The sequence below is a fragment of the Nostoc sp. LPT genome (genome assembly GCF_017115165.1).
In the GTDB taxonomy this organism is placed as follows: Bacteria; Cyanobacteriota; Cyanobacteriia; order Cyanobacteriales; family Nostocaceae; genus Nostoc.
Genome location: NZ_JABXKF010000184.1, coordinates 56,732 through 149,279, shown reverse-complemented (window position 1 = coordinate 149,279; position 92,548 = coordinate 56,732). Strand labels below are relative to the sequence as shown.

Below are 92,548 nucleotides of genomic sequence, written 5' to 3'. Positions count from 1 at the left end.
CTCCTTGCACTTAGTTGTGGTTTTGACATTCATATTTCCAGGTGCAAGATGTGAGAATATAATACTTCTTATCTGAACCTTGATTGACGTATAATGTCCGGCTGGGGTCTGTTGCTTTAAAAAATTCTAGTAAATCTATGGTCATAAAGTTATCTTATATGTCCTAGATATGCTTGTAATTTATAATAAAGTTACTTACAGCATTTGTGATGGCTTTTCCAGAAAATTTTCGGTTTTCTCTTCCAGAGACTTTACTTTTATTGACTAAACTGCTATTTGTATGGTTCAAGAGCGCTTTTCATGCAATTGCCCTTTTGTAGTGCTAGAAGTGATTGCCTCAGTGGCGATCGCTGATAATCCAATTTCAGCATTGAGTTAGTGCTGACTAAGCCTTGAGCTATGCTGTCGCTTAACCCAAGCTATAATATCATGTCCGCTTAATGACTTATCATTTAGGTTGACGCTCTTACACGGGAACATGGAGAGAAGTCTGAGCGCCGACTGACGGCGTTCGCGTTGGCGTTAGCAAGTCTTCAGATCCCACATAATCTTAGCGATCGCCTTGACGTACCCAATTTCTGGTTATTCATATCTAGCAAGCTTTTTGCCTTTTTCTCACCGTCGAACTCACCGAAGAGGCTCCAGGGAAGGGGGCTCTTAGCAGGGGGAGCAAGCCCTTCTCAAGAGCGTGGAGCTTGGGAGCAGCGGTACGAAGCCTCACCCCGGAAGGGCGCTCGGCTGGGGCAAAGTACAAGCTTTGTCCCAGCCTTTCCCCCTGCTCCCTGCTCCCTGCTCCCCTGCTTCTTTTGACACATCCTATGAGATTAGCGATCGCTATAAATGCCTCGTCTCGGCTGGAGGTGAGTCCCAGTTGTTGTTACGACCATCAGTGAATCGAACGGGTGCTTCAGCTATCTCTGCTATATCGGCGTTGTCGAGAGCAGCCAATTGAACTGTAATATAGTCCCCACCAACCTGTTCATGATACCCACGCGCAAACGAGTGTAGGCCGCAATGCTTACAGAAAAGATGATGTCCAATCTTTAGTCCGAACTGGTAGTCACTTAAGTCACTCTCGCCGGAGAGCAATCGGAATGCACTAGGCTTGATGATAGCGTTCCAATTCCGCGTTTTCGTACAGAGTGAGCAGTTACATTTGTTTGTACCCAAGCTCAGGTTGATGTCGGCTTCAAATCGAACTACACCACAATGGCAGCTTCCAGTAAAGGTTTTGAGCATCACAAACTTCCAAGAAGTTATCTCTAAAAAGTCTACAGGTTCTGAGGGCAACCTTACGCTATGCATTAGTCACATCTTTCTTAACAAAAGAGTGAAAGTGTAGAACGTAGATATAGCAGTAGTTGGGGAATTGAAGCCAAGATTTGAAAAGTAGGCGATCGCATTGACTAGATATTAAAACTTTTAATGTATTGACTTATACGCAAATTACTCCACTCGCACTGCGCTCGCACACATATAACCCTCTTCAAAATGCACCATAACCACGTTAAGCTGAATTAGAGTAGCAATTGTATTGCGCTTTTTAATATGCAAATCTCTGTTCTTGTCAAATTTTAATTTTTTCTGCTTGAGAAACCCGGAATGCTAGACCAAATTTTTGATTACCTCGACTTTCATTTTAGCCTTGAAGCCCTTATAGTTCTGGTGATCCTGGTGCTTTTAGAGGCGCTGTTATCTGCCGACAATGCCATCGCCTTGGCTGCGATCGCAAAAGGGTTGGAAGACAAGGAACTTGAGCGTAAAGCTTTGAACTTTGGTTTAGTCGTTGCTTATGTGCTGCGAATCACCCTGATTCTCACTGCCACTTGGGTACAACAATTCTGGCAATTTGAATTATTGGGCGCTGCTTATCTGCTGTGGCTGGTATTCCAACACTTTACCTCAGAAGAATCCAAAGACGAGCACCATCACGGCCCGCGTTTTAATTCATTGTTGCAAGCAATACCCGTGATTGCATTTACAGATTTGGCATTTTCTTTGGATAGCGTGACAACTGCGATCGCAGTTTCTCAAGAAAAATGGCTAGTGTTAACGGGTGCAACAATTGGTATTATTACGCTGCGATTCATGGCGGGATTGTTTATCCGTTGGCTAGACGAATATGAAAACCTAGAAGATGCAGGCTATGTAACTGTGGCCTTGGTGGGCTTACGCTTGTTGTTAAAAGTGGTCAACGATAGCTTAGTTCCACCAGAATGGATCATGATTGCTGCCATCTTCCTGATTTTAGGCTGGGGATTTTCTAAGCGTGTTAATACTGAATTACCCCAAGTAGAGCCGGAAAAGAGCGAAGTCTCAAAATAAAAAGAGCAGGGGGCAGGGGGCAGGGGGAAATAACTAATTCCAAGTCCCCAGTACCCAGTCCCCAGTCCCTAATATCTTACTCGTGCAACCAAGGCGTTAAGTGTGGTTGCCAACTAACCAATTCTTCATCCTTAAACCATAAGGCTACTTCCTGTTGCGCGGTTTCTGGAGCATCAGAACCGTGAATTAAGTTGCGACCAATATTCAGTCCAAAATCGCCGCGAATCGTTCCCGGTTCTGCTGTTAAAGGGTTTGTCGCACCAATAATCTTTCTGGCAGATGCAATAACGCCATCTCCTTCCCATACCATCGCTACCACTGGGCTAGAAGTGATAAATTCCACTAGACCACCAAAAAAGGGACGTTCTCGGTGAACACCATAGTGTTGTTCAGCCAATTCCCGACTGACTTTCAGTAACTTTAAACCTACTAGGGTAAAACCTTTAGTTTCAAAGCGACGGATAATTTCTCCCACTAATCCCCGCTGGACTCCATCAGGCTTAATTGCTAAGAATGTGCGCTCCATTGCTATCTCCCAAAGCTTAATAAAGTTTTTATCTAGTCAATTGTCCTTTGTCCTTTGTCCTTTGTCCAAGGGTTTTGCACTAATGACTAATGACCAATGACTAATGACATACGACTTTTGACCAATCAGAGTTTATCTCAGAAATTATCCTTGGGTGCATATACGTTCCTAGATGAATGCGCTAAATTGTTAACTCGTGGGTGAAAAACAGAGGTTAGGAAGAAATGGGTGTTGACTCAACTGCTACATCTGACGAGGTGGTACCAGTACCGTCCAATGGACAAAAAGAAGTGAAAAATCATAAGCACAAAAAGCTGTTACCACCGAGTCCTACCACAGGAGATTTACCTCGCTCCTGGAAAATTGAGGATAGCGAAGCCTTGTACCGCATTGAAGGATGGGGACAACCTTATTTTTCCATTAGCGCTGCTGGACACGTGACCGTAGCACCCAAGGGCGATCGCGGGGGATCTCTTGACTTGTTTGAATTGGTCAACGCCATGAAGCAGCGCAACTTGGGACTTCCCATGTTGATTCGCTTTTCCGATATTTTGGAAGACCGGATTGAGCGGTTGAACGCTTGTTTTGCCAAAGCGATCGCTCGCTATAATTACCCTGGTGTCTACCGTGGCGTGTTTCCCGTTAAATGCAATCAAGAACGGCATTTGATTGAGGATTTAGTGAAATTTGGCAAACCCCATCAATTTGGTTTAGAAGCCGGTTCCAAGCCAGAATTAATGATTGCTCTAGCTGTGTTGGATACACCAGGAGCATTGTTAGTTTGCAACGGCTACAAAGACCGAGAATACATCGAAACGGCAATGTTAGCCCAAAGACTAGGGCAAACACCAATTATCGTCTTAGAACAGATTGAAGAAGTTGATTTGGTGATCGATGCCAATCGCCAGTTAAGTATTAAACCAATATTAGGAGTTCGTGCTAAACTCAGTACCCAAGGCATGGGACGTTGGGGAGCCTCTAGTGGCGATCGCGCTAAATTTGGTTTGACAATGCCTGAAGTAATCGAGGCTGTTGACAAGTTACGGGAAGCTAACCTGCTCGATTCTTTGCAGTTAATGCACTTCCACATCGGCTCACAAATCTCTGCCATTAATGTGATTAAAGATGCCATCCAAGAAGCCAGCCGCATTTATGTAGAATTGGCAATGCTGGGAGCAGATATGAAATACCTTGATGTTGGTGGCGGCTTGGGCGTAGATTATGATGGCTCCCAAACCAACTTCTATGCATCCAAAAATTACAACATGCAGAACTATGCCAACGACATCGTGGCAGAGTTAAAAGATACCTGTGCTGAACGGGATATTACCGTACCAACACTGATTAGTGAAAGTGGACGAGCGATCGCTTCTCATCAGTCGGTGCTGATTTTCGACGTTCTCAGTACCAGTGATGTCCCCCTGAATCCACCAGAACCTCCACAAGAGGGAGAATCCCCAATTATTAATTATCTTTGGGAAAGCTTTCAATCCATCAACCAAGAAAATTACCAAGAGTTATACCACGACGCTGCACAATTCAAAGAAGAAGCCATCAGTCGGTTTAACTTAGGAATTTTACGCCTCAGAGAACGAGCCAAAGCTGAACGCCTCTACTGGGCTTGTTGTCAAAAAATTCTTAACATTACTAGACAGCAAGAATACGTACCAGATGAACTGGAAGACCTAGAAAAAATTATGGCTTCCATCTACTACGTCAATATGTCAGTGTTCCAATCAGCACCAGATTGCTGGGCGATTGACCAGCTATTTCCGATCATGCCAATCCATCGTTTGGCTGAAGAACCAACGCGGCGAGGAATTTTAGCAGACCTCACTTGCGACAGTGATGGTAAAATCGACCGCTTTATAGACCTACGTGATGTCAAATCGGTTTTAGAGTTGCATACCTACAAGCCAGGAGAACCCTATTATTTGGGGATGTTTTTGAATGGAGCTTACCAAGAAATCATGGGCAATTTGCACAACCTGTTTGGTGACACCAACGCCGTTCACATCCAATTAACGCCCAAAGGCTACCAAATTGAACACGTTGTCAAAGGTGACACCATGAGCGAAGTAGTAAGCTACGTTCAGTATGACTCCGAAGATATGGTGGAAAACATTCGCCAGCGCTGCGAGAAAGCATTAGAAGAAAAGCGCATTACCTTAGCGGAATCTCAACGACTACTGCAAACCTACGAGCAGAGTCTTAGAAGATATACGTACTTAAATAGTTAGGATTGGGAATTGGGCATTGGGCATTGGGCATTGGGTATTGGGAAAAGGACTTGGGGACAAGGAGAAAGACTTGTTGCAAGTTCTCACCTCTTATCCCCTTGTCTCCCTCATCTTCCCCACTCCTCATGCCCCATGCCCCATTCCCTAATTTGTATTTGTCCCCAACAATTCCTCTATCGCTTGTCGCTCAACAGGTGTATGTGATGGCACTGTTTGACGGGCATCGGTAATCAGCCAGTCTAAAGCAGCCGCTTGAACATCGATCGCAGCGCCAGTTTTATCTACGCAATAACGTCCAAATACCAGCTTATCGACTAACCGGACTCCAGGGCCTAGGCGCGACCATTCAAAAATTACGCTGTTTTCCACTGTTGCACCACTACATATCCAACAATTGGGGCCAATCATCGCTGGCCCGACAATTTTAGCTCCGTCTTCGATTCTCGTCATCCCGCCAATGTAAACGGGGCCTGTGATATCCACTTTGTCCCAATTGACGGCAACATTTAAGCCAGTGTAGATACCGGGGGCGACTTCATGACCAGGAATTTGCACATTTTTGATTTCACCCAGCAGCACACCGCGAATCGCCCGCCAATAGTCTGGGACTTTACCAATATCTACCCATTCAAAGTCCATAGGAATGGCGTAAAACGGGGCTTTGATTTCTACCAATTTGGGAAACAATTGGCTACCAATGTCATATTCGACATTAGAGGGAATATAGTTAAAAACCTCTGGCTCAAAGATGTAAATACCTGTGTTGATGTTGGTGCTGAGGGCTTCTTCAGTTGAAGGTTTTTCTTGGAAAGCTTTGACACGTCCCTCTTCGTCAGTCACAACCACACCATAGCTAGAAACTTCTTCCTTGGGTACAGATTTAGTGATAATGGTAGCGATCGCTCCTTTGGATTTATGCCATTTAACAGCCGCAGTTAAATCCAAGTCAATTAAAGCATCACCACATAAAACTACAAAGGTATCATCAAAAAACGGTGAAAAGTCTTGGATGCGCCGCATCCCTCCAGCTGAACCTATCGCTTCGCCCACCAGTTTACCGTCGTCATCAATTTTCCCTTCAAAGGAATAGGCAATCTGCACCCCAAATCGCTGACCATCACGGAAATAGTTTTCTATTTCCTCAGCCAAATGACTAACATTGACTAGAATCTGGTCAAATCCATGATGGCGTAACAGTTCTAGCAAAAACTCCATCACTGGCTTTTGCAGGATGGGCATCATCGGCTTGGGCATAGTGTACGTAATCGGACGCACGCGAGTACCCTTGCCAGCCGCGAGAATCATCGCTTTCATAAAAATTTATTCCTCAACCACAAGCCAGTTTACTTTCATCGAGTGATACTTTATCATCAGTTTTTATTTCTGCTCTAAGTCATCCCCCAGAATAGGGATAACAGGAATTTAGTGGTTATAACAACCATTGATATACTTAGATGACAAGCGATCGCTTATCTTTTCAATTTACTCGGATTTTGGGGCTGAATCAAAAATCTATGACAAGGTAGGAAGCAGCTATGCTGAAACCCAGGAGGAAAACCCCATAAATATAGCAAAGTGCTGTTAGCGGATAGCTAAGGTTTAGCCCGTGCTGAGTGCTAAGTGCTGAGTAAAAACCCGGTTAATTCAAGGTTTTGAGCAACCAACACTGTCCTAACCTATGTGACTACAGCTAACTTTGCGCTCCTCTGCGTTCTACTTTGCGCTCCTCTGCGTTTAAACTTAAACCCTCAATTCACCACGAATTTACGAAACTGTAGACTTAGTTCATCGGATGCTCAAAAGGTTTGCCAATATTAGCTGAATCTCTAATTAAGCGAATTTTTATTTCATCATAAAAGTCCTCTTGAAATAGCTCTACTTTCGATTGAGCCGAGAGTAATAGTAGTGCCCAGAAAACACTAACTAGGTTACTGTGTTTAGACTCATGTCCAGACCCATTTTGGTTGAGAAGCTTTGTCTTAGTCCATAATTCTACAAGTTGTTCTAAATTCAACCAATTTTGTTCTAAACTTAGCTCTCTTGTCGATAATTTCAATACCTGCTCCAGTTCTCCAGCGACTTCTGTCAGATTTTCCTGGTGGGCTAACTCCAGCGCCTCTCGCATACTTTGGACGCTAGGTTGACGCCTGGGACGGATAGGTTTGCTGACTTTTTCTACCAGTTTGAGTTGGTTAGCCATAATCTGCAATTGCTCAATTAACTCTTGCAGAGTCACCCGACGCTTTGGTGGCGGCATCGCCGCTGGACGACGACGTAATTGCCGTTCTAAGGGTAGACGATGACCCTGAGGTGATATACCGTCTTCACCTGACAATAGGGCATCATCCTCTACACCATCTTGTGCATCTCCTACTGTTGACAATTGCATCAACGTATTTGCCTTGAATAATACCAGCATTGATGCTGATAAAAATGCCTGTCCAGATTGAGACAAGTCCGCTTCATAGCCTCTTGTTATTGCCCCAGGTGCCATCAGTTCTAAATAGCGGTCAATCACCTCAATCACTTGGACATCCCAAGGATCAATTTCCCCCTGCTCGGCTTGGTAAATCAAAAATGTGATTGTTTCTAATAGCTCGGAAGCTTCCATCAACAGGTTCTAAGTTTAATTAATGAGAATCAAAAGACTATAAATTCAACACTAAACTAATTGACTATTGGCAAAGCGTGTACCTTATACATTCGCTTGCGCTTCTTTTATTCAGAAATTGCCTGCTGGCAGTATCCTCTAGAATTTGTAATCGATCACCATTGTGAATTGTGAGATTAGATTGTGCAACTTTTCACTTTGGGCATTGGGCATTGGGCATTGGGCATGGAGAAGAGACAAGGTAGACAACGAAGAGGGGGGACAAAGGAGAGACTTGTTCAATAATTTCCCTGTTGTCCCCTTGTCCCCTTGTCCCCTCATCCCCCTGCCCTGCCACCTTGATCAGGAGGTGAGTCATGGGCAATAGTGACAGTTGAGACAAAATTACTCGGCTTGCCGCTTTTAATAGCGTCGAAAGTGCCCTTAATAGTACCAGCAATCGGAACAGCAACAAGTGTCCCTAACAAGCCAGCAATCTCAAATCCCATTAGAATAGACACAAAAATCCAAATGGGATTCAGTCCGATAAAATTGCCGAGTAACCTGGGAGCTAACAAGTTATCTTTAAGCTGCTGCATGAGAATTGCCGCGATCGCAACTTGAACTGCCAACCACCAATTTTGCAGCAGCACTAAAATCGTCACCAGACCAATACCCAGAGACGCCCCGATAAAGGGAATGAGTTCTGAGATACCAATTAATATGGCAAACAACAGGGCAAAAGGCACCTTTATCACTAAGAAAATTGGTGTCAGGGTTAGCACCATGAACAATCCTAGTAACAGCTGGCTGAGGAAGAAATTCTGAAAGTTTAAGCGCAAGGATGTGGTCAGGGGATCTCCAATGTTAGAGGGCAAAAGATTGATCAGACCATACCAGACGCGATCGCCATATAAAAGCATATAAAATGCAAGCACAATTACTAACACTAAGTCAAGTAATCCTGAAAGCAGTGTTCCAGCAAATCCTACTGCACCAGAAGCTAGCTGTTGCACCACATTCTGAATGTTGGCATTGATTTGACTGCTCACAACCCTCAGATCGATTGGCAAACGTCGTTGCTTTGCCAGCATCTCAAACTGCTCTAGGTTTGCTTGACTACCGGCTAACCAATCAGGAATCTTATTTAACAGTTGAATTGTTTGGTCAATAATCAACGGCACTAGGGTGACGCCCAGAATCCCAAGCAGCGTTAATGTTGCCAGTAAAACTATGATTACCGCCTGAGTGCGCGTGATCTGAGCACGTTCAAAGAACTTAACCGGGTAATTTAGCAGAAAAGCCAGAATCGCCGCAATGCTCAAGACAGTAATAGGATGCTGAAAATAGCGAAAAAGCAGGGTTAGTAGCCAGATATTGAGAGCGATAACTGGACCGCTCAGACCATAAATTAAGAGACGTTGGAGGGAGGCCGAACGGCGCATTTTATGCAACCTATTTTAGATATTCTTTGAGAGAGTTTGTAAAATTCTTGATGGCGCTGATCGTCATCCGATCATCATCATAGATATTTTTGAGAAAGATATATATAAGCGTATCTGATAGCAAGGAAACAAATCACAATGGACAAAACCGTAGCTGACCTTCGCAAAGACTACACTTTGGAAGGTTTGAGCGAACTCGAAATAGACCTCAATCCTTTTATCCAATTTAAAAAATGGTTCGATCAGGCACTAGCAGCACAACTCCCTGAACCCAATGCCATGACCATTGCCACAGCCACACCAGACGGTAAGCCTTCAGCCAGAATGGTGCTGCTTAAGAATTTTGATGAACGGGGCTTTACCTTCTTTACCAACTACAACAGTCACAAAGGACAAGAATTAGCAGAAAACCCCCAGGCGGCTTTAGTCTTTTGGTGGGCAGAACTGGAGCGTCAAGTCCGAATTTCGGGGTATGTGGAGAAAGTTTCCGAAACTGAGTCTGACCAGTATTTTCACAGTCGTCCTGCCAACAGTCGCCTGGGTGCGTGGGTATCTAATCAAAGCGAGGTGATAGAAAGCCGAGAAGTCTTAGAGCGACGCTTGCAGGAGTTTCAAAGCAAATATAAAAATCAGGAGATTTTTCGACCGCCTCATTGGGGAGGCTTACGAGTTATTCCTACAGAAATTGAGTTTTGGCAAGGACGCCCTAGCCGTCTGCACGATCGCTTGCTCTATAGCCGTTTAGATAATGGCACTTGGAATATTGAGCGGTTGTCACCCTGAAGAAGAGGCAGGGGAGCAGGGGAGAATTCTTGAACAAGTCTCTCCCTTGTCTCCCCCCTCTTCCTTGTCTACCTTGTCTCTTCTCCATACCCAATGCCCAATGCCCGCATCACATTACCAGTGGGCGATCGCATCTTGAATTGCTGCCCTTGCTTCTGATAGAGATTGGGTACGGGCATCACCTTCATTCAGGCTATTAGCGTTAATAAATTGAATGTCTGTAATCCCAATAAAACCGAAAATTGCCCGCAGGTAGGGTTCTTGAAAATCATAAGCAATGAAAGGGGATGTTGCGCTAAAATCACCGCCGCGAGTTGTAATGATAACCGCCTTTTTACCCTCGACTAATCCTCTATAGCCTTGAGCATCTAAAACAAAAGTCCGGTTAGGGCGAACGATTTGGTCAATGTAAGCCTTTAAGGTGGAAGGTATATTAAAGTTATACATTGGCACTCCAAAGACGTAGCGATCGGCAGCTAAAAATTCATCAACTAACTCGTCAGAAATCCTGATTGCCTCAGCTAACTCTGGAGTATGGGTTTCTGGTGGTGAAAATGATGCTGCAATCCAAGCTTCATCAACGTGAGGAACTGGGTAATGCCCTAAATCTCGATAAGCGATCGCATCTTCAGGATGTGCTGCTTTCCAAGCACTGACGAATTCCTTGGATAATTCTCTGGAGTGCGATCGTTCACCACGGGGGCTGGAATCAATATGTAGAATGTTTACCATCAAATATCTCCTGATTAACTAGGATTTCTGCTTTTACTTTTTTTAAGTCTATATTTCAAAGCATTACATTAGATACTAAAAGTAACTAGTTAATAAAGTAAAGTAGTTACTATAAAGTAACTACCGGATAATTTTGGCTAACTTATCGATGTCTGCTTCTAAAAATCCTGATGCTTGCCCAATAAGTATTTTGATGTCCTTATTAACAGGGCCCTGGACAATGTATATACTGTGGGTGTTGTGTAATAGTGGGCCTACTCGCTTTGGTGCATTGAAGCGCCAAGTAGAAGGCATCTCAACCAAAGTGCTGACAGAAAGACTGAGGATGCTTGAGGCAGCAGAAATTATTTATCGCCAGTATGAACCAACTATCCCACCTCAAGTCACTTACGGTCTTACAGAACGCGGCCAGGAACTCATTGAAATCCTTCATCAACTCAATGCACTTGCTGAACGTTGGTATGGCAGTGAACAACGAGAACATAGCAATAGTAATGTTTAAGCTTAAATTACACAAGTCTTATCTCAAACCTAAGTATTTTTAGGGTTATTGTCTAAGATATTTTGACTAAGCCCCGTCCGTGGGGCGGGGTTGCAGGTTTGGGGTGTGGGGTTGCAGGTTCTAGAGAGCCCCAACAACCATCGGGTCACTTGCCCCGTCAATTCACTGGCGTAGCAAAAGGTCTGTGTCACAAGCCTCGACCAATGCCGTCCTCCCTATACCCTACACCCTACCCCCTATACCCTATTAGTGACTGTGGGCTTCAAGACAGTTCCATCCACACCGAAAGCTCCTCCATATCAAATAGAGGAAGTTTTTGAATACCAGCTTTTTCGAGGCTGTTGTCTTGTGTACTTCCGCGCCAGATTACGCAGAGTACGAAGTCCACGATCGCTCCCTCATTACGCAGCGCTTCGGTACTTTTTACAACCTGACCACCTGTTGTAATCACGTCTTCAATAATACACAATTTTTTCCCTTGGATATTAATTCCTTCTGCTATCTTCTCAGTACCATATTCTTTTTTTGTCTTCCGAACAAAGACAACTGGTAATTCAACTTCTAATGAAATTGCTGTTGCTAAAGGAACTCCCCCTAATTCCAACCCTGCTAGAATTTCCGTGCCTAGTGGAATCTTTTTTGCCATTTCTTTAGCTAACTGCTTTAGTAACAAAGGATTAGATTCAAACTGATATTTATCAAAATAATGGGAAGATATCTGACCAGAACGTAACCGAAACTCTCCATTTAAGTAAGAAACACGAACAATTTCTTTGCCTAATTCGCTATGACTCATTTTTACAAAAAGCTGGGGAAAGTGTAAAAAAGCCGATGGAGAATGCATCGGCTTAACTGACAATATTCAACAGATAAATAGTCTACTGTTCCTGGATCGCTGCTGCTTTGGGAGGAAACTGAATTCTGGGATCTGGCATGAAATTGTATCTCAAATACAATCCTCCTGAGACAAACAGGATAATTAACAACCCACCGATACCAAGGGGACTAGGAAGCCAGAAAATAGCTTCTATATGGTTTAGCTCACCAGGCTGGAGTTTCCATACTAGTTGATTGCCATTTTTTTCTGGCTCAATTGCAGTTTCAGTTAGTTGAACATTTTTGGCTCCCCAAGGAGTCTTCAAGCTAAATTCCAAATCGAGAATTGAACCAGCATTAGCTAGTACATTACCTTTGCTGGCGATTAGAGAGAGCGATCGCAAATCCAAATCATAAATCAACCGATTTCGGACTAAAAGTAAAAAATTATTCTCCTCCAAGAGGACGTTTGATTCAATTTTCGGCAGTTCTGAGTTAGATTGGCTCTCTACAGACTCAGAGGGTTGATTTGCACGGGAGTTAAAGAACTCGTTGAACTTCTCTTGCAATTCCCTACCACTGCTAAAAGGAATTGTGACGATGATTTCTTCTTGGGAAACTCGCTGTACTTTACCTTCAAGTTGACGGGCACGACGTTCTATGCTCTTTAACCATTCGTACACCGAATCACCACTAAAACTGGTTAGCCGTTCTCCCAACTTAATATGCTGTACTAGTTCGCCACTATTTGAGTTGTCAAAATTAAGCCCCACATCATACTTTACACAGCCAGTCAGTAGCAGAGATGTTAACAGCACTAGCCACAGAATAGGATTTCGCATGGGAAAGACCGGGTTCATTCGATTTCGACCATTCAGTGGTGAGAGCAATTTCATCTTTGCCAACACAAAACTAAATGGTCTGACTAACCACCAGAAAATCTTTCCGAAAATTGAAGAATTCATAACTATAAATCTCCCCAAAAGTCAAACTTTTTAACCAATATTGACTTCTTAGTATTGTTTGAGATTCCTGGAATACCATTTTGATCGCTCTGGGACTGGGTAAGAAAATATGAGTAAGATTTAGTCTGGGTCTGAATTTTCATTCAAATCTTCCCAATGCCCAATCCAAAATTATTATCAGCCAGGAGTTCCTGAAAAATTCAACCAAACCAAGTACGAGATGGTTAAAACAATGGCAATTAGCGCCACCCAGATAAAGCGATTATCTCTGGTATTGACCTGACTGAGGTCAACAAATTCTGGCTCGGCAGGTTTAGGCTTTTGCTCCCCAGAAGATTTAGTAGACTTAGCAGGTACAGAAATTTTGAGTTCATTATTGGCTAATGCGCCCAAATCGGGGATTTCGGTCATCCATTCGCTGGGTCTTTTCAGCTTTGGTGCTTTTAAGATATAAAGCATCTGCCGCGCTTGTTTGCTGATTTCAAAATGGGCATGACGTTTGAGTCTTTCGCAAAGAGCGATCGCATCATCCGTGCGTCCAGCTGCTTCATAAGCTGTCACCAGATAAATTTCTACTTCGCCCCCAAGGCGAGAATTACGAGCTAACAGAGCGCTGGCCTTTTCTAAATTTTCTACGGCTTGGCGGTATTGCCCATTCTCAAAGGCAACTTTCCCAGTCTGGTAGCGGGTTTTAGCAATTTCTAAACTTTCTGTACTCACGTCTTATACAAAAATTAGCACTGTTTTCATTTTGCCAATGCCAGCAATCTTTTTGGAATCTTTTCAAAAACTGGCAATCTAAAAGTGAATAAACTTCTAAAATTTTAACTAAGTAGCTGCGACTATTTTCTGATTAAAAATTCCGGTATCTTATGCAGGTGAGCAAAATTATGTTGAAAATCAAGCATTCGCAACTGAATTGGCTCTTAACAGGTATGACTTTAGCAGTGATGGGTGTAAGCATTGCTCCAGCTTCTGCCCAGTCTGTGATCGTGATTGATGGTGGTTATGGAGTCAGGCAATCGCCTGCTGTGGGTTCCTTTATTTATGGTAGTCCGATTCCCACACCTATGCCTGTAGATCCGGCAACGGGATTAATATCACAACGCAATCATTACCGCGATTATTCCTATCCCCAGTTCAGGCAGAACTTGAGAAATTCCACGCTGATTAATCCAACTTACCCCGATTATTCTTATCCCCAGTTTAGGCAGAACGTGAGAAATTTCACCCCGATTAATCCAACAATTCGAGATTCAACCCTAGTTAATCCGGTGATTATCAATAATTCATGGCGTCGTACACCATTTAGCGGCGGGCGATCGCGGGTTATTATTACCTATCCTCGGTAGGGTGGGGGAGATGAGGGGGATCAGAGGGATGAGGGAGATGAGGGAGATGAGGGGACAAACAAAACTCCTAACTCCTAACTCTTTACTCTTCACTCTTCACTCCTCACTCAGCACTCAGCACTCCTCAACTCCTAAGAGGTAAACTGCGAACCGAGAATCATCGTCCCAATCCCAACATCAGTAAAGATTTCTAGTAACAGAGCGTGAGGAATGCGACCATCAATAATGTGTGCTGCACGGACTCCTTGAGCAAGCGATCGCACACAACAATTCACTTTAGGAATCATCCCACCGCTAACTATACCATTGGCAATCAACTCGCGGGCTTCACGAATATCTACTTTCGGAATCAAAGTAGATTGGTCTTTATAATCTTTTAAAATTCCACTGGTGTCGGTCAATAAAATTAACTTTTCTGCTCCTAATGCAGCAGCGATTTCCCCAGCTACGGTATCGGCGTTAATGTTATAAGCTTGCCCTGTCTCATCTGCGGCAACGCTGGATACTACCGGAATATAGGCATTGCTAGCAAGGGTTTCCAAAATCTTAATATTCACATTGCTGACTTCCCCTACAAAGCCGATGCCTTCTTGACCTTGGGAACGGGCTGTAAATAGATTACCGTCTTTACCGCAAAGTCCTACAGCCAATCCACCAGCTTGGTTAATCAGGGAGACAATTTCTTTATTAACTCGACCAACTAAAACCATTTCCACCACATCCATTGTGGCGGCATCAGTGACTCGCAGACCATTCTTAAATTGTGGTTCTATTCCCAGCTTATCTAACCAACTGTTAATTTCTGGGCCACCGCCGTGTACTACAATTGGACGCAAGCCCACGCAGGATAAGAATACAATGTCGCGGATAACTTTGTCTTTGAGTGTGCTATCTTTCATCGCTGCGCCACCATATTTGACAACAACAGTGCGACCGGCGAATTGTTGAATATAAGGTAGTGCTTCGCTTAGTACACGTACACGAGTGGCTTCAGCTTGCCTGATGTATTCAGAATCGTTGACCGTCATGAGGAGCCTAACAGAGAGAGTTAAAACCTATTTCAGTCAGTGTAGAAGACTTTGTAACTCCTCACAATCTCTGCTGCCAAAGTTGAGTATGTTTGTACTATAATGACTCTAGCAATCTAGCTGGATTTGTAAAAATATGGTTGCTTGTTGTGTAGATAACACAGCAATAACAGTAATAGACATCTCCGAAAATGATCAAAGCCTTTATGTGGCTGGCTATAAGATGTAAATGCAATCATCCTAAATTAGCTAGTCTGTATGAAAAAATAAGGCTTTGAGATATTTACTGTTGATAATTAGGCAAAAATATCTAGTTATATGCGTTTATTTGAACCTGAGCAAACATTTTGCCTTTTTCTAAACCTTGTACGAACGTCAATGTTACCTGTCGTAGGTTTTAATTTCCAATTTCGCGCTTGTCTGAGAACCATTTCATCCAATTCATGGTTTCCTGATGAACGAACAAGACGTACATTACTAACATTACCTCGCCCATCAGTATCAACAGCTACTTCTACCCTGGCTTGAATTCTTTGATTTGTTGGTGAATTAGCAATTGCTTGAGATGTTCTGGAATTTCTTACATCTTTTAAACACTGTATTAATTTACTACTATTTGGTGTTTCTGCGCTTGCATTCCTTGTTGTAGCCGAGCAAATCAACCAACTGGGTATCAAAGCAAAAATCAGTGTTAGAAATAGTTTATTTTTTCTCATGAATGCCGTTGTCTGAATTAATCAGAGATTCATTTTATTCTACTTAATACTCTGTACCAAGCAGCCATTTTTACGTAAAACCTATGCATTCATCACATCTTTTCGGGACAGTTTGGGATAGTTTCGGGACAAGCGTCCCAGTGGACAACCCTTAATTAACAATGCTCAGGAACGGTCGGGACAGTTCGGGACTTCAGGACATACTGCCTCTAAATGGGGTTTAAGGCGTGTTTTCCAATAGTCCCGATTGTCCCGATTACTATTCAATTGCCTCATATCTGCCTTGGTCATCTATAGTGGGAGCAACACGATTTTCTGAAGTTGGACAAAAAAGGAGCGACGATGCTCCACCTTGCCTTCTTGCGATCGCAAACGCTGCATCATCGTCCTCGGCTTCGATTGCTCCTTTGCCTATAATAATCGCAGAAACTCCACAAATAGAGGAGCCGATTGCCAGTAAGCTTGTGAGTTACTGAAGGTAGCATAAAAATCGTCCTACTAAAGAGTGATTTGCTTAATCTAACTAAAGATTAGTTCAATTGAAGTGAAAACTGTTTATATATATGTGAAAGTATTTTCACGCTTGTTTTTTCCTTATTTCCCTTACGACATTTTTTGTTTACTGTGTCAATGCATAAGTCCTAATAAAATGAAAAACTTAATTTATTTAGGAATTCAGTATTTGTCTGGAGCCTTTCTGCTCTGGCTCTGTTTCGCAGGAGTTGCATGGGCTGATGAAGATCGGGACGCTACACCTGATGAACGAGCCAAGGTAGAAGAGGTTCTGAAAAAGCAAAGTTGTCCTTCTTTTGACGATGTTGACTTTATCTTCAGGAGCAATCTCTATAAGGTTAACGATGTTATCTGCAATGATGGCAAGAAATACGATATTCTTCTTGACAAAAACTTCAACATTGTCTCTAAGCAGGAAGATCGCGATTAAGAGATTGTTGCCATTGAATGGCGATATTTTGGTTGAATATTTTATTCTTTGGATGGCCAAAATTTGGTAACTTGAGTTTTATTAATGAGAAACTTGTGTTTTGAGAACACTAGGAATTGCCTTAAGTACTCGCTTGGCAACGTCTTCAGGTGTTATCTGTCTCTCGCTCGGTGATGTGCAAATCGGCTTGAGAGTAAAGTGGTGTTCGTTGTTCGAGGAGCGATCGCATTACGCTACGCCATAATCTGTATACTGACGCTTGTATGGAGCTTGCAAACCCAAGACAATATCCTCTCGTGGTACTCCCATGATCGCTAATTCCTCTGCCGGATTGCGATCGGTTAAATTCTGTTGTAGCCAAATTTTGCCATATTTAATATCAAAATGTATCACGCATCGATAAATACGATTAAATCCTTGCCAACCGACATTCATCCATTGATAATGATTGCGTTCTGTGTCTAAAATGAGTTGGACTTCGACATCATTATCCGAGATATTATCACTGGCATAGTTCGTCAACAATGTTTTAACATACTCTTGATATTTTGTTAGTTTATCCACTCTACAATCACCTCATCTACTGGATTGTAAACAATTAATAGCACCTGATACTGTTTGATCGCAGTTTGAGTAAACTCCAGTTGAAAAAATGTTTGGTACGTATCCAATGGAACTGCTAAGTATAATACTCGCTCTGGTTCATATCCCGCTAATGCTAGACGGTAACTAAGGAATTGTCCCAAAGCGGATTCATTAGGGGTGTAAGGGTTTAAGGGTGTAAGGGTGTAAGGTGAAGTCCTTTGGATTGAAACCAAAGGACTTCACGGTTGCCCTTCTTATTGCTGGGCTAAAGACTCATGCGGGTGGTTGGGGCTAGTTCTTCCCCCCCCTACCACCATGCAACCCTCACACCCGCCCCAACGGGGCTTGGTAAAAATCTGTAATTGCCGAGGGGTTTAAAAAGCTTTTGATTTCAATTGCTATTTTTTCATTTCCTTTTTCTGCGGCAATTATTTTCTCTGCACCTAAATCAATTTGGAAGTTGACCAGAAAGAAAAAGGTACAAGCCCCTAAATTTATTTATGGAAAAAGAAAAAATGTATTTCGAGACGTGCAACGCAAGAAATACGGCGTCGTTGTTACAAGCCCCTAAATTTATTTATGGGGTTCAAAATGTTTGACTTTTGACTTTTGACTTTTGACTTCCCCGAAGGGGCTGACTTCCCCAAATTTAAATTTTAATGGATCGCTCGTAATTATCCATTGTTCTTTTTGCAAAGCTTTTTTAACTGATTCATGAAAAATATCTTTTGCAGACACAGTTTAGATCAATACTTCCCCATTAATGAGAAACTTGGGTTTTGAGAACGCTAGGAATTGCTTCAAGTACTCGCTTGGCAACGTCTTCAGGTGTATCTCCCTCTCGCTCGGTGATGTGCAAATCGGCTTGAGAGTAAAGTGGTGTTCGTTGTTCGAGGAGCGATCGCAACTTAGCTTTAGGATCGCCATCTTGCAGCAGTGGTCTTGTGGTATCCTCAGCTAAACGGCTGTAAATTATCTCCACTGGCGTATCTAGCCACACTATCAAACCGTGGTGCAAGTAACCCCAATTTTCTCGCCGCAGTACAATGCCCCCACCAGTTGCTATAGTCAACTTTGTAAAAGCACAAACTTGTGAAAGCACATTACTTTCTAACTGGCGAAACCCTGCTTCACCTTCCTCGGTAAATAACTGATTGATGGATTTACCTGTTACTTGGGTAATGACATCATCGGTATCTACAAACCCATAGCCCAGTTCTTTTGCTAGTAAGCGCCCTACTGTCGTCTTACCAACGCCCATAATACCAATTAAGTATAGGTTGACTCCTTGTAATAAGCTTCTCACCAGTTGCTTCGCTCCAATTATTTTTGAGTACTGAGTCACAGTTTTAAATTATAAACTCAACAACTCAATCTAAGATTTAGAAATACAAAGTTTTGCACCGATCACCCAACTGGATAAAATTAATAGAAGATTTACGACGGTTACTGAGTAAATACTACCCATTAGCAGGAGATGATTATCTGTTTCAGGGTCGCAGTGATGGACATATAAGCGAAGATTCAGCCGCTAGGATATTACGCACTGCCTGTAAACAAGTTGGGATAATTGGAGTTTTAACCCACAGCTTTAGAAGGACTGCTTTAACCCTGATGAGTAATGCTTTTATTCCATTACGTGTAATTCAAGAGATTAGCGGACATGGGAACTTAGAACAATTGCAGCGTTATTTAGAGGTGACTGATGAACAGGTGTTAGGGGCGACGGCTAGTTTGTCTATGCTGTCTCCGGTTGGGGAGAATGTCAGGAAATGGGCGTTAGACGACATTCCTTTAAACCAAATAAAAAAGTAAAATTGAAAGAAAACAAAGAAAATGACTGATACACCATTTCCAAGTCGGATTGACCGAATTGAAGAAATCCTTTTAGGCGTGGCACAGAGACAGGCAGAAACTCAAGAACAACTTAACGAACTAGCCAATAACGTTGACCGTGTTCTGAGTCGTAGTGCGATTTTAGATGACGTACTGCTTGAATTACGCGATAGCCACGAACAACACCAACGCAATTTTGAGGAGCATCAACGCACCACTAACGCCGCTCTACAAAGTCTTGAATCTATCTTGTTACAGTTAATTAGAAATAAGGCAACTTAGTTCCCCACCTGCCTCATTCTCTACTCACATCCACCCACACTTATCGCATCCCGTTAGGTGGGTTTTAAGGCTAAATAATCATTTGTCAGAATAGATTTTCTCTATACGCAAAAATCCGCTTAGTTACTAAGCGGATTTCAAACTTGTGTTTATTTCAAGTCTTATATAGGGATAACATTTGCAGCGATCCCACCTTTTGGACCATCTTTAACGTCAAATTGAATATTTTGACCCTCAGCTAGCGTTTGAGAACCATTGCCTTGAATAGCTGAAAAATCAACGAAAACATCTTTAGATCCGTCCGCAGGTGTAATGAAGCCAAATCCTTTGTTTTCATTAAATAATTTTACTTGTCCTTTAATGCGAGCGCCGCCTACAATTGTCGCTACTTCTAAATCATCAAGCTCCTCAATATGAGAAGCTTGATGATTTTTAATTTCTATTGCTTTTACTTTTTTGATATCCACCAATCTTAATAGTAGTTAAATAACAGGCTAGCAACTGTAACTACAAAAACAACAAAAACAGTAAAATATCCTACCTTTCCCACCTTTCCTACTCTGTACGGATACTGGAGATACAAAATAATCTTAGTGAAAAGTGGGTTTAGTAGGAAAGGTAGGATGTTTCTAACGCCCATTAGACGACATTCCTCTAAAGGATTCTTATAAATACGTGAGTTCAACGGGTTGATTTAGGTAAAAAAAGCTGAGACTGGAATTAAACGAAAAATACGCATGGTGTCTCAGCAACGTTAACTTAGGCAATAGATTAACAATTCTTCTGTGAAATTATTATAAGTAATAAACGATGAATTTCTTAGGAATGTAGTAACTTCCCGGAAGTAACTAGATAATTGCTGTATAGTGAGCGCTACGCTTAACCAAAAAATTAAAGTAGCTTGTTTGAAACTTTATCCGAACAATATCTGTCTATCCAAATAATCAGGGTTTTTACTCCGGTGGGTAATTTTAAGTATACACAATACTGTGTTTCTACCAGCACAGGATCATTATTCTAAAAGTTCAGTTATAACAAGACCTGCTCAATTAAATGTTTCTGATAAAGGTGTAAATAATGACTGATTTACTGCGATCACCCAAAAAAGCTTGTAAAGAAATTGAAGTTTTGACACAAAGACTACTGCATATTCCACCCCAATAAGCCTGAATGAATAAATATTGTATGAATGAGGTGTCAACCATGACTCGAATTCGTGACGTTGTAGAAAGAGCTTTAGCAACTGGCTATTTAACAGTTGAAGCTGAAGATCAACTACGACAACTGTTGACTACCCGATATGACTTGGAAGATTTTAATGCTTTCATGACTTTGCAGGAAGCTGCCATGACTGGTAGGGTCAAGCAGGAGTCTAGAGAGCGGTGTGGCATTAAATAGAGATGTAGCCTGCTAGTACATCTCACCGACGGGGGCGTTTACCATCATCTTCAAAATTATCATCATCCTCAAAAAATTCCCAATCATCATCATCCGCTTGATTGCTAGTTGGCGGCTGGTAAGGGGGAATAATTACTCGGTAATCAGCATCGTAAATTGATTCAGTTTTTCCCGCAGCTGTATTTTTTGGCTCGCGGTAGCTGTAGGAGTAAACTGAACCAGACCGAGAACTCCTTTTGGCTTCTGATTGACGTTCGTAAGTTGTTGAATCTCTAGGCTGTTGAGCTTCAGGGTTAGGAATAGGCGCTGACTCTGACTTTTCATCAAAGTTCCAATCATCATCTCTACTGCTATTTGTCTCCCAATCATCAAATCCCTCACTGCTAGGCTCTTCTCTTTTACTAGCTGGTGGTGGAGGACTGGCAGGACGAGATGTAGGTTCTTCTCTTTGGGTTGCTTTGGCACGAGTTGAAGTGGCGGTTCTTCTGTTAGGAGTTTGGCGTTCTCCTGCCACAAAATAATTGGATAAGTTAAACAAGGTAGAAATCAATATAGATGTGAAAGCACCAGTGGCAGTACTGAACAAAATCCATATCGCTAGTGGTAATGGTTGAGTTCGCACGCCCAAAAATACTAGCGATAGGGCAGGTGAGAAATTTTGGACTAATAACAGCGTTAGTCCTCCCAGTACTGCCACCAATAGAATTAAGCGAATTACAGCCATAGCAATTTTGTCAGTTGTCAGTTATCAGTGGTTAGTAGTCAGTGGTCAGTTATCAGTCTGATTATTCTTCGCTAATTACTGTTCACTGACTACTGACACTATCAGCCATCTCTATCATTACCTTTTTAGGACTATTGTGAAATTTACCAAGCCCCGTTGGGGCGGGTGTGGGGGTGTGGGGTTGCATGGTAGTAGGGGATATCTAGCCCCAACCACCCGCATGAGTCTTTAGCCCAGCTATAAGTTGGGCAACCGTGTTGTCCTTTGGTCTCAATCCAAAGGACTTCACCTTACACCCTTACACCTTTACACCCCTAATGAAAATAAATCCACTCAAGGCGTTAGCGACGACCTTGCCACCGCTGAATTGGGATGCAGTCAATACCTAGTTGATCTAAAGCACGGGCAACTACAAAATCAACTAAATCCTCAATGGTTTGGGGATTATGATACCAGGCGGGAATAGCGGGGACAATTCTAACTCCAACTTCTGCTAAAGAGGTTAAGTTACGTAGGTGGATGAGGCTAAAAGGCGTTTCACGCGGGACAATAACCAGCTTTCGCCCTTCTTTGAGTTGGACATCTGCTGCCCGTTCTAGTAAATCGGAACTTAAGCCAACCGCTAGCTTTGCCACTGTACTCATGCTGCATGGAATGATCATCATCCCCAGAGTGGCAAAGGAACCACTAGCAATCCCGGCTCCAACATCACTCCAAGGATGGCAGCGTAGTTTACCGTCAAGTGCAACTCCAGCTTGCTCTCGCCAGAATTGTTCTTGCCCAGTTGGTTCTGGTGGCATCCGAATTTCCTGTTCTGACTGCCAAACCATGTAAGTTGATTTAGAGGCAACCAATTCAATACTATACTCCGCTTCTAGCAAAAATTTGATCGCGCGAACAGCGTAAATCAGACCAGATGCGCCCGATACGCCTAAAATTAAAGGTTTAGTGTGATTTGACACGTAAGTTTTAGTGGATTTTACTCGTCCTCAGAGTAAGGGTCTAGGTCATCAGGCTCCATATCATTTGGTAAGTAAAGGTCTGAAAGGTCTTCATGGGAATCATTGCCGGTTAAACCTTTGGCTAGTCCATCGCTGCCCACTGTTACCAAATCAATTTGCTGACGGTAGTAATCGACACTTTTAACTTGGACGGCGACGCGATCGCCTAGTCTATAAGAAGCGCGATTTTTGCGACCAAACAGTGCCTGTTGTCTGGCGCGATATTCATACCAATCATCTTTGAGAGAACTGACGTGTACCAATCCCTCTACCCGCAAAGGCACACCAGGATTACTGCTGGATTCTACCTCAGCAGCTGGTACTTCAATTTCCACAAAGAAACCGTAGGATTGAACCCCAGTAATCACACCTTGAAATACCTGACCGATGCGTTGCTTCATCAGTTGGGCTTTTTGCAGTCCGGCTAAATCGGCTTCGGCTTCTTGGACTTCTTTTTCTCGGTCGTTGATTTGGACAATTACCCTAGTCAAATCGCTTTGGAGTTCTTGTTGCAATTCCGGGGGTAAAACATTCCAGTTAATTTCCTCGTGGCTGGAGGACTGGCGTAGATTGACCCGCTCTCTCACGCGGGTATTGCGGCGATCGCGTCCGTTTTCCAGTAGCGCGTAATACACTCTTTGCATCAGCAAATCTGGAAAACGCCGCAAGGGAGCGCTAAAATGGACATATTGCGGTAGTGCCAGACCAAAGTGAGATCCTTTGGTGGTACTGTATGCAGACGGCTTAAGGGTATCTTGTAATAAGTAAGTAAGAACTTGCTCAGAGGGAGATTCAGCAAAAGCTGTGGTCAAATGTTGGTAATCTAAGGGTTGGATATCGACTTCTGGATCTAATGTGAGGTCAACGCCTAAATTGACTGCCAATTTCAGCATTTCCTGGACATCTTCAACATCGGGAGTACCTTGGACTCGCCAGATAGCCGGAACACCAAGGGCATTTAAGTGAGTTGCAAACAGTTGATTAACTAACAGCACCAACTCCGTGAGTAGCGATCGCACTGGTAAATCATTCACCACCACAGCGCCGAGAATCCCCTCATCATAATAGGCGTTTTGGCTAGGCGGCAGATTCAACTGGAGGCTTCCACGAGTCAATCGCACTTGTTTTACCGCAGTTTGCAAGGCTTGGAGGTCTTGCAGGATTTGGGAAACCTGTGATGATTTATCTTCAGCTTCACCTGTGAGAATTGCTTGGGCTTGTTCAGTAGTCAGTGCAGTCTCGACATTGATGACACTGGGTTGAATTTCCCATTCCAGCACTTCTCCCGATTGGGGATCAATGGTAATTAAAAAAGAGATGGTTAAGCGATCGCTCCCAGGTACTAAAGAACAGCGTTCTGCCACAGTTGGGGGCAAGATTGGCAACACCAATTCTCCTAAATACACTGATTTACCCCGTTTGAGTGCTTCTCTATCTAGGGCTTCGTCAGGTTGGACATAGTGAGAAACATCGGTGATATGAACGCCCAAAAGCCAATTTCCGGCTAAGTTTTTTTCTAAACTAAAAGCGTTTTCTATAATTTTAGTATCATTATTTACCCCTTCAATCGTGAGAGTATACAAATTACGTAAATCCAGCCGATTTTTCAGGTCTGCTTTCAGCAGCTTTTTGGGCAACTTGGCGGCTGCTTCTAGAACATTATCTGGAAAAGTCCGGGAAAGGTCGTGTTTGCACGTAACTAAATCTATATCAGCAGCGGCTTCGGCATCGCTGCCGAGGATTTGCACCACTCGACCAAGGGGAGGATATTGTGCCAACGGGTAACGCAAAACTTCCACATGAACCAGATGATCGATCGCTTCTTCTAACTTTGCCCCGTTCGGTTGAATCTTGAGTTCAAATAGCAAGCGATCGTCTAAAGGCACAGCTCGAAAACCAGTTTCTACTTGCTTAATTCGTGCCAGTAAAGTGTGGTTAGAACGTTCGAGAATCAGCTTCACCTCCCCTTCGGGAGAGCGACGGCGACTGCCTTCTTTAAGAACTCTCACCAAAACGCGATCGCCATTCCAAGCATTGCTCAGATGACTTTCGCGGATGTAAATATCCTCAGCTCCTTCCACATCTTGAATAGCAAAGCAAAAGCCTTTACTAGAACAACGGAGTTTTGCCTCGATTATTCCCTCTTCTGAGACACGGCGGTACTTGCCCCGTTCTTTTACTAAAATACCGATTTTTTCCAGAACATCTAAGGCGATGTGAAGTTTTTGTAAACTTTTTTCATCTTCACAGCCAAGTTTCTTTTCTAAAACCTTCCGAGCTACCAATTTATCATCGGTGAAATTGGCAAGGAGTGTAGCGATTGAAAATTCCATGCAGTGAACCGACCTTTGGTCAAAACATCATTTGTTGTTTAATCTGGTTCATTTCTGTATACCCTCACGGCTTACAGAAACAAGCTGGAAACTAATTGCCCTGAAGCAAGCTTCCTAAGTTCTAAGGAAAGGAAGCCCGACCCAGTAAGAGCAAGAAACTACTCCCGCAGTTCCTTTGCAAAGAAGCCGACCCACGGACAACTCTGGGCGTTTACGAACTTCTCACTGCACGATGCTCTCAGAATTCGCCTGCGTTCAAGTCCCTTCACCTAACCAAACTTAAGATTGCACGCCTAATTAAAATTTAGCCCCGCTAGTTAATTACGCGACGGGTTTTTGAGAAGCTGGGTTAGAGAATCCATACTGCCCAAAAGCGCTATGCACGGGAGCCACTGCCATCCTGGGGTCTCCCCAAGTGGAGGAGGCAGTGCGGTCTTGGGGTCTCCCCAAGTGGAGCAACTGCCGTCAAGTGGCGTGGAAACTACAGGTGTTTGATTGTCTAGAGAGAAGGTAATTTTACGCCATTAGACTCTGATTTTTAACTAGGAGGAACTGCTGGTGAACCCAATTTTCCCACATGTAGAATCGGTAACAATTAGGTAAGCAGCTTAATAAGCAGCGAGGGCGAACCTTATCTCCATTATTGTAGATTTAGAGGGCACTTCCAGAAAATAGTTCTAGATATAGACTTGGGTAATCAGTATAGCATTGCAAGCAAGACTACCCAGATAAGTTAGCACTGACCAAAAATTTCGTCAAAAAAGAGCTACTGCTACAATTAGGACACCAGGCAAAGCAAGAATATCACCTTGATCGCTCAGAGCAGAGAATTATACCTACTCATCGTCTGCCAAGAAACTGATGACACATAGTAAACAATTAAAAATGAATAAATGCAATATTGGCAGGCATCCTGAGTATCGAGTGGATGTAAATTAAAGTAAGGGCAGCCGATCTCGCTTGAACATACAGGCAGTATCAACCCCGTTATTAAAAATATTTAGATTGGTAGCAGTATTATGTTGGCTCAATTCCAGAGCTTGTATCCCAAAGGCAGTTTGATTTCTGAATTAGTGCAAATTTTTCAAGGAAAATATATTGTTCGGGCAAGCGTGCAAATTGAAGGTGTAACCCGTGCTACGGGTATGGCAGCAGCAGAAACAGTAGAAGCAGCAGAAGACCAAGCCAGAACCAGGGCGCTGATAGTTTTGGGTATTACAAACGCGCCACCAGAATCAGTAGCGTTGACCTCAAATCCAGTTTCTCTAGCACAGCTAAATCCTGACTTGAATACTAAAGGTGGATTGAGTGAGCCTGCTGCTTATTCCTCTGCAAAAGATGAGGATTTTGTTAGTAGTCAGTGGTCAGCAGTCAGCGATAAAGAAATATCTATACCGCCTTCCAAAGAACGGAACATCAAACCAGAAGTAGTAACAAGCAGTAACGAACAGTACGGCTACAGCAATGCTGCGCCCCTATCAAACGATACCTATAGCCAGGATTTAGGTCAAAACTTTCCTATGACTGCCAACCGGGAGCTAGAATTCAATCCTCCAGTTGAGAACTTGGAAATAAATTTTGATAACCAGCCAGAAAATCAAACCTTTCCGGCAATTTCTGCCAACAATGTCACACCATTTACACCCCGGAGTTACAGCCCTCAAGAAAATGTCACTACCCCGGCAGTGACAGGAAAGAGAAAGAAAAAAGCTGAACCCGTGGATTTATCAGATGTAATTGCTAAAACAGATGTCGAACTTCAGCGTTTAGGTTGGACACCAGAACAGGGACGGGAGCATCTGATTGAAACCTACGGTAAGCGCGGGCGGACTTTGCTGACTGAAGAAGAATTACACGGATTCCTCAAATACTTACAATCTCAGCCAGATCCAATAGCGGGATTTTAGTTAGTCATTAGTCATTTTCCATTTGTAATTAGGACTTACGCACACTCTACGAATTCTCGGCGCTGCTTCTCTTCGATACGCTGCGCGTTGGCGGAAGCCGACGCACCAGAAGGCGGTTCGATAAATTAAGCTTTTTAGCAATTTTTGCATAAATTATAATAATAACTAATACGAAGTTGCCAAAGATAGTATTATTTGAGCGGAAATAAAAACTGTCATTGATTATGCCTCGTGTGCGAATTGAAATTGTGCCGCACCTGGGCTATCCAGAATTAGACTCGTCTAGAACTTATGCATTGACAAAGTAGACAATTGGTAAGTTAGGGTTAACGAGGAAAAAATACCCTCCTAAGTCGAGAAAGATCAAAAGCGCGATCGCGCTTTTAATCGGCGAGTTTACAAGATTGACTATACCCGTGCATCTGCACTGACTTGATACTGAACTTTATTTGAGCTAAACTGTCTGCTCCGGATAATGACGAAGTAATCTCCTGCGGTTAGATACTGGCGTGTAATTTGGTGGGAAAATGAGTCGCGACTTTGGCCAATCACTTCGCCTTGATTGCGATCAATTTGACCATTGTTGTTTGAATCCCTAACTAATAATAAATCTGTCCGTCCTCCGTTCGGGGCAACGCCTTCCAGTTTTAAACGTAAGTTAGAGCGCCCGGTGAGTAGCACTTTTCTAAAGTCTTCTAAGTCATCGGTGGTGGTCACATCGCCTTTAATCTGAAGAAATCCTTGACCACTATTCAAATTCCCTTCGAAATCCGCTGCAAAAATGCTATTGTCGTTATCGGGTGTCGCAAAAGCTGGAGAAACCAATCCACAAGTCAATAAAGTTAGCAACGTTAGCTTGAGACTCGATTTGAAGCAATTCATGATGTTCTTCCTGAAGATAAATGATTGATTTTTGGTATTACACACTGTACAAAATGACTTGGTGTGTTTGTAACCTAAATCTAAACTAAGCTTTTAATAAAAAAAATACAGTCTGAAAAAGACTTTAATAGTATGAAGTTAAAAATAAAATTCAAATTGCTTGGTATTATTTAGTCACAAAAAGTCTGTTTTGATAACATTGATTTACTCCAGCAAACTAGTTTTGAGGCTATTGTAGAGCGACAAATTATGGTTCTTCCCAACTTTTGGTGATCCTATGTCAGGATCGAAATGTGTATCTTGAGACAATTAAAAGTTGGAATTTCTTCAATATCTGCTACCGGATCAAGACTACCTTCATCTCGACAAATGGGATCTTGACCCTTTAAAATCGGGTTTTGAACTTCTAAATCACGCCTGATGTGAATTAAAAACGCCTCTTGTACCGTAAGGGTTTTGAGATTGTCCAAGATCATAATTTTGGAATTATCAACGCAATTACAAGGGTTTCAACACTTAATTCACATTAAACATAAATCAACTTTTGAACTCAAATAACCCCTCTTCAGTTATGAAGAAGGGTTATTTTTAGGGTTTAAGGAAATTAAAAGTGGTAAATCACCATTTACCAATCGTGACTATTAATTAAGAACAGCAACTGCTGGGCGACTACCAGCGGAGTGACGGTCAATCACTTGGTCAATCAAACCGTAGTCCCTGGCTTCCTCTGGTGACATGAAGAAGTCACGTTCAGTATCTTCAGCAATTCGCTCAATTGGTTGACCTGTATGTTCGGCTAAATAGTCGTTTAGCCGCCGCTTGTGGTACAGAATTTCCCGCGCCTGAATTTCAATATCAGTCGCCTGTCCTTGAGCGCCACCTAAAGGTTGATGAATCATAATCCGAGAATGGGGTAGACTCATCCGCTTACCCTTAGCACCCGCGCTGAGGAGAAAAGCACCCATACTCGCCGCCAATCCGGTACAAATTGTACAGACATCAGGGCGAATATGTTTCATAGTGTCAAAAATGCCCATACCAGCCGTCACCGAACCACCGGGAGAATTGATGTACATATAAATGTCTTTCTCCGGGTCTTCAGCATCCAAATACAGCAGTTGGGCAACAATCAAGTTGGCAATATTGTTATCAACTTGTTGTCCCAAAAAGATGATGCGCTCACGTAACAGCCGTGAGTAGATGTCAAAGGCGCGTTCACCTCGACCCGATTGTTCAATAACGATAGGAATCATGGAAGCGTGTTTGTGGCTACTTTAAATACATTTTATCGGTGACAGCACGAAACTGGGGCTGATCTCTACTATTCCCAGGTGATATAAGTAAATCTTGGCTATTCTGTCTTATTCAACAAAGGAGCAAAATGTGTTTTTGCAATAAATTTAACTTCTAAGGACACTTTTTAGCGACAAAAGCTGTCTAAGAGAATATCCCGGTTTAGAGAAGAATAAATCAAAAAACTTCAATTGTCGCCAATCTTATATCTCGGACTTTGCTGCACAACCTTGGCGATATATTGATTAGACCGATAACCGAAATCCGATTTGCTTAGGGAATTATGTTAACTATCAGTAACATTTTAAACATTTTTTTAGAATTTCCTTCGGCATTTATCAAGTTATTTTTGTTAGATTCGGTAAATCGGGAGTACGAGGTGTATTTAGAATAACCAGTCGTAGTTGAAATGCTATCCATTCAGAGAGAGACGTGCCATGCTGGAAAAACTTATACAAGCCGCCATCATCACCTTCTTGCTCCATCTGATAGCAGGACTTAGCCCAAATACTTTAATGCAAACAAAGACAGCAGCACCTATGCAAGAAACGCCACCAAATATTGTTAGCTTGCTATTGCGATCTTTTCAATAAGAATGTTTCATAAGTTGCACAAGTGTCAGTAAGTCGGCGTACATAAAATTATATAAATGATGATTCCCTTGTAGTTAGCGCTGACTACAAAACTGCAATTTTTTACACTTACTTAGGCGAGATTAAAAGCAAAGGGATAATTTGCTCATTGAGTTTCTTAACTTAATGTACATAGCTGTCTAGGCTCACACTCCTGAGAACAGGGTAGACTGAGCAAAGAAGGCAAACTAACTTGCGTTTGATTATGACTAATCGCCTTGCTGAAGCTAAGAGCCTCTATCTCCGCAAACACGCCGAAAACCCAATTGATTGGTGGCCTTGGTGTGATGAAGCACTTGCAACTGCAAGGGCGCAAAATAAACCGATTTTTCTCTCCATTGGCTATTCTAGTTGCCACTGGTGTACTGTCATGGAAGGCGAGGCTTTTTCTGATATTGCGATCGCTGACTACATGAATACCAATTATCTTCCCATCAAAGTAGACAGGGAAGAAAGACCTGACCTCGATAGCATCTATATGCAAGCTTTGCAGATGATGAGCGGTCAAGGGGGTTGGCCTTTAAATATTTTTCTTTCCCCAGAAGATTTAGTACCGTTTTACGCTGGTACTTATTTCCCTGTAGACCCGCGCTATGGTCGTCCGGGATTTTTGCAGGTGTTGCAAGCGCTTCGCCGTTATTACGATACAGAAAAAGCGGACTTACAACAACGTAAAGCCTTAATTGTTGAGTCTCTGCTCACGTCTGCGGTGTTGCAAGACGGTACAACAACCGAGCTTGAAGACCAGGAATTACTCCGCCAAGGTTGGGAAACCAGTACAGGCGTAATTACTCCTAGTCAATCTGGCAATAGTTTTCCGATGATTCCCTACACAGAATTAGCACTGCGGGGAACTCGATTTAATTTTGAATCTCGCTATGATGGCAAGCAAGTTTGTACCCAACGGGGACTAGACTTAGCGCTGGGCGGCATTTATGACCATGTAGCCGGTGGTTTTCACCGCTATACTGTTGACCCGACTTGGACAGTACCCCACTTTGAAAAGATGCTCTACGACAATGGACAGATTGTCGAGTATCTGGCTTCTTTATGGAGTGCAGGAGTACAAGAGCCAGCCTTTGAGAGGGCGGTTGCTGGAACTGTACAATGGCTGAAGCGGGAAATGACTGCGCCTGAAGGTTACTTCTATGCTGCTCAAGATGCCGATAGCTTCACTGAATCCACGGCGGTAGAACCAGAAGAAGGAGCCTTTTACGTCTGGAGTTACAGCGAATTACAACAACTGTTAACGCCTGAAGAATTAACCCAATTACAACAACAGTTTACGGTGACGCCTAACGGCAACTTTGAAGGACGTAATGTTTTGCAAAGACACCATTCAGGTCAACTGAATGCAACGCTGGAAACGCCACTGAGTAAATTGTTTACCGCTCGTTATGGCGTTAATTCTGAGTCACTAGAAACTTTTCCTGCTGCTCGGAACAACCAGGAAGCAAAAACTACTAACTGGCCAGGTCGCATTCCCTCGGTGACAGATACGAAAATGATTGTCGCCTGGAATAGTTTGATGATTTCTGGGCTGGCTAGGGCTGCTGGGGTTTTCCAACAACCTTTGTACCTGGAATTAGCAGCACGAGCGGCGAATTTTATCTTGGAAAATCAGTTTGTCGATGGGCGTTTCCAGAGACTCAACTATCAAGGAGAACCAACCGTTTTAGCGCAGTCTGAAGATTATGCTTTGTTTGTTAAAGCTTTGCTAGATTTACAAGCTTCCAACCCTGAGCATGAGCAATGGTTAGAAAATGCGATCACTATCCAAGATGAATTTAACGAATTTCTCTGGAGTGTAGAATTAGGTGGTTACTATAACACATCAAGCGATTCTAGTCAAGATTTAATTGTTAGAGAGCGCAGTTATGCAGATAATGCCACACCATCAGCCAATGGAATTGCGATCGCTAACCTTGTCCGTCTGGCTCTACTCACCGATAATCTAGATTATTTGGATTTAGCGGAACTTGGTTTGAAAGCTTTTAGAAGTGTAATGCATCGCGCTCCCCAAGCTTGTCCCAGCTTGTTTACAGCTTTGGATTGGTATCGTAATTCTACTTTGATTCGCAGCACAACTGAGCAAATAAACTCGCTGATCCCCAAGTTTCTGCCGGTGGCTGTGTTTGCCATCACATCTGATTTACCAGAGGGAAGCGTTGGGTTAGTTTGCCAAGGTTTGAAGTGTCTTGCACCAGCAGAAAGTGTAGAGCATTTATTACAACAAGTCCAGAAAAGTCAGAATAGAGGATAATTTTGGCAACATCAGACGCATAACCATGAATAAACCGCCTGTACTTGGAAACATCAGTCCTATTATTCCTGCTGGTGGCGATATGGAAAAAGCGATCGCTTTCTATGAACTACTTGGTTTTACAACAATCTATAAAGAAGGCGATCCGGTCACTATGGCAATTATCAAACGCGACTTTGCAGAAATTTTTCTGCAAAAAAATGATGATCAACACCTAGCGGAATGGACAACTTTTCGGATCAAAGTTGATGGTATTGAGCAACTTTATCAGGAATTTCAAGTACTAGGCGGACAAATTATTCATCCCAACGGTCAGCTGCAAACGAAACCTTGGGGAATGAAGGAGTTTGCGATTATTGATCTAGCTGGTGTGTGCATTACGTTTTTTGAGCCAAAAAACTAACATGACTACCCGAAGCAAATTAACCGCCATAGTTTTAGCCGGCGGTAAGAGTTCTCGGATGGGTCAGGATAAAGCCTTGATTCCCATTCAAGGAGTGCCGTTGTTGCAGCGAGTTTGTGGGATTGCTAAAGACTGTGTTGCTGTTGTTTATGTAGTAACTCCCTGGCCGGAACGCTATCAAGACTTGCTTTTGCCTGGTTGTGAGTTTATCCGAGAAGTGCCTTTGTGTGGAGAATCTTTAGCCCACGGGCCTTTAGTTGGATTTGCTCAAGGGCTAGCCCAAGTACAGACAGATTGGGTGCTGTTGCTAGCTTGCGATTTACCGAGGTTGCGGGTTGAGGTGTTGCAAGATTGGGCAAGTAGACTTGATAGTGTAGGGGATAATGCGATCGCGGCTTTAGCTTGTCATCCAAAAGGCTGGGAACCTCTGTGTGGTTTCTATCGCCGTCGCTGTTTGCCACAACTCGTAGAGTTTATCAACCAACGGGAGCGATCGTTTCAACAGTGGCTTCGGCAATATCCTGTAGAAGTTTTGCCCTTAGCAGAACCAGAAATGCTGTTTAACTGTAATACACCAGAAGACTTGGCTTTAAGTTGAGTTGGGGAATGGGGACTTAATCGTGAACTGAACCTGCGGAAACTCTGGTTATAAAGTCATTTTTCGGATGATTTGAATTCACCTCTAATTCACCTCTATAGTTCAACACAGTTCAGATCAGCCCAAAACCCTGATGTAGAGATGCGATTTATCTTTGCTAAAAGGGGTTTAAGACCCCATCCCCAATGCCAAAGCTTGTTTTGCTGTTGGGGTCTAAATCCCCAAACGCTCCTACGTCGCTAACGCTTCGCTATCACAAAACGTAATTGCGAATGGGCGAAAAAGCGAATTGCGAATTGTTTAACGTGTCTTGGTTATTTGAGATTTAAACTCATTAAAATTAGTACATAATAAAAACTTTTATCACATAACCACCAATGCTATTTCCTGAAAATGAAAGCCAAAGGAGCTTTAATTTACTTTTCTCCAAAAATCCCACCCCTATGTGGGTATATAACCAGCATAATCTACAATTTTTAGATGTAAATGAAACTGCTGTTATTCACTACGGCTACTCACGAGAAGAGTTCTTGCAAATGCGAATAACTGACATTCACCCTTCAGAAGACGTGCCTATCTTCCTTGAATATTTAGAACAAAAGCACTCTAATTTAGATTTTACTGGTCGATGGCGACATCAGCGAAAAGACGGACAGATTATTGATGTTGAAATTTTCACACAGACAATAGACTATGGCAGTTATCAGGCTCGCTTAGTTCATATACGAGACATCACAGAACACAAACAAATAGAAAGAACTCTTCAACACAGTGAAGCTAGATTTCGAGTTATTTCTGAAGCCATTCCTGTTCCATTCATTATCTCGCGTGTGTCTGATGGGTTGATTTTATACGCTAATACAGGGTTGCTTCAAACATTTCAGTTTTCTCCAGAGTATTTAGTTAATTGCAAACAAATTGGAGAATTGTATCATAATATAACAGATTTAGAAGCACTGTTGACAGTTCTTAATCAGCAAGGTTTTATTCATAATTATGAACTGCAATTAAAAAAAGCAGATGGAACTCGTTTCTGGGCGATCGCTTCTTTACAGTATTTTAAATTTAACAATGAATCAGCAATTTTAACGGTATTCAATGATATCAATGACCGCAAAAATGCCGAAACAAAACTCCAAGAACAAAATGAGTTTTTGCGGATAATTTTTGAGAGCATACCATTGATGATTGCCCTAGTTGGTCCTAATTGCAAGCTCCAATGGGTCAACCAAGAATGGGAAAATATTCTCGGTTGGAAATTTCAAGATTTCCAAACTCGTAATGTCTTGGAAGTGTTATATCCTAATCTTGAATATCGACAGCATGTAATTAATTTTATGCAGTCTGCACAACGCAATTGGGGTGACTTTAGAACTCAGATGCGCAATGGTCGTTTACTAGATACGTCTTGGACTAATGTTTACCTTTCAAATGGTCAAATTATTGGTATTGGGCAAGATATCACAGAACGTAAGCAAACTGAACTAGCTCTAAAAGCCCAAGCCGAGCGGGAGCAATTGATGCGAACTGTTTCTCAACGGATTCGTCAATCTTTGAATCTTCAAGATATTCTAAATGCAACAGTTCAAGAAGTGCGAGATTTACTTGGGGTTGATCGAGTCTTAGTTTATCAGTTTGACTCAGAGATGATCGGCACAATTATGGCGGAATCGGTGGAACCTGGATGGACGGTTTCTTTGGGTATACAGATTCATGATACGTGTTTTCAAACAGGTGCAGGAGTGGAATATTATCAGGGACGCAAACGAGCGATCGCTAATATTTATGAAGCTGGACTAACTGATTGCCATATTAGCTTGTTAGAACAGTTTGAGGTGAAAGCAAATTTAGTTGTGCCCATTTTGCTAGAAGTAAGCTCTCAAAACCCTGGCTCTTACATTTGGGGTTTACTGATTGCTCACCAATGCTCTGGTTTTCGTGAGTGGGAAGAAAATCAATTAGATTTGCTCGATCAAGTGACAGTCCAATTAGCGATCGCAATTCAACAATCCAGCATCTTAGAGCAAGCTCAAACTGAACTTGTTCAAAGGCAAAAAGCTCAAATCAAGTTAAAAACGGCCTTAGCTGAAAAAGAAGTTCTTTTAAAAGAAGTTCATCATCGAGTTAAAAATAATTTGCAAATTGTCTCCAGTTTATTACAACTTCAGTCTCAAACACTCAAAGACCCGGAAATAATCAAAGTTCTTCGAGAGAGTCAAAATCGAATTGAGTCAATATCTCTAATTCACAAAAATTTATATACTTCCGCTAATATCGGACAAATTGATGTCGCTGACTATATCAGTAATTTAGCAGCCAGCTTGCTAATTTCCTATCAAATATGTCCTGGTAAAATTTTTCTAGAAACTGATATAGATTCAGTAAGCTTGAATGTCGATCAAGCTATTGCCTGTGGATTGGTGATTAACGAATTAATCTCCAATGCCCTCAAACACGCTTTTCCCAATCAACAAGTAGGCAAAATCAGTATTGCTTTACACAATACTGGCAACAGTATCGAAATGACTATCCGAGATAATGGGATTGGTTTACCAGATAATTTAGATTGGAGAAATACTGATTCTTTGGGTCTATCGTTAGTACATGACTTGGTTACAGAACAACTAGAAGGCGATATTACTTTAAAACGCGATCGTGGAACAGTATTCAAAATAAAATTTACGCAGTTAACTTTGCATTAATAAATATCAAATGGGTCAAGCTAGGATTTTAGTCGTTGAAGATGAAGTGATTGTAGCTAGAACTATTGCTAGTCAACTTAGTCAACTAGGATACATTGTTACGGGTACAGCTTCATCTGGAAAAGTTGCCATTGCCAAGGCATTGGAAACTCAACCAGAACTAGTATTAATGGATATTATTCTTAAAGGTGATATGGACGGTATTGCTACCGCCACTCAGATTCGCCAGCAGTTAGATGTACCTGTAATTTATTTAACCGCTTATGGCGACGATCATACTTTAGAAAGAGCCAAAATTACCCAACCTTTCGGATACATCGTTAAACCATTTACTACAAAAGATTTAAAAATCGCGATCGAGATTGGTCTGTTAAAACACCGGTTAGAACGTGAACTGCGGGAAAATCGAGATCAGTTAGCAATCCTTTTAAACTCAATGAGTGATGCTGTAATCGCTACTAATGAGCAGGGAAAGATGACATTCATGAATCCCGCAGCTGAAGCACTGACCGGCTGGCAGCAAAAAGATGCTTTAGGAAATGAGGCAGCGAAGATTTTTCATATTGTCGATGAAGTGACAGAGACAACATTAGAAAATCCTGTGACAAAAGTGCTGCGGGAGCAACAGGTTGTTTATTTAGGGGAATTCACATCTCTAATTACAAAAAACGGCAAAAGAGTTCCAATTGGCGATAGTGCTTCACCATTAAAGCAAGGATCTGACCAGATAAATGGTGTAGTAGTTGTTTTTTGGGATCTTAGCGAACGACGCCAAACAAAATTGCTAGAGCAGGCATTAGAGAAGGAGCAAGAACTTAATCGTCTCAAATCCTTATTTATCTCTACTGTATCTCATGAGTTCCGTAATCCCCTAACTGTTGTTCAAACCGCAGTAGAACTCATGGAAATGCAAGGAGCAAATTTGACAGATACAAAAAGAGGCATCTATTTAAAGCGAATTCAAGGCGCTGTGCAATCTATGGAAAAACTTATGGAAGAAGTGCTGTTTATGGGTCGAGCGGAAGCAGAAAAACTCATATTCAACCCTGCTCCTCTTAACCTAGAGCAATTTTGTCGAGAGTTAATTGAAGAATTTTTGATTGTTAAAAGCAGCGTGTGTGAAATTGTTTTTACCTGTCATAGTGAGAATACGTCCGCTGTAATGGATGAAGGACTTTTACATTACCTGTTTGCAAATCTTCTCTCAAACGCGGTTAAATATTCTCCCCAAGGTGGCAAGATTCAGTTTGATTTAATATGCGATCAAATTGAGAAAGTAGCAACTTTTTACATTCAAGATCGAGGTATGGGCATTCCCGAACCAGACCAAGCTCGACTGTTTGAATCATTCTACCGAGCCTCAAATGTCAAATCAATTCAGGGTACTGGATTGGGGTTAGTAATCGTTAAAAGGTGCGTCGATGCTCATAGGGGTCAAATCAGTGTCACAAGCGAAGTTGAAGTTGGTACTAGATTTACGGTAATTTTGCCCTTAAATTCCGAATTATCCTTGACTGAAGCTTCCGAATTATAAATTCTTCTTCAACTTACATCCTGATTTTTGTTACCAACTTGGGTTTGGTAGTGGCGCCATTTTTCCTGCTGACGCGCTCTTTTCTCTTCGGTGAGGCTATCAAAACAATAGGGACAGGAGATACCTTGCTTATACTTTGGAGACACTTTATCTTCCTCAGAAATCGGACGGCCACAACAGAGACACAACTCATAACTTCCTTCCTCCAACCCATGACTAACGGCTACCCGCTCATCAAAAACAAAACATTCTCCTTCCCATAAACTTTCTTGTGCTGGAACTTCCTGCAAATACTTCAGAATGCCGCCCTTGAGATGATAGACTTCTGCAAAGCCTTGGGCAAGCATGAAGGATGAAGCTTTTTCACAGCGAATGCCGCCTGTACAAAACAGAGCAACCTTTTTGTGTTTAGTTGGGTCGAGATGGTGGCGCACATAATCGGGAAATTCGCGGAATGATTCAGTTTGGGGATTTTCTGCCCCTTGGAAAGTACCGATCTTCACTTCATAATCATTGCGCGTGTCAATCACGGTTACTTCTGGATCGGAAATTAAATCATTCCATTCTTGGGGATTGACATAAATGCCAACTTGCTCATTTGGGTCGATTTCTGGCATCCCCAAAGTGACAATTTCTTGCTTTAACCGCACCTTCATCCGGTCAAAGGGTGGGGTTTCGGTATAGGACTCTTTGGATTCTAAGTCTGCTAGACGGGGGTCAGAACGCAGAAACCAGAGAACTGAGTCAATCGCCTGACGCGAACCGGCAATTGTACCGTTAATCCCTTCAAGTGCCAGCAAAATCGTCCCCTTGACACCTTGCGCTTGGCAGTAAGACAGCAGAGGATCTCGTTTCTTGGTAAAATCTGGCAGCTTAACAAATTTATACAGTGCTGCGACAACTTGGATCTTTTCTGGCTTCATCCCTTTGGTAGTAGAACAATATAAGTTACAATAACAACGGTAATCAAAGTTATCTACTATTTTAAGTTTATGGGGGTTTAGCTCAGTTGGTAGAGCGCCTGCTTTGCAAGCAGGATGTCAGCGGTTCGAGTCCGCTAACCTCCATTAGAAATATTTGATTAAAATGTGCTATGCCTGCGGTTCTTGCTAGCCTACGCACATTTAAATTAATTAAAATCCTATTTATTATCAAATAGTGGGGTTATTTTCCTTGTTAGGCAAGGGGTTTGGGGAGAGGAAAGTATGGTATTGCATCCATTGCACCGATTCAAAGCCGTACTTAGTTAGAAGAATCTCTGGATAAGGAGGTGAACTCTGACTTGACAGCACTCAGGTAATTTTGATCGTTCAAAATTTGACTTATCTATACTTAGGGGGTTGTTTGGAAAAGCGTCCATTGGGGTTAGTGGCAATTGTTCTCTACAAATCATTTGCCGCCTTGCTGCTTATGGTTACTTCGATCGCTTTATTATTGACATTAAAAAATTATCAAATTCTAGAGGCGTTTTCAGAAAATTATGTTTTAGAAGGTAAATCGATAATTATTGATTGGCTTTTAAAGAAAGTTGTTAACTTAAATCCTAGAACTCTGGCATTTAGCGGTATCGGAACCGGAATCTATGCTATTGTTACTGCTATTGAAGCCGTTGGTTTATGGTACGAAAAGCGTTGGGCACATGTCTTAGTATTGGGACTTGTCGGTATCAGTATTCTACCAGAGATTTATGAACTAATTCGGGGAATATCTCCGATCAAAACATTAGTTTTTGTGTTAAATTTAGCTGTATTTGGCTATTTATTCCGAAATTTTCCTAAACATCCCAACTAATTTTTGATTCGATACTTAGGGTCTATCGTTGAAAAGTTAAGGAGTGCTAAGGAACCAACAGAGCCAAACATAGTGATTAAAAAGCTTGACCACAAAAGGCTCAGGGTTTACGCAAAACCAAGACCCTACGTTGTACAATCGCTAGAAATACAATCTGGAGAGCGACTTGCCTAGATCGATTCAATCTACTCAACCACCATTGAAATTTATTCCCCAACGGTTGAATCTGCTGGTACTCCAGATTTTTCGGTGGTTACTGCCGATCGCACTACGGTTTCGTACTCGCCCTTGGCTACCGGCTGGGATTGTCAAGGTTGAAGCCAAGAATGTTGAAGTATTAGCTGAACTCTATCAACAATTTCAAGCTGGAAAAATTCGCTTTTTGTTGGCATTTCGCCACCCAGAGGTGGAAGATCCTCTCTGTATGCTGTATTTGCTTTCTCGGATTGTGCCACAAGTTGCTCGTCAAAAAGGTATTACACTAAAATCCCTGGTTCACAGCTATTTTCTCTATGACCGAGGTATGACAGTTTGGGCTGGAAAGTGGCTAGGTTGGCTGTTCTCTCTGCTGGGGGGTGTACCGGTTCGTCGCGGTAGGCGACTAGATCGGCAAGCTATCCAAAATGCAAGGGAGTTGTTTGCTAATGGCGAATTTCCGATCGCAGTAGCGCCGGAAGGCGGTACTAATGGTCATAGTGGCATTGTTAGCCCCTTAGAACCTGGCGTTGCTCAAATGGGGTTCTGGTGTGTAGAAGACTTAGAAAAAGCTAACCGTTCTGAGACTGTGATCGTTGTACCGATCGCCATCCAGTATCGCTACGTTGAGCCACCTTGGTCTAAGATAGATTGGTTGTTGAGTAAGTTAGAAGCTGATAGTGGCTTGAAAGTTTTGGAAATTGATTCGGGCGAGTGCCAAGAGATTTACTATCAACGCCTCTGTAGGTTAGCTGAATATCTGATTACCGAGATGGAAGAGTTTTATCGTCGCTTCTATCATCAAGACATTCCAAAAACCATCTCAACTGATGAATTGAAGAGTGCTAATCAGGTATTAGTTGCCCGACTCCATCGCTTACTGGATAAGGCTTTACAAGTTACCGAGCAATATTTTGAAGTTCAAGCGCAGGGTAATTTTATTGACCGCTGTCGCCGTTTAGAAGAGGCTGGCTGGAGTTACATTTACCGAGAAGATTTGCCAGATATCAATGCTTTAGCACCTTTCAAACGCGGTTTGGCAGACTGGATTGCAGAAGAAGCCGACTTGCGAATGCGGCACATGCGGATAGTGGAAAGTTTTGTTGCAGTCACAGCTACTTATATTCAGGAACAACCGACGGCGGAACGGTTTGCAGAAACAGCTTTGCTTGTATTCGATATGCTTTCTCGAATTCAGGATACAACACTTCCGGGGCGACCTCGGTTAGGTTTGCGACAGACACAAATCACTGTGGGGGAGCCAATTTCAGTTACAGAACGCTTCAAAAATTGTCAGGGCGATCGCCAAGCGTCTAGACAGGCTGTGACCGATTTGACAAAAGATTTGCAAATCGCTTTAGAGAAGATGATTGCTTGATTTTTCCCCATTGCTTAGTGGTCTGTAGACGGGAATCCCCACGCGAGTTACTTTTAGGGTTGTGGCTGTGGCACTTGAGGTTGTTCATCAGCAGCAGGAGCAAACTCAGCTGGATACGCCAGGAGCGATCGCCATTCTGCTACAGGCTGACAAGAGGCTTGAGCTGACGATCGCCAATGCTTTAGCATTACTAATCAAGGCAGCTTACCCCTGAGAAATCTTTACACAATCAGGGAGCATATTCGTCTCAAGCCTGCGTTTCAGAACACAGGAGTATGCCACCAGGATACTTAAGATACAGAGAAGCCCGTACAGCATTGCAAGAGATGCAATGCCAATTAGGCAAATGCTAACTTAAATTTGCTTCGAGCCATCGAGCAATCATTTCTTCTATGCTTTTCCTTGCCTTCCTCTCCCTCTCCGTTGTGCGACAATTGACAAGCATAAAGTGACCTTTTTGGACAACTAGTGCTTGTTGTCGCATTTGAGTAAGTAGGTTGTAGGTTTTAATAATGGAGCTAAGCGGATTCGAACCGCTGACCCCCTCAATGCCATTGAGGTGCGCTACCAACTGCGCTATAACCCCAGAACCCTTAGTAGGTAAGTTTTTTAAGCTTACTAATTAGTTCTATAAATTATGTTAGCTTAATCATTATGCAAGTTTATGTAAGTTAAGTCAAGACAACTATATTAAGTTATGTACATTCACAAATTAATGTCGCTAACTTGAACCGACAAAAGCCTTGCTACCGCTCTTGGGTCACTCTGGGGAAATAAAAATCTCAGGCAACATTTAAACTTCATACAACACTTGGGTTTGAAGCTTTATTTTTTAACATTATGGTCAGAAATATGTATTTTGCCTGAAACTCCTGCGTAACAAGGATTATATGTTTTTACTGTGGTGAGAGTGATTAAAGAGCGCTACACGGGGTTTTTGTTAATTTTTTGGCTCTGGAGTTTGCTGTTTATCGTATGGACTGTTTGGGCTTGGTGGGCTGTTCCTGCTGCGTTACTAGGGTTAATATTTGCTTACTACTGGACAGTTGATGCGGCAGGTGTCTACTGTAGCTTGTTGGAGTCTGCTTTTGATTTGTATCGCTTCTTAGAACTTTATAAATCCCTTCGCTGGCCAATACCTATTAATCCTAAGCAAGAACAAGAGTTCGATAAGGGTAGATTTTATTGGTTATAATGCTGGTAATCAGTAGGGCATAAGCAAAATGTCACCAAAAACTTTTGATATTGCTGATTTATCTGATAATTTAGCTGATTTATTGTCAGATATCCAAAATCATGTTGAAGTTACCCTAACTCATCAGGGTGTCCCTTTGGCAAAACTTTTGCCTTTGACTCGACCTGAGCATACAGTTCCTAAAGCTGATTTAAATGATACCTTAAAGCCAAGAGTTGCGGGTTTTTGGCAGGGACAAGTTAAGATTGCTAATGATTTTGATCAGACTCCAGAAGAAGTAATTGCAGCATTTTATGGGGATGAGTAGTGAGTTTTTTGTTAGATACTCATATTTTGTTGTGGTTTTTAGAAAATGATTCTAAATTCTCAGATCGGGTACGAGAGGTAATTACTAATCCTGAAAATTTAATTTTCGTCAGTACGATTAGTGCTTGGGAGATTTCAATTAAACAGTCTTTAGGAAAGTTAATTGCTCCTGGTAATTTAGAGGAGGCTTTGCGCTTCAGTCGGTTTGAGGTTTTGTCTATGACATTAGCACATGGAATAAAAGTTGCTGATTTGCCTCTACACCATAAAGATCCTTTTGATAGGATGTTAATTGCTCAAGCTTTGGTAGAAGGTTTAACAATAATTACAGTAGACCAAAAGTTTAAATTTTATGATGTGCCATTATTCTCTGATGATTTCGGGTAGCTCAAATATGCCAAAATTTCAGAACTCTAGCTTTCTCTAGAATAATTGTTACAGGTTTACTTCATTTGCTAATTGTTTTTTGGTGCGTAGGCGTAGCCCGTCGTAGACATCGCAATTTTGTAAGAGTAATCCCTCTTGGGTCTGCCTACTTTATTGGTTCTGCTCCTAAGCTGATGCGCGTCTAGGTTGTACATTTTTGCATTCAGACCGTCCTTACGTCAATTGGTCATCTGGACTTTGAAATACAAATGACTAATGACCAATGACCAATGACAACTCTCACGATTAAATATACAAATTAAATGCGTAACAGCTTACTCTGAGAGCAGCCAATAGCGGTGTAGAAGATCATCGGATCAAGTTGGGGTGTGTTCAACCAGGGGAAATGATTGCTAACTATGCCGCCAGCCGCCTGCGCTTGGAAGCCCTCGAGCCATATCTATGGCGCGATGTAAACGACCTCGACCTTAAAAAGTTGTGGGAGTACTTAGCGTATTACCTGTACTTACCACGCCTCAAAAATCAACAAGTACTATTACAAGCGATCGCACAAGGAGTGAACGAATCCATCCCACGATCAATTCTGAGGCTGTTTTGCCTTCAGCCTTAGCTTTATTCATAAGGGACTTGCAATAAAATAAGATCCTAGTCAAACTGGGACAATCGTGATATCCCATTTGGGTAATGTTTCAGAACGTTGCCAGAAAGGTTGGTATTGTTCTAAATCTTGTGAGAGAACCTTAATTCCTTTTTCATAGGTAGTTTCAACCCGATGTACAATGGGTGCAATCCCTTTCCATGTCATATTGGAAGCCCAGTTGAGTGGGGCTTCAACGAGAATCTAAAATCGCGCCATTCCAATAGTTTTCTAAGGCAGCCCAACACCGCTCTATCGGACTGCATTTGCTTTAGTACAAGCGCGGGCAGTTTTGCACTTCATATCTTCTCGAATGACTGGTATTTTATTTCTTTGCAAGTCCCTTAGTCTCTAACCTGGCGACATTAATTTGTGAACGGTTATCTCGAATGAGTTGCGACATCAATTAGTGAAAGAGCGACATTAATGTGTGAATGGCGACATCTAATTTGTGAATGTACAACTACAAGCTGAAACCCTTATGTTATTCTACTTTTAAAGTGGCTCAGGTCGGAGTTGAACCAACGACCCCAGGCTTATGAGTCCCGTGCTCTAACCAACTGAGCTACTGAGCCATGTTATTCAAAATAATTAATTAGTATAGCATAGAAATTTGCTCAAGACTAGCCCATTTTGCAATTTTGTTAGAATTTCTATTCCTGTTGAGGTAGTAAGAAGCTGAAGAGGGAGGTAAACTCCCTCAACTAACAAGGCAATAATTTAGTTACAGACAACTAAGAATTACAGGCGTTGTGGTAAAAAGGCTATTGGGTTAACAGCACCCTTGCCTGATGGATGAATTTCAAAGTGGCTATGTGGGCCAGTGCTGTGACCAGTAGTACCCATTAAAGCAATTGTTTCTCCTTGATGTACCTGTTGACCCGGTTGCACCAGAATCTTGCTGTTATGAGCATAGCGAGTGCTGCTGCCATCAGGATGATGGATTTCGACGAGGTTGCCGTAACCACCATTGTTCCAGCCAGCTTTCTCTATTGTACCGTCAGCTGAGGCAACAACTGGCGTGCCAGTGGAGTTAGCAATATCAATTCCCTTGTGGGGTCTTCCCCAGCGCATACCAAAGCCAGAAGTGAGAGTACCCTTCGTAGGCCAGATATAAGCCAAGGTTGAAGTAGATGGAGGAGGTGTAAGTTCGTCAATGGGTCTGGGTAGATATTGATCCACTGCTGCTAAAGGCGGCATTATCTGTGGAGAAACTGTGGTTCCTCGCATCTTTCCTAAAGAGTCAGAGGCATTTACTCTTCTAGAAGGCGTTGCAACCCTTGTGGCAGATTGAGTGCCAGAGGGAGTCCACTGACTAGCAGAACCTAGATTAGGCAAGAACTCTGGGTTTATTGCTTCGGTAGCACGTACAGTAGTCTGGAATTGGGGCTTAACTGGCTGAACGCTATAGTTACCTCGAATCGGTGTCGGAACTGGAATTGGTATTGCTACACTATTTGGTCTAGATGCAGGGTTAGGTACACTGAAATTATTGGGCGTAGAAATAGGAGTGAGCATAGCAGCATTATTAGCTTCAATCGCTGCTGCTGGCACAACTAAATTACCAGACTGTTGAGCGCGATATTTCTGCTGTAACCTCTGGATTTCCGCTTGTAAGCCCCGCAAACGGTCATTATTGCTATTGTTTACCCTTGCTACCCTATTTGCTGGTGTATTAGGCTGTTGCATTTCGGCAAAAGCTTGTGGCGCTGGAATATCACCACCGATGCCATAAGACTTAGCTGTAGGGGGAGCAGTTTCTAAGTCAGTCGCACTGTTTGCCTGAATCTGTACAGTTACCGGTGTAGGGACGGCAACGCTACTGTTGTCTGCAATAGTTGGTGATTGTGAACTAGGTAGATATGAGTTGGCACTACCAATATTCAAAGGGGAGGTGGCAACATGAGGAGTTTTGCTAGACTCTACAAAAGTGGGCTGACTCGCTACAGTTGCTTCAACTTGAACAGCAGGAATTTGAACAGCAGGAATAACTAGTTTTTGACTAATTCGCAGTTCATTGGGATTATTGAGATTATTTGCTTTAACTAGTTCTGATACTGAAGTGTTGTATCTGCTGGCGATCGCTGCTAGTGTATCTCCAGGCTTAACTTCGTAGGCTGTATGTGTCGAGGAGGCAATCACTATTGGCGCCGCTGGTACAGATGCACTTATCTGTGTCTTCTGTTTTAACCTCGATATCAGGTTCGCTTGGCTTGCATCGCTAGAAGTGTCTGACTGGGTTGCTAATGCAGTCTTCTGAACCACAGTTGTCGGCTGCGCCAATTCTATATCAGCTTGTGATAAATTTTTGGTCTCTCCAGACTGTAACTGCGCCAGACTTTTTCTTAAACGGTTCGATTTTTCTTGTAAGCGATTTAGTGCGAACTCTTGTTGCGCCTTAAGTTGTGCATTTATTTCACTGTTGGCTGCGGTTGACGTTGCCACTATTTGTGGCTGGGCAGTTAGTGATGCGTTTGTACTATCAGCACTATAGTCAGACAGATTATTGACTGTTGGAAAACTAGTTTCGGCTAAGGTATTGTTCAATCCCTGTGCCACTTTGGGCTTCAGGTAAGTGGAATTTTTATAACCTGCGTTTGTTCGAGAAAACGTGTTTGATGCAGGAACTTGCAAAGATATTCCACTTGCCGCGACTTGCCATTTAGCTTCAAGCCCAGGCACTTGTGAGACTGCCGTTGGTTCCACGATTACAGGATTTTCCGGCACGCTCGCTGATGAGACTGCTTGGGACTCCAGCTTAGTGGAGGCGAATTTCACCTTGGTGTCAGGAACAGCAGGAATTGTTGAGGTCGCCTTTTGGCTGCCTACTGGCACCGCTGCTTGGGCTTGATCGCTTTGTCGAGTCACCAAAAGGCTGGTTGCTCCCATAGAGATTGCCAAGCCAATCATCGCCGCTTTTGTCCGCACCCGGCTATTAATTTTTGGATTCATCACATTTAGCAGTTCTACCGGGGCATCATCGCTGCTGGGGGTATTGTTCAACACAGCTTTTACTCTCTTTTTCAATGCTCGTTTCAAAGACGACCTCCTATGATCACTAGCGCTTAACTGACCTCGATTTTTCAGTTGGATACTAGTCAATGATTTAGATCACAACAAACGATAGATCGAGATCACATTCACCAGAGATGCTTACGCAAGATTAACCTGCTTCTCTGATTTAAACAAGTTCACATCTGTTAGCAAAACTTAAATTTTGCTGTGTTTACTTGTCCGAACCACTCCTAACACCACTTAGGACGATTTTACTCTTTACCATTATCCGCGTTTGTCTTGCGTCAATCGCGGAGACTGGACAAACTATTTGCCAAGTCCAAGTCGCTGCTGAAAATTAAATTGCGGCGACTTCTGGAAAAGTTATGCCCCCTGCTGTAGATATCTTCAAGATATTTCTACCTCATCCGTCTTCTCAACACGAGACTTTACGTTGATTATTCCCTAAAAAACAACCGTATTAACTATCGACTACTTTTGGGCTGATTTCTGTCCTTTATTGAGCCAAAATAGCTCAAATGTAAGACATGACTGGATTTTAGCAATTTTGTTCCTAGTTTAGGATGTTTTAAATTCATCAAAATCTATCATTCAAATTTGGCAATATCCCAAGTTTCATATACAAATTTCTTATAATAACCTTACTATACTTGTAAGTATCTTCCACTACATTTTGCGAACAAACCCAATTTTTGGTATATTGTTTTACATCTTCTTGCTGTCACCAAGAAAATTTTTGCAGTCACAAATAAATTGTCTAATAGGTTTCTGGAAAGGTTATAAGTAAATACACTTATAATCATCAATGTAAACAACTATTGTAAATAGCCTAACTGACGACGAGTTTCAAATAAGCCAATCGCTACACTTACTGACAGATTCAAGCTGCGAACCCCCGCTTGGCTCATGGGAATATACAGAGTAGCATCGCAATCTGACAGAATTGCTGGTGGTAAGCCCGTGGTTTCACTACCAAACAGTAGCCAATCATCAGGTTGAAACTGAAAGCTTACATAATTACAATTTCCACCAACCGTATAACCCAACCATCTGCCGCCACGCTCCTGATGTACGGTCTTAAAGGCTTCGAGGGATTCGTAATAGTGTAGTTTGACATAAGGCCAGTAATCTAAGCCGGCTCTTTTGAGGTAGCGATCGCTAATTTCAAACCCCAAAGGCCCAACTAAATGCAATTCTGTACCCGTAGCTGCACAAGTACGGGCAATATTACCTGTATTAGGAGGTATCTGCGGGTTAACTAAAACTACCTGAGGCATTATCCGTACAATTTACGTATTGTATAAAACAATTTATTGCCAATGTTAAATCTACCAAAAGATAGAGGCTATTCATAGGTTTTGTTAATAATAATCAAGCATCCTCAACCGATTAGATTTTTAAAACGAAGTACAAATCATCCCAGAGCAATGCCTGAGAGGGTATTTGGCTACAATCAGTAAATATTAAGTTTTGTGTAGAAAAAGTAAGTACTTATGTATTTTAGGGCTGGTAGTGACTGCAATAAAATCTATCATTTGTATGAAGACAGGAGATGGGGGCATGGGGCATTGGGAAGAGACAAGGAAAAAACTTGTTCAATAATTCTCCCCTGTCCCCGTCATCTTTATCATCCCCCTGCCCCTCTGCCCAATCCCCAATGGCTTTTGAGTTAACCCAGCAGAGACGAACATAATTTGTCTTCGAGTTCAATTTCGCGCTCTTGGGTGGCAATAATAGCCTGAGTGATGACGCGGTGGGTGTCAAAACCGACTGCGTGTAACTGCAACCACTGTTGAGCTTCATTGCCTTCGCGGAGAATTTTGTGCAAAGGGGAAAGGAAACAGCTAAAACCTTGTTGCTTGGCGATCGCCCAAACATCTTGGTACATTTCGGCAATCCAATCTCTCGCTACGATGCTTCTACCATCTTGCCAATGTCTCAACTGAGCATCGAGACTACTAGCAGCAGCAGCAGCTTCGTTGTCGGCAGTCAGAGTCACAAGTTCTTCAGCAGAGAAAGTACTTTGGGTTAACGGATCGATGCTGGGATTTTCGATTATTTGCAACAAACGTGCTTCTAACAAGGCAGTAATTGCTAGTAAGGCAATAGGATCTGTGACTAAATCGCAAATTCGCAATTCTAGGCGATTTAGGTCATAAGGACGGCGATCGCCATTTGGTCGTACCGATGCCCACAAATGCCGCACATTCTGCATGGTTCCGGCAAGGAGTTGATCTTCCACCCACTGGATATGATCGGCGTGGCTGGCAAATAAGGGGACATGGCTAGGCGTTTGTGGGAAGACGCCCCAACGGGTGGAGTGATAGCCAGTAGTTTTGCCATCCAAGAAGGGAGATGAGGCGCTGAGGGCGAGAAATAGGGGCGCTTCCATACGGATCGCTCGACACGCCCGCATTAATACTTCTGGATCGCTGATGCCTATATTTATGTGTACGCTAGCGGTAACTACTTTCGTGCCGTAGGTGTTCTCAATGTAATCATGATATGGGTTTGCTGGATCGGAACGGAGAAAGCGATCGCCCCCACCCAAAGATAAAGTACTCCCTGGTATTAAGGTGTAATCGCCCAAACGATTGAGGTAGTTTCGCAACTCCCGCCGAGGACGCAGCAAAGCACACAATAAATTTTCGTAATTGTGAGATGGTTGAGTGATGTATTCAACGTTGCGGCTATCTGGTTCGCGCATAAATCCATCCAAAGCCGCAACAATTTTGTCGGAGAGACCGACGATTTCACCTTGAGGCGTGCCAGTGTATATCTCAATCTCAAAGCCTTTTAATAAGACCACCTTGTTCTCCTCGGCTCTCTCTACCTATAAATTGTATCGAACAAGACGAATCTCTGAATCTATCTTTAAGTCAATCAAAGGTTAAGAATTATTTAATTGCCAATTCCCGCGAAATCAAGACGGCATATTTATTCTGGGCTGTCTTCTGATAAATTATTACTATTGGAGTATGAAAAATATCCTAATCTGGGTTAAATACAGTACAAAATCAAATCATTGGGTGAATCACTCTCTTGAACAATCTTGAGACGTATAAATTGCGCCCATACTTCATCACTAAGTAAGTTGAAAGCAGTTTCGGGATTGTTAATTGCGATCGCGCCGATAACTTTACGCCATCCCTGTTGCAATAACTCAATAAAAGCCTCTTCAATAGAAACTTGACTTAGCAACGAAAGTGCAGTTTTAAAACTTGCTGAATCACCTGAGAAGTTTTTCGATTTTAATCCCTGTATTGCTACATTCAACCATACAGGCAGAAGTTCAAGCCAATTATTTTTCTGTATCTCTTTGAGTGCAATATCTTCCATACCTAGCGCACCCCACACACATAAAGACTCTATAGCTAGTTCAGAATTGCGGTTTTCTAAAGCATTTTGCCATAATTTTTGAGCGTGATTTTGGAAGCGATTAGCGAGAAATTCATAAGCTTCCTGGACTTGATGTGGGATTGTAACTTTATAAACTGACTCACCTCGTGGTAGGTAATCGCCGCGATAGGATAGCCAGTTATGAGAGCCGCAAAGATGGATTTCTTTATCAACTATTACTTCTTTGATATGGGAATCTCCCAACCAAAAAACCTGTACGGATGGTAAACCATCAGGTGTTTTTATCGCTCGAAGTTTTTTTTCTACTTCTGGTGAAATTGGTTTATTCTCATCTTCTTCTCGCCGCGCAATTCCATGTCCAACTAAAATCCAGACTCCGCGATTAGCTAATTTCTGTAAAAGAGTTATAAATTTTTCATTGACAACTGCCTGATTCACCCAAGGAGAATAAATAAGAACTTGACTTTTAGCCGAATTTAAAACTTCTATAAAAGCTTGAGCAATTTGCCCATCGCGTAACTGTATAGCTTCACCTACCACTGTAAAATTATCTATTTTTAAATTGTTCACTGTGGCAGCTTCTAGCGCCTTTTGGCGAATATTTTCGAGTCTAGCTTCTATTTGAGTATTTTTCTGCTTGAGAATGACTTCGCGTTCAAAATCTATGGTTTCAGTTGACAACTTACATAATGCTTGCAAAGATATTTTACCTTCAGTATGTAAAAATTCTAACCAATTTGATGCTGACTCTAAAATTTGCTTTCCATTTCTTATTTGAATGCTCAATTTATCTTCAAGAGCATCAAAAATAACGAAAAGCGATATTTTTGTCCAGATTTTTTGAGTCGAAGCTAGCACCCTACAGGAAGTTACAATTTTTCCCTCTTCTGGCACATGAAGTGCTAAACCTGAAGCTTGAATACTTTTTTGTATTTCTTCAAGGGGTAGGGAAGCAATATCAGCAATTGTATGATCAATAGTTATAAAGTCTGCTAAGTCAGGCAAATTTATCGTTGTCTCGTTTAGTGATTCAGATTGAAAGGTTATCTTATCGCTTAAAGGGTCAGTAATAGCATAAATTTGTATAGGATATGGCGGCTGTGGTACAGACCCTTTTTCATAAAATGAGCGACCTTCAGGAGTAACTGTTAGTGGCGATATTGGTGATAGAGTTTGTAAGGAACGAAGAGTTGTAGTAGTAGTTTTAATAAATACAGAATCAAGCCCAAGTATAGAGGCTAATTCATCCTCTGTTGGCGGAGGTTTAAATTCAATAGCGGCGCGGATGATAAATTCTTCAAGTACGTTAAACTGACGAGGTTTTTTAATGTTTACTTCTACCTGAGTTTGTCGTAAACTATAACGGAATTCACGCGCTGCTAAAACTGATAAACTAGGACTTTGCGCTTCTATTTCGTCAACAAAATTCTTGATATTGTCATCAATCGGTTTAGCAGAAGAGGCGAGAAACATCAACGAAACCTCCATGTAGACACACGATGTTTGAAACATTGGAGTACATACTCCCGACTTGTCGACGCTGTTGAGTAAATAGCGAATGACAACCCACAATTATTAGTAATTCTTGAGCGCGGGAAAATGCAACGTTAACTCGTTCCGGTTTCTTGGCAAATCCCACATCTCCTCTATTATTATTGCGAACCATACTCACAATTACAACAGGTCGTTCCATACCTTGAAATCGGTCTACTGTACCAGTGGTGATTTGTAGCGATGGAAAATGTTTAGATTGCAAGCGTTCATCAATTTTCCTGAGTTGAGCGCCATAAAAAGTAATCACGGCAATTTCTTTTTTTGGTTCACCATTAGCAACTCTAGAAGCCCAAGTAGTCTCAAACTGCTTACATAGACGTTCAATCGCATTAATTTCTGGAATATTAAAAAATCAAGTTCCTATGGTTTCCTCTTTAAACTCATTACTTCCAGGCGTTTTTATCCAGATAATATGGTGATATTCTTGGATGATTTTGCCTGCTAAATTATGTGCGCGTTTTGTATCGGGCTTCAAAATCCCACATTCTAGTTTACCATCATAAAACTGATTGATTGCCCCCATAATAATCGGGTGCATTCGATATTGAATATTTAACATTTCTTTGATGCTATCATTAGCAGTTTCAAACTGAATTTTGAACAGTGACTCTTGCAATAATTCTAGTTCTGTATTTGTGCTGCCAATCTCTTGAGAAACTTCCTCTAAAGTATTCGTGTCAAGCATGGGTGGTAATTGTCGATGGTCGCCTACCATGACTAACTTTTTGCCTTTCAAAGCTGGGATTAATAACTCTGGAGGAGTACATTTACTTACTTCATCAATAATGACAACATCAAAGTATTTGAATTCTTGTGAAAAATCATAATTTGCGGCCTGAACACAAGTGATACCAATGACGTTGGCATTATTTAGATAAATCCGCCTTAAATCAGTGCGTAGGCGTAGCCCGCCGCAGGCATCGCTTTCCGTTGGCTGTCTTAATTTTCCTATCCAATCTTGGACAAAGTGCTGATATCGATTGAGATAAATTTCTTCATTTTGGAGCTGCTGTTGCCAATATTCAAATTGAGTCTTGATATTCCGTAAGGATTCCAGATTAAACAAGTCTGTAGAATCAACTTCAGGCTTGAATTCCCCAGGAATAGCTTCCCAAATTGACTGCCACCAAGTTCGCTCATTTGAGATATATTCTAATTGCTGCTGTAAATGCTCAACAATTTTCTGTCTTTGGCTTTGAATTTCTAGAAATTTGTTTTTGTAAGTTTCAGTTGTGTCTGCAAGCTAGAAATGCGAATTACCAGCAGGTCTTTGATAGTCAAAACTGTAGCAAAAGGATTGATTAAGGAAATCAAACTATCAAGTTGTTTTAGCCGATTTTCCCAGTTCCGTATTTTTGCTGTAAATTGTGAGGATTCAGTCAGAATATTTGAAGAATTATTGAGGTATCGTTGCACTAAAAGTTTTAATTCATTCGGTAAGTGTGGAAAGGATAAAAGTTCTTGTGAAAGTGCGATCACTCTTTGAAATTTGAAGTCAGCTTCACTACGATAATTTTCTAGCTGCTCTTGATTAGCAGATATTTTTTGCTGTTCATTAGTCGCCAAGCTCATCTGTTCATTCAATTGAACCTCAAGCTGCTTTTGCTCATTTTCGGTTTCAGTCTGTAGTTGCTTCAGCCATGTACGCGCACTCGTAACTATGCCGTTGACCACCTCCTTTGTAATTTGGGAGATAGCCGATTCACTTTCAACAGGCTGAACTCTTTGACGTATAATCTGGGCTTGTCTCCTAATAGCTTCAAGAGTTACTGCCGCGCTATGACGGCGACTATATGGACGTAATTTTTGAGCTATGGAATCCATACTTTTCTGCTTGACAGCAACCGCAAGCATCCATTCAATAATCCGACCCCAAACTCCTAGTGGTTTCTCAATTTCATTGATGCTATTTTGTGCTAGTTGCTTCAGCTTTATGAGAGATTCCACAGGGTCTTGTGCGTTACTAACGCTCACCTGGGAAATAGCAGCTTCATTGATTGAGCGATTACCTAGTAGATTTCGCCCCCGCACGAGTAAATCTCTGATTTCAGTAACCCGACTGCATACTCTATCCCATGGGCGATATTTTTGAATTAATTCATTGACTTTCAACTGACACTGATCAATACTTTGTTGCCAGGGTAGATATTGATCTGCGATCGTCATGCTTCGTAATCCCGAAGGTAATGAGATTAAGTTAACTGTAAAGTCTTGACGATTTTGTAAGCACTGTGTCAATACATTGATGATATTTAAATTAGCTGTAGACAGCCATATATCAAGGTCATTTATTGCTAAACTGACTTCAGATTCACGGTTGTGTAGATTTCTAATTCTTGATTGGAAGCTTTGCTGATTAGCAAGCAATTGTTGGTGATTTGACTTTAGGCGAGCAAGAGATTCTGAATTTTGTGTGTAACTTTGTGCAGCTAACTCCGCTTCGGTCATTGCTATAGCTATATTACTGGCGTAGGCTAATGCTGTACGAACTTCAGTAATCCAAGAAGCTACAGTGTTCTGCAACCAACCGGCTAAACCAAATCGCGGCTTATTTGGTTTAACCATACCAAGTTTAGAAGCCAAATCAATTGCTAACCGAAGATTTGCAGCAAAGTTTTGCAAGGAAGCGTCTGTAGATGTGTATTTATTCAGACCCGTCCATAAATTAAGAAGTGTTGGATCTTGCCAGTCTACTGAAGGTGCTTGATTCAACAACTCCTCCAAAGCAGTTTTCAGAGATTCGACCTCGGCCAGTTGGGATGCGGCTTGATTGTATTCATTTTTTTGGGTCGTACAAGCTGACTCTAAATTTGCTTTACGCGTCTGTAATAAATTCTGCTCTCCCTTAAATACCTCTTCTACTTTCAGGTATGCTGTGAATCGTTGTAATGCTGCCAATAATTACTGTAAAACTCTTACATTATCGAGGCGTTGGGTAAGATTCTTTTCGCAGTCAGTAGCGGTATTTTCTAGCCATGTGCTAATCACTCGATTTTCTAAAAATGGTTGTCCTTCCTCTGCAACTTTTTCGGCGTTTCCCTTTCGCACAGCCCGAATCACTGGATTATGAACTAATCTACTCAAGGCGTTATCTACTGCTAAATTGGCTTGAGAAGTAATTAGAGTGCGTCCACCCCTTAGAGCAACTTGATAGCAAATCTCGGCAATTACGGTAGTTTTACCAGTACCTGGTGGCCCCTGAATGAGAACTAAATCCTCAGATGCAAGCACCATTTCTACTGCTGCTTTCTGACTAGGATTAGCTGAGAATAACAACAAATCCTCTGGTCGCAATTCGACAGTTTCTTGAATAAGTCTTGCTTGGGAAGCGTCGAATAAAAAGTTTCCTAAATAGGGATTTTGGGTGCGTCCCTGTTTTAATTGTGTCAAGGCTTCTTTTTTACGCTGAATCTGTTGGATGTCACCAAATGCCTCGAAAAACAAAAATCCGGTCGCTGGTAGCTGATAACGTCCTGCTGCCATATCGTCAGCTAGAGAGTCTTTTAGCCTGATGCTGATGGTGCAACTGTTTGGGAGAATTTCTTTAATAGTTCCTAATTTGCGGCTGCTGCACCTATTTTGTCCTGTGGGAGTAGTCTCGAACAGCTTAACCTCTTCATTCTTTGCTTGTTTTACCCGTTCCCAGAACTTTTCCACAGCCAAGGAATTTTCATTAGAACCGTCAACAGTAGCTGAGGTTATGTCAATCACAAAAGTGATCGATCTTCCGAAGCCGAAGCCATTGTGACTGAAAAAAGGCACACAAAATTGGCGCGCTTTAGCGATTTTTTCCTCAATCTGTAAAAATACTTCCCAAATTCGCAGATGAGCTTCTGTAGGCAGATGGTCGCCGCATATAGGCATGGCTGCCATCCGTGCCAATGCCGTTGGCGGAATATTGATGTGATAGTCATGATTAGGCAGTAGCCGTAAACGATAAGGTACAGCATAGCCATCAGCATTTCCTTGTGAAAGTTGTAGCAACTTAGCAGATAGTACCTTTAAACTACCCCTTCCATCTTGTTCTACAACTGCTATAAATCCTAGTGTTTTTCCTAGCTTCTCAAGTCTTGCAGGTAATTGGAAATCATGCTGATCTGTTGCTATGGTTAAATCCCAAATTTCTTCTCCAGGATTTCTACCTGCGCCCTTGCGGCGTACATAGACTAGGCGAGGCTCTTGGCCCAGTAAATCAAATATTAGCTCGTTAGCACGCTCTCGTCGCTGCCAAAAGTCGGGATATGATTCAAGGGCTGTTTGACTTTCAATATTGCTGATCAAACTATCAATTGTCGAACTGACTAATGTATAGCCCCAATCTTCAGAATCTATTTTATGGAAAGATGTAGTAATGGATAATTCTGGGGTGTTAAAGGGACGATTTGTTAAGATTATTGGTTTAAGAATTCCCAAAATTTGTTGTTTGTGAAGTGAAGCAAGTGGATTTTGAGAGATAATTTCTGGTGACTTTGGTTGATGACTGGTTATACCTAATTCATTTTTGGGTGTCCCATTTTTAGATGCCAGTTTTTCAGCAGCCAAACGGATTCGTTTTGCCTCAGACTCTGAAATATTGCTGCTATAGCTTTTGACTGCAATGTTAAGTTTGTTGCAAATTGCTATTAACTCTTTGTTCTCCAAATTCAATTCTTTTGATAGCTCATAGATTCTGACTTGGGCGTTGTTCATCCACTGCTTGCCTTTGCCAACAAAGTTTTTCAAGTCTAGTATTCCCAAATACTCTGAAGGAACAACATCTTCAACTTCTGCTGCTCTGCTTATTTTGGGTAGTATTGCCCATCAACAATAAAAGCCCCTCTGGTTTTTACCCTATTCCCGTTAAAATTCTAGTTATTGCTTGTGGACAATCGATACAATTAACCACAGATAAACATAGATTTTCATAAAGGCGCACAAATGTACGCCCCTAAGCCTATATTTCATTCAAATGAGAATCGCTACAGCAGATAGGCTTCATGGAATAGGAATGGTTTGTACCTCTTCTAAGGATGGTGAATATTTAGAAGAACTAGCGCTACTTTCTGGTGTTGAAAGCTCATCATTTACAACTCTATCCCATGAATAATTGCAGATTTTAGTGCGAAGTAATGTACCAAATGTCAGGTTAATTACTACATCGAATAAATCGATAAAAATTAGATTCAAAAAGCGATCATTAGACACCCTTGAGCTAAAATGAGCATCAAGTGATATTTGCTTTCAGGGTAACTGATATAGCAACCGCCAAGGCGGTTAGGACAAAGAATATAATCTATGAGTAAAGTAATACTAGATACTGCTTAAGCCTTAGCACAAGAACAGATCATGCCAAAATCCTACAGTTACGACTTACGTCAGAAGGTAATTCAGGCAATTGAGTTAGACGGGATGAAGAAGAGTGAAGCGGCTCAAGTTTTTCAAATCAGTCGAAATACAATCAACCTTTGGCTTCAATCGATTTGCCAGAACAGGAGATTACCAAGCGTTACCAAATCAACCACTCTTGTAATGGGCATAAAATTACCGACTGGGAAAAATTTGAAAAATTTGTTGAGGTTAATGGGGATAAAACTCAAGTAGATATGGCCAAATTATGGTCGGTAGAAATTAGCGATGCCTACGGCGAGCTAGGCTAACGCACAATATCAAGAGCCTTAAAGAAAATTGGGTTCACTCGGAAAAAAAACTTATGGTTATCAAGAACGAGATGAAGTTAAACGACAAGAATTTAGAGAAGAGATAGCGATGTACAAACCAGAGTCAATAGTCTATATAGATGAAGCTGGAATGGATAATAGAGAAGATTATGGCTATGGGTGGAATGAAAAAGGTCAGCGATTTCATGCACTGAAAAGTGGGAGGAGACAAAGACGAGTTAATATGATTGCTGCCTGTTGTAATGGGAAATTATTCGCTCCATTTACTGTGGAGGGTGCAAGGAAGCGAACTGTCTTTGAAACTTGGCTAGAAACTTGTTTAATACCATCGCTAAAACCTGCACAAATAGTGATTGCAGATAATGCCACATTTCATCGAGGTGGATGTATTCAAGAATTAATTGAATCGGCAGACTGTCACTTAAAATACTTGCCATCCTATTCACCCGAACTTAATAAAATTGAGCGATGTTGCTCATGGTTAAAGAGTCAAATTCGTAAACAACTAATTCAATTTGACTGTCTTCGGAATGCTATGGAAGATGTGCTTCGCACAGCGTCCTAACCGCCTTGTCCATTGCTATATCTAAAAGTTCTTCCACTACCTGAGTAATAGTTTTATCTTTTGTTACAGCGTACAAGAATTTGAGCCAACACCAGACTTCAAACTAAATCCTCAGTCTGCTTTAGCAATAGACCCAGGTATCAACAACTGGTTAAGCTGTGTCTCCAGTATTGGAACTAGCTTTATTATTGATGGGCACAAAGTTAAATCACTTAATCAGTGGTACAACAAACGTGTTAGCACATTGAAAGAAGGTAAAGCGCAAGGATACTGGGATGAACAGTTAGCATATATAACAGAAAAACGGAATCACCAGACGCGAGATGCAATTAATAAAATCGCAAGACTGGTTGTTGACTATTGCGTTAAGCATCAAATTGGTACAGTTGTTTTTGGGTGGAATCAAGGGCAACGGCAAGAAGCAAAGCTTGGTAAGACAACTCAATCTTTTGTGCAGATACCAACTGCCAAGCTCAAAGAAAGAATCAAGCAATTGTGTGAAGAATATCGCATCAATTTTGTTGAAGCTGAAGAATCGTATACTAGTAAAACTAGTTTTTTGGACGGCGATTTTCTGCCTACGTTCGGCGCAAAACCCGAAGGGTGGACAACGAGTGAGAAACGAATTAAGCCTGCATGAAAATCCAAACTACTCCCGCCGCTGTTAGAGGTACGCTGAGGTTATCTGTGCCGTGGGGCGAAACTGCCTCTGCTAGGGTTGCGAAAGTAGCAGTTACCACCGCCGTCAACAATGCCCATCCTAAACTTAAAGGCGTTGCGAAAGGACTCAGCAACGAACCAGGTAGCAGTAACAGCACCAAGAAAATCACTACTGTACTCGCTATAAACATTGCTGCTGAACCTTCCCAGGAACGTACAGAACTTCCCACTTGGTATTTATGCTGCCCAAAACGTCTACCGATTAATGCTGCTAGTGCATCACCCCAGGTCATCGCCATTATTCCTGCTACAGCAATTGGAGCGCTATCTACTGGCCCCTCTGGTCGCCACAGTAGCCCGAACAGCAGCGTCACTGAGATAGCGAAATAAACTGTACCGGGTGAGCTATCCTGGGTATCCATTGCGCCGATGATTCGGTAGCGGTAAAATAGGTAGTTCAATCCGATAAAGGTAGCAAAAGGTATAATTCCGATTTCCCACTTCCTAAACAGTAGCAGGACGCCGAAAGCCCACATCCCTGCGCCAATATGGATTACTTTGCGAGTCAAATCTGGTTTCACACCAAACAGCTTACGCAATCCCTCGCCAATCACAAGCAGACTAATAGCGTAAACATAAGAAATTGCTAGCCCGATAAAATCATTTGTCATTTGTCATTTGTCATTGGGTATTCATCAATAATTCTTCTTCCCCTGCTCCCTCATCTCCCCCTGCAAGAACTGCTTATTCACTTAGGTCGATCGCTATTTCGTCTAAAGTTCTTTTCTACTGACGAAACGCTACCAATACCTTGAAGGATACCACGACCGATTAAACCTAAACCCCGCCCGACTATTTGGGTAAGGATAAAAACTATACCGCTACCGAAAACAGCTAATAGTGATTTTAAACGCGGTGCGATCGCATCACTAAACTCTAGAAGTAATGTCACTACTAAAGGAATATTAGAAAGTTTTACTAACTCCTGATTTCGAGGAGCATAAACTGAAGTATTGGCAATGCCACGAGGCACAATTACAAATAGCTCATACCGACTTTCAAAAACTGCTTTTGGCTCGTTTATATAATTTTTTAATCTATATTTCCACGACAAATCATTTCTAAACCGTTCAATTTCTCTTGTAGAAATCAATTGGCGTCCATAAAAGTTTTGCTTGATCTCTTCTACATCTGCTAGAGAATTTAACAGTGGTTGCACTACTCCATTCGCTACCTGAATCAACAAGTTCTCTAAAATCGTCAATGCTTGCGACTTGGTTTCGGCGCTCACTACTGGATAGGAGGTATTATCAATGTTCAATTCTGTTTGAAATAATAGATAAGAATACAACTCACAAACTAGCGGAATTTTATTGAGAATATCTCTTTGTATAACCTCTGTATTTTGCAGCAGCACATTAACAATTTCTACATTTTGATTAACTATTTTTATCCGAGAAAACTTTCCAAAGAAATCTATAATTGCTACTTGCCATAAATCGCGTATCAAGGTATTTTTTAGTTCATATAATTGATTTATCTCTATTTGAGAAGCACGCAGTTCATCCAACTGTTCAGCCAATTTTTGTAGTATCAGATAAAGTAATTCCCGTTTTTTATCTTCACGAAAGATATCAATTTCTAAAGGTATATCTGTAACATTTCTTAAAGGAAATTGAAGCTTATTAACGCAAGATGTAAACAAGGCAGATTGTAGGGTTCCCGGACTAAGTAAAGGTGATACGGTTTGCCTTTGCTGAATGGTGCTGCTTAATGAAGGAGTTAAAGGCGGCTGATCAGCAACTATAATCTGTTCCTCTCGCCTTTCTTGTGATGAAACCAACAACCGATTTAGCAACCAACGAGCCGCTAGCAGTTCTCGCCGCTGTCCAGCTAGAATGGCTCGATCTAGTACTGGTAGTCCGGGAACTTGTAATTGTGCAGTTACTGCGGCTAGGGTAGCGTCAATGTTAGCAATTCCTGACAAACGGAAATTATTTCGCAGTTTAGAGAAGGGGAGTGAGGAGTGGGGAAAAACGCGATTAATCGCGTCTGTACTAGGAGAATTAGGAGTTATGATTGCTTCTGTATCGCGAAACCAGTAAGAACCACCATCTGCAACTTCTTGCATGGCGGCGACTAACTCAGGAAGTGGTGTACCTTTGGGGCAGTAGCCATTTACACCAACAGATTTTGCAGCTAATAGTAGTCCTTGTTCTTGCACAGAACTGAGGAGCAAAATTGGTAGGTTGGGATATAAGGCTCTGATTTGCCGACAAAATTGTAAACCTAGCTGTTGACTGGTGGTGGAGCGACCATTACCGAATTCCAAAACTACCAAATTTACCTGATTAGGGTCTTTTTCAGCAATTTCTGCTAGAATCTGCAAGGCAATGGTGTCAGTTTCTACAACTGCGATCGCTTCTAGGTTAGGAATCGCTTCTAGGGCTACCCGTAATCCCAGACGAAAAATCGGGTCTTGGTCGATTAACAATAATTTTAGCGGGCGATCGCTCATAATCCACTCAATTACATCAGCACTGTTTTTTACCAATCAGAAAACAGCTTTGATACAAAACTTTGTCTTCCCCATTGTCACCTGTTTTCGCAAACTGATAAATCGATCATAATTGCCTTATGCAGCCTTCACTGTGTAATTAAATGAACCTGAGTATTCGGCACTGGTTGGCAGAACGCCATATCGCAATCAATCAAATCAGAGGCTTTTCTGAGGGACAATTGGCAGGTATTGCCTACCGTATTGTTCAGGATATGGAAGTCAAAAGTCTCATACCTTTTGATATCTGTACCTTGGTAGAGGTTTTAGAACTGCCCTTAAGTATTGTTTGGGAAGAAATCAGTGTCATTTCCCAGTTGACAGAAAAACTGTTACGTAGCCTTAGCCAAAAAAAACCTTTAAAACGTAACGAAGGCACATGGCTAGCGTTTCAAATTGCCTATCTCCAGGCTTTGCAAGCAATTCTAAAGCAGGAAGCAAGCCTACAAAAACCGTGGTTAGACCGGGCAATTATACCCATACAACCACACATACTTAAAGAGGATGTGGGTAAACTCATCCTCCAAGAACCGCAACTACAAGGATTACTGAAAACTCTCAGCCCAGGTAAATTGACTGATACTCAAGCTGAACAAGCACTGTCTTCAGTTGCAGATTCATTACTGGTGCAACAAATAAATAACGCTGCTATCGCTTGGTTAGTTGCCAATGGTGCTGAGGAAGTTGAAGCGAAACTCTTAACACAGCGTTTGGTCAACTCACTTCCTGGTGAGATACTGGTAGTCGTCACCGAGAATGCTGCACCTTTAGCCCAACTGCAAAAATTTTTCCGTTTGGGGATTTCATTATCTCCCAGTTTCATTACCCCAGAAGTTGGTTCTACAGTCGGTGAAAAAATTGATTTGCACCGAGAACATTACCGTGCAAGTTTGATTAAAAACCTCAGCATCCCTTTGCTGATGGAATCCTTTGCTCTTAAGGATATCTATGTACCACAAAAAGGCTTACCAATAGACGAAAATATTTTTGAGCAGGATAAAAAAGCTGTTAAACCAGTTGATTTAAAAACATGGGCGCAGCAACAGCTAACTGATTTAGAAACGATCGCTGTTATTGAGTCAGAACCTGGTTATGGAAAAACTAGTTTTTGCCAACTTTGGGCAGCACAGATAGCACAGGAATTATACCCTACTTGGATGCCTATATTAATTAGGTTACGAGATGTAAAATACGGTAAAACTTTCATCGAAACTCTAAATTCTGCCTTTGGCGTTAATCTTTCAACTTGGTTAGAGCAAGAAAATCTCCCTTGTCTGTTGCTGCTAGATGGTTTGGATGAATTGCCCCATTCTACTCAGGGTATCAGGGCACAAGCAATTTTTATTCAGCAATTACTGAACTTTCAATCTCAGCAACGGCACAAAATTGTGTTAACGAGTCGCTCAACGACGTTACCAGAAATCGTTTCGGAACTACCGCTATTGTTGAGGCGAATTATTATTCAGCCATTGGATGTGGACGAACTCAAACAATGGTTTCAACAGTGGGCAAAAGTGCAATCATTGCCCATTACTCAAAATTTCTTTACATTTTTAAAACAGGCAGGGTTATTTACCAGCCAATCAAAGTTAAGAGAATTATCTGCCCTTGTCCGTCAACCCCTAATGCTGCATTTGTTGGGCATCTTGCACCGCGAGGGATTGCTAGATGATGAACTATTGCAGTTAGCTGCTAATACCCAAAAGTCTTTTCTGTTATCAGAAATTCATCATCGCCTGAGTCGATGGTTGTTAGGTTATCCGCTAAGTGGTGGGTTCAAAACAATGCTACTGCGTTCGGGTACGGCTCATATTCATCGGACTCCAGAAGCGATCGCTAATTTACTCGCCGATCGTCATCCCCAAGATTTACTTGAGCAGATGCAAGCGATCGCTCTCAAAATTTTACACTCACAGCGTTATCAAATTAATCTAGCTGGTGAATTTAATACTTTACCAGCGTTTTATTTTAAAACTTGGGATGTAGAAAGCTCAGGCGAAAGCGCAGCGAAAAGTAGTTTAATTGAGTTTTCGCATCTCAAGCTAGGAGAATCTCTTTGTGCAGATGCGATTGCTGCTCAACTTAAACTTCTGACTAAGTACCAAGATGAAGCTTATGGTACGCCTACTTTTGTACTTGATTCTCCTAGTAGCGTGGCCCAGAATATTTATAATTTACTAGGTTACGGGATACTTAGCCAAGAAATTGAAGAACTAGCGATCGCCGGATTGCGTCGCCAACAAAAGCACAAATTTTCGTTTGAAGTTTTGTTTCAACGTCTTTTATCTTTCTGGCGTGCTTACTGTCAAGGACGTTGGTTAGATGAGGGGATAGCCCACAACGCTTTGACTAATTTTCATGCACTGCAAAACTTTGTGAATGTTGAACAGGTGAATGCTGCGGTAGGACTGAATGTGTTTTTATTGCTTTGTGCTTGCTACCGAGAAACAAAAGTTCCTTTTTGGCCTTGTGGGAATCCAGTCAATTTGACAGAATTCAATCCAGAGGTGCTGAGTGTGCTAATTTCTAGGACAACGGTTTTGCACAAAAGTGCCTTTGCAACCCGAATCAAGTCTCTGGCTGGACTCAATTTGTCGGGAGCCTCTTTATCGCAAGTGATGTTAACTGGGGTAAATCTTGAGCAAACAAACTTATCTAACGCGGAGTTAATGGGGGCGAATTTGGCTGGTGCCAATTTGCAACAGGCAAACCTCGCAGGCGCGAATCTACAACAGGCAAATCTCGCAGCCGCAAACCTGCAACAGGCAAATCTCACAGGCGCAAACCTGCAACAGGCAAACTTGATGGAGGTAAATCTTAATACTGCCAATCTCACCAATGCTTGCTTATTTGATGCCATCCTTGCTGAGGCTGACAAAAAATTGGCCACTGATAATGGTGCCTTGTTCTCTAAAGAGTCCTTTCAAATACTGAAACATTTGCGTAGTTTACCGCCGCAGGCATCGCAGCAACCCTTCTTAAACACTGTGAAAATCACGCCAAACACAAACGTTAATTGGAACAAAACCCCTGCGATCGGATTAATTGAAAGCTGTGAAGGCGCAATTTTGTCAGTAGATTTAGATGATGATGATGCCGATGATGAAACAGTTTTTGGCAATAATTCGATTGGGCAATAGGGCATTGGGCATTGGTTATCTCCCCCCTCTCCCTTATATCTCCCCTGCTCCTTTATCCCCCTTATCTCCCCCTGCTCCCCTAACCCTCCTGCGGATTGCGGTAGCCAAAAAAGTTAATACTGTAGTCAGTAATCCGCACTCCTGTTTCTTCTTCGATTTTGCGAATCAAATCTTCTGGTAGTTCCACATGAACATCAAGAATTTGATTTGTATCCACACAGTTGATATGACTGTGAGAGTCACTAATATTGCCGTACAAACGCCCATCACAGCGTTCAATACACTCAATGATGCCTTGACTGGATAATGCTTCTAAATTTTGATAAACAGAGGTATGGCCGATCTCTTTACCTTGGTGGTTTAAGCGATCGTAAATCTCTCTTGCAGCAAGATGTTCATTTGCTTGCCAAAGTAATTCCAGAATAAAGCGACGCTGACGACTAACGCGCATACCTAGGTTTTGACAGCGCTCAAGCGCATCTTCTAAGGAACGAATTGGTTTTGTAGTAATTGTTTGTTTTTGCATATTACAGCTTTTTAACTGTTGGGGGAATTTTCCCATCTAAACGTTTATTGGTTATTTAATATATGCAATGATATTGCACACCGCTGTTTTACCTGCACTTATGTTTTGGCTTTTGATGCTGTGAAAATCACAGGTGGCGATTATGATTTTTTTTGCTTGTTGACGGCTACTTTGTCAGAACCTTAATCTAAAACAAACTCATTACAACTTTAACTTAAAATTGCTATAAATGTCCACCTTAGGGCAGACATTGCCTTACCCAAGTAGGCTAATTCTAATGGCGTACCATATTAATCGTGTAGTAATTATTTAATTAGATGCGAGTAATTATAGCAATGAGAAAAGTAACATTTAATTTTAGTAAACATCGGTGAAGTGAGTGGCGTAGGCGAGCATTTACCGCAGGCATCGCCAGTGGCTTATATCAAGGCTATTAATGGATGTATATTTGTTATAATCAGCGAAAATTAAGTAAAAGTATCAAATAAACTTGAGCAAGGTCAGACTTGTGTTTAAACCTTGTATGGGTTGACGAAATTATCAGCAAAAAAGTATCAGTAAATACTAATTGATTTATGAAGAAGACTTTGTGCTATCAAAAGTTAATGTAGCGTCAATCCCTGAAAGCTGTTACTGTATATTCTTGATCCTACAGTTGAGCATCAAGAAAGTGGCTGCTGAATCAATGACAATTGCGATCGCACTCAATAATGACTTCATTAACAATCTGGATCTGTCCCCTGCATTAACGGTGATTGAAAAACTGCTGCAAGATGGGGTTGCATCCCACGAACAGCAGCTACGCTTTGATGTCAATTACGATCTCCAACCTGGCGACCCACGGGAACTTTCAGAAATTCCAGAGGTGCGGCTGTGGTTTGTCCGTCTAGATGCCAAATATCCCTGGTTGCCATTTTTACTAGATTGGAAAGCTGGGGAATTTGCCCGTTATGCCGCCATGCTTGTACCACACCAGTTCAGTCCCCAAGAAGGCATTCAATACAATCCTGAAGCCTTAGAAATATTTTTGATGCATAAAATCTTTACTTTAGGTGACTGGCTCAAACAGCAAGATATCCCCAGCCTCTCGCGGTTAAAGTCTATGGCGCAAATTCTAGGTTATGAATTAGATGATGCTTTTTTTGAAATATTTTAAATAGCTAATAGGTCATGGAATTTTGAGAAAATTTTCTTCGTTTTAGTGGACTGTGTGAAGTTATTTCTCTTATATTGCAATATCGTTCAGTTAAGCCCGAAATGCTCTGTAGAGAAGCGTTAGCGCATCGACACGAAGTATAATTTCGCGCCTCCATTTGCCGAAATCGATACCAAAAACTTAACTGAATCGTATTGATGTATAGTATATTTTGCGATATTTTAAACATCCTCTAAGGATGAAATTTTTATCTATCTAAAAAGATATTTTTTAAATTAACTATAGCAAATATGCTGAGAATAGAAACCTGTTTCTTATACAGGAAAGAGAGCAAGTTATATTTTATACTTGTTTAATGGAGCGCTTTCAGTAGTTCGCAAGATTCTGAAAGAGTAATTTTGTAATCAAACAAGTTTGAGAAAATGAGGGTTTTGGAATGACAAATTTAGTACCTGAGCGTGCAACATCTGAAGAAGAACGTTTCCAAGATGACTATTATTCTTACTTTGAATCCCCGGAAAATGTCACCCGATATACACCTACAGGTGGTTTTTTAAGTAACGCTTTTCCAGAAAATTCATTCTCTTTATTAGATTTAGGATGCGGTAATGGGGCTTTAAGCAAATATCTTCCGGCTCGATGTGACTATCTAGGAGTTGATCACAGTGAATTAGCTATTGAACAATGTTTAAAACTCTACCCAAATAGAAAGTTTGTTACCAAAGATTTATCGCTTTTCTTATCTGAACTTGTTGAAGATAATCAAAAATTTGATGCAGTCGTGCTAGCGGGTTTGTTATTTCACAGCATTAACAAAGATACCCAAGAAAAAAAAGACGATCAAGAAATTATTCAATTTTGCCTGAATAAAATAATAAACGACAAAGGATATCTTGTTCTAATTGTACCTTTTTGCTACGGCGATCATCCATCTCACACTTTGTTTGTTCGAGCAGAGTGGCTACAAAAGTCAATAGAAAAAATGCTAGAAATTGCTAATGCAAAAATTGTTCACGAGAATATATCTTTACAAATTGGTTTGGAAAAGAGGGTTCGACAGCAGAAAGCGACTCCTGACTGGTTTGTTTCCGATAGTAGTGTTGATTATCCCAGTATATTTGTGGGAACATATATGGCAAGCTGGACATTTATTGCTTGCCTCTAATTAATACCATTTTGGATTTTAGATGGGGAATTTGACCTCGATCTGTAGAGATGCAAAATTGTACTTTATCTTGCTGGGCTAACGCATATCTAAAGATTTTGGGTTTAACTGAACGGTATTGGGCTAGGTGGGAGAGGTTCGTTGAACTCACGTTAAGTTAAGAGATTCCTAATTAAAAAATCCAATTTTTTAGGGTGTATTAGTGATGCGGTAATATCATTTCACGAAATATCTGATACAGATAAATAGGTAGGGGCGTACAGATGTACGCCCCTACAGCCAATTAATATGTTGCAAAGATTTTTGGAAATGGTATAACGCACTAGAATAGATCGATTTGTCTATATAAAAACTGAAAGCCGTTCCCTACTTGTGACAACGGCTGAGTGATAAATTATAGAGCTTTTCATTTGTATGCAATATACATTTACCTCTCTCTTTACAGGAGAGAGGTTTTGAGACTTACTCTCTGTTCTAGGTATCTAAGTTTGGGAAAACTACTGGTTTAGCCACCCCAAATTTTCTCTAAAACTGTGTTTGGTGAAATATCCGCCGTTTTTCCCGTGAGGGATTTAATAGCCAGGAATTTATCGTTTTTCGGCAACAACTTAGCTGGATCGCTGGGGCCAAATACGGCAATGGTATAGGTTTGAACTGCAACACTTAGTTGTAGTGCCGCGTTATCAGTAGATAACATCAAATTTGCCCCGGCAATTATGGCAGTTAACTTACCAATATCATCTGGGGCAGTCACCTTAATATCTGGAGAAGACCCCAGAAGCGATCGCACAAACAGCTCATCATCAAGTCCCTTAATAACCACCACAGGCAGATCCGGCTGCTTTTGTTGGAAGGCTTGAATAATTTGCTGCCAATTCTCGACAGGGTAGATTTTATCTAGTTCTTTAGCCTGTAATAACTGACCAGAACCGCCATGAATCAAGATATAGCCTGTTTCATGAACCCCTAAACGTTTTTGTTCCTTTTGTGCCCACTCAATATCTGGTTTTGGCACATTTGCTGCTAATTCTGGGACAGGGCTATTTATTTCCAACGGTTGCAGCAAGTCGTGATATACTGCTGCCGCATATTGGGATGGTTTGAACGGCACAGTATGGGTAAGAAAACCCGATCCTTTGCCTTGATAGCCAATGCGTATAGGAATTCCTGTCAACCAGAGTAAAAGACCAACCAACCAATTTTGCTTAACAGCAATGGCAACATCATATTCGCGATCGCGAATTGTCCCCACTAAATTACCCCAATCTGCCAGACTGTTACGGTCATTAAAATCAAAGTTCAGCACCTCGTGAACTGACTTGCTCACTCGGTAGGCAGCCTTTGACCGGGGTTCAACAACGACATCTATCTGAGCGTCAGGGTAATGGCGCTTCAGGTCATCTAGAGTCGGAAAGAAGAGAATTTGGTCGCCAATTCCGCCAGGTACAAGGGCTACTACTCGCATAATATTTATTGACGCTTACTCGCTCCCTATTTTAGGGGAAAATATATAGCTTAAAGATTGAGGAATTCTGTGTATTTACTAATTCCAGCTGCGGGAATCGGAAAAAGAATGGGTAGTAACCGCAATAAACTCCTGCTACTCGTGCGATCGCAACCAATTATTGCTTGGACTTTATTAGCCGCAGAAGCCGCCAGTACAATCAGTTGGATCGGGATTATTTCTCAGTCTAGCGATTGGCCAGAGTTAAAAGCAATTATTGCCGATCTGAAGCTGACTAAACCAGTGGAATTGATTCAGGGCGGCTCCACCCGCCAGGAATCTGTTTACAATGGCTTGCAATCTCTGCCAATAGCCGCAGAACAAGTATTGATTCACGATGGTGCTAGATGCCTAGCCACGCCAGATTTATTTAACTCTTGTGCCGAGGCCATTCGCCACTGTCCCGGTTTAATTGCTGGTGTACCCGTCAAAGACACCATCAAAGTCGTTGATGAGCAAGGCATAATTCAAGATACACCCGACAGACGACAACTATGGGCGGCACAAACTCCCCAAGGATTTGATGTCAAGTTGTTGAAACAGTGTCATGCTGAAGGAGTCCGTCAAGGTTGGGAAGTAACAGACGATGCTGCTTTATTTGAAAAGTGCGGCATCGAAGTCCGAATTGTCGAGGGAGAGGAGACAAATTTAAAAGTAACTACTCCACAAGATTTAGCGATCGCAGAATTTATTCTTACAAATAGAGGCTTTTGAGGGAGTGAAGAAGGGAATAGGGTAAAGATTATTCCCTGTCACCTGTCACCTCTCTCTTAATCCCAATACCAAATTTAAAAGTTTTAAAAAATACTTTGACAATTTACGATATAATCCCACACACTTATTGATTGTTAGTTGTCATGTACTAATGACCAATGACTAATGACCAATGACTAACAACTAATGACTAAATGATTACAGCCACAGCGACGAAGATAGAAGCGATTCTCTATTTAAAGGGTAAACCCTTGTCGCTCGGCGAAATCGCCGAGTATGCCGCGTGCGATCGCGCCACTGTCGAAGAAGGCATAATTGAACTTATGGACAACTATGCCCACCGAGATAGCGCCCTAGAGGTCATAGAAACCCCAGATGGTTATAGTTTGCAACTACGATCCGACTTTCACGATCTAGTGCAAACGATGATACCAGTAGAATTGGGTGTAGGTGCATTGCGGACTTTAGCAGCGATCGCCCTTAATAGTCCCATACTCCAGAGCGACTTGATTAACCTACGCGGTTCAGGAGTATATCAGCACGTTCCAGAACTCGTTGAACTTGGTTTCATCCGCAAGCGCCGAGACAGCGATTCTCGCTCCTACTCGCTCCAAGTAACACCGAAATTTCATCAGTATTTCCAAATCGAACAACTTCCGCAAATACTTTCTACCAGCCAGAAGGAAGAACAACTAGAACTAGAACTAGAGCTAAAGGGAGTGGGGAGTGGGGAGTAGGGAGTAGGGGGATGAAAGAGATGAGGGTGATAAGGGAGCAGGGGAGCAGAGGAGCAGAGGAGCAAGGGAGCAGGAGAGGATAATTAATGACAAATGACTAATGACTAATGACTAATGACTAATGCCCAATTCCCAATTCCCCCTCCTCTTGACTTATACTTGTGGTGAATGCGCTACCCTTGTACTATGGTTTAGAGTAGAATTAGCAATTAAGCTAAATAAAACTGCCAATGGTGTTTAATCCTGACTTTTTGAATGACAACTCCGAGGAACACCCCAATCAACTTCTTTCTGACCACTCTGAGCAATACCCTAATCAGTTACTCAAATATCTACAGCATCAGTCTCCTGATGTTTTAGCTAGGATTGCTCAGTCCGCCAGCCCCGAAATTAAACAAATCATCTCGCAAAATGTCCAAGGGCTAGTGGGGATGCTCCCGGCAGAAAATTTCAACGTGCAAATCACAACAGATCGGGAGAATTTAGCTGGACTTCTAGCGTCAGCCATGATGACGGGGTATTTTCTGCGCCAGATGGAACAAAGAATGCAGTTAGAGCATTTGTCTAATGGTCAATAATTAATAGTCAGTAATCAAACATTCTGGGACTATTGACCAAATAATGACTAATTCGTAATTCGTAATTAAAAAAGGTATAGCGGCTGACACTGAATTAAAATTTAGTGGTCAACAAGATATTTATGGAAAGTTAAATCTTCCACTGATAGCACAGCTTTAGCGAGTTCGCGTACTCTGTAAGAGTTGCAAGCTACGCTTTTAGCGTCTCGTAGAGAGCATCTTGTAAGCACGAATTACGAATTACGAATTATTTTGACTACTTCCTTTCAGGATAAGCTCCTGATTGGACTTTAAAGGTTTGAATTTTACCGCTGCGGTTGACTTCGATAGCTATAATGTCTCCAACTTTGCTAGACTCTACCAGCCTTTGAACTTGGGCTGAAGTTTTGACTGGTTTACCATTAAATTTTTGAATCACGTCTCCAGGAAGCAGTCCTCCACGCTTGGCTGGGGAATCATCTGTAACTCCTTTAATCACAATTCCAGCATCCTGCTGAATGTTCAGTTGATTTTCTTGATTAATCTGCTGCTTTCTGATGGGAGAAAGGTCTGCCATTTCAATACCCAAGAAAGGATGTTCTACACGCCCTTTAGTAAAAAGTTCATCGGCGATGCGGGCGGCGGTTTCAATGGGGATGGCAAAACCGAGTCCTTGAGCATCAGCGCGGATGGCAGTGTTAATACCAATCACTTCGCCTTGGGCGTTTAATAAGGGGCCACCAGAATTACCAGGGTTAATTGCGGCATCAGTTTGAATAAAGCTGACTCGCTTATCTGGGACACCAACTTGAGTGCTAGTGCGATCGGTGGCGCTGATAATACCGATAGTAACAGTATTATCTAAACCCAGAGGATTGCCAATAGCGATCGCCCATTGCCCTGGTATCAGGTTTTGCGAATTGCCCAGTTTTACTGTCGGCAAATCATTCGCTTTTATTTTCACCACCGCCACATCTGTTACAGAATCAACTCCTACCACCTTCCCCTCTAGACTTCGACCATCCTTGAGGGTAACTTGTACCGTATCTGTATCTGCCACTACATGAGCGTTAGTGAGTAATTCCCCATCTTCGCTCAAAATAAATCCCGATCCTGTACCGCGCTCAATGCGTTCTTGAGGAATTGGTTGGTCATCCTCCCCAAAGAATCGCCGCAAGATGGGATTTTTCAAAGCGTCAGAGATGGGATTGGCTACTTTGCGAGTGGCATTAATTCGCACTACAGCCGGGCCAACTTTTTGCACTGCCGTCGCAATAAAATTCACGTTATCGCCACCAGTAGCCCCAATAGCTCCGTTAGAAGAATTAGGAACTACAGATTCTGGAGGCGAAGCCATTGTTACATTTTTTAGCTGTTGGAACGAGCGATTTTGTGGAATGAGATAGCGACTGCCAAACAAACCTGCACCACCGCCAATTACCAGTAAAAATACATAAACCGCCAGTTGCTTTAAAGATAACTTCATAATTGTTTTGCTCAAGAACAGCAATGCAGTTGCTAATTTCTAAGTGTAGTCAAGCTAACGGCAAGTGGACAGATCAATTTACGAAGAATTGGGTATTGGGCATGGGGCATTGGGCATTTGTCATTAATTATCCTCCCCTGCTCCCTTGCTCCTCTGCTCCCCTGCTCCCCTGCTCCCCTGCTCCCCAATTCCCATTCTTCCCATCTAAAATCTAAAGTTAATGCGCTATTGACCTTTATACATGACTTTACCCTTTCGTCAACTGTTTCTTTGTAGCTTAGTTAGCGCCTTGGGCCTAGTAAGCATACTGCCATACTCAAACAGTGCTAAGGCTGCTGTGGGTGGTTGCTCAACTCCAGCCTTATCTCGATTCCAACGCCATAAAGTTGTTCGTGGCGAAACTTTGGAGAGCATAGCGCAGCGCTACAATCTCATTCCGACAACTATTATTGGCATGAATCCAGCTTTGCAGAATGGTGCAGCTGCCGCCGTTGGTAGTGTGCTTCAGATTCCTCCCTACAATGGGATTGTAGTCGAAGTGCCTCGCGGTCAAACTTGGCGACAAGTGGCGGCACAATACAAAGTTCGTGCTGATAGCCTGTTTGAGGTGAATGGCTGCCAACAAAACCCCAGAATCGTCTTTGTTCCAGGGGTAAATTGGTCGCCCAATGGCGTTGTAACTAAGTCCCCTTTACCTACTGATGCAGGCGCACCAAACCGTGCATCTTTGTCTGGATATCCGTTAGCACAAGTGGCGACTGTGGGATTAGCTTATGGCTGGCAAATTAATCCTGCAACAGGTGAAGTTTTCTTCCACAGTGGTGTTGACTTATTATCATCGGTTGGTACTAATGTGATAGCGATCGCACCTGGAACTGTAGCCTTTGCTAGCGATCAAGGTTCTTATGGCAACTTGGTCATTATTAACCACAGTGGCGGACTTCAAAGCCGCTACGCCCAACTTGACAGTATCAAGGTTACTGTCGGTCAACAAGTGAAAAAAGGAGATTTACTAGGAACGGTAGGTACTAGTGGAAAACCAACATCTACTCAACCGCATCTCCATTTTGAAGTGCGTTCTAGCTCATCTCTGGGTTGGGTAGCGCAAGATCCTAAGGGTTATTTGAAGAAATGAGTATGTTTTTAAACGCAGAGGGACGCAAAGGGAAACGCAAAGGATCGCGGAGGAAATCTCTGTGTTCCTCTGCGGAACCTTTGCAATCCTTTGCGTTAAAAAAATGCTATGGATTCGCTAGATTTTACGATGTGCATTCCTGCCTCTGCAAACCTTGTAAATGCTGCATCTGCCTGTTCTGTGTAGTCCACAACACCGGGGACAACAACGGGGGAAGTGCAATCTTCTAGCAAATAGATTTTTTTGGTCAGGGTAGCATCTATTTGTTTAATTTCTGTTAATAAATTGTCAATTGTCCAGGCGACACAGTGACTTTTAGCTTGACCACCAATAATTACTGCATCATATTCTAAAAGTTGTTTAATCAGCCGTGTGTTCTTTTGGGCAAGCGGACGTTTTTCAAAGTCTTCTAACACTTCTGGACGTAAGATGGAATAGTTTTCTGTTAAAGGATTTTCGCCTTTAATTTCAAATTGCGTTTGACTCTGACGCGCAATGCCGTGGAAAAATATTGCTTCTTCTACCGATGAAACTAAAGCATGACCAATACCACCTAACATAGAATGATAAGGCCAAACAGTAAGGGGATATTTACCGTCTTGACTGAGTTTTTTAAGATAATGGTAAGCGTGTTTTTCTAATAATTCATAATCCCCATTAGTAACACTGTTAGCAACTGCTGGGTTAACTTTCCAGATACCTTGCTCAATATCTGCGGGTGTGATGCTAGTTGCTGCTGGAGTGGGATGTTCTCCGGCAGCGTTCACCCAAAAGATTGGATGGAAAATTTGCGTTGCAGTGTGAGTATCTAGAGTTGGTACAATTTTCGTGATTATTCCCAAGTTTTGATAAATAAACTCACATAATCTGAGATTATCATCCACCGCTGCATTCCCGGATTTTCCACCTACAAATAATTCAAATCCAGGAATACAGAAGGTGTTTTGGACATCAATTAACAGTAGGCAAATACGGGTTTTATCTAAAGATGCAGGTTTGATATCGTGTTGCTTCGCCCAGATTTCAGCTTCAGCGGCACGTTCTTCGTAAGGTACGCGCCAGACTTTGCCCACTTCTTCAGGGTTAAAGTGTGGGGGAATTAGTAGTTGGGGTGTTATTTGGGTGTTCATATAATTCTGCACTTGTATTGATAATTACTAGGCTTGATTCAGTTAAATATAATACTTGACAAAGTTTTTACTACAAAATTCCCCTTCCTTCTTTACTGTGTAAAAATGCAGCAATTTGTGCGGCTGACTTCAATTTAACAAGCTGTTGACATCCAAAATGCGGACATTGCAGGTAAAACATATCTATAACAACATCTGAGTGATTGCGTTTTTCACGTAAGACCATAGGTACATGATGTATCGGGCATAATACATCGCTATTTTCTACCTTCAAATGCTGTCTAACACGATCAACCACTGTAATTTGGATATTTTTAGGTGTAAAACTCTGACTTAGTTCGGCATTTGATAACTTAAGTTCAAAGACATTTGCTTTATGCATTAAACCAATATCCTGCGTAGAAAAATTCTGTGTACCTCTACATTGAGTATTTGCATGATTGTAATAGCCAATACACGACCAGAAAAAGTCATTTAACATCAATAAACTGCTGTCAGGTCGATTTTTATGTTGTAAAAACATTGGTCTGCCACACCCACATTGCTTTTCAAGAACAACTTGCCCCATGTGAAACTGAAGTATGTGAACTTCATCATTGTTCAAGAATGATGTTTCATATCTATCAGGGTTTTTTACTTGTTCGACTACGACTTCTTGAGTTTTGGCCTTTTGCCACTGCTCAAACTTATCCTCACGTTGTTTTTTTAACTCTTGGAGTTTCTCTAGCTCAGTTCGCTTTAGCAGTCCATCACGCGCCCGCTTTTTCTCAAGTTCCGTTTCCTCAAGGTTAATATTCTTGATGTCAATTTGAATATTTACAGTAATAGGTGTTGGAATAGGCGTAGCCTGGTTTTCTTTGGCTCTCTCTTGCGAAATCTCATTAACAACTCTAGCAATATAGTTTTTGGTTACTTGATTAACAGTTCGGATTGCCTTCATGACAATAGCTCCAGCACCGAAAATTGCTTCGATAAATCCCATATTCCTGCTTTTTAAATAGATTTTTCATTTACTAGGGTTCCCTAAAGACTAGAGGATTGTTACTTTCTCCATTTTTTTCTACGCGAATCGTCCAAAAGAGGCACTAGCTGTGGCAATCTGGGAAACAGAGATTTATTAAATCTGATATTTTAGCTACAGCAAATTTACCTAATCAGGTTATGCAAACTCTGCCCGCAGTAAACACCTCAAGCATCACATCACCTCAAGCCACCTTTGATACAACTATCAAGCGGCGTAAAACCCGTCCTGTAAAGGTGGGAAATGTCACCATTGGCGGTGGCTACCCCGTTGTGGTGCAGTCAATGATTAACGAAGACACTCTTGATATTGATGGTTCCGTAGCTGCTATTCGTCGTCTGCACGAAATAGGCTGCGAAATTGTCCGCGTCACAGTGCCGAGTATGGCTCATGCTAAAGCTTTAGGGGAAATTAAACAAAAATTAATAAAAACTTACCAAGACGTGCCAGTTGTGGCTGATGTCCATCATAATGGGCTGAAAATCGCCGTGGAAGTCGCCAAGCATATAGAGAAAGTACGGATTAATCCGGGCTTGTATGTGTTTGAAAAACCAAACATCAATCGAACTGAGTATACTAAAACTGAATTTGACGAAATTGGCGATAAAATACGCGAAACCTTAGAACCTCTAGTAGTTTCTTTGCGCGATCAAGGGAAATCGATGCGAATTGGCGTAAATCACGGTTCTCTCGCAGAGAGGATGCTATTTACTTACGGTGACACCCCTGAAGGAATGGTGGAATCTGCCATAGAATTCATTCGCATTTGTGAATCTTTGGATTTCCACAACCTGGTAATTTCCATGAAAGCCTCACGAGTCCCGGTGATGGTAGCCGCCTATCGCCTCATTGCCAAGCGCATGGATGAACTGGGTATGGATTACCCGTTACATTTAGGCGTTACGGAAGCCGGTGATGGCGAATACGGGCGAATTAAATCTACAGCAGGTATTGCTACCTTACTTGCTGATGGCATTGGTGATACAATACGCGTCTCACTTACAGAAGCACCAGAAAAAGAAATCCCTGTCTGCTACAGCATTCTCCAAGCTTTGGGATTACGAAAAACGATGGTGGAATACGTCGCTTGTCCTTCCTGTGGACGCACTTTGTTTAATCTAGAGGAAGTGCTGCACAAAGTCCGGGAAGCTACTAAACACTTGACTGGGCTTGATATAGCAGTTATGGGTTGTATTGTCAACGGCCCCGGAGAAATGGCAGATGCCGACTATGGTTATGTTGGTAAAACACCTGGTTATATTTCTTTGTATCGTGGTCGAGAAGAAATTAAAAAAGTCCCAGAAGATAAAGGTGTAGAGGAATTAATTAGCCTCATTAAAGCAGATGAACGCTGGGTAGAACCTTAAAGGGAGCAGAGGGGCAGAGGAAGCAGTGGGGAGATGAGGGAGATGAGGGAGCAGGGAGCAGGGGGAAAATTCCTCTCCTCTGCACCCTTCCCCCTGCCCCTCTGCCTCTTCTGTCCCATGCCCAATGCCCCATTCCCAAAAACTTTGTATTTTTTAGCTACCAAAATCGCCTGAATGTCAAGTATTTTGTTCAAATTAAGAATACATACTTGGTCTGTAAGTGGTAGCCTGTGTTAGATTGAGCTTACTGACTATAAATTTTCCCTCTGATGCAGCTGTCATTATGGTGATTACAAAAAGTAGGCTTGTTTTGGGTGCTACGGCAGTAACACTCTCCACGCTCGGTGCTATTAGCCTTGGCATTCACTCACAAGGTCAGGCTTTATTTAAAGCAAGTCCCAAAGAATTAGTAGATGAAGTTTGGCAAATTGTTCAGCGCCAATATGTAGACGGTACTTTTAATCAGGTAGATTGGCAAGCTGTTCGTAAGGAATACTTGAGCAAGTCCTACAGTAATCCGCAGGATGCGTATAAGTCCATTCGGGAAATGCTGAAAAAGCTAGAAGATCCCTACACCAGGTTTATGGATCCAGAGGAATTCAAGAATATGCAAGTGGATACCTCTGGAGAATTGACAGGGATTGGGATCACGATTGGTCAGGATGAAAAAACCAAGCAATTGGTTGTAATTGCGCCAATCGAGGATACACCAGCTTTTAAAGCTGGTGTTTTGGCAAAAGATATCATCCTCAAAATTAACGGCAAAGATACCAAGGGGATGGATACCAATCAGGCAGTATCCTTAATTAGGGGTGAGGCAGGATCGAAAGTCAACTTGACTATTCAGCGCGACAAGCAGATAAAACAATTTGACATTACACGGGCGCGAATTGAAATCCATCCAGTTAAGTTTTCTGAAAAGAAAACCCCAGCAGGCAATCTTGGTTACATTCGCTTGAACCAGTTCAGCGCCAATGCTGGTAAAGAAATGCAAACTGCCATCAAAAATTTAGAAAACAAAAAGGTAGCTGGATATATTCTCGATCTGCGTGGTAATCCAGGCGGCTTACTTTTCTCCAGCGTGGATATTGCCCGGATGTGGATAGATAAAGGTAAGATTGTCTCCACTGTTGAACGCCAAGGAGAGGCAGAAAACGAAAAAGCAAACGGACGAGCCTTGACTAATAAACCATTGGTGGTGCTGGTAGATAAAGGTTCAGCTAGTGCCAGTGAAATCCTTTCAGGGGCTTTGCAGGATAATAAACGTGCTACTTTGGTCGGGACTCAAACCTTTGGTAAGGGACTAGTGCAATCGGTGCGTCCCCTGGAAGATGGTTCAGGATTGGCGGTGACAATTGCTCATTACTATACCCCCAATGGTACAGATATTAATCACAAAGGCATTTCACCAGATGTGAAGGTGGATTTGACCAAAAAGCAGATGGAGGATTTGTGGCTCCATGAACGTGACAAATTAGCTACTTTAGCAGACCCTCAATTTGCTAAAGCGGTGGAAGTAATAGGTAAAAAAATTGCTGTTAAGGGAACACCTACAGCAGAAAAATGAAGAGTTAGGAATAAAGTTAAGAGTGAATCGTAAGGAGTTAGGAATAAAGAGCGTCACTGTCAACTACCTAACTCCTAGCTTAAACTGGTTGGCACTTCCCAGCCCTAATAAGTCCGACACGTCGAGCGATCGCTTCTTCTTGCGTAAAAGGTCCCCACTGTTCTAGAATTTCTAAATTATTGTCGCCAACTTGGTCACTGGGGATAATTTCGCAGTTTCCACCAGAACGCTTGACAATATACCAAGTTTGTAAATCGCTCATATTTTAAATAAAAATCTTGTTTTTATAGTAAGAATTTTACGGCATACAGAAAATATCTTCGCACTTACTGCTAAATCCTACATTTTGTAGGTGCGATCGTAGAATCCTGTAGGTTTTTTGCTGACCAGTCATATCTTGGATGCTTGAGGACAACTCCTGTTGCTCACCCTAGCCTCAAAAGTTTTCCTCTGTCAATTCGCTATGAACTTATGTAAAGCTGTACTAAGCCTCAATTTAAACTATAAACCATAGAAATCACTTAGCTCGATTGATTTTCTCTTTTAAAAGGGCTTCTACCTCTTTCTCAGGATTGTCAAGATCGAAAGGATAAGGGTGTTGTGTAGCACAGTCACAACGACTCATCAAAACTTGCAATGCAGCCCGAAACGCTTCTTCTTCATTTCTATGTTTTGAAATATACTGCTTTAATTCAGTATTGGTCATTTGGTTGAGGTTCTGCATCATAGAACAAATTTCCAATTCCCATATTGACCCGGTGAGAAGGGGAAGTTCATTTGGAATGCTAAATAGGATGTGAGAATCACAACTATGAGAGCATCGCTGGATGAGTTTATATTATTAAGTTTGTTACATATAGATTTATAAAGAGAAAATTTATGGACGAGCTACAACCAAGAGTTGAACAGCTACAATCCTTATATAGACTTTGCCATCAACTTACAAATGTAATGTTTCAGCCAATTCACATCGTGCGATTAGATGAACGATCGCTCAATATATTTATATTAGCTGGTCAAAATGAAGGAATAGAGCTAGAAATTACGCCAGATGGTAGTATAGAACCATGAATGTAGTATAGAACCATGAATGTAGTGTAGAACTATGAATAAGGTAAACTATGCAGCAATGAGCGACCAAGAGCTAAAGAGTTACTTTATTACACACAAGGATGATAAGGAAGCCTTTTATGCTTATATGGATAGACGAAAATCTCGTCATCGTGATGCTGCAATAAAATTAAACGATCCGGCTTGGGAAGAAAAGATAATAGCTGTGATTCAAAAACAATTAGGTTCTGATTGATAACTTAATCATTTCATATTCTTAATCGAGGTGGACAAAATTTTTGCAGTCCCCTCGATTTCTCATATAAATTTACCTTTGGCTAATACTTCCGCTCTTTTGGCTCAAACATGGTAATCGCCACCGATCGATATTGAATATCAATTCCGGCTGGTGAATAGTAAGCCATTGTGTGTTTGAGAAAGTTCGTATCATCTCGCTGGGAATAGTCTTCGCGGAAATGAGCGCCACGACTTTCTTGGCGATTCAGAGCTGATGCCAAAATAGTTTGTCCCACTACCATTAAACTTCGCAACTCTAAGGCTTCTACGAGTTCTGTATTCCAACAACTACCTTTGTCATCTAAATAAATTTGAGGATATTTTTGTTGTATTTCTTCTAGTTTCTTTAAACCTTCAGTCATTAATGCCTGAGTGCGGAAAACACCGCAGTACTCAGTCATACAATCCTGAAAAGCTTCACGGACTTGGTTAATACGGTACTGTCCTGGTTGTTCTAGCAAAGCTTGAATTTGTTGCTGGGCTTCTGTTACATACCGTTGCTCATCTACAGAGGGTAACTTACGTTTTTGCACAAATTTGGCGATCGCAGCCCCAGTTCTCTTGCCATAAACTACACATTCCAATAGTGAATTACTCCCCAAACGATTTGCACCATGTACGGAAACACAAGATGTTTCACCCGCAGCAAAGAAAGCATCAACTAAACCATCGCCACTACTACGAACTTGACCATCGGTGTTCACTGGTATACCACCCATACAATAGTGAATTGTCGGACGGACTGGCATTGGTTGAGTTACTGCGTCAACACCTACTAAACGATGGGCTTCTTCCCAACAGAAGGGAACACGACTCATAATTTTTTCTTTGCCTAAATGGCGTAAATCCAGATAGACAAAAGGGCCGCCAGCACTTCCATTGAGATGAATACCACGTCCGGCGCGAATTTCGTAAGCGATCGCTCGTGAGGTAATATCACGAGGAGCTAGTTCCATGCGACTGGGTGCATAATTCGCCATGAAGCGATCGCCTTCACTATTAATCAGATACGCCCCTTCTCCCCGTACCGCTTCCGAAATCAGCACCCCTACCGGATATAAACCAGTAGGATGAAACTGGACAAATTCCATATCTTCAAGGGGTAAACCTGCGATCGCAGTCATTGCTAAACCATCACCTGAAGAAGCGTAATCATTAGAGGTGGTATTATAAACGCGACCATAGCCCCCTGTGGCAAACATCACCGCCTTAGCCCGCACCACCTCTATATGTCCATCCAAAAGATGGAACATGACCACACCCTTTGCCTCATTTTCTTCTAAAATAAGACGCATTACGTACCACTCTTCGTAAACTTGCACCCCATAACGCCGCAAATTGTTAACCAATTCGTGCAAAATCGCATGACCTGTTTTGTCAGCAGCGTAGCAAGTGCGGTTGTGAGAATGTCCGCCAAAAGCCCTTTGGGCAATGCGCCCATCGGGTAAGCGAGAGAACAAAACGCCGAGATGTTCCAAGTCAATTACCACATCTGGCGCTTCTTGGGCGAGAATTGCTACAGCATCTTGGTCTGCCAAGTAGTCAGAACCCTTGACAGTATCAAAAGCGTGTGCTTCCCAACTATCTTCAGAATCAACATTTTTCAGCGATGCAGCCATACCACCTTGAGCTGCAACCGAGTGAGAACGAATTGGATGGGTTTTGGCAACCACAGCAATATTTAAACTAGGGTCAGTGCGGGCAATTTCTACAGCAGCGCGACATCCCGCCAATCCACCCCCGACAATAATCACATCGTGTTCCAGCATAATTAGCCCCCTGATTGCAAACCACTGCTGTTCTATTGTAGAGACGTGATTAATCAGCTAGTGCGTTGTAACAGTCGCATCTCTACAAAAAAATCCCTGCTTATAGACAGGGACGTTATAAAAAATTTTGAAATTAGGAGTGAAAAGTTAAAAACAAAGAGTTATGGCACAGATAGAGTGACTTATAACTCATAACTCATAACTCCTAACTCTTTAGCTAGTTGCTTGTACAGGTTGTTGCTGAGACACATTACCTGGTATAGGTTCCATTTTGGTTCCCGGCCCTACAGGACTGACTTCAATATGATTTAACAAGGTAGTGACAAACGCAAACAACAAGAAAGGTAGCGATAGCAGAACGACAAGACCTGCTGTTGCTAAAGCGTACACGGGCCGCTTGGCACCCATCAGCGCCAAAGCTGATGCCAAACTTAGGGTAATTGTAATCAACCAAACAATTATTTGACCGTAGATATCACCGAAAGTCAGGGTACAGACAAACCGATACTTTTGAATATTATTGTCGCTCATCACATTTGCCTCAAGTCTCTCCTAATAGGTTCTACGTTAGAACTATGTTTGCCTTGTAGGCAATTTCTAAATATTTTTGCAAGCTTTGTAATATCACTTCACAATCTAGCTACCTTTGGCGGCAAGGCAGTTATGCTAAAAAACTTCTTCCCTTCATCGGAGAGGTCGCAATTGCGATCGCCTCCTTAACAAACACTATCTTAGTTTTAAGCAAAAAGACTATTTGTCATCTGTCAAATTCAGGATATTCAAAATAAATATCTAGCAATTCTATTTAACTTGTGAAAATTGCAACCCACAGATTCCCAATGTCGTAAAAGTTGTCGGGGGTCTTGTTTCTCACGAATAATTTAAGATTGCCATAGTATTTAGTTTTTTGCTAGTAAATATTAACTAGAGAAATCAAGTAAAGTGCTTGATGTCAAACCGATTTTTTGATGCTAAATTTTGAGTATTGCCCGAACTTGTTGACTAAATCAACAAAAACCTTTATCTTTCGTGGCAACATTGTTTTAGGAGTGAATGTGAATACTATTTTTCTTCATAAAGGTGTTTTTTGGTTGCCAAGTTTAGCTGCTCTTGCATTCCTGAGTAGCGGTTTATCTGCAAGCGCCCAGACAGTAGACAAGGTAAGTAGTCAGCCATTAACTGAACCTTCCGCAACCGTAGCGTCTCCCAACGAGTTTAATCCAGAAATAGACACTGAAAGCCAAAATCTCTCTACAGAAATAACTAAGACTTTTACAGTCACAAATTTAACTAAGGTAGAGCAGTTGCCCAACACTGTGATACAAGAAAACGCCAGTGTAACACCGACACCCGTTCCAGGCACAGTGGCGACTTCATCTGCGACGCTTACCTCTGAATTTGTTGTACAACCAACTTCTCAAGCTACTGCTCAACCATCTGCTACCAAAGTGGCGCAATCGAATATTGATTTAGGTAGAACTACAAGTGGTGGTAGTAGCTATCTTGGGATCGCTGCTAACATTGGTTTGAGTGGTGGTGACACGTCTTTGGGCGATGGTAACTTTGCAGTAGTTAGCAAAATCGGACTGACAAATTCTATATCAGTGCGACCCTCAGCCGTATTTGGGGATAACACCACAATTTTACTTCCGATCACCTATGATTTTACCTTCAAATCAGCAGATGCTTTTAGCGAACCATTAGCGATCGCACCTTACGTCGGAGTGGGTGCAGCTTATAAAACTGGTGATGATTCGCAATTTGCCTTTTTGGCATCTGCTGGCATTGATGTGCCTTTAACTTCTCAATTTACGGCAACAGCTGCTATAAATGCCGGATTTTTTGATGAAACTGATGTAGGCTTGTTGTTAGGAGTTGGTTACAACTTCAGCGGGCTTTAAGAATTAGGAGTTAGGAGTTATTAAGATTAAATTTATAACTCATAACTCCTTAGTTTTTATTTAGGAGTAACTTTGTCAATCACCTTGATTGTGCCATCGTCTCCTACTGTCCAAACATCGTATACACCAACGACATCGCCGTTAGCATCGACATCTACGTTGCCGCTGGCTCCTTGGTAGTTAATTTTTTTACCATCTTTAAGTAACTTCAGCCCCTCGCAGACATCAGTAACTTCTGGGCCAGGCCCATCAGCAACTTCCCGAATTTTGCTGGCTATACCAACGCCTGTATTTTCCTCAGCAGCTTGCGCCGCCAATGTCAATAAAGCAGCTGCATCCCAAGCTTGAGGAGCGTATTCCCCTGGCGCACCACCCTTTTTATCTTTCCACAGCTTGTTGAAAGCTTCTAATGCTTTCCCATCGGAACCCGGTACTGTACCGATCGCTCCTGTTAAAATATATTTACCATCACCGCCTTTGCCAACTTGTTCGGGAAAAGTCGGTGATTTTACCCCATCTGTCAACAGAATCTGTACTCCCTTTGCCACACCTTGTTGATAGGCGGCTTTCAGGAACAGACTACCAGTTTCTGCATAGAGTACAGCCAAGACTGCATCTGGCTTACCAGCAAAAGCAGCAGCCGCTTCTGTATCAAATGTTTGGGCTTTTGGATCGTAGCGGACAGGCTTATCTTTATTAACTATAGTTCCACCCAATTTTTCAAAAGTTTGCACGAATGCTTTTTCAAACCCTACGCCATAGTCATTATTAATCACGACTGTAGAAACTCGCTTGAAACCTTTTTTTCTGGCAAGTTGGGCTAAAGCTAGTGCTTGGTATGTATCGGGGGGGGCTGTACGTGCCCAAAAGCCTTTATAGTCGCCTTTTTGAGCCTTTTCGGTAAATACAGGACTGGTACTACCAGGAGAAACCAGCATTACTTTATTTGGTGTGGCAATGGAGACTGCTGCACTAGAAACGCTACTGGCAAAGGAACCAACAACACCTGCAACTTTATCTAAAGTTGCTAGTTTGGTCATACCGGCGGCTCCAGCTTTCGGGTCGGTTTGGTCGTCTACTTGCACCAAAGTAACAGATTCGCCATTCACTCCACCGCAAGCGTTGACCGTATCAACAAGTAAAGGAACGGAACCTAGCATCTGCTGTCCTACAGAAGCCAAGTCGCCTGTTGTTGGTAGCAGTGAACCAATTTTTAGTCCTTTAGCACTGCTTGTAGTAGTTGAGTTTGCCGCTGGGGTAGAAATACTTCCGTTGTTAGCTGCACCGTTGGGAGTACTATTATCACCACAAGCCCCAACTAAAAATCCAGTTGCTAAGGTAGCTATACTGAAGGCTAAGGCGGTTCTAATTTTTTTCATAAATCACTCTCACTCCTCAAAATACTTAGGAGCCTAAAAATAAGATCCAAACTAGATTTATAACTTAGCTGGATCTTATCAAGACTTCAAAGGATAAATCATATCATCCATCTTTGGGAGTAGGAGTATTTACTCGGCATTAACTGGCATTAATATTTGTTTTTCTACACAGAATATCCTCCGTGTATCAAAACCTGGAAAACGGAGAGGGAGGGATTCGAACCCTCGGTACGGAGTTGCCTGCCGTACAACAGATTAGCAATCTGCCGCTTTCGACCACTCAGCCACCTCTCCTGACTCACGAATATCAATGTTAGCAGGTTTGTGGGGAAGAGTCAATAGTAATTTGTCATTTGTCATTAGTTATTCATGAAACACTGAAGACTAAGGACTAGGGACAAATGACTAATTATTTAAAGAACTTGCGATCGCATCCAAGCTATGGGCAAGGTGCGTAACTTTTTCCACTGGGGAACGAAAGCCCGCTGACCGAAGACATCGTAATCGTTGCGTTCAATCACCTCCAAAATTTGACCGTACAGCATTGATGCTGCCCACACAGGCCAACGGGCATCGGATGCTAAATAAGTAATTCCCCGGTCGGATGTGGTGTAAAATTGGCGGGCGCGGTCAATTTGAAAGCGCATCAATGCCCGCCAACGCTCATCTACCACGCCTTTGAAGAAGTCTTGCTCGGTATAGTTGAATTTTGCCAAGTCCTCAAGGGGAATGTAGATCCGCCCCCGTTTGGCATCTTCTCCCACATCCCGCAGGATGTTGGTGAGTTGATTGGCAATTCCGAGAGCGATCGCTTCTTCTGTGGGAACATAAGGTTGGATATTTTGCTGCCACGGTGCTGCATATATGGTGTTATCCACACCCATAACTGATGTTGACATTAAGCCGACAGTACCAGCAACACGGTAACAGTAGAGGTATAACTCCTCAAAGGTTTCATAACGACTGCGATATAAGTCCATGCGCTGACCGGCAATCATATCCCGAAATGGTTGAATGTCCATCGGAAAGCGCTGGAGAGTATCAACTAAAGCTACATCGTAATTTTCTAATGGGCGTCCCGCAAAAATCGATTCCAGCTGCTGTTCCCATAGGTCTAGGGTTTCTGGCGTGGTAATAGCAGATGCAGGGCCATCCACCAATTCATCTGTACGGCGACACCAAGCGTAAATTGACCAAATAGATTGACGTTTTACCGGACTCATAAGCAAAGTACCCAGGTAAAAAGTCTTGGCATACTTTGCTGTGAGATGCCGACAAAGTTTGTATGACTCGTCTACAGAGACCAGCGTTTTCATGCGCGGGGGGGAATCAGGCAGTTGCAGCATTCGTTGCGGGCGGTCGGGTGAGCGTTTGCAGGTTTGAGGAATTTGCTACCGGGAGGGCCTCAGAAATCGCCTGCGCTGTCAGCTTACCAGAAAGTACGGCACCTTCCATACTTGCTAAGTAGCGTTGCATGGTGTAATCCCCGCTGAGATAGAAGTTACTAATGGGGGTTGTTTGCGAGGGACGATACTGTTGACGACCAGGGGTCGCTTTGTAAACTGAACGGGGCGTTTTCACCACATGAGATTTCAGCAATGTTGCTGGATTGTCTCCCCCAAAGTGGTCGGGGAAGAGTTTTTCTAACTCGGCAATAGTTGCAGCCACAATCTCCTCATCGGATTTGGCAATCCAATCTTTTGCCGGGGCTAGAACTAATTCCAGCATCGAGCGGTCGGGGTTGGCGTATTCACGGCAGGTATTGCTCATATCAGCATAAACGCTTAGGAGGGGCGATCGCGAGAATAGCAAGTGATCAATTTGTGTAAGTTTACGATCAAACCACAAATGCAGGTTAATCACAGGCACGCCTTCCAAACCTTCTAGCTTTTGGAAAAACTCCATTTGCTTCCAAGGTGCTGGCAAAATCACCTTTAGAGGGTCAACCGGCATGGCAGATACATACAAATCCGCCGTGACAACTTCATCTTCCTCTCCATTCAACCCCCGAATCAAGTATCCTTTGACGCTACCATCGGCGTTTAGCAAAATCTCTTTTAAAGGGGCATTCAAGCGGACTTTTCCACCGCGTTCGGTGATGTAATCCACTAGGGGCTGACACAATCGTTCTGTTGGCGAACCATCCAGAAAGGCCATTTTCGAGCCTTTTTTTTCCTGGAGGAAACGATTGAGGGCAGTTAAAAGAATGGTTGCCGAAATTTCATCTGGGCCAATGAAGTTCAGCGACTTCGCCATGGCAATAAAAACTTCTTTATTGACCCGTTCTGGAATGTTGTGTTTACGCAACCAATCTGTCCAGGAGTATTTGTCCATTTCTTCAACGTACTTTTGCCCCTGAATCATGGCCGGCAATAATCCGATGCCAAAGCGGATTTTTTCTGGCCATGTCAGCATGTCGTTGTTTCGCAGAATTGCCACTATACCATTAATCGGTGCTGGCAAATCTGGGAAATCAAAGCGACTGTAAGTACCTGGTGCATCCGGCTGGTTGAAGATCATTGTGTGTTCTTTCCACTGCAATCGATCTTCAATGTCCAGCTCTTTGAATAACTGCAACATATTAGGATATGCGCCAAAAAAGATGTGCAGACCTGTTTCGTACCAGTCTCCATCAGCATCTTTCCACGCAGCCACTTTACCGCCTAGAACGTCTTGACGTTCCAAGACAATGGGTGTGTGACCTGCGTCTGTAAGATATTTCGCGCAGGAAAGTCCTGCTAGTCCCGCTCCCGCGATCGCTACTCGCATGTAACCCTACTGCTCTTCAATATTTCTTAACCGTTTTATCGTTCTCATTATACGTTGCAATCCGTTACATTTGGCAGCTATTGTGCGATCGCTTCCCCAAAAAACTTTTGCCAAAGGGAATTTTACCTACGCGCACCTGCCCAAATAAATTGCCATCACCATTATTGGCAATAGCTTGCGGCGTGCACTTTATATATATTTACATGCAAGTGATTTCGGGAAACAAAAGTATTTCCTTTGACTGAAAATAGCTAATTTCAAAAGTGATCTTAAAGTAGTTGATTTCTTTGCTAATTTGTGCATTTAGTATGAAAAAATATCTAGAGTATTACTTAAGGACTACTTTGAAAACTTTCCTCTCCCTATAAGGGTGTAGGATAAATGTTTATGTCCTCTAGGTTGAACAACCCAGTTGTTTACCTCACAACTTATAGGTAAAAGATTATGAGTGTATCGCAGGAGCTAAGGCGCTTTGGACATCACCTGATTCTAGGTATTTCCAGCACGACATTAAGCGATGACGATAAACGCGCACTCAATGAATTAAAACCGATTGGGGTGATATTTTTTGCTAAGAACTTTTTGGATGGCACTCCATATCAGGTTTGGCTGGAAAGCTTCAAGGATTTAAACAGGCAGATACGAGAATACACTGAACGTGATTCCATGTTCATCACTCTTGATCATGAAGGAGGTCGTGTAATTCGTACACCGCTACCAATTACCCGGTTTCCTCATGGGTTGTTGCTGCGATCGCACGCTTATGAAGTAGCAAAAGCCACAGCGGTAGAACTAAAATCATTGGGAATCAATTTATCTTGGGCACCAGTAGCCGATATTTTTTCCCATCCCAACAATCCTGTGATTGGGCCTCGCGCCTTTGGTAGCACTCCCGAAACTGCTACTCAAGGTGCGCGTGACTACTACCTTGGACTTCGAGATTCAGGAATTTTGGGATGCGCTAAACACTTCCCCGGACATGGAGACACCGGCAAGGATTCTCATATTGAGCTACCAATACTGAATTTAACTCTAGAAGACCTGCAACTTCGAGAACTTATACCCTTCAAAGCTTTAATCGAAGTACAGATTCCTTTGATTATGACTGTCCATATCTTATTTCCCAAGATAGATCCTGATGTGCCAGCAACGCTTTCCCAGGCTATCCTCAAAACCATACTTAGAGAGGAACTTGGCTTTGAGGGAGTGGTTGTATCTGATGATTTGGATATGAAAGCGATCTCAGATATGTTTATGAAAGCTGGTACTGTCGCGCGGTCATTTAATGCAGGCTGCGATCTGTTTATTGTCTCGCGTAATATTAATTCATCATCTATTGAAAGAACTTATCGGATTGCTGAAGATTTTGCTGATTCGCTCAGTAACGGTAGCTTAGATGAAGCAGTGGTAGAAGCAGCTAGAGAAAGAATTGAGAAACTACTGGCAGTAACACCGCAATATCCCGTACATGCTTTGGATAAAGATATATTATTGCAACATGCTCAACTAGCGATCGCTAGTTGCTATTCATAACCCAACCTGCATTCAAGTTGCATATTAGCAATTGCCAAAAGGCTAACTAAGATTTCATTTCTTAATTTTGAATTTTGTTAGCGCAGCGTTAGCGAGTCCGCGAGCGTCATTTTGAATTTTGAATTGTTTAGTGGGTGGTATAGGGGTCGAACCTATTTCTGCGGGTTAAAAGCCCGCTGCACAGCCGGTATGCCAACCACCCTAGTTAATTTGAAAAAGAAATGAGCAAGTGCGATCGTATTACATCGCAAATCTTGTAACACCAAACTTAGATATAAATCCACCTGGAAGGTACTGCCCCTCCTATTTCTGTGTTATCAGCACAGTGCCTCGCTTTTCGGCTTCAGGTGGATAAGTGGAAGATGGAGGAATCGTAGCTTGCTTCCCGTAGGGTACCCCTACAGTTACCCATACCCTGGTTTTCAAGACCAGTTGCCGTCCATTCAGCGGCATCTTCCATTCAGGGGTGTCTGACGGGACTTGAACCCGCTATGACTGGTTCCACAAACCAGCGCCTCGACCACTTTGGCTTCAGACACCATCAGTGGAATCAATGGGACTTGAACCCATAACCTCCTGCTTGCAAGGCAGGCGCTCTAGCCAATTGAGCTATGACCCCATCAAATAAGTAAAAAGAGCAAAGTAAAAACTAAAAAGAAAGAGAAATAATTAAATTCATTCTTTTGACTTTTGACTTTTAACTTTTGACTTGTTTAGGCGGGAGTGGTAGGACTTGAACCCACAACTTTCGAGGTAGAAGCTCGACGCTCTATTCCATTGAGCTACACTCCCAAGATTTGGTAGTCCTGACAGGAATTGAACCCGCAACATTCTTCTTGTAAGGAAGACACTCTACCAATTGAGCTACAGGACTATGCAAGCGAGTGAAGGGACTTGTTCGCGCAGCGTTCTCGAAGAGTACCCACGCACTGAGTATGGCGCACTCAAATGCTACCGATTACATCACACCCGCAAGTTTCAGAGCGGACGGCGAGATTTGAACTCGCACGAAGACGGTGGAAACGTCCCATGCTGCCGTTACATCACATCCGCATCAAGCTGGTAACAGGAATTGAACCTGCAACCTACTGATTACAAGTCAGTTGCTCTGCCAATTGAGCTACACCAGCACTATTTTTGGTGACGGGGGCAGGAGTCGAACCTGCTGATGTTCAGGTTATGAGCCTGACGAGCCACCGTTGCTCTATCGCCGCATATTCACCAATACCCCTGACAGGATTTGAACCTGCAAAATCTGGACTCTGATTCCAGCACGTATGCCAGTTCCGTCACAGGGGCATATCGGGATGGCAGGACTCGAACCTGCGACTCCATGCTCCCAAAGCATGGCTTCTCGCCGCTGAATTACATCCCGTTGGTACTCCTGGTGGGAGTCGAACCCACAACTAAACAGATTTTAAGTCTGCCACCTCTTCCAATTGGGCTACAGGAGCAAATTTTGGTACTCTTGGTGGGAATCGTAGACGCAAAGCGGCTTCCCGAAGGATACCCACAACTTACCGTTTTTGAGACGGCAGCCTCTTCCAGTTGGGCTACAAGAGCAAATTTTGGCAGCCCCACCAGGGGTCGAACCTGGAATCTTCGCCTTCAAAGGGCGCTATGTTGCCAATTACACCACAGGGCTTTATTGCCAGGGCAGGGTTTGAACCTGCAACCTCATCGTTCAGAGCGATGCGACTTCCCAATTCGTCCACCCGGCAATGAATGGCTGCCTCAGTAGGACTCGAACCTACAACCGCGCGGTTAACAGCCGCTTGCTCTGCCATTGAGCTATGAGGCAACGAAGCCCCCCAGGTCGGAATCGAACCGACGACCTCCTGTTTTTCAAACAGGCGCTAACTACCAACTGAGCTACCGAGGGATAAAAGAAGAGATTATGTAACGAGAGCGGAGGGAATCGAACCCTCAAATCTTCAGTTTCGTAGACTGAGATGTTATCCAGTTACACCACACTCTCAAAACGGAGAGAACAGGATTTGAACCTGCGACGGGTATTAACTACCCGCTTCCTCTTAGCAGGAGGACGCTTTGGGCCACTCAGCCACCTCTCCATAATGGGTCGAGCAGGATTTGTAGCTTGCTTCCCGAAGGGTACCTGCGTGCAAAAAAGAACAGTTTTACAGACTGTCGCCTTCAGCCAGACTCGGCCACCGACCCACAATCATTCCCTCGACGAGAATTGAACTCGCATCTGTGCTTTGAAAGAACACTGACTTAACCATTAGTCCACGAGGGCATAATTGACTGAATTTTAGATTTTGGATGAAACTTTTTAATCTAAAATTGTCTGACACAGGGACTAGGATTTGAACCTAGAACATCGGATTTGGAGTCACGAGGTGTTACCGTTACACTATCCCTGCATTTGGTGGCAGCGGCGGGATTTGCACCCGCATATATTAGGGTATGAACCTGGGGCTTTGCTGATTAAGCTACACTGCGGCACCAGAGGCTGAGGTGAGATTTGAACTCACGATGTCGGTTTTGCAGACCAACGCCTTCGACCACTTGGCTACTCAGCCATTTGGGAGTCCCGACGAGATTCGCACTCGTCAATCTTCAGCTTGAGGAGGCAGCGTGTTGCGGACGTTCCCGACGCTCGATGACTCGCTAACGCTGCGCTATCCGTTGTAGCGACTGCCGTAGGCTGACGGCTTAAACTATTCGCCTACAGGACTAGAACCAGGGTGACGGGACTTGAACCCGCAACATTTCCGCAGACAACGGAACGCTCTAGCCAATTGAGCTACACCCCGATTTTTTGAATCTGTGCCTAAACTTTTAAGTTTTTAGGTACAGAATTTTGGTGAACTTGCCCATTTCTTATTTAGTTTTCAAGGTTCAGAAAAATTAGCTTTTACTGTTAGAAACTGTTAGGAAAACAACCGAAACTCTAGGTAGCAAGCCTGTTGTGTATTACGGATGTATTCAGTGGTTTTGATGAGTGCAAATTTAGAACTTTTTTCGTTTATTGCCTCTACTGCCGATGGTTTGCAAGTAAAAGCAGCTTTGTTGACTGGAGACTCTGGTTTATGCCAGCGCCTGTCCTTTAGTTGTATGTAGAACATAATTTTGACTTTTGAGAAGCTTTGTCTTTCGCCTTACTACATTTATACTACAAAATACTACAAGAGGTGTCAAGGGGTTTCAGAAAAATTTTTTGATATTGTCTATAAAAGCTTCTGCACTTATATTTGAGCTTGCTAAACTCCTTGAAAAGTCAAACTACAGCTTATGATTGGGTGAATCTTTAAAAGCCTGACGTGACAAACAACTCCCTCAAGCGACAACAGATAATTAGTTTTGTCGCGATCGCCTTTAGTATTACAGCTTGTAGTATTGCTCCAGGTATCTCCCCACAATCGGGATTGAACCAGCCACTAAGCAAAATTCATACTGCACTTCAAGATCCAGCAAAAAGCCAAATTAATGCCCAGCTACCACCATCAGCCAAAGTAGAAAACCCTACCTTTACAGTCCCAGCAAAATTTCAAGGAAAAACAGTTTATAAGGTGCAACCCAGCAACAACGAAAAGGTTATAGCTCTCAGCATTGATGATGGGCCCTGGCCAAAGACAACCCTAGAAATGCTGGATATCTTAAAGCAAAATGATGTTAAAGCAACATTCTTTTGGGTAGGACAAGCTTTGCAAGCAAATCCAGACTTAGCCAAGCGTGAAGTAGCCGAGGGACACGCCATTGGCAACCATACTTGGCATCATTGGTATCGGCGAATGGATGAAGCCACAGCCAAGAGTGAAATTGATCGCACAGCCGAGCTGATATACAAAACTACAGGAGTTAAAACTTCTCTGTTTCGTCCTCCTGGAGGCTTTTTAAATAACGGACTAGCCGCTTACGCCAAAAGCCAGAAAGATGCTGTCATTATGTGGTCGCTAACTTCCGCTGATACCGATCCTCACGCCAAACCACAGGCATTTGTAAATAATGTCCTCAAAGGCGCGAAACCTGGTTTCATTGTTTTAATGCATGATGGTGGTGGCGATCGCCACAGAACTGTAGAAGCTTTG

82 protein-coding genes, 28 tRNA genes and 8 pseudogenes (1 of these 118 only partly in view) are annotated in these 92,548 nt (G+C 42.3%); 41 read left to right on the top strand and 77 right to left on the bottom strand.

All coding sequences use genetic code 11. The features are described 5' to 3' along the window. Positions 1 to 10 precede the first annotated feature (10 nt). Positions 11 to 145: a hypothetical protein gene (locus HWQ58_RS37070; RefSeq protein ID WP_292873618.1), complete on the bottom strand. Its 135-nt coding sequence runs from the start codon at positions 143 to 145 to the stop codon at positions 11 to 13. Positions 146 to 834: 689 nt separating this feature from the next. Further along, the gene (locus HWQ58_RS37065) at positions 835 to 1,305 is read right to left on the bottom strand and encodes a GFA family protein (protein WP_292873616.1); all 471 of its coding nucleotides are present in this window, start codon (positions 1,303 to 1,305) and stop codon (positions 835 to 837) included. Positions 1,306 to 1,602: 297 nt separating this feature from the next. Here HWQ58_RS37065 and HWQ58_RS37060 point away from each other — a divergent pair, with 297 nt between their 5' ends. Further along, entirely contained in the window at positions 1,603 to 2,325 is a 723-nt protein-coding gene (locus HWQ58_RS37060) for a TerC family protein (protein WP_292873614.1), read from the top strand. 76 nt (positions 2,326 to 2,401) lie between these two features. On the opposite strand, the gene ndk is transcribed toward HWQ58_RS37060, so the two are convergent. Further along, positions 2,402 to 2,851, bottom strand: a complete 450-nt coding sequence (gene ndk, locus HWQ58_RS37055) for a nucleoside-diphosphate kinase (protein WP_104910011.1) — start codon at positions 2,849 to 2,851, stop codon at positions 2,402 to 2,404. A gap of 224 nt (positions 2,852 to 3,075) precedes the next feature. On the opposite strand from ndk, the gene speA reads away from it, so the two are divergent. Then, complete coding sequence (gene speA / locus HWQ58_RS37050; RefSeq protein ID WP_292873612.1) at positions 3,076 to 5,091, top strand: biosynthetic arginine decarboxylase; 2,016 nt, start codon at positions 3,076 to 3,078, stop codon at positions 5,089 to 5,091. 144 nt (positions 5,092 to 5,235) lie between these two features. Here the strand turns inward: speA and HWQ58_RS37045 are convergent, their stop codons facing one another. From HWQ58_RS37045 to HWQ58_RS37035, 3 genes are all read right to left on the bottom strand, one after another. Then, positions 5,236 to 6,405, bottom strand: coding sequence for an NDP-sugar synthase (locus HWQ58_RS37045; protein ID WP_292873610.1), 1,170 nt, complete (start codon positions 6,403 to 6,405; stop codon positions 5,236 to 5,238). A gap of 466 nt (positions 6,406 to 6,871) precedes the next feature. Continuing rightward, the gene (locus tag HWQ58_RS37040) at positions 6,872 to 7,702 is read right to left on the bottom strand and encodes a ScpA family protein (RefSeq protein WP_292873608.1); all 831 of its coding nucleotides are present in this window, start codon (positions 7,700 to 7,702) and stop codon (positions 6,872 to 6,874) included. A gap of 317 nt (positions 7,703 to 8,019) precedes the next feature. Continuing rightward, the gene (locus HWQ58_RS37035) at positions 8,020 to 9,126 is read right to left on the bottom strand and encodes an AI-2E family transporter (RefSeq protein ID WP_292873606.1); all 1,107 of its coding nucleotides are present in this window, start codon (positions 9,124 to 9,126) and stop codon (positions 8,020 to 8,022) included. A 138-nt stretch (positions 9,127 to 9,264) separates the two neighbouring features. On the opposite strand from HWQ58_RS37035, the gene pdxH reads away from it, so the two are divergent. Continuing rightward, positions 9,265 to 9,909 carry a pyridoxamine 5'-phosphate oxidase gene (gene pdxH, locus HWQ58_RS37030; RefSeq protein WP_292873604.1) on the top strand — a complete coding sequence of 215 codons (645 nt, stop codon included), beginning with the start codon at positions 9,265 to 9,267 and terminating at the stop codon, positions 9,907 to 9,909. A gap of 114 nt (positions 9,910 to 10,023) precedes the next feature. Here the strand turns inward: pdxH and HWQ58_RS37025 are convergent, their stop codons facing one another. Beyond that, positions 10,024 to 10,641, bottom strand: a complete 618-nt coding sequence (locus HWQ58_RS37025) for an FMN-dependent NADH-azoreductase (protein WP_292873602.1) — start codon at positions 10,639 to 10,641, stop codon at positions 10,024 to 10,026. Positions 10,642 to 10,789: 148 nt separating this feature from the next. Here HWQ58_RS37025 and HWQ58_RS37020 point away from each other — a divergent pair, with 148 nt between their 5' ends. Next, positions 10,790 to 11,143 carry a helix-turn-helix domain-containing protein gene (locus tag HWQ58_RS37020; RefSeq protein WP_292873600.1) on the top strand — a complete coding sequence of 118 codons (354 nt, stop codon included), beginning with the start codon at positions 10,790 to 10,792 and terminating at the stop codon, positions 11,141 to 11,143. 262 nt (positions 11,144 to 11,405) lie between these two features. Here the strand turns inward: HWQ58_RS37020 and pyrE are convergent, their stop codons facing one another. The 3 genes from pyrE to HWQ58_RS37005 form a co-directional block, all read right to left on the bottom strand. Continuing rightward, positions 11,406 to 11,939 (bottom strand): orotate phosphoribosyltransferase, encoded by a 534-nt coding sequence (gene pyrE, locus HWQ58_RS37015; RefSeq protein ID WP_292873598.1) that lies wholly within the window; start codon positions 11,937 to 11,939, stop codon positions 11,406 to 11,408. 82 nt (positions 11,940 to 12,021) lie between these two features. Next, on the bottom strand, positions 12,022 to 12,924 hold the full coding sequence (locus tag HWQ58_RS37010) for a DUF3153 domain-containing protein (protein ID WP_292873596.1): 903 nt from the start codon (positions 12,922 to 12,924) through the stop codon (positions 12,022 to 12,024). 177 nt (positions 12,925 to 13,101) lie between these two features. After that, positions 13,102 to 13,644: a tetratricopeptide repeat protein gene (locus HWQ58_RS37005; protein WP_292873594.1), complete on the bottom strand. Its 543-nt coding sequence runs from the start codon at positions 13,642 to 13,644 to the stop codon at positions 13,102 to 13,104. Between the two features lie 170 nt (positions 13,645 to 13,814). On the opposite strand from HWQ58_RS37005, the gene HWQ58_RS37000 reads away from it, so the two are divergent. Continuing rightward, complete coding sequence (locus HWQ58_RS37000) at positions 13,815 to 14,276, top strand: hypothetical protein (protein ID WP_292873592.1); 462 nt, start codon at positions 13,815 to 13,817, stop codon at positions 14,274 to 14,276. Positions 14,277 to 14,407: 131 nt separating this feature from the next. On the opposite strand, the gene argB is transcribed toward HWQ58_RS37000, so the two are convergent. From argB to HWQ58_RS38675, 3 genes and pseudogenes are all read right to left on the bottom strand, one after another. Then, positions 14,408 to 15,304: an acetylglutamate kinase gene (argB, locus tag HWQ58_RS36995; protein WP_292873590.1), complete on the bottom strand. Its 897-nt coding sequence runs from the start codon at positions 15,302 to 15,304 to the stop codon at positions 14,408 to 14,410. Positions 15,305 to 15,618: 314 nt separating this feature from the next. Further along, positions 15,619 to 15,834: pseudogene (locus HWQ58_RS36990) on the bottom strand (TonB family protein); the annotation flags it as partial. 445 nt (positions 15,835 to 16,279) lie between these two features. Then, positions 16,280 to 16,438, bottom strand: coding sequence for a hypothetical protein (locus HWQ58_RS38675; RefSeq protein WP_366839312.1), 159 nt, complete (start codon positions 16,436 to 16,438; stop codon positions 16,280 to 16,282). 231 nt (positions 16,439 to 16,669) lie between these two features. Here HWQ58_RS38675 and HWQ58_RS36980 point away from each other — a divergent pair, with 231 nt between their 5' ends. Beyond that, on the top strand, positions 16,670 to 16,963 hold the full coding sequence (locus HWQ58_RS36980; protein ID WP_292873586.1) for a hypothetical protein: 294 nt from the start codon (positions 16,670 to 16,672) through the stop codon (positions 16,961 to 16,963). A gap of 100 nt (positions 16,964 to 17,063) precedes the next feature. Next, positions 17,064 to 17,207, top strand: a complete 144-nt coding sequence (locus HWQ58_RS36975; RefSeq protein ID WP_292873584.1) for a hypothetical protein — start codon at positions 17,064 to 17,066, stop codon at positions 17,205 to 17,207. Here the strand turns inward: HWQ58_RS36975 and HWQ58_RS36970 are convergent. The 5 genes and pseudogenes from HWQ58_RS36970 to HWQ58_RS36950 form a co-directional block, all read right to left on the bottom strand. Then, positions 17,192 to 17,527, bottom strand: a complete 336-nt coding sequence (locus tag HWQ58_RS36970) for a XisI protein (protein WP_292873582.1) — start codon at positions 17,525 to 17,527, stop codon at positions 17,192 to 17,194. The two genes, HWQ58_RS36975 and HWQ58_RS36970, sit on opposite strands and share 16 nt — an antisense overlap. Next, a pseudogene (locus HWQ58_RS36965) lies at positions 17,515 to 17,712 on the bottom strand (element excision factor XisH family protein); the annotation flags it as partial. The pseudogene HWQ58_RS36965 and the gene HWQ58_RS36970, both read right to left, overlap by 13 nt. Before the next feature lie 166 nt (positions 17,713 to 17,878). Continuing rightward, positions 17,879 to 18,013 (bottom strand): annotated as a pseudogene (locus tag HWQ58_RS36960) (element excision factor XisH family protein); the annotation flags it as partial. A gap of 141 nt (positions 18,014 to 18,154) precedes the next feature. Continuing rightward, positions 18,155 to 18,286 (bottom strand): annotated as a pseudogene (locus HWQ58_RS36955) (element excision factor XisH family protein); the annotation flags it as partial. A 22-nt stretch (positions 18,287 to 18,308) separates the two neighbouring features. Beyond that, the gene (locus tag HWQ58_RS36950; RefSeq protein ID WP_292873638.1) at positions 18,309 to 18,854 is read right to left on the bottom strand and encodes a shikimate kinase; all 546 of its coding nucleotides are present in this window, start codon (positions 18,852 to 18,854) and stop codon (positions 18,309 to 18,311) included. 113 nt (positions 18,855 to 18,967) lie between these two features. Here HWQ58_RS36950 and HWQ58_RS36945 point away from each other — a divergent pair. Together HWQ58_RS36945 and HWQ58_RS36940 are read left to right on the top strand one after the other, a co-directional pair. Continuing rightward, positions 18,968 to 19,363 (top strand): annotated as a pseudogene (locus tag HWQ58_RS36945) (tyrosine-type recombinase/integrase); the annotation flags it as partial. A 21-nt stretch (positions 19,364 to 19,384) separates the two neighbouring features. Further along, positions 19,385 to 19,666: a hypothetical protein gene (locus HWQ58_RS36940; RefSeq protein ID WP_292873576.1), complete on the top strand. Its 282-nt coding sequence runs from the start codon at positions 19,385 to 19,387 to the stop codon at positions 19,664 to 19,666. 161 nt (positions 19,667 to 19,827) lie between these two features. On the opposite strand, the gene HWQ58_RS36935 is transcribed toward HWQ58_RS36940, so the two are convergent. Continuing rightward, on the bottom strand, positions 19,828 to 20,028 hold the full coding sequence (locus tag HWQ58_RS36935) for a cold shock domain-containing protein (RefSeq protein ID WP_366839310.1): 201 nt from the start codon (positions 20,026 to 20,028) through the stop codon (positions 19,828 to 19,830). 841 nt (positions 20,029 to 20,869) lie between these two features. Between HWQ58_RS36935 and HWQ58_RS36930 the strand changes: the two genes are divergently transcribed. Then, positions 20,870 to 21,064, top strand: coding sequence for a hypothetical protein (locus tag HWQ58_RS36930; RefSeq protein WP_194042092.1), 195 nt, complete (start codon positions 20,870 to 20,872; stop codon positions 21,062 to 21,064). Between the two features lie 22 nt (positions 21,065 to 21,086). On the opposite strand, the gene HWQ58_RS36925 is transcribed toward HWQ58_RS36930, so the two are convergent. The 3 genes from HWQ58_RS36925 to HWQ58_RS36915 all read right to left on the bottom strand — a co-directional run bounded on the left by HWQ58_RS36925 (position 21,087) and on the right by HWQ58_RS36915 (position 25,122). After that, a complete protein-coding gene (locus tag HWQ58_RS36925; protein WP_292873573.1) occupies positions 21,087 to 21,788 on the bottom strand; it encodes a LapA family protein in 702 nt (233 codons plus the stop codon). Positions 21,789 to 22,129: 341 nt separating this feature from the next. Next, entirely contained in the window at positions 22,130 to 22,750 is a 621-nt protein-coding gene (locus HWQ58_RS36920) for a flavin prenyltransferase UbiX (RefSeq protein WP_292873571.1), read from the bottom strand. A 17-nt stretch (positions 22,751 to 22,767) separates the two neighbouring features. Continuing rightward, the gene (locus tag HWQ58_RS36915; RefSeq protein ID WP_292873569.1) at positions 22,768 to 25,122 is read right to left on the bottom strand and encodes a ribonuclease R family protein; all 2,355 of its coding nucleotides are present in this window, start codon (positions 25,120 to 25,122) and stop codon (positions 22,768 to 22,770) included. Positions 25,123 to 26,141: 1,019 nt separating this feature from the next. Between HWQ58_RS36915 and HWQ58_RS36910 the strand changes: the two genes are divergently transcribed. Beyond that, on the top strand, positions 26,142 to 27,029 hold the full coding sequence (locus HWQ58_RS36910; RefSeq protein ID WP_292873567.1) for a hypothetical protein: 888 nt from the start codon (positions 26,142 to 26,144) through the stop codon (positions 27,027 to 27,029). Positions 27,030 to 27,437: 408 nt separating this feature from the next. Here the strand turns inward: HWQ58_RS36910 and HWQ58_RS36905 are convergent, their stop codons facing one another. The 3 genes from HWQ58_RS36905 to clpP all read right to left on the bottom strand — a co-directional run bounded on the left by HWQ58_RS36905 (position 27,438) and on the right by clpP (position 29,164). Then, a complete protein-coding gene (locus HWQ58_RS36905; protein WP_292873565.1) occupies positions 27,438 to 27,911 on the bottom strand; it encodes a hypothetical protein in 474 nt (157 codons plus the stop codon). A 275-nt stretch (positions 27,912 to 28,186) separates the two neighbouring features. Next, positions 28,187 to 28,387, bottom strand: a complete 201-nt coding sequence (locus HWQ58_RS36900) for a hypothetical protein (RefSeq protein ID WP_292873563.1) — start codon at positions 28,385 to 28,387, stop codon at positions 28,187 to 28,189. A 165-nt stretch (positions 28,388 to 28,552) separates the two neighbouring features. Beyond that, on the bottom strand, positions 28,553 to 29,164 hold the full coding sequence (gene clpP, locus HWQ58_RS36895) for an ATP-dependent Clp endopeptidase proteolytic subunit ClpP (RefSeq protein WP_292873561.1): 612 nt from the start codon (positions 29,162 to 29,164) through the stop codon (positions 28,553 to 28,555). A 477-nt stretch (positions 29,165 to 29,641) separates the two neighbouring features. On the opposite strand from clpP, the gene HWQ58_RS36890 reads away from it, so the two are divergent. The 6 genes from HWQ58_RS36890 to HWQ58_RS36865 all read left to right on the top strand — a co-directional run bounded on the left by HWQ58_RS36890 (position 29,642) and on the right by HWQ58_RS36865 (position 37,336). Beyond that, complete coding sequence (locus HWQ58_RS36890; RefSeq protein WP_292873559.1) at positions 29,642 to 29,797, top strand: hypothetical protein; 156 nt, start codon at positions 29,642 to 29,644, stop codon at positions 29,795 to 29,797. A 244-nt stretch (positions 29,798 to 30,041) separates the two neighbouring features. Continuing rightward, on the top strand, positions 30,042 to 32,099 hold the full coding sequence (locus HWQ58_RS36885; protein WP_292873557.1) for a thioredoxin domain-containing protein: 2,058 nt from the start codon (positions 30,042 to 30,044) through the stop codon (positions 32,097 to 32,099). Between the two features lie 25 nt (positions 32,100 to 32,124). Continuing rightward, positions 32,125 to 32,502 (top strand): VOC family protein, encoded by a 378-nt coding sequence (locus HWQ58_RS36880; protein WP_292873555.1) that lies wholly within the window; start codon positions 32,125 to 32,127, stop codon positions 32,500 to 32,502. A 1-nt stretch (position 32,503) separates the two neighbouring features. After that, positions 32,504 to 33,100, top strand: a complete 597-nt coding sequence (locus tag HWQ58_RS36875; RefSeq protein ID WP_292873553.1) for a molybdenum cofactor guanylyltransferase — start codon at positions 32,504 to 32,506, stop codon at positions 33,098 to 33,100. 377 nt (positions 33,101 to 33,477) lie between these two features. Continuing rightward, the gene (locus HWQ58_RS36870) at positions 33,478 to 35,802 is read left to right on the top strand and encodes a PAS domain S-box protein (protein ID WP_366839295.1); all 2,325 of its coding nucleotides are present in this window, start codon (positions 33,478 to 33,480) and stop codon (positions 35,800 to 35,802) included. A gap of 10 nt (positions 35,803 to 35,812) precedes the next feature. Further along, on the top strand, positions 35,813 to 37,336 hold the full coding sequence (locus HWQ58_RS36865; RefSeq protein WP_292873551.1) for an ATP-binding protein: 1,524 nt from the start codon (positions 35,813 to 35,815) through the stop codon (positions 37,334 to 37,336). Positions 37,337 to 37,344: 8 nt separating this feature from the next. Here HWQ58_RS36865 and HWQ58_RS36860 read toward each other — a convergent pair whose 3' ends face one another. Beyond that, entirely contained in the window at positions 37,345 to 38,259 is a 915-nt protein-coding gene (locus HWQ58_RS36860; protein WP_292873549.1) for a rhodanese-related sulfurtransferase, read from the bottom strand. A gap of 71 nt (positions 38,260 to 38,330) precedes the next feature. Here HWQ58_RS36860 and HWQ58_RS36855 point away from each other — a divergent pair. From HWQ58_RS36855 to HWQ58_RS36845, 3 genes are all read left to right on the top strand, one after another. Further along, a tRNA-Ala gene (locus tag HWQ58_RS36855) sits at positions 38,331 to 38,403 on the top strand. 277 nt (positions 38,404 to 38,680) lie between these two features. Further along, on the top strand, positions 38,681 to 39,127 hold the full coding sequence (locus HWQ58_RS36850) for a DUF2127 domain-containing protein (RefSeq protein ID WP_292873547.1): 447 nt from the start codon (positions 38,681 to 38,683) through the stop codon (positions 39,125 to 39,127). Positions 39,128 to 39,293: 166 nt separating this feature from the next. Further along, positions 39,294 to 40,700 (top strand): 1-acyl-sn-glycerol-3-phosphate acyltransferase, encoded by a 1,407-nt coding sequence (locus tag HWQ58_RS36845; RefSeq protein ID WP_292873545.1) that lies wholly within the window; start codon positions 39,294 to 39,296, stop codon positions 40,698 to 40,700. A 53-nt stretch (positions 40,701 to 40,753) separates the two neighbouring features. Here the strand turns inward: HWQ58_RS36845 and HWQ58_RS36840 are convergent, their stop codons facing one another. After that, positions 40,754 to 40,888, bottom strand: coding sequence for a hypothetical protein (locus HWQ58_RS36840; RefSeq protein ID WP_292873543.1), 135 nt, complete (start codon positions 40,886 to 40,888; stop codon positions 40,754 to 40,756). 325 nt (positions 40,889 to 41,213) lie between these two features. Continuing rightward, positions 41,214 to 41,286, bottom strand: a tRNA-Ala gene (locus HWQ58_RS36835). A 315-nt stretch (positions 41,287 to 41,601) separates the two neighbouring features. On the opposite strand from HWQ58_RS36835, the gene HWQ58_RS36830 reads away from it, so the two are divergent. The 4 genes from HWQ58_RS36830 to HWQ58_RS36815 all read left to right on the top strand — a co-directional run bounded on the left by HWQ58_RS36830 (position 41,602) and on the right by HWQ58_RS36815 (position 43,198). After that, positions 41,602 to 41,895, top strand: coding sequence for a hypothetical protein (locus HWQ58_RS36830; RefSeq protein WP_292873541.1), 294 nt, complete (start codon positions 41,602 to 41,604; stop codon positions 41,893 to 41,895). A gap of 28 nt (positions 41,896 to 41,923) precedes the next feature. Continuing rightward, entirely contained in the window at positions 41,924 to 42,202 is a 279-nt protein-coding gene (locus HWQ58_RS36825; protein WP_292873539.1) for a hypothetical protein, read from the top strand. Further along, entirely contained in the window at positions 42,202 to 42,588 is a 387-nt protein-coding gene (locus HWQ58_RS36820) for a type II toxin-antitoxin system VapC family toxin (protein ID WP_292873537.1), read from the top strand. The genes HWQ58_RS36825 and HWQ58_RS36820 overlap by 1 nt, the downstream gene beginning before the upstream one ends. 361 nt (positions 42,589 to 42,949) lie before the next feature. Then, positions 42,950 to 43,198, top strand: a complete 249-nt coding sequence (locus tag HWQ58_RS36815; protein WP_292873535.1) for a hypothetical protein — start codon at positions 42,950 to 42,952, stop codon at positions 43,196 to 43,198. A 39-nt stretch (positions 43,199 to 43,237) separates the two neighbouring features. On the opposite strand, the gene HWQ58_RS36810 is transcribed toward HWQ58_RS36815, so the two are convergent. The 9 genes and pseudogenes from HWQ58_RS36810 to HWQ58_RS36770 all read right to left on the bottom strand — a co-directional run bounded on the left by HWQ58_RS36810 (position 43,238) and on the right by HWQ58_RS36770 (position 55,876). Next, positions 43,238 to 43,393, bottom strand: a complete 156-nt coding sequence (locus HWQ58_RS36810; protein ID WP_292873534.1) for a hypothetical protein — start codon at positions 43,391 to 43,393, stop codon at positions 43,238 to 43,240. Between the two features lie 333 nt (positions 43,394 to 43,726). After that, positions 43,727 to 43,800 (bottom strand) — tRNA-Met (locus tag HWQ58_RS36805). Positions 43,801 to 43,966: 166 nt separating this feature from the next. Further along, on the bottom strand, positions 43,967 to 46,264 hold the full coding sequence (locus HWQ58_RS36800) for a peptidoglycan DD-metalloendopeptidase family protein (RefSeq protein ID WP_292873532.1): 2,298 nt from the start codon (positions 46,262 to 46,264) through the stop codon (positions 43,967 to 43,969). Between the two features lie 791 nt (positions 46,265 to 47,055). Next, on the bottom strand, positions 47,056 to 47,517 hold the full coding sequence (locus HWQ58_RS36795; RefSeq protein ID WP_292873530.1) for a tRNA (cytidine(34)-2'-O)-methyltransferase: 462 nt from the start codon (positions 47,515 to 47,517) through the stop codon (positions 47,056 to 47,058). Between the two features lie 392 nt (positions 47,518 to 47,909). Then, positions 47,910 to 49,049 carry a glutamate--cysteine ligase gene (gene gshA / locus HWQ58_RS36790; RefSeq protein ID WP_292873528.1) on the bottom strand — a complete coding sequence of 380 codons (1,140 nt, stop codon included), beginning with the start codon at positions 49,047 to 49,049 and terminating at the stop codon, positions 47,910 to 47,912. A gap of 191 nt (positions 49,050 to 49,240) precedes the next feature. Beyond that, complete coding sequence (locus HWQ58_RS36785) at positions 49,241 to 51,112, bottom strand: hypothetical protein (RefSeq protein ID WP_292873526.1); 1,872 nt, start codon at positions 51,110 to 51,112, stop codon at positions 49,241 to 49,243. Then, a pseudogene (locus HWQ58_RS36780) lies at positions 51,051 to 52,301 on the bottom strand (AAA domain-containing protein). The gene HWQ58_RS36785 and the pseudogene HWQ58_RS36780 overlap by 62 nt, the downstream one beginning before the upstream one ends. 56 nt (positions 52,302 to 52,357) lie before the next feature. Further along, positions 52,358 to 54,052, bottom strand: coding sequence for a hypothetical protein (locus HWQ58_RS36775; protein WP_292873524.1), 1,695 nt, complete (start codon positions 54,050 to 54,052; stop codon positions 52,358 to 52,360). Between the two features lie 3 nt (positions 54,053 to 54,055). Next, complete coding sequence (locus HWQ58_RS36770) at positions 54,056 to 55,876, bottom strand: translation initiation factor IF-2 N-terminal domain-containing protein (RefSeq protein WP_366839289.1); 1,821 nt, start codon at positions 55,874 to 55,876, stop codon at positions 54,056 to 54,058. Between the two features lie 226 nt (positions 55,877 to 56,102). On the opposite strand from HWQ58_RS36770, the gene HWQ58_RS36765 reads away from it, so the two are divergent. The 3 genes and pseudogenes from HWQ58_RS36765 to HWQ58_RS36755 form a co-directional block, all read left to right on the top strand. Beyond that, positions 56,103 to 56,240: a hypothetical protein gene (locus HWQ58_RS36765; RefSeq protein ID WP_292873522.1), complete on the top strand. Its 138-nt coding sequence runs from the start codon at positions 56,103 to 56,105 to the stop codon at positions 56,238 to 56,240. A gap of 239 nt (positions 56,241 to 56,479) precedes the next feature. Further along, positions 56,480 to 57,376: pseudogene (locus tag HWQ58_RS36760) on the top strand (IS630 family transposase). 103 nt (positions 57,377 to 57,479) lie between these two features. Next, positions 57,480 to 58,007, top strand: a pseudogene (locus HWQ58_RS36755) (transposase); the annotation flags it as partial. On the opposite strand, the gene HWQ58_RS36750 reads toward HWQ58_RS36755, so the two are convergent. Both HWQ58_RS36750 and HWQ58_RS36745 read right to left on the bottom strand, forming a co-directional pair. After that, positions 58,003 to 58,707 (bottom strand): phosphatidate cytidylyltransferase, encoded by a 705-nt coding sequence (locus tag HWQ58_RS36750; protein WP_292873520.1) that lies wholly within the window; start codon positions 58,705 to 58,707, stop codon positions 58,003 to 58,005. The pseudogene HWQ58_RS36755 and the gene HWQ58_RS36750 sit on opposite strands and share 5 nt — an antisense overlap. A 77-nt stretch (positions 58,708 to 58,784) precedes the next feature. Continuing rightward, the gene (locus HWQ58_RS36745) at positions 58,785 to 60,554 is read right to left on the bottom strand and encodes a DUF3685 domain-containing protein (RefSeq protein ID WP_292873632.1); all 1,770 of its coding nucleotides are present in this window, start codon (positions 60,552 to 60,554) and stop codon (positions 58,785 to 58,787) included. A 143-nt stretch (positions 60,555 to 60,697) separates the two neighbouring features. On the opposite strand from HWQ58_RS36745, the gene HWQ58_RS36740 reads away from it, so the two are divergent. Beyond that, positions 60,698 to 63,733 (top strand): pentapeptide repeat-containing protein, encoded by a 3,036-nt coding sequence (locus tag HWQ58_RS36740; RefSeq protein WP_292873518.1) that lies wholly within the window; start codon positions 60,698 to 60,700, stop codon positions 63,731 to 63,733. Between the two features lie 79 nt (positions 63,734 to 63,812). Here the strand turns inward: HWQ58_RS36740 and HWQ58_RS36735 are convergent, their stop codons facing one another. After that, positions 63,813 to 64,259, bottom strand: coding sequence for a Fur family transcriptional regulator (locus HWQ58_RS36735; RefSeq protein ID WP_292873516.1), 447 nt, complete (start codon positions 64,257 to 64,259; stop codon positions 63,813 to 63,815). 685 nt (positions 64,260 to 64,944) lie between these two features. Here HWQ58_RS36735 and HWQ58_RS36730 point away from each other — a divergent pair. Then, positions 64,945 to 65,415 carry a CRR6 family NdhI maturation factor gene (locus tag HWQ58_RS36730; RefSeq protein WP_292873630.1) on the top strand — a complete coding sequence of 157 codons (471 nt, stop codon included), beginning with the start codon at positions 64,945 to 64,947 and terminating at the stop codon, positions 65,413 to 65,415. Between the two features lie 436 nt (positions 65,416 to 65,851). After that, on the top strand, positions 65,852 to 66,580 hold the full coding sequence (locus HWQ58_RS36725) for a class I SAM-dependent methyltransferase (RefSeq protein WP_292873514.1): 729 nt from the start codon (positions 65,852 to 65,854) through the stop codon (positions 66,578 to 66,580). A gap of 505 nt (positions 66,581 to 67,085) precedes the next feature. On the opposite strand, the gene HWQ58_RS36720 is transcribed toward HWQ58_RS36725, so the two are convergent. Continuing rightward, complete coding sequence (locus HWQ58_RS36720) at positions 67,086 to 68,045, bottom strand: glycosyltransferase family 9 protein (protein WP_292873512.1); 960 nt, start codon at positions 68,043 to 68,045, stop codon at positions 67,086 to 67,088. Positions 68,046 to 68,114: 69 nt separating this feature from the next. On the opposite strand from HWQ58_RS36720, the gene ispD reads away from it, so the two are divergent. The 3 genes from ispD to HWQ58_RS36705 all read left to right on the top strand — a co-directional run bounded on the left by ispD (position 68,115) and on the right by HWQ58_RS36705 (position 70,113). Beyond that, on the top strand, positions 68,115 to 68,798 hold the full coding sequence (ispD, locus tag HWQ58_RS36715; RefSeq protein WP_292873510.1) for a 2-C-methyl-D-erythritol 4-phosphate cytidylyltransferase: 684 nt from the start codon (positions 68,115 to 68,117) through the stop codon (positions 68,796 to 68,798). Positions 68,799 to 68,992: 194 nt separating this feature from the next. Further along, positions 68,993 to 69,535 carry an SMC-Scp complex subunit ScpB gene (scpB, locus tag HWQ58_RS36710; RefSeq protein ID WP_292873508.1) on the top strand — a complete coding sequence of 181 codons (543 nt, stop codon included), beginning with the start codon at positions 68,993 to 68,995 and terminating at the stop codon, positions 69,533 to 69,535. A 230-nt stretch (positions 69,536 to 69,765) separates the two neighbouring features. After that, entirely contained in the window at positions 69,766 to 70,113 is a 348-nt protein-coding gene (locus tag HWQ58_RS36705; RefSeq protein ID WP_292873506.1) for a DUF760 domain-containing protein, read from the top strand. 256 nt (positions 70,114 to 70,369) lie between these two features. Here HWQ58_RS36705 and HWQ58_RS36700 read toward each other — a convergent pair whose 3' ends face one another. After that, on the bottom strand, positions 70,370 to 71,578 hold the full coding sequence (locus HWQ58_RS36700; RefSeq protein WP_292873504.1) for an HhoA/HhoB/HtrA family serine endopeptidase: 1,209 nt from the start codon (positions 71,576 to 71,578) through the stop codon (positions 70,370 to 70,372). A 241-nt stretch (positions 71,579 to 71,819) separates the two neighbouring features. Here HWQ58_RS36700 and HWQ58_RS36695 point away from each other — a divergent pair, with 241 nt between their 5' ends. Further along, a complete protein-coding gene (locus HWQ58_RS36695) occupies positions 71,820 to 72,713 on the top strand; it encodes a M23 family metallopeptidase (RefSeq protein WP_292873502.1) in 894 nt (297 codons plus the stop codon). A 95-nt stretch (positions 72,714 to 72,808) separates the two neighbouring features. On the opposite strand, the gene HWQ58_RS36690 is transcribed toward HWQ58_RS36695, so the two are convergent. Beyond that, positions 72,809 to 73,843, bottom strand: a complete 1,035-nt coding sequence (locus HWQ58_RS36690) for an isochorismatase (protein ID WP_292873500.1) — start codon at positions 73,841 to 73,843, stop codon at positions 72,809 to 72,811. A gap of 70 nt (positions 73,844 to 73,913) precedes the next feature. Continuing rightward, positions 73,914 to 74,825, bottom strand: coding sequence for a hypothetical protein (locus HWQ58_RS36685; RefSeq protein ID WP_292873498.1), 912 nt, complete (start codon positions 74,823 to 74,825; stop codon positions 73,914 to 73,916). A gap of 179 nt (positions 74,826 to 75,004) precedes the next feature. Here HWQ58_RS36685 and ispG point away from each other — a divergent pair, with 179 nt between their 5' ends. Continuing rightward, positions 75,005 to 76,231, top strand: coding sequence for a (E)-4-hydroxy-3-methylbut-2-enyl-diphosphate synthase (gene ispG / locus HWQ58_RS36680; protein ID WP_292873496.1), 1,227 nt, complete (start codon positions 75,005 to 75,007; stop codon positions 76,229 to 76,231). Between the two features lie 283 nt (positions 76,232 to 76,514). Beyond that, complete coding sequence (gene ctpC, locus HWQ58_RS36675) at positions 76,515 to 77,798, top strand: carboxyl-terminal processing protease CtpC (RefSeq protein ID WP_292873494.1); 1,284 nt, start codon at positions 76,515 to 76,517, stop codon at positions 77,796 to 77,798. A 79-nt stretch (positions 77,799 to 77,877) separates the two neighbouring features. Here the strand turns inward: ctpC and HWQ58_RS36670 are convergent, their stop codons facing one another. Further along, positions 77,878 to 78,060: a DDE transposase family protein gene (locus HWQ58_RS36670; RefSeq protein WP_292873492.1), complete on the bottom strand. Its 183-nt coding sequence runs from the start codon at positions 78,058 to 78,060 to the stop codon at positions 77,878 to 77,880. Positions 78,061 to 78,315: 255 nt separating this feature from the next. Further along, entirely contained in the window at positions 78,316 to 78,525 is a 210-nt protein-coding gene (locus HWQ58_RS36665) for a hypothetical protein (protein WP_292873490.1), read from the bottom strand. A 152-nt stretch (positions 78,526 to 78,677) separates the two neighbouring features. Here HWQ58_RS36665 and HWQ58_RS36660 point away from each other — a divergent pair, with 152 nt between their 5' ends. After that, positions 78,678 to 78,869, top strand: coding sequence for a hypothetical protein (locus HWQ58_RS36660; protein ID WP_179065927.1), 192 nt, complete (start codon positions 78,678 to 78,680; stop codon positions 78,867 to 78,869). A 34-nt stretch (positions 78,870 to 78,903) separates the two neighbouring features. After that, the gene (locus tag HWQ58_RS36655; RefSeq protein WP_292873486.1) at positions 78,904 to 79,104 is read left to right on the top strand and encodes a hypothetical protein; all 201 of its coding nucleotides are present in this window, start codon (positions 78,904 to 78,906) and stop codon (positions 79,102 to 79,104) included. Positions 79,105 to 79,186: 82 nt separating this feature from the next. Here the strand turns inward: HWQ58_RS36655 and HWQ58_RS36650 are convergent, their stop codons facing one another. Then, positions 79,187 to 80,914: a succinate dehydrogenase/fumarate reductase flavoprotein subunit gene (locus HWQ58_RS36650; RefSeq protein ID WP_292873484.1), complete on the bottom strand. Its 1,728-nt coding sequence runs from the start codon at positions 80,912 to 80,914 to the stop codon at positions 79,187 to 79,189. A gap of 213 nt (positions 80,915 to 81,127) precedes the next feature. After that, positions 81,128 to 81,445 carry a hypothetical protein gene (locus tag HWQ58_RS36645; protein WP_292873482.1) on the bottom strand — a complete coding sequence of 106 codons (318 nt, stop codon included), beginning with the start codon at positions 81,443 to 81,445 and terminating at the stop codon, positions 81,128 to 81,130. Between the two features lie 524 nt (positions 81,446 to 81,969). On the opposite strand from HWQ58_RS36645, the gene HWQ58_RS36640 reads away from it, so the two are divergent. Then, positions 81,970 to 82,815, top strand: coding sequence for a hypothetical protein (locus HWQ58_RS36640; protein WP_292873480.1), 846 nt, complete (start codon positions 81,970 to 81,972; stop codon positions 82,813 to 82,815). Positions 82,816 to 82,871: 56 nt separating this feature from the next. On the opposite strand, the gene HWQ58_RS36635 is transcribed toward HWQ58_RS36640, so the two are convergent. From HWQ58_RS36635 to pds, 4 genes are all read right to left on the bottom strand, one after another. After that, the gene (locus HWQ58_RS36635; RefSeq protein WP_292873478.1) at positions 82,872 to 84,194 is read right to left on the bottom strand and encodes an ABC transporter substrate-binding protein; all 1,323 of its coding nucleotides are present in this window, start codon (positions 84,192 to 84,194) and stop codon (positions 82,872 to 82,874) included. 202 nt (positions 84,195 to 84,396) lie between these two features. Beyond that, positions 84,397 to 84,488: transfer RNA gene (locus tag HWQ58_RS36630), tRNA-Ser, on the bottom strand. A 119-nt stretch (positions 84,489 to 84,607) separates the two neighbouring features. Beyond that, positions 84,608 to 85,540 (bottom strand): 15-cis-phytoene synthase CrtB, encoded by a 933-nt coding sequence (gene crtB / locus HWQ58_RS36625; protein ID WP_292873476.1) that lies wholly within the window; start codon positions 85,538 to 85,540, stop codon positions 84,608 to 84,610. Continuing rightward, a complete protein-coding gene (gene pds, locus HWQ58_RS36620; RefSeq protein WP_292873475.1) occupies positions 85,524 to 86,963 on the bottom strand; it encodes a 15-cis-phytoene desaturase in 1,440 nt (479 codons plus the stop codon). The genes crtB and pds overlap by 17 nt, the downstream gene beginning before the upstream one ends. 444 nt (positions 86,964 to 87,407) lie before the next feature. Between pds and HWQ58_RS36615 the strand changes: the two genes are divergently transcribed. Beyond that, complete coding sequence (locus HWQ58_RS36615; RefSeq protein ID WP_292873473.1) at positions 87,408 to 88,496, top strand: glycoside hydrolase family 3 protein; 1,089 nt, start codon at positions 87,408 to 87,410, stop codon at positions 88,494 to 88,496. 131 nt (positions 88,497 to 88,627) lie between these two features. Here HWQ58_RS36615 and HWQ58_RS36610 read toward each other — a convergent pair. From HWQ58_RS36610 to HWQ58_RS36490, 25 genes are all read right to left on the bottom strand, one after another. Beyond that, positions 88,628 to 88,698, bottom strand: a tRNA-Lys gene (locus tag HWQ58_RS36610). Between the two features lie 263 nt (positions 88,699 to 88,961). Next, positions 88,962 to 89,035: transfer RNA gene (locus HWQ58_RS36605), tRNA-His, on the bottom strand. Between the two features lie 6 nt (positions 89,036 to 89,041). Next, positions 89,042 to 89,115, bottom strand: a tRNA-Ala gene (locus HWQ58_RS36600). A gap of 99 nt (positions 89,116 to 89,214) precedes the next feature. After that, positions 89,215 to 89,288, bottom strand: a tRNA-Arg gene (locus HWQ58_RS36595). 6 nt (positions 89,289 to 89,294) lie between these two features. Beyond that, a tRNA-Val gene (locus HWQ58_RS36590) sits at positions 89,295 to 89,370 on the bottom strand. A 108-nt stretch (positions 89,371 to 89,478) separates the two neighbouring features. Further along, positions 89,479 to 89,549: transfer RNA gene (locus HWQ58_RS36585), tRNA-Gly, on the bottom strand. Between the two features lie 4 nt (positions 89,550 to 89,553). Next, positions 89,554 to 89,626, bottom strand: a tRNA-Thr gene (locus HWQ58_RS36580). An 8-nt stretch (positions 89,627 to 89,634) separates the two neighbouring features. Continuing rightward, a tRNA-Met gene (locus HWQ58_RS36575) sits at positions 89,635 to 89,708 on the bottom strand. A gap of 13 nt (positions 89,709 to 89,721) precedes the next feature. After that, positions 89,722 to 89,795, bottom strand: a tRNA-Leu gene (locus HWQ58_RS36570). A gap of 3 nt (positions 89,796 to 89,798) precedes the next feature. After that, a tRNA-Pro gene (locus HWQ58_RS36565) sits at positions 89,799 to 89,871 on the bottom strand. 1 nt (position 89,872) lies between these two features. Continuing rightward, a tRNA-Leu gene (locus HWQ58_RS36560) sits at positions 89,873 to 89,950 on the bottom strand. 6 nt (positions 89,951 to 89,956) lie between these two features. Beyond that, positions 89,957 to 90,059 (bottom strand) — tRNA-Leu (locus HWQ58_RS36555). Positions 90,060 to 90,065: 6 nt separating this feature from the next. Then, a tRNA-Gln gene (locus HWQ58_RS36550) sits at positions 90,066 to 90,141 on the bottom strand. A gap of 3 nt (positions 90,142 to 90,144) precedes the next feature. Next, a tRNA-Gln gene (locus tag HWQ58_RS36545) sits at positions 90,145 to 90,217 on the bottom strand. Positions 90,218 to 90,222: 5 nt separating this feature from the next. Further along, a tRNA-Asn gene (locus HWQ58_RS36540) sits at positions 90,223 to 90,297 on the bottom strand. 6 nt (positions 90,298 to 90,303) lie between these two features. After that, a tRNA-Phe gene (locus tag HWQ58_RS36535) sits at positions 90,304 to 90,378 on the bottom strand. Between the two features lie 21 nt (positions 90,379 to 90,399). Beyond that, a tRNA-Arg gene (locus HWQ58_RS36530) sits at positions 90,400 to 90,474 on the bottom strand. 4 nt (positions 90,475 to 90,478) lie between these two features. Beyond that, a tRNA-Ser gene (locus tag HWQ58_RS36525) sits at positions 90,479 to 90,568 on the bottom strand. A 4-nt stretch (positions 90,569 to 90,572) separates the two neighbouring features. Beyond that, positions 90,573 to 90,674 (bottom strand) — tRNA-Tyr (locus tag HWQ58_RS36520). Positions 90,675 to 90,681: 7 nt separating this feature from the next. Beyond that, positions 90,682 to 90,752 (bottom strand) — tRNA-Glu (locus tag HWQ58_RS36515). A 56-nt stretch (positions 90,753 to 90,808) separates the two neighbouring features. Then, positions 90,809 to 90,880: transfer RNA gene (locus HWQ58_RS36510), tRNA-Trp, on the bottom strand. A gap of 3 nt (positions 90,881 to 90,883) precedes the next feature. After that, a tRNA-Ile gene (locus HWQ58_RS36505) sits at positions 90,884 to 90,959 on the bottom strand. A 7-nt stretch (positions 90,960 to 90,966) separates the two neighbouring features. Further along, positions 90,967 to 91,039, bottom strand: a tRNA-Cys gene (locus HWQ58_RS36500). Positions 91,040 to 91,199: 160 nt separating this feature from the next. After that, positions 91,200 to 91,273 (bottom strand) — tRNA-Asp (locus HWQ58_RS36495). A gap of 117 nt (positions 91,274 to 91,390) precedes the next feature. After that, positions 91,391 to 91,585, bottom strand: coding sequence for a hypothetical protein (locus HWQ58_RS36490; protein ID WP_292873471.1), 195 nt, complete (start codon positions 91,583 to 91,585; stop codon positions 91,391 to 91,393). 195 nt (positions 91,586 to 91,780) lie between these two features. On the opposite strand from HWQ58_RS36490, the gene HWQ58_RS36485 reads away from it, so the two are divergent. Then, positions 91,781 to 92,548 carry the 5' portion of a polysaccharide deacetylase family protein gene (locus HWQ58_RS36485; RefSeq protein WP_292873470.1) on the top strand. 78 nt of this gene lie beyond the right edge of the window, so 768 of the gene's 846 nt are visible here — the first part of the coding sequence; it begins with the start codon at positions 91,781 to 91,783; its stop codon lies beyond the right edge, outside the window.

What these genes read in the sequence shown, in the direction of transcription:
- HWQ58_RS37070 (WP_292873618.1), bottom strand. Translation starts at nt 145, where the DNA reads ATGACCATAGATTTACTAGAATTTTTTAAAGCAACAGACCCCAGCCGG.
- HWQ58_RS37065 (WP_292873616.1), bottom strand. Translation starts at nt 1,305, where the DNA reads ATGCATAGCGTAAGGTTGCCCTCAGAACCTGTAGACTTTTTAGAGATA.
- HWQ58_RS37060 (WP_292873614.1), top strand. Translation starts at nt 1,603, where the DNA reads ATGCTAGACCAAATTTTTGATTACCTCGACTTTCATTTTAGCCTTGAA.
- ndk (WP_104910011.1), bottom strand. Translation starts at nt 2,851, where the DNA reads ATGGAGCGCACATTCTTAGCAATTAAGCCTGATGGAGTCCAGCGGGGA.
- speA (WP_292873612.1), top strand. Translation starts at nt 3,076, where the DNA reads ATGGGTGTTGACTCAACTGCTACATCTGACGAGGTGGTACCAGTACCG.
- HWQ58_RS37045 (WP_292873610.1), bottom strand. Translation starts at nt 6,405, where the DNA reads ATGAAAGCGATGATTCTCGCGGCTGGCAAGGGTACTCGCGTGCGTCCG.
- HWQ58_RS37040 (WP_292873608.1), bottom strand. Translation starts at nt 7,702, where the DNA reads ATGGAAGCTTCCGAGCTATTAGAAACAATCACATTTTTGATTTACCAA.
- HWQ58_RS37035 (WP_292873606.1), bottom strand. Translation starts at nt 9,126, where the DNA reads ATGCGCCGTTCGGCCTCCCTCCAACGTCTCTTAATTTATGGTCTGAGC.
- pdxH (WP_292873604.1), top strand. Translation starts at nt 9,265, where the DNA reads ATGGACAAAACCGTAGCTGACCTTCGCAAAGACTACACTTTGGAAGGT.
- HWQ58_RS37025 (WP_292873602.1), bottom strand. Translation starts at nt 10,641, where the DNA reads ATGGTAAACATTCTACATATTGATTCCAGCCCCCGTGGTGAACGATCG.
- HWQ58_RS37020 (WP_292873600.1), top strand. Translation starts at nt 10,790, where the DNA reads ATGTCTGCTTCTAAAAATCCTGATGCTTGCCCAATAAGTATTTTGATG.
- pyrE (WP_292873598.1), bottom strand. Translation starts at nt 11,939, where the DNA reads ATGAGTCATAGCGAATTAGGCAAAGAAATTGTTCGTGTTTCTTACTTA.
- HWQ58_RS37010 (WP_292873596.1), bottom strand. Translation starts at nt 12,924, where the DNA reads ATGAATTCTTCAATTTTCGGAAAGATTTTCTGGTGGTTAGTCAGACCA.
- HWQ58_RS37000 (WP_292873592.1), top strand. Translation starts at nt 13,815, where the DNA reads ATGTTGAAAATCAAGCATTCGCAACTGAATTGGCTCTTAACAGGTATG.
- argB (WP_292873590.1), bottom strand. Translation starts at nt 15,304, where the DNA reads ATGACGGTCAACGATTCTGAATACATCAGGCAAGCTGAAGCCACTCGT.
- HWQ58_RS36980 (WP_292873586.1), top strand. Translation starts at nt 16,670, where the DNA reads ATGAAAAACTTAATTTATTTAGGAATTCAGTATTTGTCTGGAGCCTTT.
- HWQ58_RS36940 (WP_292873576.1), top strand. Translation starts at nt 19,385, where the DNA reads ATGACTGATACACCATTTCCAAGTCGGATTGACCGAATTGAAGAAATC.
- HWQ58_RS36930 (WP_194042092.1), top strand. Translation starts at nt 20,870, where the DNA reads ATGACTCGAATTCGTGACGTTGTAGAAAGAGCTTTAGCAACTGGCTAT.
- HWQ58_RS36925 (WP_292873573.1), bottom strand. Translation starts at nt 21,788, where the DNA reads ATGGCTGTAATTCGCTTAATTCTATTGGTGGCAGTACTGGGAGGACTA.
- HWQ58_RS36915 (WP_292873569.1), bottom strand. Translation starts at nt 25,122, where the DNA reads ATGGAATTTTCAATCGCTACACTCCTTGCCAATTTCACCGATGATAAA.
- HWQ58_RS36910 (WP_292873567.1), top strand. Translation starts at nt 26,142, where the DNA reads ATGTTGGCTCAATTCCAGAGCTTGTATCCCAAAGGCAGTTTGATTTCT.
- HWQ58_RS36905 (WP_292873565.1), bottom strand. Translation starts at nt 27,911, where the DNA reads ATGAATTGCTTCAAATCGAGTCTCAAGCTAACGTTGCTAACTTTATTG.
- HWQ58_RS36900 (WP_292873563.1), bottom strand. Translation starts at nt 28,387, where the DNA reads ATGATCTTGGACAATCTCAAAACCCTTACGGTACAAGAGGCGTTTTTA.
- clpP (WP_292873561.1), bottom strand. Translation starts at nt 29,164, where the DNA reads ATGATTCCTATCGTTATTGAACAATCGGGTCGAGGTGAACGCGCCTTT.
- HWQ58_RS36890 (WP_292873559.1), top strand. Translation starts at nt 29,642, where the DNA reads ATGCTGGAAAAACTTATACAAGCCGCCATCATCACCTTCTTGCTCCAT.
- HWQ58_RS36885 (WP_292873557.1), top strand. Translation starts at nt 30,042, where the DNA reads ATGACTAATCGCCTTGCTGAAGCTAAGAGCCTCTATCTCCGCAAACAC.
- HWQ58_RS36880 (WP_292873555.1), top strand. Translation starts at nt 32,125, where the DNA reads ATGAATAAACCGCCTGTACTTGGAAACATCAGTCCTATTATTCCTGCT.
- HWQ58_RS36875 (WP_292873553.1), top strand. Translation starts at nt 32,504, where the DNA reads ATGACTACCCGAAGCAAATTAACCGCCATAGTTTTAGCCGGCGGTAAG.
- HWQ58_RS36870 (WP_366839295.1), top strand. Translation starts at nt 33,478, where the DNA reads ATGCTATTTCCTGAAAATGAAAGCCAAAGGAGCTTTAATTTACTTTTC.
- HWQ58_RS36865 (WP_292873551.1), top strand. Translation starts at nt 35,813, where the DNA reads ATGGGTCAAGCTAGGATTTTAGTCGTTGAAGATGAAGTGATTGTAGCT.
- HWQ58_RS36860 (WP_292873549.1), bottom strand. Translation starts at nt 38,259, where the DNA reads ATGAAGCCAGAAAAGATCCAAGTTGTCGCAGCACTGTATAAATTTGTT.
- HWQ58_RS36840 (WP_292873543.1), bottom strand. Translation starts at nt 40,888, where the DNA reads ATGCTAAAGCATTGGCGATCGTCAGCTCAAGCCTCTTGTCAGCCTGTA.
- HWQ58_RS36825 (WP_292873539.1), top strand. Translation starts at nt 41,924, where the DNA reads ATGTCACCAAAAACTTTTGATATTGCTGATTTATCTGATAATTTAGCT.
- HWQ58_RS36810 (WP_292873534.1), bottom strand. Translation starts at nt 43,393, where the DNA reads ATGACATGGAAAGGGATTGCACCCATTGTACATCGGGTTGAAACTACC.
- HWQ58_RS36795 (WP_292873530.1), bottom strand. Translation starts at nt 47,517, where the DNA reads ATGCCTCAGGTAGTTTTAGTTAACCCGCAGATACCTCCTAATACAGGT.
- HWQ58_RS36785 (WP_292873526.1), bottom strand. Translation starts at nt 51,112, where the DNA reads ATGTTTCAAACATCGTGTGTCTACATGGAGGTTTCGTTGATGTTTCTC.
- HWQ58_RS36765 (WP_292873522.1), top strand. Translation starts at nt 56,103, where the DNA reads ATGAGAATCGCTACAGCAGATAGGCTTCATGGAATAGGAATGGTTTGT.
- HWQ58_RS36750 (WP_292873520.1), bottom strand. Translation starts at nt 58,707, where the DNA reads ATGACAAATGATTTTATCGGGCTAGCAATTTCTTATGTTTACGCTATT.
- HWQ58_RS36745 (WP_292873632.1), bottom strand. Translation starts at nt 60,554, where the DNA reads ATGAGCGATCGCCCGCTAAAATTATTGTTAATCGACCAAGACCCGATT.
- HWQ58_RS36740 (WP_292873518.1), top strand. Translation starts at nt 60,698, where the DNA reads ATGAACCTGAGTATTCGGCACTGGTTGGCAGAACGCCATATCGCAATC.
- HWQ58_RS36735 (WP_292873516.1), bottom strand. Translation starts at nt 64,259, where the DNA reads ATGCAAAAACAAACAATTACTACAAAACCAATTCGTTCCTTAGAAGAT.
- HWQ58_RS36730 (WP_292873630.1), top strand. Translation starts at nt 64,945, where the DNA reads ATGACAATTGCGATCGCACTCAATAATGACTTCATTAACAATCTGGAT.
- HWQ58_RS36725 (WP_292873514.1), top strand. Translation starts at nt 65,852, where the DNA reads ATGACAAATTTAGTACCTGAGCGTGCAACATCTGAAGAAGAACGTTTC.
- HWQ58_RS36720 (WP_292873512.1), bottom strand. Translation starts at nt 68,045, where the DNA reads ATGCGAGTAGTAGCCCTTGTACCTGGCGGAATTGGCGACCAAATTCTC.
- scpB (WP_292873508.1), top strand. Translation starts at nt 68,993, where the DNA reads ATGATTACAGCCACAGCGACGAAGATAGAAGCGATTCTCTATTTAAAG.
- HWQ58_RS36705 (WP_292873506.1), top strand. Translation starts at nt 69,766, where the DNA reads ATGGTGTTTAATCCTGACTTTTTGAATGACAACTCCGAGGAACACCCC.
- HWQ58_RS36700 (WP_292873504.1), bottom strand. Translation starts at nt 71,578, where the DNA reads ATGAAGTTATCTTTAAAGCAACTGGCGGTTTATGTATTTTTACTGGTA.
- HWQ58_RS36695 (WP_292873502.1), top strand. Translation starts at nt 71,820, where the DNA reads ATGACTTTACCCTTTCGTCAACTGTTTCTTTGTAGCTTAGTTAGCGCC.
- HWQ58_RS36690 (WP_292873500.1), bottom strand. Translation starts at nt 73,843, where the DNA reads ATGAACACCCAAATAACACCCCAACTACTAATTCCCCCACACTTTAAC.
- HWQ58_RS36685 (WP_292873498.1), bottom strand. Translation starts at nt 74,825, where the DNA reads ATGGGATTTATCGAAGCAATTTTCGGTGCTGGAGCTATTGTCATGAAG.
- ispG (WP_292873496.1), top strand. Translation starts at nt 75,005, where the DNA reads ATGCAAACTCTGCCCGCAGTAAACACCTCAAGCATCACATCACCTCAA.
- ctpC (WP_292873494.1), top strand. Translation starts at nt 76,515, where the DNA reads ATGGTGATTACAAAAAGTAGGCTTGTTTTGGGTGCTACGGCAGTAACA.
- HWQ58_RS36670 (WP_292873492.1), bottom strand. Translation starts at nt 78,060, where the DNA reads ATGAGCGATTTACAAACTTGGTATATTGTCAAGCGTTCTGGTGGAAAC.
- HWQ58_RS36665 (WP_292873490.1), bottom strand. Translation starts at nt 78,525, where the DNA reads ATGATGCAGAACCTCAACCAAATGACCAATACTGAATTAAAGCAGTAT.
- HWQ58_RS36660 (WP_179065927.1), top strand. Translation starts at nt 78,678, where the DNA reads ATGGACGAGCTACAACCAAGAGTTGAACAGCTACAATCCTTATATAGA.
- HWQ58_RS36655 (WP_292873486.1), top strand. Translation starts at nt 78,904, where the DNA reads ATGAATAAGGTAAACTATGCAGCAATGAGCGACCAAGAGCTAAAGAGT.
- HWQ58_RS36650 (WP_292873484.1), bottom strand. Translation starts at nt 80,914, where the DNA reads ATGCTGGAACACGATGTGATTATTGTCGGGGGTGGATTGGCGGGATGT.
- HWQ58_RS36645 (WP_292873482.1), bottom strand. Translation starts at nt 81,445, where the DNA reads ATGAGCGACAATAATATTCAAAAGTATCGGTTTGTCTGTACCCTGACT.
- HWQ58_RS36635 (WP_292873478.1), bottom strand. Translation starts at nt 84,194, where the DNA reads ATGAAAAAAATTAGAACCGCCTTAGCCTTCAGTATAGCTACCTTAGCA.
- crtB (WP_292873476.1), bottom strand. Translation starts at nt 85,540, where the DNA reads ATGCTGCAACTGCCTGATTCCCCCCCGCGCATGAAAACGCTGGTCTCT.
- pds (WP_292873475.1), bottom strand. Translation starts at nt 86,963, where the DNA reads ATGCGAGTAGCGATCGCGGGAGCGGGACTAGCAGGACTTTCCTGCGCG.
- HWQ58_RS36615 (WP_292873473.1), top strand. Translation starts at nt 87,408, where the DNA reads ATGAGTGTATCGCAGGAGCTAAGGCGCTTTGGACATCACCTGATTCTA.
- HWQ58_RS36490 (WP_292873471.1), bottom strand. Translation starts at nt 91,585, where the DNA reads ATGTTCTACATACAACTAAAGGACAGGCGCTGGCATAAACCAGAGTCT.